Raw genomic sequence first — 115,343 nt, forward strand, 5'->3', positions numbered from 1 at the left:
GCACCGAAATATCAACGCCGGGCTGCCGGGATTCCAGCCGTTTAAGTCTTAACTGGTAATGGTTGTGGACCGGTAATTTACTGCCAGCAAGAATGTATTCCTGAATGCTCATCGTTTAAGTCCTTTTAACGCTCATGGGCGTGAATACCCCAAAACCGATATGTGCTGACTGGGCTAATTAATAATATATTGATGGTGTGAATATATTAATGTACTGACTTTCGCTGGAAAAATAGCAGTCCAACAGTATGTCGGCGAGTTCCGCTCCGGAAATGAAAGTTAGCATAAATCAGTAGATCACTAAAACAAACTATGTCACGGAAAAATACATCTCAGTTATTAAATAAAGAAAGTTGCCAGTTAATCAGGATGTTTTCCGAAAACTTACGGACGTTTTTGCGAAAGCGCCAGGTGATGAGATGCTGAATAATGATTAATGAGAAGGCATTAATGTCACTAAATCCAATTCCCCCGCTATCTTAATATCACTAAAGCCATTAACTGTTTCAAATAAAAAGTACAACGCAATATGAGATGTAAATGTGCTTTTCAATCCTGCCTTATAGAAAGGCAAGGATAACCAGAGTGTAAGGAGGAAAGATAATCGATTGCATAGATCAGTAACTAAGAACAAATCGTTAATACCGATCGACTTGATGTAGTTAATTATCGTAGCCTGTCATCATCCTGGCGACACCTAAATACGCAAATAAGGAAAAAATCCTCATGGCACTGGAACCCGCAATTGCTGAACTTGTTAACGACTTCATTACTGCAGGCCGTCCCTCTTCCCGCAGTCAGACGTTCGCTGAGCGCCGTGCCGGCTATATTGCCAGCACGGTGTTAGCGGGCGATCTTGAGCAACGTGTAAATGTTGATGATGTGGTCATCGACGGTATGTTGTTACGCGTCTACTCTCCGCTGGAAGCGCATGGCGTATTACCTGCCGTTATCTATTATCACGGCGGCTGTTTTGTCAGTGGCGGTTTTGCGACTCATGATAATCAGCTATGTCAGCTTGCTTTTTACAGCGGTTGCCGGGTGATTGCGGTGCAATATCGTTTAGCACCTGAACACACCTATCCCGCCGCACATGACGATGCAGAACAGGCGTCAAACCTCATCTGGCAGCATGCTGAAAGGCTTGGCATAGAGCGCGGCCGGATAACACTGATGGGGGACAGCGCAGGCGGACATCTTGCCCTTATCACGGCTCTGCGCCTGCGAAATACCGGACACTGGCTGCCGCACCTGCTGGTGCTGATTTACCCAATGCTGGATGCAACAGCGTCCTCTGAAAGCCATAGGCGCAATGGCGATGATTTTGTGCTGACCAGCGATACGTTGCTCAGTGGATTCGAAGCTTATTTCCCGCAAATTGATTTCATGCACCCTGAAGTCAGTCCGTTATGGCGTGATGATTTTTCAGGGCTGCCGCCGGTTCATATCATTACGGCGGAATACGATCCGTTATGCGATGAAGGCGAGGCGCTGTTCTCCCGCATGACAGAGCAGGGCGTGAACTGCACGGCCCAGCGCTATCTGGGAGTCATACACGGTTTCTTCCAGCTTGGCGGAATCAGCCAGAGTGCGCGCAATGTGATGCGGGATATCGCCGTACGTGTCAGTTCATCGGATACACCGTAAACTTTTTGTTTTTTGCGAGCTCGCTGCTGGCCTGTTCGCATAATTCAAAAAGAACAGGGATCAGGTGAGCGGAAGCTTTCAGATAATCGCTGACCTGTGCAATCCCCTCCGGGAGCAATATCTCGCTGTTCTCAAGTCCTTCGCTTAAGCACAACAGCCCCTGACATAACCCGCTGGCAGATTCTGACGCCAGCGCATTAAGATCATATAACTGTGCATCATCAAAGTGACTGAAATCCAGCCCGGCGATAAGCGAGCGAAAAACGGAGATAGAGTTAGTCGTAAACGCGGTGTGGTTATCAGAATCAGTCATACAAGTCATTCCATTGTCAGTGAGTCGAGGCCTCCGGTACTGGCGAGGTGATTGCCGCTGCCAGAGAACTGTATGCCTGTTGGTGCACCAAAGAAATAGACTGGTTATATTTACAGTGGTTTGTTGTCAAATCTGGAAGATGCCTCGCAAAATCCTCTCAGTGAATCAGGAATATTAACCACCAGTGTGATTTTTATGAGATAAAAATTGAAATTGGTTAATTAATAACAGCCTCTTCCGAATATTATCCTGATGGAACTGAAAATAACGCAAATTAAAGATAATGAAAATGGGTGGTTGTCACGGAATGTTATTATCACACTGGCGTAATTTACTGATTAATGCTAATTTGCCGGTATAATTGTTATTAAATATTTCCACTCAAAAGTTTTGATAATTTACAGGTGATGTATTTTTAATCATATTGATAATTATTTAACCCATAATACAGATGTTGTTTCTTTTATTTACATTTAAACATTTTATTGCTTAGTATCTGTGCTAAACATATTTTTATCTTATAGGGAACTTTCTGAATTTTCACTTTGACCCCCGTCATACCTATGTTAATTATTTATACGCGGCGCAAGACCGCACACACATCACATAAATAATAAAGACAGGGTAATAATGAGCAAATTAAAAACGTCAATGCTAATTGGCGGCGTCGTGCTGTCGGCATTATCTGCCAGCGCGCAAGCCGAGATTACTGTTTTAGATAAAAATCCTCAAAGTAATGCTTTGCTGGCACCGCTGAGTTTGCAGGTTGGCGGGAGTATTCGTCCTGAGTGGATTTTCAATAACGGCCCGGAGCCGGGTTATTATAAAAATGGTCACGATGGCGGTACCCGCTTCCGCTTCCGCGGCGATTATAAACTGACGCAGGATACCTCTGTCATCGCTTACTATGAGCTGGGCGTGGACATGGCGCACCTGCTGGGTATGGATGATCACTATGCCGAAGGCTCACGCCGTGACACTCAGCGTCAGTTATATGCGGGTTTTAAAGATGACCGTTACGGGACATTAACCTACGGCCACCAGTACGGCATTTATTATTCCGTCGTCGGGATTAAAAGTGATGTCTGGGATAACGATGGTCATGCAGGCGGCACGGGTATTGGGATTAACGGTAGCTACGATGGTGCGAATAAGCCAAAAAGCAGCCTGAAATATACCAACGACTTTGGTCCTGTGACGTTATATGCCAACTACTTATTGCCGGAAGATGAAATTCAGGCGGGCGAGAATCAGCATTATCGCCGTAATAATGGTGGCGGTTTAGGTTTCGATTACAAACTCACCAAAGATTTAGTCTGGAGTGCGGCTTACAGCCTGACTGATGCGACGGTCAAAGATAATCAATATAACGAAAAAGATTATCATCAGCAGCTGTCTGGTACGGCATTAACCTGGCAGCCTAATAACTGGTATATCGTCGGGACCGGCAGCTATTACAAAGATTTCGTGCCAAGCACCCGTGAAAATCCTGTCGATCATTACTTTGCAGGCAGCGGTTACGGCGTGGAAGGCTTTGTCGGTTATACCTTTAATATCGACAAACCGTTCCTGAAATCTATCCAGCCATACGTTGCAGCGGATTCTCTGCAACTGAAAGGCGGCGAAGAATATCACGCGAACCACGTTTATCTGGGCGCGGGTACCACTATCGGTTACGGCTTGTCTGTCTATGTGGAACGCACACTGGCGCACTCTACCGACAACGAACCGGATCAGACCTGGGTGACCGTTTTCTACGATTTCTAATCCGCACGCCTCGTGGATCATCAGGCCAGCGCATATGCGCTGGCTTTTTTACGTCTGCAGATCGGCTTAGTGCGGCAGTGCTTCCGCGACGTCTGTCACCACTATATCATCCTCGCTAAATGGCATTTCCAGCGTCTGATACAGCACTTCCAGCCGTTCACAAAGAATATAGCTCAGCAGATCTTTCGCCTGCGGATTATCGAGCGACACAATGGCATAAGACAACGCACGGCAATGATCGACGATCTCTTCCAGTTCCAGCGGGGTATTGTCGTAAAGGTTAGGCATTTTGAGTGCTCCAGAAAATAGTGAATTTACTACCACTGGAGACGCTAACCTCGTGGTGGTAGCTCAAACAGCGTTAGCGTTACCGGTTTTCTGGATCCGGTGCTTCGTGAGAAGCCACTGTCTGAGCCACCATAATTTGGGTGAGGACAGACCGTACCACATTCCCTATTTTTTCATAGGGTTGTCGGTACCAGAAAATGACAGAACGCTAATTCTGACTACGGATTTTGCCGCAGCGAAGAGAGTCTACTACATGGGGATTTGTACAGTAAGTGGAATTTTTAAGCAGTTTTCGTTTTTGCGAGATGTCTTGGAAGTGTGGTGTAAAAGCGGTGAAAAGCTAAGAGATAAGTGTGAAATCATAGAAATTGAACGATAATTTATGAGCCATAAAATTTGTAATTACCGATGTAACTGGCATAGTAACGGGAACCCCTAACATTCGATAAAACAAAAGGATGAGTTCCTATGGCAGGCGTAAACCATTGGACTCGCGACCAATTACTGGTTGCGTTTACTCTTTATAGCCAGATCCCTTTTGGCAAGCTTCACTCTAGAAACCCCGACATTATTCATTATGCCAATCTCATAGGCCGGACACCTGGGGCATTAGCGATGAAATTAGTGAACCTAGCGAGCCTTGATCCTTTCATTGTTGAATCTGGGCGTACAGGCTTGAAAGGTGCGTCAAATACTGATCGAGAACTCTGGAAGGAAATGAGTCAGGACACTGAAACATTTGATTTTGATTGTCTCAGTGCGATGAATAAGCTCGAAAAGCCGGTAACTACTTTGCATGACAGCGGGCCGGTTGATTTTAGTGGTCGAGAAAGAACGACTATTGTCAAAGCGCGTGTCGATCAGCAACTGTTCCGCAAACATGTTTTAGAAGCTTATGAATATCGCTGCTGCCTTACCGAATTGGAAGAACCGGCTCTATTAGTTGCAAGCCATATACGGCCTTGGGCAAACGCTGTTGAACACCGGTTGAATCCAAGCAACGGGCTATGCCTTTCGAGTCTGCACGATAAAGCCTTCGACCGTGGGCTAATCTCTTTTAACGAGCATCTTGAAATGATCGTTTCTCCGAAGATTAAGAAATTAACCAGTGATATTGCGATTGAAAACTTTGCAAAGTACGAGGGTAAACAACTGCGTCTTCCGGTCAGCTATCCACCCGATATGAGTCAAATGCGATATCACCGGGAGAATATTTTTGTAATTTAAAATCCTTATTTTTTGCAGGGATGTTTCATGACACTTGATCACGTCTGGGGCTTAAAAGCCCTTAGCAAACCGTATGACCAAGCCTGTATTGATTGGGCTGAGCAGTTACTTATCAATGGTAATTCTTCAGACAATGTCCTGATACTTGCAAGTTTAGGGTTGGACAAAAGCCCAGAACGTAATGAGGTCGATAAATACTTCGAGCGTGCTTTACAGGATTTACGGGAAACTGAGCCTGAATATTTTGATGCCATCAAAAAGTATGCACTTGAGCTTTGTCATAAGGCTGTGGAAGGTCATTTAAGTCAGGAGGAAACGATTAATTCGCTAGCTGAAATTTATTCTTGTACTAACTATGATTACGGAATATTCAGTATTTGGACAGACCTCTTAGATGAGCTTTACTTGCTTGAAAATGAAGGTGAGTACTACAGCCACCTTGAGCTGACGAAAGCCAATAAATCCGTTTATATTGAAAAGCAGCTTCGCCATTTTATTGTTTTGCTTAACAGTAAAGTGCCGCATGATTTTGTACATCTTTCTATCTGTGAGGAGTGCAATAAACTTGTCAAAGTTAGTTGGCAACCGAAGACTCGCATCAGTGTATTTAGAAAGCTTTTGCAGATTTTCAAATTTCTTGAGCCTCAATATTGCACAGAGTGTTTGGTTTGTGGTTCAACACATATCGTCCACTTGCAAACTGTCGAGGCGCGGGAAAAAGCGTTAAAAATGCTGTAAAAATAGAGGCGCATCCTTGCGCCTCAGTAACATTATTGCCCAAGCAATCCACCCCCCTCAAAAAATCCTTCCCATCTCCAGTTGTCCCATCAATAACGCATTATCACTGTAATCCACCGGGACGGCGACGACGGCGGGGCCTTGTACGTCCATGGCGGCGCGCAGGGTGCTTTCCAGGGTTTCGGCGGAGGTGACGGCAAAACCTTTGGCGCCGAAGGCGTCGGCGTAGGCTTTGAAATCAATCGGGCCGAACTGGATACCGGAGGTGCGCTGGTATTTTTTCTGTTCCTGGATTGCCACCATGTTATAGGCCTCATCAACCCAGATGATGTGCAGCAGATTGACGCCGAGGCGGACGGCGGTTTCCAGTTCCATGCTTGACTGCATAAAGCCGCCGTCGCCGGAAACAGACACCACTTTGCGACCAGGATCGACCAGCGCGGCGCCTATCGCCCACGGCAGCGCGACGCCCATGGTTTGCTGGCCGTTGGAAATCAGCACCTGACGCGCGCGGAAGCTGTAAAGATAACGGGCGATCCAGATATGGAAACTCCCCATGTCGACGCACAGCGTGACGTCGCTGTTGACGATATCCTGCATCGCGCGTACCAGACGCAGCGGATGGATCGCAAACTGATGCAGGCTGCGGCCTTTTTGATCCAGCAGTGCACGTTGCTGGCGGCGATCTTCGAGAATGGCGACGGAAGAGGCGCTCAGGTTGATGCGTTGCTGAATCTGTTCTGTCAGCAGATCCAGCGTGTCGGCAATATCGCCCACCAGTTCGACGTCCGGCAGATAGTCGCTGTCGGTTTCGGCGGGTATCACGTCGATATGCACCAGTTCAGCGTTGCCGTTGCTCCATTGCGCCGGTTCATACTCGACCGGACTGTAACCGATGGTGATGACCAGATCCGCGTTGCGCAGCAGGCGGTCCCCGGCCTGATTGTTGAACAAACCGACGCGACCAGCGAAGCGGTGGAACGAAGCCTGATCGATAACGCCTGCCGCCTGATAGGTGCTGGTCACCGGCAGATCGCTTTTATGCAGCAGACGGCGGATCGCCTCAGCGTTGCGTGGCTGGCTGGCCATCAGGCCGAGCAGCAGCACCGGATTTTTGGCCTGTTTCAGTAATCGCGCGACCTGCAATATTGCGTCGTGCGGTGCGCTGCCGAGCACCGGCGGTTGCGAGGTCAGGAGTTTACCGCTGGCCGGTTCGTTGACGATATCCATTGGCAGACTGATAAATGCTGCGCCCGGACGCCCGAACTCGGCGGCGCGAAAACCGTTTGCCAGCACTTCGGCCAGGGCGGAAGACGAGGTGACTTCGGCGGAATACTTGGTGACCGGACGGAACATCGCGACGGTGTCCATGGTCTGGTGCACCTGCTTGACATGATCGGCGCGTTTCACCGCACCGCCAAGCGCCACCAGCGGATCGCCTTCGGAGGTTGCGGTGGCCACACCGGTGATCAGATTCGAGCAGCCGGGGCCGGAAGTGACCAGTGCAACGCCTGCTTTACCGGTCAGACGGCCCACGGCACCGGCCATAAAGGCGGCATTGGCCTCGTGGCGTACCGGAATCGTTTTGATAGGGGAATCGACCAGCGAATCGAATACCCGGTCGATTTTTGCGCCGGGAATACCGAATATGTGTTTTACGCCCTGTGCTTCAAGCTGTGCGACGACCAGATCTGCACCGCATTTCCATTCGCTTTGGCTGTCTGAATTTTTCATGGTTTTGTTCCTTCTTTCTGCGGGCTGTTAACTTTCAACGGACTGAATCGCATCATTTAAATCGTCAGGACATAAGTTGGCATGCAGGAAATCGCTGTCCTGCGGGAAGTCGATTAATAGCTTTTCGACCGTGCCGAAGGTCAGCACGCCGCACTCCACCTGATAATCCAGTACATGGCCGCCACTGCTGCGTGTCTGATTGATGAAATGTTCGTGATAGCCCGCGACGTTAATGCCTTGCATATACGCAGGTGTCAGAAAGCCAATCAGCACACCCTGGCTGTTTTCGATATGAAACGTTGGCTGCGCTTCGATGGCTTCCAGCATCGGTTTATAAGGGCGGTGTTGTTCCGGCACGGTGCGGGTCTCGACGCGGCTGAACTCGCCATCAATGCGCAATGCGCAAAAGGTGTTCTGACTGGCAATAGCGTTGTCGATAACCGCGTGAATTTGTTCGCGGCTGTGCGGGCGATCAATGACGTATTCATTCGTAGGATTAAAGAATGTCATGACGGCGAAGGGTGTTTTTTGTTCCGGTTTTGCCCGCCGGGCGCTGCCGTCGCCACGTAACTGGAAGATATTGCTGTTGAATGCAATCAGTTCACCGTCGAGATGATTAAAGGTACCGAGGCCAAAATCGCCGTGTTTCAACAGCTCTGCCATTGTGGTATCGCCTTCATAGACGCCGCTCAGCAAGGCGCTCATCAGTGATGACTGATAGAGCACGCGGTCAGGATGCTGCTGTTTAAACGCCGTCGCCGTGCGGGCAATATCGGCGACGCAGGAACAGGACTCAGAATGGCTTTTCATGCAGGAACTCCGTTCGAATAGTTAACTTTGCTAACTAAAGGTTGACGCCATTCCGTTCTGAGTTCCAATATGAGGAGGTGTTTACTTTGAGACGTTTTTGATATGGAACTTCGTCATCTGCGCTATTTTGTCGCGGTAGCAGAGACGGGCCACTTCACCCGTGCTGCCGAACTCCTGGGAATATCCCAGCCTCCTCTGAGCCAGCAAATTCAGCGGCTCGAACATGAAATCGGAACCCCTTTACTCAAACGTCTTACCCGTGGCGTCGAACTGACCGAAGCCGGAAAAGTGCTGTACGACGATGCACAAACCATTATCAAGCTGACCGATGCTGCCTTTGAACGTACCCGTGCAGTGGCGCGCGGCTTGAATGGTACGCTGCGCATCGGCTTTGCCACTTCAACGGCTTTCAACCCGCAGGTATTTGAACTACTGCACCGTTTTCGCGACAAATATCCGGGCATGGTGCTGGAGCCTCAGGAAAAAGATATGGCCGGGCTGATGACCGCGATGGGCGAGGGCGCACTGGATGCAGCGTTTATTCGTCTGCCTTGTGAACGCAGCAAGGAGTTTAGTTTTAAGGTGCTGGATATCGAGGAAATGGTGGTGGCGCTACCGAAGAAGCATCCGCTCAGTCAGGGGAAAGAAGTCCGGCTGGCGGCGCTGCGCCACGATATGCTGATCACCTTTCCCCGCGATTTATCGCCTGGGCTTTATGATGCCGTGACTCAGGCGTGCAAAGAGGCGGGATTTTCGCCGCGCTACGGGCAGCAATGTCCGCAAATTACCTCAGCGCTGAGTATGGTGGCGACAGGTTTTGGTTACGCGCTGGTGCCGGCGTCACTGAGTAAAATTGATGAAACCAATGTGCGCTGTCTGCCCCTGGCAGGGCAGACATTAACGACGCAAATCGCGCTCGCCTGGCGCAGAACGGATAACTGCAAGGCGGCGCTGCATATGGTGGGGTTATTGTAATTTACACCACAATAATCACAGACACGCGGCGGTTCTGGGCGCGTCCGGCCTGGGTTTTATTGCTGGCAACGGGCTGGCTCTGACCTAATCCGCGGGTATGGATATTGGTACGCGGCATTCCCGCATCAGCAAAGGCGGCGGCTACCGTGTTGGCGCGATGCAGTGACAGATCGTTATTGTAACCGGCGTCACCGTAGTTGTCGGTATGGCCGTCGAGATTGACTTTATTCAGGCCGACATGCAGCAGTTCACCGGCCAGTTTTTCTACCGACTGCTTACTTTCTGGCGAAAGCGTCGCCTGATTATTGCCAAACAGCACTTTGGCATCCAGCCCCAGTTCCCAGCCATCTGCCGTCTGTGAGAAACCATTTTTTTGCAGTACGGCGATTTGTTCTGGCGTTAATCCCGCCGGTTTGCTCTGACAGGCGACCAGCAGCAAAATGCACAGCCCCGTAGCGGCGAAATGACACCAGGTCTTGAAAGTATTGCAGATCTTCATATTCAGTAATTCCTTTTAGTCTTTCATCACGGCAGGAAGCGGCATACCTGAAGAGACATGCCAGCAATTGCCGGAAATTTTTTTCGAGCGGTACATGGCCTCATCGGCCTTATCCAGTAACTCTTTCGCGCTGGTGGCCTGAGAAGGCGACAGCGCAATACCGATACTGAGAGAAACATCCAGCGTCTTGTTATTGAGCAGGATGACGGGGGTTTTCATGATTTCAACAATCCGTTCGGCAAAAGCCACGGCCTCTGCGGTGGAAACCATCGGTTCAAGCAAAATGGCAAATTCATCGCCGCCCAGACGCGCCAGCACATCGCCTTTACGCAGCGTTTTCGCCATCCGTTCGCCTATCACCATCAGCACGCGGTCTCCGGCGGCATGACCGAGTGAGTCATTGATCTCTTTAAAGTTATCGACATCAATAAACAACAAGGCCAGTGAAAGCGCCGGGCGCATCGGGTTAAAGCATTGGTTGAGCGTATCAATGAAAAACGCGCGATTATGCAGACCGGTCAGTCCGTCATGCAACGCTTTTTGGGTCAGTGAGACGTTCTCGTTGCGCATATGGTTTTCCCAGGCTTCCAGCTCTGTCAGCAGGCTGTTGAAGTCCTGGCTCAGGGTGTGTAGCTCGACAATCGGCGCGGAAGGTACGCGCAAATTGAACGACCGGTTGGCCGTGACGTCATGAGTGACGCGCGTAATGTGACCGAGGGCATCGACAATGCCTTTTTGCATCCTGCGGGAAAAATACAGCGCGACCAGTGCCGTCAGTACCAGACAGCCGATCAGGCTAAGCACCGTTTCCAGCAGGAAGCCCGTCAGGCTGCCGCCGTTACCGGCGAGCCAGACGGTACCGATGAGCGAACCTGAATGATTCACTGGCATCGTGATGGGTTCCGGGAAAGCCAGGTGGCCGACGAACTGGCCGAGCTTGTCCCAGTTGCTGTTTACCGGTCTTTGCCATTCGGTGAACGTCGCACCGGCAGGCGTCAGAATTTTAGCCTGGGTGAAATCGCCTCTTTTGGCGATGAACTCCAGCGAATCATGCGCGGCAGCAGGGTCGTTAAACACCAGCGCAGCTTCAGTGGTGTAGCTGATGGCACGCGCGGTCAGTTGCAGATTATTTTCGGCATGCGAACGCAGGGCGATCAGGGCCAGCAAAATCAGTAAAAAACCGGCAAGGCCAATCGCGGTCAGAATCACAATCATATGGATTCTGTTCAGTGCGGCGCTTAGCGTCGGGCGCTGGCGCGGCTGTTCTTTGTCAGGAACAGGAATTTGATTTTCCATAGTTACTCCTTTTCCCTGGCAAGTTGTAATACGGCGGGATTAACCCGCACACCGCTGCGGGACAGCGTGTCCAGATTCAGTTTGAATCCGGTATGAAGGGGCGTGATCACCAGACAAAATGCGTTCAGTAATGCGCAGGCATCGTCCTGCTCACTGAGGGTCAAAATGGCGTGGCCTTCCAGACGCAGATGCAAATCGTTTTGCTGCTCTGCCGTTGTGCTGCCGGAATAAATCGCATCGCATTGCGTCGTCAGCAGCGGACTCTCAAAAGGCAACGTCATCACTTTGAGCGGTCTGCCGGCAAAAGCGCTGCCATCGGGCGTGAGTAATGCGGCGTATTTGACTGGCGGAATGATGCACAGCGTTAAAGAAGAAGAGGCCGTTTTGTCGGGCCAGCGCGAATAACTGAGGATTCCGTTAACGGTCTGGGCGACGGCGGCATCAGGTGACGTCTCGCTGGTTTCGGCGATAACCGGTTTTAACGGCGCGATCAGAAGCACCGTCAGTAGCGCAAAGCCATACGCGGCCTTAAACAAATGGCCGGCAGGTATCCTCCCTGACAGGTAAAAAGGTGATCGGGCTTTTTCCATTGCGTCGCTCTGCGTTTCTTCCGGTTGAAAGTGTTTCACCGGAATAAGAATAACTTTATCGGCATAACTTCGGAAAGCGTCAATAAAAAATTTTCGCCCTGAAAACGCATGCCTTTTGTGTCGATTTTTTTACAGGAAACAGAAAAGTTGCGAATACTAAAGGAAAACTAATGGATTGTGTAATTTCGGCGAGATTTTTTTTGAGCAGAGGCAGGCGAGGGGCGCCGATAAATAACTCACATTGTCGGTATTTCAACCGTTATATAAATAATAGTCACGGTGATAACAAAATATGACAAAAAATAAATGTTATCGTAATCACTATTTGATGAATTTAAATTACAGGAAATGTTAATAGATTGGAATTTAAAGGAATAATAGACGCCATTTTATCAATATTCGTGACCATGATCTCAAAGCCACACCGTTAGGCAGATTTTTATGCTGCTGATAGGTATCATGCCCGCATTAATGGTATGTTTTAACCGTCAGGATGGTTTTTTCGATGACGGGTGCAGTAAAAAAACATCAACCATTCCTGGGGAAAACGGAATTATTTTTATAATTAGGTACTGAGGAATCATGGATAATACAACAATCGGGACACTGTCTAAAAAATCAGTAAGTTCCTGGCGTAAAACTGACACCATGTGGATGTTAGGTTTATATGGAACGGCAATTGGTGCAGGCGTTCTTTTCCTTCCTATTAATGCGGGGATTGGCGGGTTAATACCGTTAATTATTATGGCAATCCTCGCTTTCCCAATGACTTTCTTCGCTCACCGCGGCTTAACCCGTTTTGTTTTATCGGGTAAAAATGCCGGTGAAGATATTACGGAAGTGGTGGAAGAACATTTTGGTATTACAGCCGGTAAATTAATTACACTGTTATATTTCTTCGCCATTTATCCTATTTTACTGGTTTACAGCGTGGCGATCACGAATACGGTTGAGAGTTTTATTACTCATCAGATGCATATGAATGCGCCGCCGCGTGCGTTGCTGTCTCTGATCCTGATCCTCGGATTAATGACGCTGGTGCATTTTGGCCAGGATATCATTGTGAAGGCGATGAGCATTCTGGTGTTCCCGTTTGTGGCGGTGTTGATGGCACTGGCGCTTTACCTTATTCCTAACTGGAATACGTCAGTGTTTGAAAACGTCTCGCTGTCCGGGAACGGCGTGGGTCACGGTATGCTGATGACGCTGTGGCTGGTGATCCCGGTCATGGTGTTCTCGTTCAACCACTCGCCGATTATCTCCTCTTTTGCTGTAGCAAAACGCAAAGAATACGGTGATGACGCGGAGAAGAAATGCTCGCGCATTCTGGCCTTTAGCCACATCATGATGGTACTCACGGTGATGTTCTTTGTCTTCAGCTGTGTCCTGAGCCTGTCTCCGGCCAACCTGATGGAAGCCAAAGCGCAAAACGTGTCTATTCTGTCTTATTTAGCTAATCACTTCTCTAATCCGGTGATTGAATATATCGCGCCGTTTATTGCCTTTATCGCCATTACCAAATCTTTCCTCGGCCATTATCTGGGGGCGCGTGAAGGTTTTAATGGCATGGTGATTAAATCTCTGCGCAGCAAAGGCAAAACAATTTCCCTGCCAACGCTGAACCGTTATACCGGTATCTTTATGTTATTAACCACCTGGTTAGTCGCAACCCTGAATCCAAGTATTCTGGGTATGATCGAAACGCTGGGTGGTCCGATTATTGCGATGCTGTTATTCCTGATGCCAATGTATGCCATCCGTAAAGTCCCTGCGATGAAAAAATACAGCGGCCATATCAGCAACGTCTTCATTGTTATTATGGGTTTGATTGCGATGTCAGCCATTGTATTCAGCCTGATGGGCTAATTATTAACGTTATCTGAAATAAAGTGAGCGGGAATATCCCGCTCCTTTCTCTCCCGTTTCCCTTTTTATTCTGCCCGTAAATAATTTCACATGGAGTGCCCACCGTGATCAGCGTCTTCGATATTTTCAAAATTGGTATTGGTCCATCCAGTTCGCATACTGTTGGTCCGATGAAAGCCGGGAAAATATTCACTGATGAGCTTATCTCTTCAGGTTATATAACCCAAACGACCCGCGTGGCGGTTGATGTTTACGGGTCATTATCATTGACCGGTAAAGGACACCATACTGATCTGGCTATCATTATGGGGCTGGCGGGTAATATGCCGGATGATGTAGACATCGATGCGATCCCGGCGTTTATCCGTCAGGTAGAAAATACCGGACGTCTGATGCTGGGCAAGGGCGTAAAAGAAGTGGATTTTCCGGCCGGTTCAGGCATGAATTTCCATTCCGGCAATCTGCCGTTGCATGAAAATGGTATGAAAATCAGCGCATTCAGCGGTGATGAACTGCTGTATACGCAAACTTATTATTCTGTCGGCGGTGGCTTTATTGTCGAAGCCAGCAAGTTTGGTGTGCAGGATGAAAATCCGGTGCTGCGTCCGTATCCGTTCCGCTCGGCCAGCGATTTGCAGAAACATTGTACGGACACCGGTCTGTCATTGTCGGCACTGATGCTGCAAAACGAACTGGCGGGGCATACACGCACAGAAATCAGCGATCACTTTGCGGCCATCTGGAATGTGATGAGCGAAGGCATTACGCGCGGTATCCATACCGAAGGTTTGCTGCCGGGGCCGATGAAAATCAACCGCCGTGCTGCCGCGCTGCGCCGCATCCTGGTAACGCAGGATAAAAACAATGTCGATCCGATGGGCGTCGTGGACTGGATCAATATGTACGCGATGGCGGTTAACGAAGAAAATGCGGCGGGCGGTCGTGTGGTTACTGCACCCACCAACGGCGCGTGCGGCATCATCCCTGCCGTGCTGACATATTATGATCAGTTTATCCGCCCGGTCAGTCCTGACTCTTACAGCCGTTTCTTCCTGGCTTCCGGCGCGGTCGGCATTCTGTTCAAAATGAATGCGTCGATTTCCGGTGCGGAGGTGGGCTGTCAGGGTGAGGTCGGCGTGGCCTGTTCGATGGCGGCGGCAGGCCTGACAGAACTGCTGGGCGGCAGCACCGCGCAGGTATTTATGGCGGCAGAAATCGCGATGGAACATCACCTCGGGCTGACCTGCGATCCGCTGGCCGGGCAGGTTCAGGTGCCATGCATCGAGCGCAACGCCATTTCGGCCGTGAAAGCGGTCAATGCATCACGTATGGCATTACGCCGCACCAGCGAACCGCGTGTGTGTCTCGATAAAGTCATCGAAACCATGTACGAAACCGGCAAGGACATGAACTCGAAATACCGTGAAACCTCGACAGGAGGTCTGGCGATTAAAGTTCTCGCCTGCAATTGATTTCTTTTCTCATCCTTTCCTAAAAGGCGGGAAACCGCCTTTCTCGTCTCCTTCCTGATTTTTGTCCTGTGCTATGTTTTCAGATACCTGCATTACGCAGAGGTATGTTTTTTCTGCCTCACAACACCTGGAAAACAGTTAAAAGGAAAGGCTCGGTATGTCTAAATTCTTCATGAATGACCGCAAGACTCTGATTAACGATGTTATCGAAGGGGTGATCCTGACCTCTCCCTATAAAAACCTGGCAAAACTGGATATCGATCCGGCCATCCGTGTGGTCGTACGGCGTGACTGGGATAAGAAAAAGGTTGCACTGATTTCAGGGGGTGGCTCGGGTCATGAACCGGCGCATGTGGGGTTTGTTGGCAAAGGCATGCTCACGGCGGCAGTGTGCGGCGAAGTGTTTGCTTCCCCGAGCGTGGACGCCGTGCTGAATGCGATTGTGGCGGTCACCGGTAAAGCCGGCTGTTTGCTGATCGTCAAAAATTATACCGGCGACCGTCTGAACTTTGGTCTGGCTGCTGAGAAAGCGAAAGGCATGGGCTATGACGTTGAGCTGGTGATGGTCTCCGACGACATTTCCCTGCCGGACAACAAGCAGCCGCGCGGCATCGCCGGGACGGCGCTGGTGCATAAAATTGCCGGTTACGCGGCTGAGCAGGGCAAATCTCTGAAAGAGGTCGCCAAAATTGCTCAGCAGGCGATTGATGCCACTGCCAGTATCGGTGTTGCGGCGGCGGGGTGCAGCCTGCCGGCTGGCGGTGAAGATGAAGAAGAACAACGTATCGAATCCGGCCACGTTGAGCTGGGCTTAGGCATTCACGGCGAACCGGGTGTGTCGACCCTGAAAACCCAGAACAGCAAAAAAGTGGTGGATACGCTGGTTGGTAAGCTTGCGGAACACGTGAAAAAAAGCGACAAGCTGGCGGTACTGATCAATAACCTCGGTGGCGTTTCTCCGCTCGAGATGAATCAGATCACCAAAGAACTGGTGCATTCGGCGCTGGGCAGTTCGATCCGTTATCTTATTGGCCCGGCATCGCTGGTCAGTGCGCTGGATATGAAAGGTTTCTCGCTGTCGGTAATTGCCCTTAAAGGCGGTATTGAAGAAGCCCTGCTGGCAGAAGTGGAAGCGTCAGGCTGGCAGCCTCTGGTGAAGCTGGAAAAACTGGCGACCAAAAAAGGCAAGAAAATCAGCGATAAGAAAGCGGTGAAAGCGTCTTCGAACGCGCAGGTCGGCAAAATCGTTGAAACCATTACTCAGACACTGTCTGATCTGGAAGATGAGCTGAATAAACTTGATGCCAAAGTCGGTGACGGTGATACCGGTTCGACCTTTGCCACCGGCGCGCGTGATATTCAGAAAGAAAACAAAAGCAAAAAATTACCGCTGAACAATGTGGCCGATCTTCTGAGCGTAGTCGGTGATCGTCTGGCGACCGTGATGGGAGGATCCAGCGGTGTGCTGATGTCGATCTTCTTTACCGCCGCCGGTAAGAAAGTCGGCGAGGGTGAAAAATTACCGAAAGCGCTGTTGTTCGGCCTCGAACGCATGAAGCATTACGGCGGGGCTGATCTCGGCGATCGCACGATGATCGACGCACTGCAACCGGCGCTGGAAGCCCTTGGCAAAAAAGATGCGCTGAAAGGGGCGGCTAAAGCGGCAGCCAAAGGGGCCAAAGACACGGCCAGCATGAAGAAAGCCAATGCCGGGCGTTCTTCTTATCTCAGCAGCAACAGCCTGAAAGGGGTGAAAGATCCCGGCGCGGTGGCCGTTGAAAAAGTGTTTGAGGCGCTGGCGAAGAAATAAGATTTACGCCAGCAAAAGAAGAAAGGCCTGCGGGAAACCGGCAGGCCTTTTTATTATTCTCAGCCCTTTGAAATCAATGTCCGACCGGCCAGCGATCCAGCGTGATATTGCGCTCCGGTGCTTTCGCCACGAAATCTGACAGCACCGCTTTCACATCGGGGTCGATATAACCGACATTCTCACGTTCGACACGGACCACGCTGTTATCGGGGATTTCCGCCAGCAGGCTCTGTAAACGCGGGTTATGCAGGAACGTCAGGTTTTGGTGAAAACGCATCACATAATGATTTTCGTCGCGTGTAAGCTGCATCGCATTGTGATGGCTTTTGTAGGTGCTCGACAGCAACTGCGCGAGCAACCCGATGCCGATCCCGGCCAGCATACCGAAGAGCAAAATACCCGCCAGCGTGGCGATAAACGGCAAAAACTGCGGCAGGCCAAGCCGCCACTGGGTCAGGAAAAGTGCCGGTGAGGCCAGTTTATAGCCGGTATACAGCAGCACCGCTGCCAGACAGGCCAGCGGAATGGTGTTAAGCATATCGCTGAAAAACATGCCGCACAAAAGCAATAACACACCGTGAAGCAGGATCGATACCTTACTGCGCGCGCCGGTATTCACATTCACCGAACTGCGTACGATCACAGCGGTGATCGGCATGCCGCCGAGAAATCCGCTGATCAGATTCCCGATCCCTTGCGCACGCATTTCTTTATCGGGCGAAGGCGCGGGTGTTTGCTCTTTCAGCTTCTTCAGCGCTTCCTGGCTAAGCAGCGTTTCCAGGCTGGCGACCAGCGCCAATGTCGCGGCAATCACATAAATCTGCGGATTGTTCCACGCGCTCCAGTTCGGTTTTTCCAGCTGCGAGGTCACTTCATCTACGCTGTCGAATTTCGGCAGCGCAATACGCGGCATGGCCTGTATCGAATCCGGTACGATACGGTCACCGAAAATCACCGCCAGGCTTCCCCACAATACCGCCACCAGCGGGCCGGGCACATAAGTCATCAGCTTGATGCGCTTAAACGGCGGCGTCGTCCATAGCCACAAAATCAGCAATGCCACAGCCGGGACGATCAACGCTGTGGGCGACAAACTGAAGGCCGGATCGCTGAAAATGCCGCGTAATCCCTCTTCTCCCTGATAGCCCAGTGCGACCGGGATCTGCTGCATGATCAGTAAAATACCGATCGCTGCCAGCATGCCCTGGATCACCGAACCAGGGATCAGCGAGACAAAGCGTCCGGCTTTAATGATCCCAAAGACGATTTGCAGAACGCCCGCCAGCATCAGCGCCAGCAACAGAGAGGAAAAGGATCCGAGTGTTTCCATCGCGCCAACCACAATCGTCACCAGCCCGGCAGCCGGTCCGCTGACTGCAAAACGCGACGGACTGAGCAGGGTGACGATCACGCCGCCGATAACGCCGGTCAGCAGGCCGACAAAAGGTGGCAATCCGCTGGCCTGAGCAATGCCAAGACTCAGCGGCAGCGCAACCAGAAACACGACAATCCCGGCCGGGATATCGTAACGCAGAAAATTCATGTTCAGATTTTCAGGGGATTTCATCGTCATGAAGCGGTCTCCACTGCGTATGAGGGGGTGAGGACGGGGCGTGGGAATAATGCGGTCACAATAGGCTTCTCTCTGTCAGGGGGCGGCGAAAATGCGCGATGGCCCGGTGGCGGTCAACGTCTAAAGTTAGAAATTCTTTAGTTACGATTTGAAGCTTTCTGATGCACTTTCTAACATGGTAGTCGGCAATTCCGCATAAGGAAAATCTTAGAGTGTTGCGGTGGTGATCACGGAAAATGGGATTTACGGCCTGAAAAGCTTGATCTGACGCATGACAAACCCACTTGTCGCAGCAGCCGTTTTTTCGCCCAAGTATAATCTCCGGCCTTGATTTTCTGGCTGCGAAATCACGATGTATTAGCCGTGCTTAAGCAAAATTCCTCTTTTTTCAGCGAAAACTCTTTATGCCAATCAGCCTGATCCAACCCGAACGCACCCTGTTTTCTTATCCGCGCTACTGGGCCGAATGCTACGGCACGGCACCGTTTTTCCCGATGAGCCGGGCGGAAATGGATGAACTTGGCTGGGACAGCTGTGACGTGATCGTGGTAACCGGCGATGCGTATGTCGATCATCCGAGTTTCGGCATGGCGATCATTGGCCGCATGCTGGAAGCGCAAGGTTTTCGTGTCGGGATCATTGCGCAGCCGGACTGGAGCAACAAAGAGGATTTCATGCGGCTCGGGAAGCCGAATCTGTTTTACGGCGTGACCGCCGGCAATATGGATTCGATGATCAACCGCTATACCGCCGACCGGAAATTGCGTCATGACGATGCCTATACGCCAGGTAACGTGGGCGGTAAACGTCCCGATCGCGCAACGCTGGTCTACACCCAGCGCTGTAAAGAAGCCTACAGCGATGTCCCGGTTTTACTCGGCGGTATCGAAGCCAGCCTGCGTCGTATCGCACATTACGATTACTGGTCCGATACCGTGCGCCGCTCGGTGCTGGTGGATTCCAAAGCGGACATGCTGATTTACGGCAATGGTGAAAGGCCGCTGGTGGAAGTGGCGCACCGCCTGGCGGCGGGGGAATCCATCAGTGACATTCATGATGTGCGTAACACCGCCGTGATGCGCAAAACGGCGCTGACCGGCTGGAGCGGTGTCGATTCCACACGCCTTGATAAACCGGGGCGCATTGAGCCGATCATGAACCCGTACGGTGAGGATCTGCCGTGTTCAGAAGGGGAATTACCTGCGCCGGATGCCCCGCAGCCGGTAACGGTGCGCGCGCCAAAGCCGAAACCGTGGGAGAAAACCTACGTTCTGCTGCCGTCATTTGAAAAAGTGAAGGGCGATAAAGTGTTGTACGCGCATACTTCGCGCATTCTGCATCACGAAACCAACCCCGGCTGTGCGCGTGCGCTGATGCAAAAACACGGCGACCGCTATGTGTGGATCAATCCACCGGCTATCCCGCTGTCTACCGAAGAAATGGACGATGTATTTGGCCTGCCGTTCCAGCGCGTACCCCATCCGTCTTACGGCAAGGCGAAAATTCCGGCATATGACATGATCCGTTTCTCGATCAATATTATGCGTGGCTGTTACGGCGGTTGTGCGTTTTGTTCGATCACCGAACATGAAGGGCGGATCATTCAGAGCCGCTCTGAAGCGTCGATCGTCCGGGAAATAGAAGAGATCCGCGACAATGTTCCGGGATTCACCGGTGTGATTTCCGATCTGGGTGGCCCGACCGCCAACATGTATATGCTGCGCTGTCAGTCGCCGAAAGCGGAGCAAAGTTGTCGCCGCGCGTCCTGTGTGTATCCGGAAATTTGTACACACATGGACACTAACCATGAGCCGACGATCAACCTTTACCGCCGTACGCGCAGTCTGAAGGGGATCAAGAAAATCCTGATCGCGTCAGGCGTACGTTATGATCTGGCGGTGGAAGATCCGCGCTATATCAAAGAACTGGCCGAGCATCACGTGGGCGGGTATCTGAAGATCGCGCCGGAACATACCGAAACCGGGCCGTTGTCCAAAATGATGAAACCGGGGATGGGCAGTTATTACCGGTTCAAAGAGCTGTTCGACAGTTATTCGAAACAGGCCGGGAAAGAGCAGTATCTGATCCCGTATTTCATTTCTGCGCATCCGGGCACACGCACTGAAGACATGATCAATCTGGCGCTGTGGCTGAAGAAAAATCGTTTCCGGCTGGATCAGGTGCAGAATTTTTATCCGTCGCCGCTCGCCAGTGCCACCACTATGTATTACAGCGGTAAGAATCCGCTCGGCAAAGTGGATTATAAAAGTGAAGATGTGGTCGTGCCGAAAGGCGATCGTCAGCGGCGGTTGCATAAAGCCTTACTGCGCTATCACGATCCGGTGAACTGGCCGGTGATCCGTGAGGCACTGACTGCGATGGGTATGCGCCGCCTGATAGGGATTCGCCCTGATTGTCTGGTGCCCCCGGGCGGTTTTGATCCGCAATTTGCGGCCTCACGTTCAGGCAAAGCGAAACCGGCTGCTACGCGTTTTACCCCCGCAAAAACGCAAAATCCGGCGGCCGCAAAAGCAAAACCCGCCGGACAGAGGATTAATCGAGGTAAAAGACCGGTTTAAGGTCGTTGCTGACCGGACTGTTATCGGCATTGGCAGGCATTACGTCTGCCATATGCTTCCACCATTTCTGGCATATTTCCGTTTTTGCCACCGCGTTCCATCTTTCTTCTGATTCAATTTCCACATAGCCAAACAGCAGATTACGTTTTTCATCGAGGAAAATGCTGTAGTGATGCGCCCCGTGGGCTTTCAGGGTTTCCGCCAGTTCCGGCCAGATTGGCGAGTGTCGGCGCTGATATTCATCGTGTGCATTCGCATTAACCTGCATCACGAAGGATTTACGGATCATATTTTTCTCCGGTTAGATTTACTCCCTCCCCTGCGAAGGGGAGGGAGTAAAGAAATGACAACTGCTTTCTTCCCCTTCACAGAGGCAGAAGCTAAAAACTACATGGCTTTCAGATACAACTCGCGCACTTCTTCACGGGTTGCGGTGCGCGGATTGCACGGCGCACATGGGTCAGCGAGAGCCTTGTCGAGCCAGCCTTCGATATCCGCTTCACAAATGCCCAGTTCTTTGAAACCGGAAGGGATCCCCACACGGGTGGACAATTGGCGAATAGCGTCAATGGCCGCAATACTGGCCTGCGTTTCGCTGATACCTTGAGTCTGTACGCCCATCGCGCGGGCAATGTCGGCAAAGCGGTGAGGCGCACTCGCGCGGTTAAACGCTTCGACGACCGGCAGCAGGATCGCATTACAGACGCCGTGCGGCAGATTATGTGTCGCGCCAGGCTGATGCGCCAGTGCGTGAACCAGCCCCAAACCTGCGCTGTTAAATGCCATACCGGCCAGATATTGCCCCTGCGCCATTTTCTCGCGGGCTTCGATATCATCGCCGTGATCGACGGCTTTTGGCAGCCATTGCGTGATCGTTGAAATCGCGGCAAGTGCTGTCGGGTCAGTCAGCGGATGCGCGCCGACGGAAACATAGGCTTCGATGGCGTGGGTCAGCGCATCCATGCCAGTCGCGGCGGTGACACTGGCCGGAATTTTGAGCATCACTGCCGGATCGTCCACGGCGATATCCGGGATCAGACTGGTGTCGATGATCACTTCTTTCACCTGACGCTGGCTGTCGATGATCACCGCATTACTGGTGAGTTCTGCCGCTGTGCCTGCCGTAGTATTAATCGCCACCAGAAAGACACCCGGTTTACTGACTTTGCCGATACCGGAATACAGGGTGGCAGGGCCCGGATTGGCGGTCAGAATTTTGATGCCTTTTGCGGTATCAATCGGGCTGCCGCCACCGAAAGCAATCAGATAATCGCACTGGTTTTCCTGATACAGACGGAAGCCTTCATCAACATGGGCGGAGGTTGGATTCGGCACTACGCCGCCGTAAATGGCATAAGGCAGTCCGGCCTGTTTGAGTGCGGAGAATAAATTGTCGAGCAGACCCAATTCGATTAACTGACCATCGGTCACGATAAGGGCTTTACCCTGTGGTTTAGTCGCCAGCATTGCAACCATATCTTCGATTGCGCCCTGACCGTGGAGGCTGATTTTAGGTAAGGCCAACATGAAACTCATAAAAATTCCCTCTATAGAGTAAGTAAAATAGGTGTTCTGCTGCCTGCTGCTCCGGGGTCTTTGCCATTTCCTGCTACGGGGAACATCCGCTGTCCCCCGTGCATGATTTATGATGTCAGGAGCATAAAGTGCCTGATCAGGCTTTTAATGCGGCCTCGAAAGGTGTGACTTCAAAACGTTTGCCGAGGGCAATCAGTTCTTCAGTCTGGATAGTTTGTTTCATCCCCCCCATGGAAATCACTTTCACCAGGATCTCCGCTGATTTTTCGGCGGTGTCGATCAGGCCAAAAGCGTCGTCCAGCGTCGGGCCGCAACCGAAGATACCGTGGAACGCCCACAGCACCAGGCTGTGATGTTGCATCCGGTCGGAAGTCGCTGCTCCGATACCATCGGTGCCCGGCACCATCCACGGTACAATCCCCACGCCGTCGGGGAAGACCACCAGACATTCCGTGCTGCATTCCCACAATTTGCGGGTGATCTTGGCGCTGTCGAGTTCAAGCACGTACGTCAGTGCGATCAGGTTGGTCGCATGGCAGTGCATGATGACGCGATCCTGACCGTTGGTGACACGTTTACGTACGGCATGTGATTGCAGATGGGAGGCCAGCTCCGAAGTTGGCAAGCCGCCTGCGGTCAGACCCCACAGGATTTTGTAACTGGCACCTTTATCATCGAGCTGAATAACGGTCAGCGCTTCTGACGGGGCCAGTTGCACATTACGGAAAAACTTACCGGAGCCGGTCACGATGAAATATTCGTTGGCCAGATCGGGCGCGTGCTGAGTCAGCTCAACCTGACGTGGCTGCGCGTAAAAATCATTTATATAAGGTGCGACGTCTTCCGGTAACAGACGCATGCTGACGTTGCCGCCGTTACGTTCATCCCAGCCTTTCAGCCACATATCGGTGGTCGCCTTGACCATACCTTGTACAAACCACGAGCTAAATAATGTTTTCATCGGTGCTTTCCTGCGAATAAGGTGAATGCGTTTCTGGTGTGTTCAGCGGCACTTAACGTTTTGCCAGCACGCTGGTTTCGTAATGACGAATGGTATCCAGCCACTGACCGCCAACCGGTACGTCGTGACGCTGGCAATACATGTCCCATACGGCCTGCCACGGCAGGGATTTTTGTTCTTCCAGCAGGGCCAGACGCGCGGTGTAATCGCCTTCTGCTTCCAGCTGTTTCAGTAAACTGGTTGGTTCGAGCAGGGCTTTCAGCAGGGCTTTTTTCATATTGCGGGTGCCGATAACCCAGGCTGCGATGCGGTTGATCGAAGCATCGAAGAAATCCAGGCCGATATGCACGCGGTTGAACAGATTATGGCGCACGATTTCGCTGGCGATGGCTTGTGTCTCGTCGTCCAGCAGCACCACGTGATCGCTGTCCCAGCGTACCGGACGGCTGACGTGCAGCAGCAGGCGGGGCACATATAGCATCGCCGCAGAGATTTTGTCGGAAATCACTTCGGTTGGATGGAAGTGACCGGCATCGAGGCACAGCGCAGTGCCGCGACTGGCAGCGTAACCGAGATAGAATTCGTTTGAGCCGACGGTGTAGCTTTCAGAACCGATGCCAAACAGTTTGCTTTCGACGGCATCGATGTGTTCGGTGATATCAAACTTCTCAGAAATCACTTCATCAAGTGCGCTCATCAGGCGCTGGCGCGGTGCCAGACGGTCTACGGTGATGTCTTTCATGCCATCCGGCACCCAGATATTCATCACTGACGGTGTGCCCAGTGCACGGCCAAACGAGGCGGAAATGCGGCGGCTGGCCTGGCAATGTTCAATCCAGAACTGACGAATTTCCGGGTTCGCGTGTGACAACGTGAAGCCGTCTGCGCTCATCGGGTGTGAGAAACAAGACGGGTTGAAGTCCAGACCCAGTTTGTTTTTCTTCGCCCAGTCAACCCAGCCGGTGAAGTGCTTCGGCTCGATTTCATTACGGGCTACGGGTTGATCGGACTCCAGATAAATCGCATGCAGATTCAGACGGTTAGGGCCGGGTATCATGGAAACTGCCAGTTCCAGATCAGCGCGGAGTTGCTGAGCGTTACGCGCTTTGCCGGGATAATTACCGGTCGCCTGAATGCCGCCGGTCAGGCTGCCTTCAGGGTTTTCGAAGCCAGCGACATCATCCCCCTGCCAGCAATGGATAGAAACGGGCAGGGTATCAAGTTGTCTGATTGCAGCTTCGGCATCAATACCCAGCTGTGCAAAGCGTTCTTTGGCAAGTGTCCATGCTTGATCGATAGATGAAGTCATACTGCGAGTTCCTCATTGGCGTGACAGAGCGCCTGAAAGCGGCGCCAGTGAATAGCGAAATCCGCGTGAATACGGGGAAGGTAATGGTGTTGCTCAAAATTCGTGGCAACAATGCGACGAAATTCAGCGGTATCGTTGACGGCGTTCAGCGCCATCAGCTGGCAACCGATATTGCCCAGCGTTGAGGCCTCGACCGGGCCTGCGCTGACGCGTACCTGACAGACATCAGCACAAAGCTGGTTCAGGAACTGGTTCTGGCTGCCGCCGCCAACGATATGGATATCTTCCAGCGGTGCCCCTTGTAACTGAGCAAGTTGCAATGCAATTTTGCGGTACAGCATGGCAAGGCTGTCGAAAATACAGCGAGCCAGTTCAGCCGGGGACTCCGGTACCGGATCACCCGTTTGACGGCAGGCATCACGAATGGCAGCGACCATGGAGGGAGGATTGATAAAGCGATCTTCGTTCGGGTTAATCAGATAAGTGAACGGCGTGACGTTTTTAGCCAGCGTGATGAGTGACGGTAAATCCTGGATGTTCAGTTCGCGGCAAACCCGCTGAAACAACCATAACCCCATGATATTTCTTAATACACGATAGCTGCCATCAATGCCGCCTTCGTTAGTGATATTGTCGTGAAGTGCCTCAGCATGGTTAAAGGCTTGCGGGCTTTCAATGCCCATCAGCGACCAGGTGCCGGAACTGAGGTAGGCGCTGTGTGAACGGGTCAGCGGGGCGGCAACCACCGCGCTGGCAGTATCGTGCGTCGCGACGCTGAATACCGGCACGCTGCGGCCGCGGGGGCTTTTCCACACTCCCCGGGAATGACCCGGCTGGGTGGGTTTTTGTAACCAGCGGCGTGGTACACCCGCCAGTTTCAGCAAGTCTTCGTCCCAGTCACCGGTGGCGAGATTGAGCATTTGCGTGGTGCTGGCGTTGGTGTATTCCCAGTTCAGTTTGCCGGTGAGGCGGTAAAAGAAATAATCCGGGATCATCAGCATGTGAGCCGCTTTATTGATGATGTCAGGCTGCTGTTCGCTCAATGCACGCAGTTGGTAAAGTGTATTAAACGGCATGAACTGGATGCCGGTTTTCTGGTACAAATTTTCACGGCCAAACTGCTGTTCCACCCGCGCCATCACGCCTTCCGTGCGGTTGTCACGATAAGCAACCGGCAAACCGACCCGCTGCCCCTGAGCATCAAGCAGGACGTAATCCACCCCCCAGGTATCAATCCCGATACCGTCAAGCTGAACACCGGACGCATCAAGGCGATTCAGCCCTTCAAGAATGTGTTTTTCCAGCGCATCAAGGTCCCAGGTATCGTGACCATCAACGCGGATCAGGTTATTAGGAAACCGGTGGATTTCTTTCAATGTCAGCGTTGCTGCCGGATCGGGATCCTGACGGGTAAATGTCGCCAGCATCACCCGGCCGCTGGAAGCGCCGAGGTCAATAGCGGCAAGATGGTGAGTTGTCATAGCGGCCATTCCTTATCGAAGATATGGCCAGTGTAGGGGGAGCGCCTGAAAGGCACCTTCCGGTGATTGCCACCGGTTTTGGCAGGATGGCAGCATTAAAAAGGTAGATGCGAGGCAGATCACATAATGCTCCAAAGCTGGCTGAAACAGGGCTATCCGCAGCTGAGTAATGCGGCATAAGCGATTGTGATCTTTGCCGCAGATCTGCATCAGGGCAGAGGGAATCTTTGAAATATGACCGTTTATGATGCTTTTACTGCCGTGGTTTGAAGGCAGGAAAGCAGGCCGCAGGGTAGGGTTGTTCCCCGAAGCACAGTGATTTTGAACCGGAGGTGATACATGACGTTACTGAGAGGTGATGATTATTTTGCGGCGCCTGAGCTGACCGTGACGGTTGAGCGCCGGCTCCCACAAGATGTATTCCCGGAGCACTACCATGATTTCCATGAAATTATGCTGGTGGAAAGCGGATCAGGTGTGCATATCTTTAACGACAACCCTTATACACTGACGGCCGGTGCGGTCTGTTTCGTGCGAGCCAGTGATCATCATCTGTTTGAAAATGTTGATAACTTACGTCTGACAAATGTGTTGTTCCGCTCACCGAAGGCGTTCCGTTTCATTCAGGACGTCAGCCACTTCCTTCCTCAGGAACATCACTATCAGTCTCAGATCCACTGGCAGCTCAGCCCGTGTGTACTTTCACAGGTGCTGAACTGCATTACACAACTTGAAGCACTGCCGGACAGCGTTGAAATGGAACATATCGCGACCCGTGAAAGTCTGTTTTTACAATTGCTGATCCTGCTTTATCAGGATTGTTTCCAGCCACAATTGCGAGATACCTCGGAAAACAGGGTCAATCAACTTTTGCAATGGCTCCAGTCGCATTACAGTGAGGAAGTGAACTGGACTGAAGCTGCAGAACGCTTCTCACTGGCGCTGCGAACATTACATCGTCAGATGAAGCATTACACTGGCATGACGCCGCAGCGGTATCTTAACCGGCTGAGGTTGCTGGAAGCGCGCCGTCGTTTACATCATAGCGATCAAAGCATTACCGATATCGCTTATGCCTGCGGGTTCAGTGACAGTAACCACTTCTCGACACAGTTTCGTCGGGAATTTTCGGTGTCGCCAAAACTCATGCGTGATCAGTTGCGTTAAACGGCACCTCTCGCAGTTTCCGGTATGTTTACCTGAGTACTGCCTCGTTTATTTTGTCGTCAAACGGGTGAGAGATTGCAAATATGTCGTTGAAATTGAATAAAAATGATTTCTTTCTGACCGACATGAATTCGGTGGTGGTGGCTGAACGCCATCCCCAGGCCGACTTTCCGAGTCATGACCATGATTTTGATGAACTGGTTATTGTCTGGCGCGGTAATGGTCTGCATGTCTGGAACGATATCCCTTATCCCATCACCTGCGGTGACCTGTTTTATATTAATTCACGGGACCGGCATAGCTATGAGTCAGTCAACGAACTGGCACTGGATAATGTGCTGTTTTGCCGTGAGCGTTTCGGGCTGGCGGCCGACTGGTCGCAATTATTGCCGGGCGAGAATGTCAGCCAGGAACAACGTTACTGGCGGCTGAGTACGCTTGGCATGTCAGTTTTGCGTGATAAAGTGGATGAGCTTGCTAAAGAGTGTATGAAATCGGAGCCGCTTTCGGTGCAACTGAGCGAAGCCCTGCTGATGCAGCTGGCACTCTTGTTATTACGCTTTCGCCAGCGGCCGGACAGTGGCGCGTTACCGGATGCGCATCAGCTGGATTTATTGCTGATGGCCCTGCGGGCAAATATCGCCGCTCCCTTCCACCTTGAAACGTTTTGCCTGCAACATCAGCTTAATCCGCGTGCTTTACGTTCGCTGTTCAAGCAGCACACCGGCATGAGTGTGACCCATTATTTACGTCAGCTGAGGCTTTGCCGGGCGATGAGTTTGCTGCGTTATGGCAACATGACAATCAGTGATGTGGCCGCTGAATGCGGCTTTGATGACAGTAACTATTTTTCTGTGGTGTTCAGTCGGGCAAGTGGTGTTTCGCCGCGTGACTACCGGCAACGTTTTACACAGCAGGCCGGTAAAATCCTTTTATCCTCAATGACCGCAGAATAAATTCTGCGGTCATTAAGCGATGCAGCGCTTACAGTGCCATACCCAGACCGACAATATTTGCCGCCAGAATAATCACCAGCGCACCGATGCAAAGCACACGTACCGGTTTTTTGCCTACACCGAGCCATTCTTTCAGCACCAGACCGACGATGCCCCCGCACAAGACGTAGAAACTCATGTGCAGCATCCAGCTCATGTAATCATATTCTGCCGGAATGCTGGCATGACCCCAGGCGTAGAAGAAGAACTGCAGATACCACATTACGCCGCCAATAATGGAGAAGATCGCATTCGTAAGCAGCAGGGATTTCGCCACCGACATATCGGCGCGCAAAGAGAGGGTTTTACGTGTTGCCAGACGGATAAAGCAGAAGCCGAGGTTAACTACCGCACCGCCGCCCATGATCACCACATAACTCGGCAGGGCGACATACAGCGGATCAATCCCGAGCGCGCGCGCCGCTTCGTGCATGGGCACTGCAGCGCTCATGGCGAAAGACATCCCCGCAGAGAAAATTCCGCACATTACAGCCAGAATCAGCCCTTTACGCAGATTGAACTCTTCAGCTTTAATACCTAATGCTTTTTCTTTCAGGAAGCCCGCATAGCTGACAATGGCTACACCAATGACCGCAACAAATACGCCGAGCAGGGTGAGCTGGCCACCTAATGTGCCAAACAGAATGCCAATTTTGCCCTGCAAAACAGGCGTCATTAGCGTCCCGATAATCAGGGTAATGCCAATGGCGATGCCTATCCCCATCGACATGCCGAGATAGCGCATGGTCAGACCGTAATTGATGTTACCGATCCCCCACATGGCGCCAAACAGAAAAACGGGCAACAGAGTGGCAAAACTGAATGAACCGTAATAGGCCCAGAAATCAGGCAATAGCACGTAGCTGACCGCCCAGGGCAGAATGATCCAGGAAAAAAAGCCGCCAAGCGACCACATGGTTTCCCATGACCAATGTTTCACTTGTTTGAATGGCGCATAGAAGCAAGCTGCGCTGGCTGCCCCTATCAGATGCCAGATGATCCCTAACACTATCGAACTGTTCATACACCGGACCTTTTATTATGTAGAGTAATGGGTAAGCAAAAGCGCTGCTGTTAGCTGATCCTGCAGAAATCCGGGCAGCGGGTGGCGGTAGTGTAAGAAGTGTCCGGCAGGGGAGCCTTCCGGTCAGTGCCACCGGAAAATCAGCGCTGGCACTCGCCGGAAGATGCACATGAGTCAGTTCACAAATCCGGTGGTCGAATTAATAATCACATTAAATCAACAAATTAAAGAATTTTATGAGATAGAGAGAGACCGTTTACAGAACAGGCTGAGAACATGCGGGAAGGCGACATAAAGATGTGCTTTAGGATTATTTTTATCTGTCAATATTTCGGGGCAATCGGGGGGCGTGAAGGGCTTATTTAAATAGAATTAAAAAGTTATAAAGTAACAAGGAAGAGTAACATTCATTATTTAAGTCAATTTGTTTACTTTCAGCCAGAACCCTTAATCTGGCCGAAAGTTGAATGCTTATGCAGCGAAACTGAATGGCAGGTTATTTTTATGATGAACCGGCAAAACGCTGAACATCATTCGCAAAAATTATGAACGCTAAATAAGTTGTTAATCGGACATACAAACAATCGTCAGGCTATTTTTTCTTCGACGGTTTGCTGAATCTCTCCGGGTTGATCCCAGGCATAAAATATTTTATTACGACCACTGTTTTTTGCGTTATAGAGTGAGGTATCAGCTTTACCCAGAGCCTGAATAAAGTCACCTTCCTCCAGCGCAGCCAGCCCGGCACTGACCGTGACATGTGTGGAAACTTCAGCATTAAACAAATGCGGGATATTCAGCCCGAGGACTTTATTCTGGATACGCTCAGCCATGCGAACCGCATGCTCCTGCTGAACGTTGGACATCAGCACCAGAAACTCTTCTCCGCCATAACGGACAACCACATCCCGCGAGCGCACTGCATCGCGGATAGCGGCAGAAACACGCACCAGTGCCTGATCGCCCATCGTATGGCCATAGTTATCGTTATAGGCTTTGAAATGGTCGATATCGAGCAACATGACGTAGTGCCCGGAGGCCTGATTAAACAGTGTTTCCAGCTTATTCTGCAACCCCCGGCGGTTGTACAGGCCGGTCAGGGGATCAAGCATACTCAGGTCGCTGAATTTTTCCCGTTCACTGTAGAGATTGGCCACCATCCTGCGCGTGAATTCGTCACTGCGCCTCAGCATCAGATGATGCAGCCACAGGCCAATCAGTGGTAATGAAACTGAGAAAAGGATACGGCTGACATGTTGAAACTCGTCCAAAAAAATCACACAAAGAGTGGAAGGTACTGCATGCAGACAAAAAGCCAGAAAATTATCTGATAAAGCGATGGCGCTGATAAATAATATACTGAGTAAGCTGATTAAAAGATAATTTTTATCTAAATGGCTGGTTGCTTCAAAGCGGAAGGCTATTTGCCAGGCCCATAACAGGCCGACGGCAATGGAACAGATATTCAGATGGGCAGAGTAATTTTTCTTACTGAAAAAAGAAAATATCAGCCCTGAAAAACAAAGCACAAAAATCAGCACCAACGGTAATGGCGCAGGGGCTGCATTCTCTGGCGGGTAAGCCATAGAAAATAATGCTGTTGCGCTATTTAAAAAAAAGAATAGCAACATCGCCAGACGATGTTTGCTTTTAAGCAGCTCATCATAGGAATGAGATATCATCAAATTTACTCTATTTAGCTTGTGTTGTTCTGAATAGATAAAGTGCTTTAGCGCCTTGCACCGCATAATTATCCTAAACGGGCAGGCTAATAGTACTAATATGTAATTATTAGAATGCAATAAATATCGTTTTTAAGTGACTGTCTTAATGGAGACTTTACGGGTTTGGTTTAACCGCCCCAAAACTAGCACTTTTGCTGTCAGGTGTCACCCAAACGAAGAGCGTGACCGCAAATAGGTGGTAAATGAGAAAAAATCCTATATGATATTGGTTCTCATTATCATTATTTGGAGCAGGGTTATGATTCCGGCAATTGTCATAGCATGTGGGATCTGGGCGGTTGTAGGGATGTTTGGTAAACGTCTCACCAGTGGCTGGGGGATATTATTGCCTTGCGCACTGATGCCGCTGCTTGCCCTGACACATATGTCACTCGATCAGTTGCGTATGCTGATCGTGGTTGCGATGCTGGTCACACTGGGCATGCTTTTTCACCGCACATTACGCCATTATATGTTGCTGCCATCATTCATGGCGCTGGCAGGCAGTCTGGCTGCGGTAACGTTGAATTTTACTATTTTGTAATATAAGGATTTTGAGATGAAAAACAGGAGACACAGTAAAGCTGCCGGTCTTTTTTATTTTTTGAAACTGAAAGAAGTATCGCAGGAAGGAAAAGCTGAGGAGCATAATCACGTGGTGCGAAGAGAGGGACTTGAACCCTCACGTCCGTAAGGACACTAACACCTGAAGCTAGCGCGTCTACCAATTCCGCCACCTTCGCACAGATGATTTCTGCTTACTGCTGATTTATAGTTGCCGGAGTGGTGCGAAGGGAGGGACTCGAACCCTCACATCCGAAGGACACTAACACCTGAAGCTAGCGCGTCTACCAATTCCGCCACCATCGCGTACCGTGCCGGGCAATATAAATCTTGTGATTGTATTGGTGCGAAGGGAGGGACTCGAACCCTCACATCCAAAGGACACTAACACCTGAAGCTAGCGCGTCTACCAATTCCGCCACCATCGCGTTCCAATTGATTACTGTGTTGACGCATTCATCGGAATGTCATCAGCAAGTAACACAACCACGGGGGCGAATTCTAGAGATTTTCCCACAGGCGTCAATAGTTATTTCCCCCATTCCGGACGTTTGATGTAAAAAACAGCATATTCAGGATGAATGGTTCAATGCCACAGAGAGTCATCAGGTTAATCGATGGTTTAATCAACGGTTTTTCCAATAATGCGGTTCTGGCTCAGCGGATCAGCAGGGACGGAAAACAGTGCGATCAGCCAGTCCAGCAGCACGCGGATCCTCGGTGCCAGAAAACGGCCGGGCGGATACATGATGTATAACGGCATCGGTGGCGGAAGATACTGATGCAGTACTTCCACCAGTTCTCCCTGTGCCAGTTCCTGCGTCATCGCCAGTTCCGATGCCTGAATCAGCCCAAAGCCCGCTTTTGCGGCGGCGACATACGCGTCAGCGCCGCTAACGGTCAGTTTGCTGGCGAGCTGACACTTTTCAATCTTTCCGTCAGTCACAAACTCCAGATGCGACTCTGTCCGCTGGTGGGCAAAGAAATAGCCCACGGCCTGATGCCCGGTGAGATCATCCGGCGTCTGCGGCGTACCGAATTTCGCTAAATAGCCGGGAGAGGCGCAGGTAATTTGTTTCAAATCCGCCAGATGGCGTGACTGCAAATTATCATCTTCTGCAGGCCACGCGCGCACCACACAATCTACCCCCTGATCGAGCAGATTGATGGCGTTATCATTGGCACTGACGCTCAGGGTTATCTGCGGATAGCGCTGGTAAAACGCTGGCAGCGCGGGGATCACCTTCGCACGTGCCAGTGAATGGGGCATGTCGATGCGGACAATGCCTGCGGGCTGGGTTTGGTGATGCGCAAACAGAGCGTCCGATTCTTCCAGCGCCGAAATCAATTGCAGACAGCGTTGATAATAGATTTTGCCTTCGTCAGTGATTTTGACCTGGCGTGTCGTGCGCAGAAACAGGCGGACACCCAGTCGCTGTTCCAGACGTTTCAGGGTGGTACTGACCGTGGCGCGTGGCACATTAAGATCTTCTGCCGCCCGGCTGAAACTTTCCAGTTCGGCAATGCGGATGAAGGTTTTCATCGCCTGAATGTGATCCATAACGTTCTCAGTGATTGTTTGCAATTTATGAACAGTGTTGCACGTTTTTGCTGATTTATCTTTCCTGAAAGAACAACCACACTTAATCCGATTACTTCTCACTCTGTGTCATAAGGAAAATCCGATGAAACAACGTCAGTTGGGTAAAAATGGTCCGATGGTGTCAGCGCTGGGGCTGGGTTGCATGGGCATGAGCGACTTCTACACCACCGGCCTCGACGATAAAGAATCGATGGCAACGCTTTCGCGCGCGCTGGAACTGGGCGTCACAATGCTCGATACCGCCGACATGTATGGCCCGCATACCAATGAAGAACTGTTGGGACGCTTCCTGAAAGGGCGTCGAAATCAGGTTTTTTTAGCCACCAAATTCGGCATTGTGCGTGACCCGTCCAACCCGCAGGTTCGTGGGACAAACGGCCATCCGGACTATGTCCGCCAATCCGTAGAAGGCAGCCTGAAGCGTCTGGGGACGGAGGTTATCGATCTCTATTATCAGCACCGCCCTGATCCGACGGTGCCGGTTGAAGAAACGATCGGCGCGCTGTCGGATCTGGTGCATGAAGGCAAGATCCGTTATATCGGGCTGAGTGAAGTGCCGGTGAGCATTCTGGAGCGTGCACACAAAGTGCATCCGGTCACCGCGTTGCAAACCGAATATTCGCTCTGGTCGCGTGATGTGGAAGCTGACATTTTACCGGCGTGTGAGCGCCTGGGGATTGGTTTTGTGCCTTACAGTCCGCTGGGACGGGGTTTTCTGACCGGACAAATCCGTTCAGTGGACGATCTGGATTTGGATGATTACCGTCGCGAGAGTCCGCGTTTTCAGGGAGAAAACTTCGCGAAAAATCTGCAACTGGCGGAAAAAATCAGTGAACTGGCGCAGGACAAAGGAGTGAAACCCTCGCAGCTGGCGCTGGCGTGGGTATTAGCGCAGGGCGATAACATAGTGCCGATCCCTGGCACTAAACATCGTCATTATCTTGAGGAAAACATCGCCGCGCTTGATGTCTCCCTGAGTGAAGCCGAAATCGCGGCGATCGAAGCAGTATTTCCTTTCCGCGTGGCAGCGGGTGATCGCTACAACGCAGAACTGATGCGTTTCCTCAGTGCCTGACTGATTAACGTTTTTTCTTTTTCAGATCGCGCGGCGGACGTCCACGTACGGCCCGGTACACCTTGAAGCGACCGTTTTGTGCCAGTACTTCGTGGCTGCCAAAGGTGTCATCAAGCAGGGCGGCGTAAGGCAGGAAGGCGTTCGCCACAATGCGCAGTTCGCCGCCGATATTCAGATGACTTACCGCACCACGGATCAACTGCTCCGCCGCCGTCAGGCTGGTTTGCAGACCTTCGTGGAATGGCGGGTTGGAGATGATCATATCGAAACGACCGGCAATGTCGGAATAGACGTTGCTGGCGATGACTTCGCCCGGCAAATCGTTCGCCGCCAGTGTAGCGCGGCTGGCTTCAATAGCGGCCGCGCTCACATCACTGAGTGTGATTTTCATCTTCGGCGAGTACATGGCCAGCACAGAAGCCAGCACGCCAGAACCACAGGCGACATCCAGCACTTTACCTTTAACCGGTTCTTCGAAGCTGTTGATCAGCAACAGGCTTCCGCTGTCCAGACCTTCCCGGCTGAAGACGCCCGGCAGGGTTTTAATGGTCACTTCTTCGACCATGTACTGATCCCACCAGCCATCAGCATCAAACTCAGGCTGCTTTTCCAGACGGCCATGGTACAAACCGCAACGACGCGCACTGTCGATTTTGCTCAGTTCGCACAGACCTTCGAGCGTGGTTTCCGCGCTGCGCACACCACTGCGGTTTTCACCGATGACAAACACATCAATGCCAACTGGCAAGTGTGACAGTAAGTTGAACAGCTGGAATTTTGCTTCCAGTTTGCTCTTTGGCCAGTAATAGACGAGCACATCGCACGGCGCGATGAATTCAGCGTCAGCAACTAAGCCAAACTGAACGTTTTCTCCCAGCGCTTTGCTGAGCATCTGCCAGTGGTGATACATATTGGTGTGGACGCGAACTTCTTCGGCGTCAATTTCAGCAGGCAGGCTGTCTTGTAAGTCACCGGCGAACAGGACGCGGCGGCCTTCAAATTCTTCGCTGTGGCGCAGTATGACTTCACTGGCCGGAGTTAATGCAGACATCAGGGTGTGGCTCCTCAAGGATTAGCGGGCGATTATAGAGGTTTATTGGCGCATGTTCGATGTGTTTGCTAGCATAGCCGGGCTTTTCGTACTTCAACCGGCAGGGAACAGGCATGGCATCCAGACGAGATACGCTGTTACAACAACTGGGCATTACCCAGTGGACGCTGCGCCGGCCTGCTGTATTACAAGGCGAAGTGGCGGTCAGTCTGCCTGCGGAAACCCAGTTGCTGATTGTTGCCGCCGTTCCGCCAGCGGAGGATGATCCGCTGTTCAGGGATGTTTTGCGCAGCCTGGCGCTGACAGAATCACAAGTTTACCGCCTGACACCTGAACAGGTCACCATGTTACCTGAAGATACCCGCTGCAATATCTGGCGACTGGGGTTAAGCGAACCGCTGACTCTTGCTGGCCCGCAGCTCTCCAGTCCGGCCCTGGCCGAACTCTATCAAGACGCCGGCGCCAAACGTGCGCTCTGGCAGCAGATCTGTGAAAATGAACAACATTTCTATCCTGACGCCCGCTGATCTTCCCCGTGCATTTGCCATCGAACAAGCCAGTCATGCCTTTCCGTGGACTGAAAATACGCTTGCCAGCAATCAGGGCGAACGCTACCTGAGCCTTAAAATCATGCAGGGCGAGGTGATGGCGGGATTTGCGATTACCCAAATTGTTCTCGACGAAGCCACCCTGTTTAATATCGCTATCGATCCGGCTTTCCAGCGACAGGGCTTAGGTCGCAGGTTGCTGGAAGAAGTGATACAACTGCTTGAGCAGAAAGATGTTTTTACGTTATGGCTTGAAGTCCGTGCTTCCAACGCCAAAGCTATCGCGCTGTATGAAAGCCTCGGTTTTAATGAACTCTCCGTTCGCCGTAATTACTATCCCGCCGCACAAGGCCGCGAAGATGCCATCATGATGGCGTTGCCGCTGGGCTGAAAGAATGGGGGTACCCTGGTCTGCCGTTAAAGTGCATCCTGATGAAGCCATTGAAATTGCGCGTGAACGCTGGCCAGATTTGCTTACGGAGTTACCGATGCTTGAAGAACATAAAATAGTTCTGCGAGAACACTGGGCCGCACTTTTAACCGACTTCCGTTTCTAACGCGCTCTCTTAGTCACACCATACAAAAAAACCATTGATTGCCCATACCGTCTAAATCAGTGAAAATAGCCGGCTATAACTTTTATTACCGCTTTGCCTGACGTCACCTTCTGACGTGATGTGAAATCCTATGCAGGGCGGACCAACAGCAGAAACGTGAAAAACATGTCTCCAAGTGAATACGCCCTTGAAGTGGCTAAGCGCCGCACATTTGCCATCATCTCTCACCCCGATGCCGGTAAAACCACCATTACTGAAAAAGTTCTGTTATTCGGACAGGCCATTCAAACCGCCGGTACAGTAAAAGGCCGTGGCTCCAGCCATCACGCCAAATCCGACTGGATGGAAATGGAAAAACAACGTGGTATTTCCATCACCACGTCCGTGATGCAGTTCCCGTACAAGCAGTGTCTGGTTAACTTGCTCGACACCCCAGGGCACGAAGACTTCTCCGAAGATACCTACCGTACGCTGACCGCCGTTGACTGCTGTCTGATGGTGATCGATGCCGCAAAAGGTGTCGAAGATCGTACCCGTAAACTGATGGAAGTCACCCGTCTGCGCGATACGCCGATCCTGACTTTTATGAACAAACTCGACCGTGACATCCGTGACCCGATGGAAGTGATGGACGAAGTGGAGCGTGAGCTGAAAATCGCCTGCTCTCCGATTACCTGGCCAATCGGCTGCGGTAAATTGTTCAAAGGGGTTTATCACCTTTATAAAGACGAAGTGTATCTGTACCAGACCGGTAAAGGTCACACCATTCAGGAAGTTCGCGTGGTCAAAGGCCTGAACAATCCTGAGCTGGATGCTGCCGTTGGCGAAGATCTGGCCGCACAATTGCGTGATGAGCTGGAACTGGTGCAGGGCGCGTCGCATGAATTCGACCATGAGGCTTTCCTGCAGGGCGAACTGACACCGGTCTTCTTCGGTACGGCACTCGGTAACTTTGGTGTTGACCATATGCTCGACGGTCTGGTGGACTGGGCGCCTGCGCCGATGCCACGTAAAACTGACCTGCGCGAAGTGAAAGCCGATGATGAGAAATTCACCGGTTTTGTTTTCAAAATTCAGGCCAACATGGACCCGAAACACCGTGACCGCGTGGCGTTCATGCGAGTGGTGTCCGGTAAATATGAAAAAGGCATGAAACTGCGTCAGGTGCGTACCGGCAAAGATGTAGTGATTTCCGATGCGCTGACCTTTATGGCCGGAGACCGTTCGCACGTTGAAGAAGCCTATCCTGGCGACATCATTGGTCTGCATAACCACGGCACAATTCAGATTGGCGACACCTTTACTCAGGGTGAGAACATGAAATTCACCGGCATTCCTAACTTTGCCCCTGAACTGTTCCGTCGTATTCGTCTGCGTGACCCGCTGAAACAGAAACAGTTGCTGAAAGGGCTGGTACAGCTTTCAGAGGAAGGCGCGGTACAGGTCTTCCGTCCGATTGCCAACAACGATTTAATCGTCGGTGCGGTCGGGGTGTTGCAGTTTGAAGTGGTGGTGGCGCGTCTGAAAAGCGAATACAACGTGGAAGCGATTTATGAATCTGTGAACGTCTCGACTGCCCGTTGGGTTGAATGCAGTGACGTGAAGAAATTCGAAGAATTTAAACGCAAAAATGAAACCAATCTGGCGCTTGATGGTGGTGATAATTTAGCGTACATCGCACCAACAATGGTGAACCTGAATCTGGCGTCTGAGCGTTATCCGGAAGTTAAATTCCGCAAAACCCGCGAACATTAATTCTTCTCTTATCAGGTTCTGAAACAGAAAGACGGCAAATTGGCCGTCTTTTTTTTCGCCTTTCGCCTGCCCGGAACAGTTTATCCTCTTACCCTCCCTGATTATTTAATCACCGCCCTGGCTGAAAAATGGGCGCAAACCGCCCCCGGCACTAAGACTTGTCTGCATTAGAGGCCATATTCGACGATCTCCCTACTAATCTGATCATTCTTGACTATATTAAATGTGTGTTCAGGACGGGTGGCTTAAAGCACTACTTTGAAGTCACGTTGCAGAGTGTTATGTCGTATGGCGATCATAAGCCAGAATAAAACGATGTACTCTGCTACAAGGAAAGTAAAAACAGCAGCAATACAATTTGTTAGAAGGCGTCACCAAGAATGTGACGTGTAGAGCCGCAATCAAGGCTCATAAACCGAAAGGAAGAAATCGATGAAAAATTCTAAATTTGCCTATTCCATGATGGCTGTAGTTCTGGGTACCGCACTGATGAGCGGTAGCGCTTTGGCTGCAACGACGACTACAGATAGCGCAGGTGCAAAAATCGATAGTTCCATGAAGAAAGTTGATAACTACATGGGCGACAGTGCCATCACAGCAAAAGTGAAAAGTGCTCTGGTAGATGACAAAGCGATTAAAAGCAACGATATCTCCGTCACGACCAATTCCGGTGTTGTCACGCTGAGCGGTTTTGTGGGTTCACAGGCTGAAGCTGAGCAGGCTGTTGCAGTAGCCACTAAAGTTGAAGGTGTTAAATCCGTCAGCGACAAACTGCATACCAAAGACAGCAAAGATCAAAGCGTTAAAGGCTATGCCGGTGACAGCGCGACCACGGCCTCTGTAAAAGCTAAATTGCTGGCTGATGACATCGTCCCATCACGTAACGTGAAAGTCGAAACCACCGACGGCGTGGTACAGCTTTCCGGTAACGTGAAAGATCAGGCACAGTCTGACCGTGCTGAAAGCGTCGCCAAAACCGTTGATGGCGTGAAAAGCGTCAAAAATGATCTGAAAGTCGCACCGTAACGATCATCTGCTGTAGCTGTTGTCTATAGCGCCCTCCTCAGGGCAGGGCGCTTTATTTTCGGAATAACGCATAACTATATTTATTTATGTGCCTGCTGAATATTCGGGATGAACGGAATTGCCTGCAGTTGGGAAAAATATCGTGTCGGAAACGCTAACACTTTCATTTTTCGACTACCTTTATTAAGTAATTCGTTTTTTTGTTACTGGCTGTAGCCGGTTGATAAAGCGTCAGAAGGCAATATTTCACAGTGAGTCCGGCCCGAGGCGGGGCACAACCTTTTAAAATGGCAAAGTGAAAATAGGGTAAAGGAGAAGCTTATGTTTCGTTGGGGCATTATTTTTCTAATCATCGCGTTGATCGCGGCGGCTCTTGGTTTCGGTGGTTTGGCGGGTACAGCTGCCTGGGCTGCAAAAATCGTCTTCGTAGTCGGTATCATTCTGTTCCTGGTCAGCCTGTTTACGGGTCGTAAGCGACTCTGACCACATCACTTCAGTGATGCCAAAAAGCGTTAGTTAATCACATCGCCCCCTTCAGTGAAGGGGGCGATTTTTTTATGCAGGTATCCTGGCCGTTAACAGGACGTAACGATTTTGTCGTCCGATTTTGGCAAGAAATTCACCCAAAGCAGGAAGACGAGGTATGCTCAGAAATGAAGGCTAACCGGGTGGAGCCATTTGCGTGAGGACGATGCGTTGGGATACAGAATACCTGTCACGCTGGGGAATATAGAAGCGCTGGCGTACAAACCCTATACGCCGGGGAAGATTGCCCTGGTGTGCGAAGGCGGCGGACAGAGAGGCATTTTTACGGCAGGTGTGCTGGATGAGTTTCAGCGCGCGCGTTTCAACCCCTTTGATTTATATCTGGGTACCTCTGCGGGTGCGCAAAATCTCTCTGCCTTTGTCTGCGGGCAGCCCGGCTATGCCAGAAGGGTGATTACCCGTTATACCACCAGTCCTGAGTTTTTTAACCCGCTGCGATTTGTGCGGGGCGGACATCTTATCGATCTCGACTGGCTGGTTGAAGAAACGGCTAAAAACATGCCACTGGCGATGGAAAGCGCAGAAAAGTTGCTCATTGATGGCCGTGAGTTCCTGATGTGTGCCTGTCGCAGTGATGACTACACGGCTAATTATTTTTCACCGACGCGGGAAAACTGGCTGCCGGTGATCAAAGCCTCCAGCGCTATTCCGGGTTTTTACCGCCTGGGGGTGGATCTGGAAGGTATCAGCTATCAGGACGGCGGCATCAGCGATGCGATCCCTGTTGAGGAAGCTTATCGCCGTGGCGCGGATACCATTGTAGTGATCCGTACCGTTCCCTCTGCGATGTTCTATACGCCGCAGTGGATGAAACGTATGGAACAATGGCTGAGCGAAAGCAGTCTGCAACAGCTGGTGCGCATGATGCAGCATCATGAAGAGAGCTATCACCGTATCCAGCAGTTCATTGAGAATCCGCCGGATGATGTGCGTATTTTTGAAATCTTCCCACCCAAACCGCTGGCCAGCCATGCGCTCGGTAGCCGTCTGCCTGCGCTAAATCAGGATTACCATCTCGGCCGCCGTTGCGGACGGTATTTTTTGTCTGCCGCAGCACACTGGCTGTTACCGCGTGAAAACGAGCGTCCTTATACGCTGATCGAACCGCGCGTGACACGCCGTCCGCAACGGATCGTGGTGCCGCAGGACGAGCCAGAAAATGTGATCCCGTTGGCGGCATCTGCCAGCACGGCGGAGCAAATCATTCTCGATCCCGCCGTGCTGACGGACATGGTCGCCGACGGAGGGATAGTGCGTCCGGCTGCGTTTAAAGACAGCGTAGTCAGTGTGTCTTCACCGCAACGCGCCGCATCAGACAGGCTACAACCGGAAAGCTCCGCGCCATCAGAAAATTATCCATCCAGTGAGGGCGAAAAGTTGTGAGTTACACCTTCATCGATACGCACTGCCATTTCGATTTTCCACCGTTTACAGGGGCGGAAACCGAAAGTTTGCGCCTCGCCGGACAGGCTGGTGTGCGGCAGATTATTGTTCCCGCTGTCACGTCTGATCGTTTTAACGGCATTCTCTCGCTGGCAAAAAAATTTCCGCCGTTGCATGCCGCGCTGGGGTTACATCCCCTTTATGTTGCACAACACCAGGACAGTTGCGTGGAATTACTGGATTCGCTGCTCAGTCGCCGGGATCCTCATCTGGTGGCCGTCGGGGAAGTTGGCCTGGATTTATACATGGAAGAGCCGAGATTTGAGCAGCAACAACGGTTGCTGAAAGCGCAGTTTGCTCTGGCAAAACGTGAGACGCTGCCGGTAATCCTGCATTCCCGGCGCAGCCACGATCAGCTGGCAGCGATGCTGCGTCAGGCAAAACTGCCGGCGACCGGGGTGGTACACGGATTTGCAGGCAGTCTTTCTCAGGCACAGGCGTTTATTAAACTGGGTTTTGCGATAGGCGTCGGCGGCACCATCAGCTATGAGCGTGCGCAGAAAACCCGGCATGTGATGGCCGGATTACCCCTTTCCTCTTTGCTGCTCGAAACCGATGCGCCCGATATGCCGTTGCAGGGTTTTCAGGGGCAACCTAACCGCCCTGAGCGTGCGGCTAATGTATTCGACATTTTGTGCAGCCTGCGCAGTGAAACGCCCGAACAGATTGCCGGCGCATTGCTCGATAATACCCGACGCATCTTTAATCTCCCTTCGCTGTGAACCCTGAGAAAGACTGGATTGTGATTTAAATAACATTCACATTGACGCGGCTGAGCCTGCATAAAAAGGTTTTCTGGCGAGTTACGATTTAATTTCTCTTTAAAATGTTATTATTATAACATTGCCTGCGCGATTGCCGCCGGGTGATTGCGGTGTAATCCCCCGAACTCCGTTTGTCATGATTCGGGTATACACTCTTATAAGGGTCGAATACTGAGCATAAAGGCTATGAAATGTGATTTATATCTCATTTCATCAAGCAACGTTGCAAACGGTTTTCATTTTGTGTGAAATACTGCACACAGGAACCTGATGTGACGTGTTCAAATAGTCACAACGTATTGGCGTCAGCCAATCCAAAGCGCGGTGAGAAGGATCTCAGTTGCCACGTAAGCCACTACACGCCGCTTACGCACGCTATCTTCAAGGAACCAAGTCCGCTCGCCAACCGTGCAGAATTTTTTTCCCGAGGGTAAACGCGGGAAATAATTCATGACTGTATGCTCAGTTCTGGCCGGTCGCTGGAATTGAAAATTGTTGGAGAGTTATATGACCGATTTAACCGCCGCAGCGCAACGTGCGCTGAACCTGATGGATTTAACCACCCTGAACGAAGACGACACGGATGCGAAAGTGATCGCACTTTGTCATCAGGCGAAGAGCCCGGCAGGAAATACTGCTGCCGTCTGCATTTATCCTCGTTTTATTCCTGTTGCTCGTAAAACTCTGCGTGAGCAAGGTACGCCGGACATCCGCATTGCAACCGTGACCAACTTCCCGCACGGTAATGATGATCTTGAGATCGCGCTGGCAGAAACCCGTGCGGCAATTGCTTACGGTGCCGATGAAGTTGACGTGGTATTCCCGTACCGTGCGTTGATTGCCGGTAACGAGCAGATTGGTTTTGAGATGGTCAGACAATGCAAAGAAGCCTGTGCTGCCGCCAACGTCCTGCTGAAAGTGATCATCGAAACCGGTGAACTCAGGCAAGATGCCCTGATCCGCAAAGCGTCTGAAATTGCGATCAAAGCCGGGGCTGATTTCATCAAAACCTCCACAGGGAAAGTGCCTGAAAATGCCACGCTGCACAGCGCTGAGCTGATGATGAGCGTCATTGCAGAGATGGGCGTGGGCGAAACTGTCGGTTTCAAACCGGCTGGTGGCGTGAAAACCGCTGAAGACGCTGCGCAATATCTGGCGCTGGCTGACCGCCTGCTGGGCCGCGAATGGGCTGACGCACGTCACTTCCGTTTCGGCGCATCCAGTCTGCTGGCCAGTCTGCTCACCACGCTGGGTCACGCGGGTCAGAAAGCCACCAGCAGCTACTAATCATTGTTGTTATGCCGATGCCGTGGCGCTGTTTTACAGCGTCCGGTATTCGCATCCACATTTAGCGTTCAGCTCAGGCAGGGGGATACCTTGTTTCTCGCACAAGAAATTATTCGTAAAAAACGTGACGGTCAGCCTTTAAGCGACGAGGAAATTCGTTTCTTCATTAATGGTATTCGCGACAGCCAGGTTTCAGAAGGCCAGATTGCCGCGCTGGCAATGACTATCTATTTCAATGACATGTCTATGAAAGAACGTGTTTCGCTGACCATGGCGATGCGTGATTCAGGCACCGTGCTCAACTGGAAAAGCCTCGGCCTGAACGGTCCGGTCGTGGATAAGCATTCGACCGGCGGCGTGGGTGATGTGACCTCGCTGATGCTGGGCCCGATGGTAGCGGCATGCGGCGGTTATGTCCCGATGATTTCCGGCCGTGGTCTCGGTCATACCGGCGGTACGCTCGATAAACTCGAAGCGATTCCGGGCTTCGATATTTTCCCGGATGACAGCCGTTTTCGCAGCATCATTCAGGATGTCGGCGTGGCAATCATCGGCCAGACCAGCTCGCTGGCACCGGCAGATAAGCGTTTCTATGCAACCCGCGATATCACCGCAACCGTCGATTCCATTCCGCTGATCACGGCTTCGATCCTCGCCAAAAAACTGGCTGAAGGCCTGGATGCGTTGGTGATGGACGTCAAGGTGGGGTCCGGCGCGTTCATGCCGACTTATTCGCTGTCAGAAGATCTGGCGCAGGCGATTGTCGATGTGGCGAATGGTGCGGGTTGTAAAACCACCGCGTTGCTGACTGATATGAATCAGGTGCTGGCATCCAGCGCCGGTAATGCGGTTGAAGTGCGTGAAGCCGTGCGCTTCCTGACAGGTGAATACCGTAATCCGCGCCTGCTGGAAGTCACCATGGCGCTGTGTGTTGAAATGCTGCTGTCCGGCGGTCTGGCAAAAGATGACGCCGACGCCCGTCGCCAGCTGCAGGCTGTGCTGGATAACGGCAAAGCCGCCGAAGTCTTTGGCCGCATGATTGCTGCCCAGAAAGGCCCGGCCGATTTCATCGAGAATTACGATCGTTATCTGCAACAGGCCACGCTGAGCAAACCGGTTTATGCCGAAGGCAACGGGATTGTCAGTGCGATGGACACCCGTGCGCTGGGCATGACCGTCGTGTCACTGGGGGGCGGACGTCGCCGCGCCAGCGATGCCATCGACTACAGCGTCGGTCTGACCCATATGGCACAACTGGGCCAGCAGGTGGATACCCGTCAGCCACTGGCGATGATCCACGCCAACAGTGAAGCGGCCTGGCAGCAGGCGGCGCAGGAAGTGCGTGCGGCGATTGTCCTGAGCGACAACGCGCCGGAAAGCACGCCGGTGATTTACCGTCGGATCGGCAGTAACGCTTGATTTCAGGCCACATCGCCCCCATTTAAGATTGATCAGGTGCGCGGCAGTTCCGCGTGACCCAATGCGTAACCATTCGCAGGAGAGCAAAATGAAACGTACATTTATCATGGTGTTAGACTCATTCGGTATCGGTGCCAGTGAAGATGCCGGGCGCTTTGATGATACCGGTTCTGACACATTGGGCCACATCGCGGCTGCCTGCGCGCGTGGCGATGCGGACAAAGGCCGTCAGGGCCCGCTGAATCTGCCTAACCTGACCCGCCTGGGGTTGGCGAAAGCCGCTGAAGAATCTACCGGAAAAATCCCTGACGGCATGGACGGAAATGCTGAAATTACCGGCGCCTATGCTTACGCCAGCGAGTTGTCTTCCGGTAAAGATACCCCGTCAGGCCACTGGGAAATCGCCGGCGTGCCTGTTTTGTTTGACTGGGGCTATTTCAGCGATACCACCAACAGTTTCCCGCAGGAACTGCTCGATAAACTGGTAGAGCGCGCTAATCTGCCGGGCTATCTCGGTAACTGCCACTCTTCCGGTACCGTTGTGCTGGATGAGTTGGGCGAAGAACACATGAAAACCGGCAAGCCGATTTTCTACACCTCTGCTGACTCCGTCTTCCAGATTGCCTGCCACGAAGAAACCTTCGGGCTGGATCGCCTGTACGAACTGTGCGAAATCGCCCGTGAAGAGCTGACCGAAGGCGGCTACAACATCGGTCGCGTGATTGCCCGTCCGTTCATCGGCGATAAAGCCGGTAACTTCGAGCGTACCGGTAATCGTCATGACTTAGCGGTTGAGCCACCGGCTCCGACCATCCTGAAAAAGCTGGTCGATGAGAAAAAGGGTCATGTGGTGTCTGTGGGTAAAATTGCAGATATTTATGCACAGGTTGGTATCACTAAAAAGGTGAAGGCCACCGGTCTGGACGCGCTGTTTGACGCCACCATCGAAGAGATGAAACAAGCCGGGGACAAAACCATCGTCTTCACCAACTTTGTTGATTTCGACTCCTCTTACGGCCATCGCCGTGATGTGCCGGGTTATGCTGCCGCGCTGGAGTTGTTCGACCGCCGCATGCCTGAACTGCTGGAGCTGGTGAAAGAAGATGACATCATCATTTTCACGGCTGATCACGGTTGTGACCCGACCTGGCGCGGTACCGATCACACCCGCGAGCACATTCCGGTCTTAATCTATGGCCCGAAAGTAAAACCGGGTTCATTAGGCCATCGTGAAACTTTCGCGGATATCGGCCAGACAGTCGCCAAATATTTCGATCTGTCGCCGATGGATTACGGTAAGTCGATGCTATAACGCTTTGTATACACGGCCAGTTCTTTATACTGGCCGCGTTTTTTATGATGAATATGACACCTCGCTGATTAAGGAATAAGAAGATGGCAACTCCACACATTAATGCTGAAATGGGCGACTTTGCTGACGTCGTGCTGATGCCGGGCGACCCGCTGCGCGCCAGGCACATCGCGGAAACCTTCCTTCAGGATGTTAAGCAGGTGAACGACGTGCGTGGCATGTTGGGGTTCACCGGCACGTATAAAGGCCGCAAAATCTCAGTGATGGGCCATGGCATGGGCATTCCTTCCTGCTCCATTTATGCCAAAGAACTGATCACTGAATTCGGCGTAAAAAAAATCATCCGCGTGGGTTCGTGTGGTGCTGTTCGTGCCGACATCAAACTGCGTGACATTGTGATCGGCATGGGTGCCTGCACCGATTCCAAAGTGAACCGTATGCGTTTCAAAGACCATGACTACGCGGCTATCGCGGACTACGACATGGTGCGTAACGCCGCTGACGCTGCGAAAGCTAAAGGCATCAATGCCCGCGTCGGTAACATCTTCTCCGCCGACCTGTTCTATACACCGGACCCGCAAATGTTCGATGTAATGGAAAAGTACGGCATTTTGGGTGTGGAAATGGAAGCGGCTGGGATCTACGGTGTGGCGGCAGAATTTGGTGCAAAAGCACTGACTATCTGTACTGTCTCCGACCATATCCGTACGCACGAACAAACCACTGCCGCTGAACGTCAGACCACCTTCAACGACATGATCGAAATCGCGCTGGAATCTGTTCTGCTGGGCGATAAAGAATAAATTCTGCTGATATAGCAGAGACGAAAACGGGCACCAAATGGTGCCCGTTTTGCTATGCGTTTTCCTGTTCATCACTGAACTGCTCATGTCTGAACTTGTAGATTTACTGCGTCAGGGCAGTCTGACGGCAAAAGAGATCACGGCGCAACTTCACGGAGCAACTCCACATCACCCCGTCAACGCTCTCAAGGCGGCTGGCCTGAATCACTTCGGCCGGCTGCGTTTCAGGCTGCGATAAGCAGCCTGTGCGGCTTCTTTGGTCTGCGCTTCGGTGGCAGGTTTAGCGGGCACCACATCGGATTCCGGCTCAGGAATATTGAGCACCGGTGGCGGGCCGAACTCATCCGGTTCGTCTTCCTGTTCATCATCTTCTTTTACCGGCTTACTGGCGGTCAGCAGGAACGGTGATTGCTGCCAGCGTGAACGGCGGCCCTGCAACAATGTGCGGGCCAGAATAATACCGACACCCAGCGCGGCGAGCATCATCAGGCGCAACAGGTTAGTGGTGTTATCCACCTGCTTGGACTCGGTTGCCAGCACATGCGTGTCGAGTGTGATGCGTAAAAATCCGCCCGGCCCGTTTTTATCTTCTATCGGTACCACAATCTGATGATTGAAGTAGCTGCCCGCACGTTTGCCATCGAGCGACAAACGGTCGCGAACCGGCACCTGTTCACCGGCATGCGCCACCAGGGAACCGTCAGACTCATAAACGCTGGCGTCAAGAATGCGACTGCTCTCGGTAAGCTGACTCAAAATAGTGGAAATTTGTGCGATATCAGCGCCATCATTATCGCTGTCCATCAGGGGTGCGAGCGAAAACGCCACCTGTCGGGCGAGCGTTTGCGCAAGCTGTTCCACCTGCGTCGAACGTGCCAGTTGATGTCCCAGACTGAAATAAGATGCGCCCTGCATCAGAATGACAAGTAATGCGAGACTTATCAATACGATAGCCGCGCGGTGCAGGCGAAATTTAAGTTTGGCCTTGGCCATTCTGTTTCCTTGCGTATTTCGATGACTTTATGTTGCCAGAAGACGCCACGATAAGGTAGCTTGATGCCTCATTTTACCCTGCATCCTTCAAGCTGCCTCTGCGTTGGCTGCCTTCATTCACTCCGGTCACTGACCTGTGTCAGTTCCCGGAGATTCATTCCGTTGCCGCCTTGATGCAACTCGAATGATTTTGGGTAAATAGTGATATTTGTTTTCCTAATACCATAACGCCCTACAGGAGCCATCATGCCAAACAGTCTGACCTATTGCGATCTTCCTGCGGAGATCCACCAATGGCCGGGACTTCCCCTTTCATTGAGCGGTGATGAAGTCATGCCGCTGGATTACCGGGCGGGACATACCGGATGGCTTCTGTATGGTAGAAAACTTGATAAAACCAGCATTACGCTGTTCCAGCGCCGGTTAGGCCGCGCTCTGGTGATTGTCAGCGCATGGTCAGTGGAAGGTTATCAGGTTGTGCGCCTCGCAGGCTCACTCACTGCCGACGCACAGTTTCTCGCCGAATCTTTTGAATTTGATGTCGCTCAGCTGGGGAAAGTGCCGTATCTGCGTGTGCCAGGCCTGCTGGTCATGGACATGGATTCTACCGCGATTGAAATTGAATGCATCGATGAAATTGCCAAACTGGCAGGCGTCGGTGAGCAGGTCGCGGAAGTCACCGAACGCGCGATGCGCGGCGAGCTGGATTTCTCCGCCAGTCTGCGTCAGCGCGTGGCGACATTGAAAGATGCGGATGCCAGTATTCTACAGCAGGTGCGTGAAACCCTGCCGCTGATGCCGGGTCTGACGGTGATGGTTCAGCGTTTACAGGAAGCGGGCTGGCACGTGGCGATTGCCTCCGGCGGCTTTACATATTATGCCGAATACCTGCGCGACCAGCTGAATCTGATCGACGTGGCCGCGAACGAACTGGAAATCCGTGACGGCAAACTGACAGGCCGTGTGATCGGGCCGATCGTTGACGCGCAATATAAAGCCGATACTCTGCTGAAACTGGCAGAAAAACTGGGTATTCCCCACGCGCAAACCGTGGCTATCGGTGATGGGGCGAATGACCTGAAAATGATGGCGGTTGCGGGCATGGGTATTGCTTATCACGCCAAACCGAAAGTTTATGAACAGGCTTCAGTCTGCATCCGACATGCCGATCTGCTTGGCGTGTTGTGTATTCTCAGCGGTAGCCAGTCTTAAATACCCGCCATACTTCAAGCCGCATCTGCGTTAGCTGCAATCACTCACCCGAATCACTGACGTATGTCAGCTCATCGGGATGAGTGCTCTGGCCGCCTTGATGCAACTCGAATTATTTAGGGTGTTCACTATTATTTTGAAGAGGTAAGTTGTGGCAAAAGCAGCAAAACGTGCATTTGTGTGTAATGAATGTGGCGCAGATTATCCGCGCTGGCAAGGGCAGTGCAGTGCCTGTCAGGCCTGGAACAGCATTACTGAAATCCGTTTGGCCGCTTCCCCTACGGTGGCGCGTAACGAACGTCTGACCGGTTATGCCGGGGATGCCGGGGTCAGCCGCGTGCAGAAACTGTCGGATATCAGCCTTGATGAACTGCCGCGTTTCAGTACCGGTTTTAAAGAGTTTGACCGGGTATTAGGTGGCGGCGTGGTACCGGGCAGTGCCATTCTCATTGGCGGTAACCCCGGTGCCGGTAAAAGTACGCTGTTGCTGCAAATTCTGTGTCATCTCAGTGAAAACATGAAAACCCTTTACGTTACGGGTGAAGAATCACTGCAACAGGTCGCGATGCGCGCGCATCGTCTGGGTTTACCAACGGCTAACATGAATATGCTGTCGGAAACCAGCATCGAACAGATTTGTGAGATTGCAGATGCGGAACAGCCGAAGCTGATGGTGATCGACTCCATTCAGGTGATGCATATGGCCGATATTCAGTCGTCGCCGGGTACGGTCGCTCAGGTGCGTGAAACGGCGGCGTATCTTACCCGTTTCGCTAAAACGCGCGGCGTGGCGATTGTCATGGTCGGTCATGTCACTAAAGACGGTTCACTGGCGGGGCCCAAAGTACTGGAGCACTGTATTGACTGTTCCGTACTGCTCGACGGTGATGCCGATTCGCGTTTCCGTACATTGCGCAGCCACAAAAACCGCTTTGGCGCGGTGAACGAACTGGGCGTATTTGCTATGACCGAGCAGGGGCTGCGTGAAGTCAGCAACCCGTCGGCAATTTTCCTCAGCCGGGGAGATGAAATTACCTCCGGCAGCTCCGTCATGGTGCTATGGGAAGGAACGCGTCCGCTGTTGGTTGAGGTTCAGGCGCTGGTCGATCATTCGATGATGGGCAATCCCCGTCGTGTGGCGGTCGGTCTTGAGCAGAACCGTCTGGCCATATTACTCGCGGTGCTGCACCGTCATGGCGGCTTACAGATGGCGGATCAGGATGTCTTTGTTAACGTGGTCGGTGGCGTGAAAGTCACCGAAACCAGTGCCGACCTGGCGCTGTTGCTGTCGCTGGTATCGAGCCTGCGTGACCGTCCGCTGCCGCAGGATTTGGTGGTGTTCGGTGAGGTCGGGCTGGCGGGGGAAATCCGTCCGGTGCCAAGCGGTCAGGAGCGTATAACTGAAGCGGCGAAACACGGTTTTAAACGCGCCATTGTGCCGTACGCTAACGTGCCGAAAAAAGTGCCCGCCGGTATGCAGGTATTTGGCGTCAAAAAACTGGCTGATGCGCTGGCGATCCTCGATGATTTGTAACGGTTAACCGCTGTCGCTGCTGAGGGCCTTTGTGCTATTTTTTGTTTAGTACAGAAAACCTGAGGACAAGGCATGTCACAGTTCGACTATCTAAAAACCGCGATAAAACAACAGGGACGCACGCTGCAACAGGTGGCCGAAGCCAGCGGGATGACCAAGGGTTATCTCAGCCAGTTGTTGAATGCAAAGATAAAAAGCCCCAGCGCCCAAAAACTGGAGGCATTGCACCGTTTCCTGGATCTTGAGTTTCCCCGTCGTGAGAAAAATATTGGCGTGGTGTTCGGTAAGTTTTATCCGCTGCACACCGGCCACATTTATCTGATTCAGCGCGCCTGTAGTCAGGTCGATGAGCTGCATATCATCATGGGTTATGACGAACCACGCGACCGCGAGCTGTTTGAGAACAGCTCAATGTCTCAGCAACCCACGGTCAGCGACCGCCTGCGCTGGTTATTGCAGACCTTCAAGTATCAGAAAAACATCCGCATTCATGCCTTTAACGAAGAGGGGATGGAGCCGTATCCGCACGGCTGGGATGTCTGGGGGCGTGGCATTAAAGAGTTTATGGATCAGAAAGGCATTGAACCGAATACTATTTATTCCAGTGAAGAAGCTGATGCGCCACAGTACCGGGAACATCTCGGTATTGAAACGGTGCTGATCGACCCGAAACGTTCGTTTATGAATATCAGTGGCCGTCAGATCCGTCAGGATCCGTTCCGTTACTGGGATTATATTCCGACTGAAGTTAAACCGTTTTTCGTACGCACGGTGGCGATTCTGGGCGGCGAATCCAGCGGGAAATCGACGCTGGTGAATAAATTAGCCAATATCTTCAACACGACCAGCGCGTGGGAATATGGCCGCGATTATGTGTTCTCGCACCTCGGTGGCGATGAAATGGCGCTGCAATATTCCGATTATGACAAAATTGCACTCGGGCAGGCGCAGTACATTGATTTTGCAGTAAAATATGCCAATAAAGTGGCGTTTATTGATACCGACTTCCTGACCACCCAAGCCTTCTGTAAAAAATATGAAGGGCGTGAGCATCCGTTTGTGCAGGCGCTGATGGATGAATACCGGTTTGATCTGGTTATTTTGCTGGAAAACAATACACCGTGGGTTGCGGATGGCCTGCGTAGTCTGGGCAGTACGTCTGACCGGATGTCTTTTCAAAATCTGTTAATTGAAATGCTCAGGCAGAACCAGGTGGAATATGTTCACGTGGAGTCATCAGATTATGATCAGCGTTTTCTCGAATGTGTGGAACTGGTGCAGAACATGCTGGCGGCGGACACCAGCCGGTTAAATGAACCCCCTGTACGCTGATCAAAAATCAGCAATCAGAGCTGCGGGCATACATAGCGTTCACACGTGAACGAAAACACGTGAATGAAAAAGCCCCGTCATGAAAATGCGGGGCTTTGCATATAAGGCCACAGCGGACTTAGAAAGCGACGACCACTTTACCCTGCATATGGCCGTCGAGTACTTTGGCATGCGCGGCTTCGATGCTTTCCACGGTCAGGCCATGCAGGGTGTCGCTCAGGGTGGTCCGGACTTTCCCTTCGTCAACCAGCGCGGCGACGCGTTTGAGAATTTCGCCCTGTTCGGCAATATCCGGCGTGGTAAACATACTGCGGGTGTACATCAGCTCCCAGTGCAGGGCGGCACTTTTCAGCTTCAGTTTATTCATATCCAGCGGATGTTCGTTTTCAACGATGGTACAGATATGACCCATTGGCGCGATCAGATCAGCGATTGTCTCCCAATGGCCGTCGGTATCGTTCAGACACAGAATAAAATCTACCTGCCTGATGTCGTGTTTCGCCAGTTCACCTTTCAGATCTTTGTAATTTACGGTCAGATCGGCACCGCGATCCAGACACCATTTTGCTGATTCCGGGCGCGAAGCGGTGGCAATGACTTTCACGTTGCTGCGCAGTGACGCGAACGGGATCGCAAGCGAACCTACGCCACCGGCCCCGCCGATGATCAGCAGCGTTTTATCCGCAGACGCGTCCTGAATTTTCAGATGCTCGAACAACGCCTCCCAGGCGGTCAGTGTGGTCAGCGGCATGGCGGCGGCTTCAGCCCAGTTCAGGCTTTGCGGTTTGAGGGACACAATGCGTGAGTCGATGAGATGTTCAGCCGCGTTACTTCCGGAACGGGTGATATCTCCGGCGTACCAGACTTCATCGCCGGGTTTGAAATTTTTCACCGCGCTGCCCACGGATTTAACAATGCCGCTGGCATCCCAGCCCAGCACTTTCGGTGCATCCAGACCGCTTTTCTGCACACCTTTGTGTACTTTAGTATCGACCGGATTGACCGACACGGCTTTCACTTCCACCAGCAAGTCATAATCTTTCGCGACGGGTTGCGGTAATTCGACGGCGATGAAATGGGCCGGATCTTTCGGGTTCACTGCAATAGCGTTAATTGTCATGTTTTCTCTCTCCGTTAGGTATACGCAAAGTCTAGCCCGCATCCGTGAAGCTGATAAGATGGACAATAACTAACAAAGTGTTCGTCTTAGGTGAACAATCATGTTTAAGCAGTTACAGGATATGGCGCTGTTTGCGCTGGTGGCCGAATGCGGCAGTTTTACTCAGGCCGCCGGCCGGGCCGGTTTGCCCAAATCCAGCGTCAGTCAGCGCATCAGCCAGCTCGAGAAATCCGTCGGACTGCGCCTGCTTAACCGTACCACACGCCAGCTGAATCTGACGTTTGCCGGTGAACGTTACCTGATCCACTGTCAGGAAATGATGCAGGCCAGCGAAAGGGCGGAGCTGGCCATCCGCCGGTTACGCGATAATCCGAGCGGGCGGTTGCGGATCACCAGTCCGGCAGGGCTCGGGGCGACGTTACTGGCGCGCATGAACGTCGAGTTTCAGAAACGTTATCCGGATGTTTCGCTGGAGGTGTCGGTGTCCGATGCGATGGTCGATCTGGTGCAGGAAGGGTTTGATATCGCCTTGCGTACGGGTAAACCGCAGGATTCCTCGCTGATCGGCCGCGAACTGGGGCACAGCCCGCGTTACCTGCTGGCGTCGCCGGCGTATCTGGCACAGCAGCCATCCCTGGATTCGCCGCAGCAACTGGCGTCGCATCACTGCATCGCACACCGGGCGTGGTCTGAGTGGGTACTGCATCGCGGCGATACCTGGCACCGCTGGTTGCTGCCTTCGGCGCATACCACCGACAATCTGCTGTATGCGCGGGAGTGCGCGCTGGCAGGTGCAGGCATCACATTGCTGCCTGCATTTTTATGCCATGACGAAGTCGCGAAAGGCACGCTGGTGCGCGTGTTGCCGGAATGGGAAGCAGAAGGGAATGATTTGTATCTGGTTTATCCGGGACGAAAGCTGAATTCGCCGGCACTGGTCTGTTTTATTGAGTTTATGCTGGAAGAATATAGGTTTTCAGAAAGCTACAGCGAGGCGCTGACGGGATAGATTTGAGTGAATTGCCGCCATAAAAAAGGCCCGTTTCCGGGCCTGATATTCGGCTGAAGATGATTATTTGATCATCTTTTTGTACTTAATGCGCTTTGGTTCCAACGCATCGGCACCTAAAGTCCGTTTTTTGTATTCTTCGTATTCGGTGAAGTTACCTTCGAAGAACTCGACTTTGCCTTCATCCTGATAATCGAGGATGTGCGTCGCGATACGGTCGAGGAACCAGCGGTCATGGGAAATGACCATCGCGCAGCCCGGGAATTCCAGCAAGGCGTTTTCCAGTGCACGCAGGGTTTCGATGTCGAGGTCATTGGTCGGTTCATCGAGCAGCAACATGTTACCGCCAACCTGCAGCAGTTTTGCCAGATGCAAACGGCCACGTTCACCACCGGACAGTTCGCCAACACGTTTGCCCTGATCAACCCCTTTGAAGTTAAAGCGGCCCACGTAGGCGCGGCTTGGCATTTCAGTGGTGCCGATGCGCATGATGTCCTGACCACCGGAGACTTCTTCCCAGACGGTTTTGCTGTTATCCATTGAATCACGGAACTGATCCACAGACGCCAGTTTCACGGTATCGCCCAGCTCGATGGTGCCGCTGTTAGCGTCTTCCTGACCTGACATCATACGGAACAGCGTTGATTTACCGGCGCCGTTCGGGCCGATAATCCCGACGATCGCGCCTTTCGGTACGGAGAAGGACAGGTCGTCGATCAGAACGCGATCACCGTAAGACTTGCTCAGGTTTTTCACTTCGACAACTTTGTCGCCCAGGCGGGGACCCGGTGGAATGAACAGTTCGTTGGTTTCGTTACGTTTCTGGTATTCGGTGCTGTTCAGCTCCTCAAAGCGTGCCAGACGGGCCTTGCCTTTAGACTGACGGCCTTTTGCGCCCTGACGAACCCACTCCAGTTCCTTCTCGATAGATTTACGGCGTGCGGCTTCGGAAGAGGCTTCCTGCGCCAGACGTTCGTCTTTTTGTTCCAGCCAGGTGGAATAATTGCCTTCCCACGGAATACCTTCACCGCGGTCAAGTTCGAGGATCCAGCCAGCCACATTATCAAGGAAGTAACGGTCGTGGGTAATTGCCACTACGGTACCTTCGAAGTCGTGCAGGAAGCGTTCCAGCCATGCCACGGATTCCGCATCCAGGTGGTTGGTCGGTTCGTCGAGCAGCAGCATGTCTGGTTTTTCGAGCAGCAGGCGGCAAAGTGCCACACGGCGGCGCTCACCACCGGACAGGTTAGCCACTTTCGCATCCCAGTCTGGCAGACGCAGCGCATCAGCAGCACGTTCCAGCTGGCTGTTGAGGTTGTGGCCATCGTGTGCCTGGATGATCTCTTCCAGCTTACCCTGTTCAGCCGCCAGTTTATCGAAATCCGCTTCCGGCTCAGCGTACAGTGCATACACTTCATCGAGACGTTTTAACGCGCCAACGACTTCAGAAACAGCTTCTTCCACGGACTCACGCACGGTGTGTTCCATGTTCAGCTGAGGTTCCTGCGGCAGGTAACCGATTTTCAGATCAGGCTGCGGACGTGCTTCACCTTCGATGTCGGTATCGATACCGGCCATGATGCGCAGCAGGGTGGATTTACCCGAACCGTTCAGACCCAGAACACCGATTTTAGCGCCAGGGAAGAAACTCAGGGAGATGTTCTTAAGAATATGACGCTTCGGCGGAACAACTTTGCCGAGGCGATGCATGGAATATACGTATTGAGCCACGTTGTTTTGAGCCTCTTTCTCTGCGGGCCGCGCGCTGTCTGCGAAGGGCAGGCGCTGCGGCAAATTAAAGTCAGCCCCGCCTGACTGCGGCATGACTGATAAGGGTTCCGACTGCGAAGTTTAGCGTGTTTCAGCCGGGTTCCCAACCATCAGGTTCACAGTAAGGCAAGAATGTTGCCGGCGGGTAGCAGGTGGCGGAGAGATTAGCCAAACGGAATGTTGAATTCATCCGGTTCGCCTGACGGGCGCAGTGGCCGGTTGCGACCGACAAACATCCCGGTTGTCAGAATATCGGTGAGTTTAACAACATGATAAATGGCCTGTTTATTTTGCGTTTTTACTTTGCGCTTGATATTGCCTTTATGCGACGCCACCGTTTTTTGTTTGATATTCAGGTGCTGGGAAATATTTTCGGTGTTCAGCCCTGACATCCACATTTTCAGAATACTGGATTCAGTCCGGCTCAGGCTGACCGGTGTGAGATCCAACAATTGTTCCGCTTCTGCCGGGCGTGACAGCAGCAGGTTACGGGCAATCAGCTGATAAATGGTGGTTGTCCGGATGGATTTGGACAAAATAATGATGTTTTTACGGATCGGCACATAGCTCTGATAATTCAGGTTTTCTTTGGAAATGAAAACAAAGAACAGCGTACCGGGATGCGCGTCTATCATATCCCGCAGGGTGTGGCCTGACTGAGCATCAGACGTAAAGCAATCTTCATTCACAAAGATGATTTCAGGCGTCAGGGAATGGCATGTCGCGTGCAGTTCGTCGATATCCTTAAGCGAAAGAATGTCTTTCTGCTGTTGTCCGTTTAATTGCAATAACGAATGCAATGCCAGCTGCGTGTAATAGCATCTGTCTACAATCATCGATGACATTGTGTTCACCTGTTTGTTGGCTTCTGTTCGGCTGCAAAGCAGCCAGAGAGCTCGTTTTTTATAAAACTGGTCCTACAGCGATGGGGCATTCCTGTAAAAACTGCCGTAAAAATTGATGGTTGCCGGCAATATTCGTTTGCTGTGAAAAGGGATACCCTGGCGAGAGTAATAAGGCGGTAAAGGATTGATGTAAATCAGCAAAACGGGCATTGGGACGTTTTGTGAGATCTTTGAGACGAATTGAGCGCGGAAAATATTAAAGTTTCAGAATGATGACATTTTTTATCGTAAAACGCCGGGCTACAAAAGGTAACCCGGCATCCGGATAAATCATCAAGCTTTCTGGCGAATGAAGCGGTTAACCAGCCATTTTTCGATTTCGACAATCACGAAGATCATCGCGCCGACTACCAGCGTGATGCCCCAGAATTTCAGCGGCATCGGTACGGTGCCGAACAGCTGGTTCATGACCGGCAGATAAATCAGCGCCAGTTGCAGGAGCAGCAGGACAGCGGAAACTACCCACAAGCCTTTATTAACAAACACTTCACGCGTCAGCGGGAAACGATCCATCACGCGGCAGTTAAACATATACACCCACTGCGCGGTGACCAGTGTCTGCAGCAGTACGGTGCGGATCAAATCGCTGCTGTAACCGCGCGGTTGCATCCAGGCTTCCAGCACGAACGCACTGCAGGCAATCAGAATGCCCACGAAGGCAATACGCCAGACAGCATGCAGATCGAGTACGTGCTGACCCGGTGCGCGCGGGCGGCGGGTCATCATGCTTTTCTCGCCCGGCTCAAAGGCCAGACCGAAGGACAGCGTGGTCGATGTCGCCATGTTCATCCATAAGATCTGAACCGGCGTCAGCGGAATGACCGCACCGGCCAGAATCGCCAGGATAATCAGCAGCCCCTGCGCGAGGTTGGTCGGCAGGATAAACAGAATGGTTTTCTTCAGGTTGTCGTAAACGCGACGACCTTCTCTGACGGCGCTGGCGATGGTCGCGAAGTTATCATCGGTCAGTACCATATCAGCGGCTTCTTTGGTCACTTCGGTGCCTTTAATGCCCATGGCAATGCCGACGTCAGCCTGTTTCAGCGCGGGTGCATCGTTGACCCCGTCGCCGGTCATGCCGACGACTTCGCCGCTATCCTGTAATGCCTTGACCAGGCGTAATTTATGCTCAGGGCTGGTACGGGCGAAAATATCGTACTGGCTGGCGGCCACAGCCAGTTCAGCATCGTCCATATGTTCGAGCTGGTAACCGGTGATCGCGTCTGCGCTGTTGCCGATCCCCAGCATTTTGCCAATGGCCATCGCGGTTTCCTGGTGGTCACCGGTGATCATCTTCACGCGGATCCCGGCCTGCTGACACTGAGCAATCGCGTCAATCGCTTCAGGGCGCGGCGGATCCATCATGCCGGCGATACCGGCAAAAATCAGGCCCTGTTGCAAATGACTGTGGTTCAGGTCACCGTCGATTTCCGGCTCATCTTTCAGTGCCGCAGCAACCATACGCAGGCCCTGGCGGGCGTAGCGCGCCATCTCTTCTTCCCAGTATTCGCGGCGGAAAGGCTGCACGCCGTTTTCGGTCAGTTCAAGCGAGGCTAAGGAGAACAGAACGTCCGGTGCGCCGGTCACAAACAACCGGGTTTTGCCATTGATACGTTGCAGGGTGGACATGTATTTATGTTTAGAATCGAACGGAATTTTATCCAGTGGTTCGACTTTACCGGTATTCAGGTTTGATTTAGCCGCCAGCACTTTCAGTGCGCCGGACGTCGGGCCGCCGGTTATGCCCCAGTGGCCTTTATCGTCCTGCAGTAATTGGCTGTCATTACATAAATCTACCGCGGTGATGAAAGTGTTAAGTACAGGTGTATTGATAACATCGATCTGCTTGCGGCTTTGCGTGTCAGTAATCCGGCCTTTAGGCTGATAGCTTTCGCCTTCTACCTGATAAGCGCGGTCTGCCAGAATGACGGCTTTCACGGTCATTTCATTCATGGTCAGCGTGCCGGTTTTATCCGAGCAAATTACTGTCATAGAACCGAGTGTTTCGACCGTTGGCAGCTTACGGATAATGGCGTGATTACGTGCCATCGTTTGCACACCGAGAGAAAGGATGATGGAAATGATGGCCGGTAAACCTTCCGGCACGGAGGCCACGGCCAGGCTAATCAGCGACAGCAACAGTTCGCCCAGCGGCATGTCGCGCAGAATGAAGGCGAAAATAAACAGGAATGCCATCATCAGCAAAATCAGGGCGAAAATGCCTTTGCCCAGTTTGTCGATTTGCTGCAGCAGCGGGGTGCGCTGTGGCGTGATCGACGACATCATTTGGTTGATGTGACCCAGTTCTGTGTCTTTACCAGTGGCACAGACCACACCGGTTGCGGTACCGCCACTGATCATGGTGCCGGAGAACAACAGGTTATGGCGGTCGCCGATCATGACTTCATCGTCAATGACCTGTGCGTTTTTGACCACTACGGTGGATTCGCCCGTCAGAATGGCTTCTTCGACCTGCAGGTTATGCGCACTGATGATACGCAAGTCCGCCGGGATCTTGTCACCGGGGCGCAACTGTACGATATCGCCAGGCACCAGTTGATCAGCGTTGATGGTTTGTATCTGGCCGTCACGCATGACAACTGCCTGACTTGACAGCATATTCTGAATGCTTTTCAGGGATTTTTCAGCGCTGTTTTCCTGCAAAAAACCAATCAGCGCATTGATGACGGCTACGCCCAGAATGACCAGCGTATCGACCCAGTGCCCCATGGCACCTGTCACAATAGCCGCCGCAAGCAGGATATAAATCAGGACATCATTGAAGTGCGCCAGAAAACGCATCAGGGCGCTTTTAGCCGCTTTTTCCGGCAGGGCATTGGGGCCGTACTCTTTCAGGCGTTCGCTGGCATCATGCCGGGTCAGGCCATTCTCGCCGGTTCCCAGACGCTGCATGGCGTCGTTACCACTAATCTGATACCAGTTTGTGTTTTCCGTCGCGGCAGAAGAAGAAGGGCTGGCATTAGTTTTTACTGATGAAGTTGAGTGAGTCATTTACTTTTCCATAAGCGATGAGCTGAGCCGATATTCATATTTCACTTTCATAAGAAGAAATAGCGAATATCAAAAAATCAATTTTACATAGGGTGCGATCATAATTAATTATCTGCGGATAAATTTGATCTGAGCCAATAAATAGTTTTTTTGCATGGCTGTTAATAATTTTTATATTTAAAAACAAGCAGGTAAGAGGATTAGATTTTCGGTATTAATTACCTTTTATTTAGGGTTTGTTTAAAAATTAAATACCTGCGTAAATTACGGTAAGTAAATCTTAGTTTTGTCAGTGCGTTTATTTAATTTGAAACTGTAAGGGTGCTATCTATTGGGGTTTTACAGGATAATACCTGCTAATTAATTACGGATATCCTATGGTGAGAAATTATTCCCGCCTGATATTCTGTGACAGAAAATAGATCTGCCGCTGTCTGGTAACTCTCCGTCGCTTGCACCACACTGTGTAAAGTTTGTGATGCTGTTCCTGCATCGCTTCAATTTTAAAAATGAATCGATTAGCGTAGTGGCTGTCTACAGAATGCAAAACAGTTCGGCACAACCCGTGAGGATAAAGGTAAGTATGGTCAAGGTGGACAAATGGCACTCTCTGGCGATGAGTGTGTTGCTGATAACAGTATCGGGCGTGGCGAAAGCTGACTCGCTGGACGCGCAACGCCAGCACTATATGCAGATTAAACAGGCGTGGGATAATAATCAGATGGATGTTGTCAGTGAGCTGATGCCAACGCTGAAAGATTATCCCCTTTATCCTTATCTGGAATACCGGCAACTGACGCAGGAGCTGGGCGATGCGACTCCGGCGCAGGTGAATGCCTTTGTGAAGGCTAATCCGACGTTGCCTCCGGCGCGTTCCCTGCCAGCACGTTTTGTAAACGAACTGGCGCGCCGTCAGGACTGGAACAGTTTGTTGTCTTTCAGCCCGCAGCCGCCGAAACCGGTTGCCGCCCGCTGTAACTACTATTATGCCAAATGGGCCACCGGCGATCAGAAAACGGCCTTTGATGGCGCAAAAGATATCTGGCTTACCGGCACTTCATTGCCGAACACCTGCGATAAGCTGTTTTCCGTCTGGCAGGGCGCAGGTAACCAGACCGCACTGACCACGCTACAACGCATCGGTCTGGCGATGAAAACCGGCAATACTAATCTGGTGAACTTCCTGGCAAAGCAATTACCGCCGGATTATCAGACTATGCGCGATGCGCTGCTGGATTTGCAAAATAACCCGAATACTCTTGAAAGTTTTGCGCGCAGCGTCGGGCCGACTGATTTTACCCGTAATGCCACCAGCGTTACGTTTGCGCGTATCGCCCGTGATGATGCTGAAAATGCCCGTTCGATGATCCCGGTTCTCGCGCGTCTGCAAAAGATGAGTGACAGTGAACGTCTGGATCTGGAAGAAGCCGTCGCCTGGCGCTATATGGGCAGCGACGCCACACCGGAACAGGCTGCATGGCGCGATAACGTCATTCTGCGCAGCCATTCCACCACACTGGTGGAGCGTCGCATTCGTATGGCGCTGGCCGCCGGCGATCGTCAGGGGCTGAGGCAGTGGCTGGATCGTCTGCCATCGGATGCGCTTCAGGAAGATGAATGGCAATACTGGCGTGCGTCAGTCATGATCGATAACGGTCAGCGCTCGCAGGGTGAGGCCATGCTGCGCACCTTAATGAAGGGACGCGGATTCTATCCGATGGCCGCAGCACAGAAGCTCAATGTGGCTTATCCGATGCAAATTTCTGTCGCGGTAAAACCGGATGCCAGTATTGCTAAATTGCCGGAAGTTGCCCGCGTCCGTGAGCTGATGTACTGGCAGATGGACAACCTGGCGCGGACCGAGTGGAGCTATCTGGTCAGCAGCCGCCCTGAATCTCAGCAGTCGGCACTGGCACGTTACGCTTTCGAGCAGAAATGGCCCGATCTCAGTGTACAGGCGACCATTACCGGCAAGCTGTGGGATTATCTGGAAGAGCGTTTCCCGCTGGCGTGGCCGGATGAATTCCGTCAGGCCACCAACGACAAAGGCATCACACAAAGCTACGCGATGGCGATTGCCCGTCAGGAAAGTGCGTGGAATCCGAAAGCCCGTTCACCGGTGGGAGCCGCCGGTCTGATGCAGGTGATGCCTGCCACCGCGCAACATACTGTGGACATGTTTGGCCTGCAGGGTTACAGCAATCCGGCACAGTTGCTGGATCCGCAAATGAATATCACGATTGGTACCCGCTATCTGGAATATGTCTATCAGATGTTTGGCCGCAACCGTATTTTATCCAGCGCCGCTTATAACGCCGGGCCTTCCCGTGTGAATACCTGGCTGGGCAACAGCGCGGGCAGGGTGGATTCGGTCGCGTTCATTGAGAGTATCCCTTTCTCTGAAACTCGCCGGTATGTTAAAAATGTGTTGGCATATGATGCGTTTTATCGCTATTTTTTACATCAACCGGCAAAGATTTTGACGGATGCCGAATGGCAGAGGCGTTACTGATCCCGAAGTGTTTATGATAAGCTGCTGTACTAGTTTAATAGTATGGCAGCTCGCTCATGACTCAACGATCCATCACTGACCCTGCTCTTTCCCAACAAGGTAATGAGGACTGGCAGTGCTTTCTGGCACTGCTACAGCAATCTTTTGCTGAAAATCTGCATCAGGATCTGCTGCAACTGCTTCTGACACCCGACGAGCGCGCCGCGCTGGGAACGCGGGTACGTATAATTCAGGAGCTGATGCGGGGGGAGATGAGTCAGCGTGAGCTGAAAAGCCAGCTGGGCGCCGGTATCGCCACGATAACCCGGGGATCGAATGGGTTAAAAACGGCACCGTCAGCGCTAAAGGATTGGTTGAGCGGGCAACTGCTTGAAGACAAAACGGGCGACTAAAGCGCCCGTATCAATCTTAAATTCAATGGGTCTGTGCGCGGGTTTGATAAACCGGATTATGGAAAGGTGCTAAAGCCAGCACCAGCGCCTGATGATAAACGCTGGTACGTGTCAGTTTTCCGGCGGTAAAAATGCCGATGGCGCCGCCTTTACGCTTCACTTCTGCAATGCCCGTCAGTTTTTCCATTTCATCTCCCAGTTCGCTGCCCTGGTTAATCCCCTGTAAAATGATTTCAGGTAACATTAAACTGGCTGAACGTGATTCGCCGCGCTGGTGCATATTCTCAATGACCATCCAGGCGAAGGTCATATTGTCTTCGATACCCGCTTCTACGCCGACCCAGAAGTCAGCTTCGGGACGAACCTGACGTGCGCCGATAACACGATGGCGCGCTCCGGTCCGGGTTTCATTACTGCCGATAGGTTGATTGGGTACGCCACTGTCGACGTCAACACCTTCAATGCGAAATGCCTCAGCGCCGAAAATATCTTCAAAAGCCATGGCGATCGCTTTGATTTTTGCCGGGTTAGTGGTTGCAGCGACAACATGATACATAGAGTTTTAGCATCCTTTAGCAAATTTCACGCAGTATAACGGAAAACACTCATGTTACAGGTATATCTCGTCCGTCATGGCGAAACAGAATGGAACGCCGCCCGCCGTATTCAGGGGCAGTCAGACAGTCCGCTGACGGCCAAAGGTCTTTATCAGGCCCGTCAGGTTGCTCAGCGCGTACGTAATGAAGGGATCACTCACGTTATCACCAGTGATTTAGGACGAACCCGCCACACGGCGCAGATTATTGCTGATGCCTGTGGGTGTGAAGTGATCGAGGAGCCCCGTTTGCGCGAACTGCATATGGGCGTGCTGGAAGAACGTATTCTGGATGGCCTGACGGAGCAGGAAGAAACATGGCGTAAGCAAATGGTCGATGGTTCACCAAAAGGGCGTATCCCCGAAGGTGAAACGATGACTGAACTGGCCGTGCGTATGCGTGCCGCGCTTGACAGCTGTCTGGATTTACCGGCGGGAAGCAAGCCGCTGCTGGTCAGCCACGGTATTGCGCTGGGCTGTCTGATCAGTACGATCCTCGGATTGCCGGCGTATGCGGAACGTCGCCTGCGTCTGCGTAACTGTTCATTGTCGCGTGTCGATCATCAGCAAAGCGCATGGCTGGCAAATGGCTGGATTGTGGAAACGGCGGGCGATGTATCACATCTTGATCTGCCCGCGCTAGACGAGTTGCAACGCTAACGCCGGGAGGCGTTAGCGGCGGATTGGGATCAGGTAATCACACCGTATTTCAGTTGGCTCGGTGCCTGGATCACGGCCATTGGTGTAAAAGCGTTCGATATCCTGTCCCTTTCTGCGAGTCAGTTTCAACGTTGGCAGACAGGTGCTGTACAACGTCAGAATAAACTCCTGCAGATGCTCCGGTGTGCCATCGTAGTGGAACATGGCATATTCACCGTGCTGTAACACAATCGGCTGACCTTCAACGTTTTCAGGCAGGTGCTGAGCTTCCAGCGCTGTTGTGTACAAGACTTCCTGCTCATCATCTTTCTCCTGGCTTGGACGAGAATGGTGCAGGCCATAAAGAATAGGTGGCAGCGTTTTCGCTTCGCCAATATATTGACGCCAGAAATGTCGACGCATCTCGTTGCGGTACGTGGTGATTTGCTCCAGCGTACATGAATAGCTTTGCGTCATGCCGATCAGATGCTGTTCCGGCAGGGAGATATATTCGGGTTGCGGCAGTGTGAATGCACCCAGGCGGATAGGCGGGCAAATACCAAATGAATGCCAGTCTTCAGCACGACGATACAGTGCTGGCGTCTGTGCGAACTGTTTTTTGAAAGCCCGGGTAAACGTTTGTTGAGAGTCAAAACGGTACTGAAGGGCGATATCTAAAATCGGGCGACTGGTGAGGCGCAAAGCAACAGCCGCTTTCGACAGACGGCGGGCACGAATATAAGCGCCAATGGCATTATTAGTGACGTCTTTAAACATGCGCTGCAGGTGCCACTTGGAATAGCCGGCCTTGGCTGCGACGTTGTCGAGTGACAAGGGCTGGTCTAAATGGGTTTCTAACCAGCTAAGAAGGTCACGAATGATTCCTGCTTGATCCATAGATCGTCCTCGTTGAACTAAGATAGATGCACAGAATGATGGGCGGCATAATAGCAACTTTTTCCCGATAAGACTTCTTAAGAATTTTTTGGCTATCTGTGCTATTCACAGGTGTTACAGAGTATTTCCTTCAAAAAGTGTGAATGCACGCTTTCTGATTAGGGTTTCTTTAGAAAACAACGTCATGCTAATGATGTGGAGTAACTTAATGAATAAATGTTGGATTTTTGTGTTTGGGATGTTTGTTTTTTGTTCCGGAGCAGCACACGCAGAGCAAGTAGGATCGGTGGATACAGTCTTCAAGTTATTCGGTCCGGACCATAAAATTGTGGTTGAGGCCTTTGATGATCCTGATATTAAAAATGTAACTTGTTATATCAGTCGTGCCAAAACCGGCGGAATTAAGGGCGGACTCGGTCTGGCCGAAGATACGTCCGATGCGGCGATTTCCTGCCAGCAGGTAGGACCTATTGATCTCAGCGATAAGATTAAGCAGGGGAAAGACAAAGGCACCGTGGTTTTCCAGAAACGGACTTCTCTGGTGTTTAAAAAGCTTCAGGTTGTGCGTTTTTATGATGACAAACGCAATGCGCTTATCTACCTGAGCTATTCCGATAAAGTCGTGGACGGGTCACCGAAAAACGCACTCAGTGCGGTGCCGATCATTCCGTGGGGACACACTGAACCCTGAGTTTCAGTGGGGATCCCAATCAAAAGGCCAGCTTTCGCTGGCCTTTAACGTTTTATCACATTGACTACAGAGCGGTTGGCAACCTTCTGTATCAGTCTTCCAGGTCACCGCAGAAACGGTAGCCTTCACCATGGATGGTGGCGATGATTTCCGGCGTATCCGGCGTTGCTTCGAAATGCTTACGAATGCGGCGGATCGTCACGTCAACAGTACGGTCATGAGGTTTCAGCTCGCGGCCGGTCATTTTCTTCAGCAAGTCGCCACGGGTCTGGATTTTGCCTGGGTTTTCACAGAAATGCAGCATGGCGCGGAATTCACTGCGCGGTAATTTGTACTGTTCGCCCTGCGGGCTAATCAGTGAACGGCTGTTAATATCGAGTTCCCAGCCATTGAATTTGTAGCTTTCAACCAGACGACGTTCTTCACCGGTAGTACCCAGGTTCATCGTACGGGACAGCAGATTGCGTGCGCGGATGGTCAGTTCACGCGGGTTGAATGGCTTGGTGATGTAGTCATCAGCGCCGATTTCCAGACCCAAAATTTTATCTACTTCGTTGTCGCGGCCGGTCAGGAACATCAAAGCAACGCTGGCTTGTTCGCGCAGTTCGCGTGCCAGCAGCAGGCCATTTTTGCCTGGCAGGTTGATGTCCATGATAACCAGATTGATGTCATTTTCGGAGAGAATGTGGTGCATTTCAGCGCCATCATTGGCTTCATGAACCATGTAGCCTTCTGCTTCAAAAATGCTCTTTAACGTATTACGTGTCACTAACTCGTCTTCGACGATCAGAATGTGAGGGGTCTGCATGATTGCTACCTAAGATTGCCAACAAATAGAAAATAGGAGTACAGAAGTCCTTGTTATCCCAATGAATTTTGATGCCTTATTGGCCATCTCACTCGTTACATGACTAAAGTACGTAAACGCGTTCTCGATGCAATTTCCATCAACGGCAACAACATCGCAAGCTCGGTCAGGGATTCCACTTTCTGCAGTTCCACGGGGTCCTAAAGCGGCGCATATCCTAACCCTATTAACAGCAATATAACAGCCAGTGCCGAAATTACCACCCAACAAAATTACGGTTTGTTGACATATATCAAGTTCAATTGTAGCACGGTAACAGAACAGTGAAAAACACTTACAAGAATGCACGCTTGAGTCACATTTCGCCCTTTATTGTACACGATTCAGCAAATGATGAAGAAACAAAGATAAATGCAAAATCTGTATGTATCCTTATTATATATCCATATGAAAAATAATGACTAATTTTTTAACTTCGTATGCTTATCCTGACCAGCCGCTTTTTTACCTGTCGATTAAGCTTTTCCGATAAAATAAAGGAATATATCAAGTCGGCTGTTAAGTTCTTGTGAAGAATATAAACGATGAATAGATCTGAAACAGGGTAAAATTTCATCGCTGAAATACAGGCGACAAATTGTTCTCTCTTCCTACAAAGGCGTGATATGCAACTTCATATTATTTTAGTGTCACCGGCCCGCCCGGAAAATGTCGGTGCGGCAGCCCGCGCAATGAAAACCATGGGCTTTGCTTCCTTGCGTATTGTAGACAGTGGCGCACATCTGCAGCCTGAAGCCGGCTGGGTGGCGCATGGCTCGCAGGAAATCCTGCAAAATGCGCTGCATTTCAGCACGCTGGCAGAAGCGCTGGCCGACATCGATTTTACGGTGGCGACGACGGCCCGCAGCCGGGCCAAATTTCACTATTACTGTACACCTCAGGAATTACAGGGGCAGCTTGAAGAGAAAAGCCAGTGGGTGAATCATGCCGCGTTGGTGTTTGGCCGTGAGGATTCCGGGCTGACCAATGAAGAACTGGAACTGGCTGACGTGCTGACCGGCGTACCGATGGTAGCGGATTATCCTTCGCTGAATCTGGGGCAGGCAGTCATGGTGTTCTGTTATCAGCTCTCTTCGCTGAATCAGATAACGTCCGTGAAACCAGCACATGCCGAAGCCGGACAGTTATCGGCATTGCGTGCGCGGGTCGGACGTTTACTGGAAAATGTCGGGGCAGAAGATGACCAGAAATTGTCCGACTGGCTGCATCAGCGCCTCGGTCTTTTGCAACAGCGCGATGCGGCAATGTTGCATACATTGCTGCATGACATCGAAAAAAAGCTGACCCAATGATGTGAGGTGAATCCTTGCCGCTACAGTTCTATATCCGGTGCAACGAGAACAGAGTTATCGATCACACTGGAAATGGATTTAAAGGCAGAGAATTATCCATTTGATTCTGTCCGTGATTAACCGGACGAAAACAGAAAAAAATTGACTTATTGTGCCTTATGCTTTAGCTAATAGAGGCAGACAGAGTACAAACCAAAGACAGACAGAAAATAAAAATGCGAATCATCAGCCTGAACACAACAATTATTACCACCACCGATACCACAGGTAACGGGGCGGGCTGACGCGTACAGGAAAAAGAAAAAAAGCCCGCACCTAACCAGTGCGGGCTTTTTTTTTACATTTAAACGAGAGCTTCAGGAGAGAACCAGAAATGCGAGTGTTGAAATTTGGCGGGACCTCGGTAGCAAACGCAGAACGCTTCATGCGGGTTGCGGAAATTATGGAAAGCAATGCGCGTCAGGGACAGGTCGCGACGGTATTATCCGCGCCTGCCAAAATCACCAACTATCTGGTCGCTATGATTGAACGGACTGTCGCAGGGCAGGACATTCAGACCATCATGAGTGATGCGGAAAACATTTTTGGTCAGCTGATCACCGGTCTGGCGGCAGTGCAGCCGGGCTTTGATTTGCCGAAAGTGAAAGCGTTTGTCGATCAGGAATTCGCTCAGCTTAAACAGTTGATGCACGGTATTACGCTGCTGGGACAATGCCCGGACAGCGTAAATGCCTCCATCATTTGTCGTGGCGAGAAGCTCTCAATCGCCATTATGGAAGCAGTGTTTGTTGCCAAAGGCTTTGGCGTCACCGTCATTAACCCGGTCGAAAAACTGCTCGCTCAGGGGCATTACCTCGAATCAACCGTGGACATCAATGAATCCACCCGCCGTATCGCCGCCAGCGCTATTCCAGCCGGTCATATCGTGCTGATGGCCGGTTTCACTGCCGGTAACGAGCAGGGCGAGCTGGTGGTGCTGGGACGTAACGGTTCCGATTATTCAGCTGCCGTGCTGGCCGCCTGTTTACGCGCTGACTGCTGTGAAATCTGGACAGATGTTGACGGTGTGTATACCTGTGACCCGCGCACTGTCCCGGATGCCCGCTTACTGAAATCAATGTCTTATCAGGAAGCGATGGAGCTGTCGTACTTTGGTGCGAAAGTGCTTCACCCGCGTACCATCTTACCCATTGCTCAGTTCCAGATCCCCTGCCTGATTAAAAACACCACCAACCCCCAGGCACCGGGCACTCTGATTGGCAGCGAAAGCCTGGATGATAATACACCGGTGAAAGGCATCACCAATCTCAACAACATGGCAATGATCAACGTTTCCGGTCCGGGGATGAAAGGGATGATCGGCATGGCAGCACGCGTGTTTGCGGTGATGTCCCGTTCGGGTATTTCCGTGGTGCTGATCACCCAGTCTTCTTCCGAATACAGCATCAGCTTCTGTGTGCCGCAGAGCGAGCTGGAGCGCGCCCGTAAAGCGCTGGAAGATGAGTTTTATCTCGAGCTGAAAGACGGTCTGCTTGAGCCGCTGGATGTGATGGAAAAACTGGCGGTCATTTCGGTAGTCGGTGACGGCATGCGTACCCTGCGCGGCATCTCGGCGAAATTCTTCTCGGCACTGGCGCGCGCTAATATCAATATCGTGGCCATCGCCCAGGGTTCTTCCGAGCGCTCCATCTCCGTTGTGGTCAATAACGACGATGCGACCACCGGCGTACGGGTCAGTCACCAGATGCTGTTCAACACAGATCAGGTCATTGAAGTTTTCCTGATCGGCGTCGGCGGTGTGGGCGGGGCGTTGATTGAACAGATCCGCCGTCAGCAGGCGTGGCTGAAAACCAAACACATCGATCTGCGTGTTTGCGGTATCGCTAACTCCCGCGCATTGCTGACCAACGTGCACGGTATTGCGCTGGAAACCTGGCGTGATGAGCTGGGTGCAGCGAAAGAGTCGCTGAATCTTGGCCGTCTGATCCGTCTGGTGAAAGAGTACCACCTGCTGAATCCGGTGATTGTGGACTGCACTTCCAGTCAGGAAGTGGCTGATCAGTACGCCGATTTCCTGGCTGACGGCTTCCACGTTGTAACGCCGAATAAAAAAGCCAATACCTCATCAATGAATTATTACTATCAGTTGCGTAAGGCGGCGGATGGTTCACGCCGTAAATTTCTCTACGACACCAATGTCGGCGCAGGTTTGCCGGTAATTGAAAACCTGCAAAACCTGCTGAACGCAGGGGATGAGCTGGTGCGTTTCACCGGTATTTTATCCGGCTCGCTGTCATATATCTTCGGCAAACTGGATGAAGGCATGTCATTGTCTGCTGCGACCTTGCAGGCGCGGGATATGGGCTATACCGAACCGGATCCGCGCGACGATCTTTCCGGTATGGACGTCGCCCGTAAGTTGCTGATTCTGGCGCGTGAAGCCGGTTACAAACTGGAACTGACGGATATCGATGTGGAATCTGTTTTACCACCGTCCTTCAATTCAGAAGGCAATGTGAATGAATTTGTGGCGCGACTGCCGGAACTGGATGCCGAATTTGCGCAGCGTGTTGCGCAGGCCACCGCCGCAGGTAAAGTATTGCGCTATGTTGGTGCTATCGAAGACGGGCAGTGCAAAGTAAAAATCGATGCTGTCGATGGCAATGACCCGCTTTATAAAGTAAAAAATGGGGAGAATGCGCTGGCGTTTTACAGCCGCTATTATCAGCCGTTGCCGTTAGTTCTGCGTGGCTACGGTGCGGGTAATGATGTGACGGCGGCAGGTGTGTTTGCCGATCTTTTGAGAACGCTGTCATGGAAGTTAGGAGTTTAATATGGTTAAGGTGTATGCCCCGGCTTCAATCGGGAACGTCAGCGTAGGCTTCGATGTGTTGGGCGCGGCCGTTTCTCCTGTGGATGGCACGCTGCTGGGGGACTGTGTTTCCGTTGAGCCAGCCACCGTCTTCAGTCTGAAAAACGAAGGCAAGTTTGTGTCTAAACTGCCGGATCGTATGGAAGACAACATTGTTTATCAGTGCTGGCAGCGTTTCTGTCAGGAAATCGGCAAGCAAGTGCCGGTGGCGATGACGCTGGAAAAAAACATGCCGATCGGCTCAGGTCTGGGTTCCAGCGCCTGTTCTGTGGTTGCCGGTCTGATGGCGATGAACGAGTTTTGTGGTAAGCCGCTTAATGAAAACCAGATGCTGTTGCTGATGGGTGAGCTTGAAGGGCGTATTTCCGGTAGCGTGCATTTCGATAATGTCGCGCCATGCTATTTAGGCGGCATTCAGCTGATGCTGGAAGAACTCGATATCATCAGCCAGCCTGTGCCAGGTTTTGACGACTGGCTGTGGGTGATGGCGTATCCGGGCATCAAAGTTTCAACGGCCGAAGCGCGTGCCATTTTACCCGCGCAGTATCGTCGTCAGGATTGCATCAGCCACGGACGTTATCTGGCGGGCTTTATCCATGCCTGTCACACTCAGCAACCCGCACTGGCTGCAAAGCTGATGAAAGATGTGATTGCTGAGCCTTACCGTACCCGTCTGCTGCCAGGTTTTGCCCAGGCGCGCAGCGCCTCAGAAGAAATTGGTGCGCTGGCTTGCGGGATTTCCGGCTCAGGCCCGACGCTGTTTGCGGTGTGCAATGACAGCGCGACAGCGAAACGTATGGCTGACTGGTTGCAGACGCATTATCTGCAAAATGACGAAGGCTTTGTTCATATTTGTCGTCTTGATACCGCGGGCGCGCGGGTATTGGGATAACTCGATAATTTATTGGGATAACTAATGAAACTGTACAACCTGAAGGATCATAACGAGCAGGTCAGCTTTGCTCAGGCCGTCAAACAAGGCCTTGGAAAACAGCAGGGATTATTCTTTCCGCTGGAACTGCCGGAGTTTGAACTGACGGAAATCGACCGTTTGCTGGAACTGGATTTCGTCACCCGCAGTAGCCGCATTCTTTCTGCTTTCATCGGCGATGAAATTCCGGAAGAAGAATTATATCAGCGTGTGAAAAACGCGTTTGCTTTCCCGGCACCTGTCGTCAACGTGGAAGAAGACATTGCCTGTCTGGAACTTTTCCACGGCCCGACCCTGGCTTTTAAAGATTTCGGCGGCCGCTTTATGGCGCAAATCCTGACTCAGGTATCGGGCGATCAGCCGGTGACCATTCTGACTGCGACGTCCGGTGATACCGGTGCGGCAGTGGCGCATGCCTTCCACGGCCTGAAAAATGTGCGTGTGGTGATTCTGTACCCGCGCGGCAAAATCAGTCCGTTGCAGGAAAAACTGTTCTGCACCCTCGGTGGCAACATTCATACCGTCGCCATCGACGGTGACTTTGATGCCTGTCAGGCGCTGGTGAAACAGGCATTTGATGATGAAGAGCTGAAATTTGCGCTGAAACTGAATTCGGCGAACTCTATCAACATCAGCCGTCTGCTGGCACAGATTTGTTATTACTTTGAAGCCGTTGCCCAACTGCCTCAGGAAGCGCGCAATCAGTTGGTGGTTTCCGTGCCAAGCGGTAACTTTGGTGATCTGACAGCCGGTTTGCTGGCGAAATCTCTCGGCCTGCCGGTGAAACGCTTTATCGCTGCGACCAACGCCAATGACACAGTGCCGCGTTTTCTGTCTAACGGTGAATGGGAACCGAAGAAAACCGTTGCGACGCTGTCGAACGCGATGGATGTCAGCCAGCCCAACAACTGGCCGCGCGTGGAAGAGCTGTATCGTCGTAAAACCTGGCAACTGAAAGATCTGGGTTTTGGCACAGTCAGCGATGACACCACCGAAGATGCGATGCGCGAGCTGGCCAATATCGGTTATATCTCGGAACCTCACGCGGCAATTGCTTACCGCGTACTGCGCGATCAGCTGCAGCCGGGTGAATTTGGCCTGTTCATCGGGACGGCGCATCCGGCAAAATTCAAGGAAAGCGTGGAAGCGATCCTGGATCAGGATATCGGTTTGCCGAAAGAACTGGCGGATCGCGCTGACCTGCCATTGTTGTCGCACAATCTGCCGGCTGATTTCAGCGAAATGCGCGCATTCCTGATGGCATTACCTGAATAAATAGCCTGCTTCTGACATGTAAAAGCCCTCTCCGCGAGGGCTTTTTTATATAGGCAGATCAAAAGGATCAACGTTCTGGGCGGGTAAAGACCAGTTCATTACCTTGCGAACGTGATTCATCAAACCCGTAACCTTCCAGATTGAAATCCTGAAGCTGTTTCGGCTTATCAAGGCGTTCTTTGATGATAAACCGGCTCATCAGGCCGCGCGCTTTTTTGGCATAGAAGCTGATGACTTTATATTTGCCGTTTTTCTCGTCGAGGAATACCGGCTTGATAATTTCGCCATCCAGCAGTTTAGGTTTCACGGCTTTGAAGTATTCATCGGATGCCAGATTCACCAGCACCTGGCTTTTTTGTTCGCTGAGTAAGTGGTTGAGTTTTTCAGTCAGTAAATCTCCCCAGAAGGCGTACAGATTAGCGCCCTGTGGGTTTTCCAGCCGGATACCCATTTCCAGCCGGTAAGGCATCATCAGATCCAGCGGGCGCAGCAGGCCATATAAGCCGGACAACATCCGCAGATGTTTCTGAGCAAAATCAAAATCTTTCTCACTGAAATCTTCTGCCTGCAGGCCCGTATAAACATCACCTTTAAAGGCCAGCAAAGCCTGACGCGCATTTTCCGGTGTGAAATCCGGCTGCCAGTCATTGAAACGTTCTGCGTTGAGATGGGCCAGTTTATCGCTGATCCCCATCAGTGAAGAGATTTGCGCCGGGGACATTTTACGTGCCACGGTGATCAGCTGGCTGGATTTATCCAGCAACTCCGGTTGAGTGTAGCGCGTTGTCGCAAGCGGGCTTTCGTAATCGAGCGTTTTGGCAGGTGAAATAATGGTTAACATAGTCTCGTCCGTTGGTCAGTGACGGTTCACATTCAGGAATCTTTGTGGCCTCACTGTAGCAAAAAAGCCACGGCGATGGAGGCATGATATCGATAGGTAAAAGCAGACAACGTCAGCGCGGAGGCATTTTTTTATCCCAGACACCAGGCTGGATCTGGCCGCGTAATTCAGGGTAATGGTCAGGATTAAACACCGGTATTTTCCCCATACGTCGCTGACGTTCATAATCTTTCACCACGCTGACCGCAATTCCCGAGAGCAGCAGCAATGCGGTGAGATTGAGTATTGCCATCAATGCCATAAAGATATCAGCCAGCTTCCATAACAACTGAATTTCCAGCAGACATCCGCAGAACACCATGGCGATGACCAGTAACCTGAAAATCATTAATTTCAGGGGTGAAGAACGGTGAAAAAAATTCAGATTGTTTTCGGCATAGGCATAGTTTCCGGCAATCGACGTAAATGCAAAAGAGAAGATCAGTATGGCCAGAACCACATGGCTCCAGCTTCCGGTCACCGGCATAATCGATTGTTGTATCAGCCGGATACCGGTTGCAGCGTCAGGTTGATCAAGGGTTCCTGACGTCAGGATGATCAGCGCAGTGGCAGTACAAATCACCATGGTATCGATAAAGACTGCAAACATCTGACTGAATCCCGCCATGGCCGGATGGCTGACGCCGGCCATCGCCGCTGCATTGGGCGAAGAACCGACACCGGCCTCGCTGGCAAAAGCGCCGCGCTGCATTCCCTGTGTGATGGCCTGTGTTATGCCATATGCCAGTGCGCCGGATGCCGCCTGCTGTATGCCAAAGGCGCTTTTGAATACCAGCACCAGCACCTGGGGCAATCTTTCAACTTGATGACCAATGACCCAGATGGCCAGCAACAGATACGCGAAGGCCATCATCGGCATCAGCCATTTTGTAAGCCCGGTTATTGCCCGTATACCGCCGAAGATCAGTATTGCGATCAGTGCGGATAAAATGCAGGCGGTGACCAGTGCCGGTATATGCAGAAGGTGAAAAGAGGCCTGCGCAATGGAATTAGCCTGTAAGGCACTGAAAATAAAGCCACAGGAAATCACCATCAGTGAAGAAAACAGGACACCCATCCAGCGCATTCCCAACCCTTTTTCCATGTAATCCGCCGGACCACCACGAAATTTCCCCTGAGCTGCATTGCCTTTGTAAACCTGCGCCAGCGTGTTTTCTATCATTGCCGTCGCCATGTTGAAAACCGCAATTATCCACATCCAGAAGATTGCGCCGGGGCCGCCCAGCGTAATGGCGATGGCGACACCGGTGAGATTGCCGGTACCAATACGCGATGCAAGGCTCAGACACAGCGACTGCCACGGGGAAATACCTCTCGCGGTGTGTTTTTGTTTATAAAGTGTGGAGGAGAAAAGGTGGCCAAAATGACGGAACTGAATAAAGCCAAGCCGGAACGTGAGGTAAATGCCGGTGCCGCACAGCAGGTAAATCAGGATCGAACTCCAGAGAATTGTGTCGAAAAAATCCAGCAGGTCGTTCATGAATTGTCCTTGGTTGATTCGCCCTTCATCGTTTTTATTTGTTTGCTTGCGGGCAATGACCACTTTGGGTGGCTAACATACCTTTTTTATCGAATGGGTGACATAGGCATTTTGACTGACTTTGCGTGTTTTGGAAGGTGAAAAATCACGTGATGCTCGTAGCCGAGCATGCCGTGATATGCGCCTTGCGCCTGGCTTTTTGCATGTTATCATCAGCCAAAGGCAAGGCATGAAAATGTCTATACGAAAACGTCCAAACGATGAGATATGCCAAAATGACCGATAAACTGACTTCCCTACGCCAAATGACTCAGGTTGTAGCTGACACCGGAGATATCGCGGCAATGAAGTTGTACCAGCCGCAAGATGCGACCACTAACCCGTCTCTGATCCTCAGCGCTGCCCAAATCCCTGAATACCGTAAACTGATCGACGAAGCTATCGCCTGGGCACGTGACCAGAGCAGCGATCATGACCAGCAGATTACTGATGCCGCTGACAAACTGGCAGTGAACATCGGTCTGGAAATCCTGAAACTGGTTCCGGGCCGTATTTCAACAGAAGTTGATGCACGTCTGTCATACGATACTGATGCAAGCGTGGCCAAAGCCAAACGCCTGATCAAACTCTACAATGATGCGGGTATCAGCAATGACCGTATCCTGATCAAACTGGCTTCGACCTGGCAGGGCATCCGCGCTGCTGAGAAACTGGAAAAAGAAGGCATCAACTGTAACCTGACGCTGCTGTTCTCCTTCGCTCAGGCGCGTGCTTGTGCTGAAGCGGGGGTCTTCCTGATTTCTCCGTTCGTTGGCCGTATCCTTGACTGGTACAAAGCCAACGGTGACAAAAAAGAGTTCGCACCGCATGAAGATCCGGGCGTCGTGTCGGTGACCGAAATCTACGAATACTACAAACAACACGGCTATGAAACTGTCGTGATGGGTGCAAGCTTCCGTAACATTGGCGAAATCATCGAACTGGCAGGCTGTGACCGCCTGACCATCGCCCCTACGCTGCTGAAAGAACTGGCAGAAAGCGAAGGCCCGCTGGAGCGCAAACTGTCCTTCTCCGGTGAAACCAAGCCACGCCCTGCACCACTGACTGAATCTCAGTTCTACTGGGAGCATAACCAGGATCCAATGGCGATCGACAAACTGGCTGACGGTATCCGTAAGTTTGCAGTCGATCAGGGTAAACTGGAAAAAATGATTTCTGATTTGCTGTAATCAGTGCTCTGTTTCAGCATAAAGCGGCTAATCAGCCGCTTTTTTTATGGCTGTGATAAAACCACTGGCCGGTTACCGATATACTGAGTGCTGTGACTACGAAGAAAATGCTGTGGAGAAATAGCATGGATACATTACGAATTGGTCTGGTATCAGTATCGGACCGCGCATCGAGCGGCGTTTATCAGGACAAAGGAATTCCGGCGCTGGAAGAATGGCTGCAAAAAGCGCTGATTACGCCCTTTAAGCTGGAAAAAAAACTGATCCCTGACGAGCAGCCGCTGATTGAACAGGCGATTAGCGAACTGGTCGATGAAAGCGGTTGTCATCTGGTACTGACTACCGGGGGAACCGGGCCTGCGCGTCGTGATGTCACGCCGGATGCCACCCTGGCTGTGGCCGACCGGGAAATGCCCGGCTTTGGCGAACAGATGCGCCAGATCAGCCTGCACTTCGTGCCGACGGCGATTTTATCGCGTCAGGTTGGGGTGATTCGCAAACAGGCGTTGATCCTGAATTTACCCGGCCAGCCGAAATCCATTCAGGAAACGCTGGAAGGGCTGAAGGATGCGGACGGTAAAGTGATAGTTTCCGGCATTTTTGCCAGCGTGCCTTATTGTATCCAGTTACTCGACGGGCCCTATATTGAAACCCATGATGAGGTGGTAGCAGCTTTCCGTCCGAAAAGTGCCCGCCGCGATACAAAAAACTGAATACCGTTCCTTTTTGAAATTTAGCGATGTTAAGCGTCAGACACGACTGGTGTGAAAAATATTTGCCGATATAGTAATAATTACTTTACAAAAGGTGGCAAAAACCTTTCCATTTTTTCACTCTGGTGTCTGACGGTATCCTATGCAACACGCACAATCGCGCCGGTTGAACCGGCAGGACTTCAAAACGCTTTCCCTCGCTGCACTGGGCGGCGCCCTGGAATTTTACGACTTTATCATTTTTGTCTTTTTCGCTGCGGTGATTGGCGATCTCTTCTTCCCGGCCAATATGCCCGACTGGCTCCGTCAGGTTCAGACCTTTGGTATTTTTGCTGCCGGTTATCTGGCGCGTCCGCTGGGCGGCATTATCATGGCACACTTCGGGGATTTGGTCGGCCGTAAGCGCATGTTCAGTCTGAGCATTTTGCTGATGGCATTACCCACGCTGGCGATGGGGATGTTGCCAACATACGCCTCGATTGGCATGGCGGCTCCGCTGTTACTGTTACTGATGCGCCTGTTACAAGGGGCAGCAATTGGCGGCGAAGTGCCGGGCGCATGGGTATTTGTCGCCGAACATGTACCACGTAACCGCATCGGTTTCGCTTGCGGCACTCTCACAGCCGGTTTAACGCTGGGGATCCTGCTGGGTTCTCTGGTGGCAACTTTACTGAACACCAGCATGACACCAGCCGCCATCAGTCAGTATGGCTGGCGTATTCCGTTCTTCATAGGCGGAGTTTTTGGTCTGATCGCGATGTATCTGCGCCGTTGGTTACAGGAAACGCCTGTCTTCATTGAAATGAAAACGCGTAAGGCGCTGGCGGAAGAACTACCTTTGAAAGCCGTCATTGCCAATCACAAAAAAGAAGTCGTGGTATCAATGCTGATGACCTGGCTGTTATCAGCGGGTATCGTGGTGGTGATCCTGATGACCCCCACCTGGTTGCAGAAGCAGTTCGGCATTCCGGCGGCAGCGGCATTACAGGCAAATTGTCTGGCCACCGTGGCGCTGATGTTCGGGTGCATTATTTCGGGCAGCATTGTTGATCGCCTCGGAGCCAGCAAAACCTTTATCTTCGGCAGCCTGTTCCTCGGGATTTGCAGCGCTGCTTTTTATCACATGGTCGCGGCAGACGCCTCAGTGCTGATGGGCATGTATGCGCTGGCAGGGCTAAGCGTGGGCGTAGTTGGCGCCGTACCTTACGTGATGGTGCGGGCGTTTCCGGCGGAAGTCCGTTTTACCGGCATCTCTTTTTCATACAATGTGGCCTACGCGATTTTCGGTGGTCTGACGCCCGTCTTTGTCACATTGTTCATGCGTCTGACACCGATGGCTCCCGCCTGGTATGTGCTGGCTTTGTCGGCGATTGGCTTGCTGACCGGTCTTTATCTCAGCCGTGATTTGGACAGCGAAACGACCCGCACAGCGAAATTTTCCGAGGGTGCCGCTTCCGGCCAGTGATTGGATTTTATGTCTAAAAAGCCCTGCTGCAATGCAGGGCTTTTTGCGCGTGGCTGAGGGCACTTATGCCACAACAGCGTCAACTTGCGGAGCGTGGTTTTTTGGCTCACCGACTGGCAAAACAGTACGGCCATATTGCTCGTTCAGCACTTCGGCCATCGCCAGATAAATCGCGCTGGCGCCGCAGAAGATGCCTTCAAAGCCAGCAAAATGCAGAACAGCAGCATTCCCGGTCATATTTCCATAGCAAAGCAGGGCGAACAAAATCGTCAGACTGCCAAAAACAACCTGTATACCGCGATTTGCTTTCAGGGTGCCAAAAAACATGAATAAGGTGAACACACCCCAGATGCCGAGATAAGCGCCGAGGAAAGCTTCGCTACTGGCATCGGCCATGCCCATGCGCGGTAACATTAAGATGCCGACCAGGCTTAACCAGAACGCGCCATAAGAAGTGAATGCGGTGGTACCGAACGTATTCCCTTTTTTAAATTCCATCATCCCGGCAAGAATTTGAATCAAACCACCATAAAAAATCCCCATACTGACAATGACTGCGGTCAGAGGGAAAAAACCTGCGTTGTGTAAATTTAATAAGATTGTGGTCATACCAAATCCCATCAGCCCGAGCGGGCCTGGATTTGCCAACGTTTTGCTGTGCATAGATCCTCTGTATCGGAATTATTATTAATTGATAATCGGGGGAAGAAACGCTTGGGAAATGGGCAAAAAACCCACATATCGTAGAAGCGCGCGGCATCATAAGGAGGGTTGCGTCAGCAAACATTGATCTGGCGTAACAGCAATTGAAGATTTTTTTTCACTTTGCCCCTTGATGCTGAGCGGCATGGCCCCATCTTATTCCCAACCGCAGTTGTTACCGTCGGGAAATCCGTTAAATGGGGCTGTTGAAATCGTAAAGATCGGCCACATATACAGTAGCAACCTGAACGAATATGAATTTAAGTGGAGACGTTTTAGATGGGTAAAATTATTGGGATCGACCTGGGCACCACCAACTCTTGTGTAGCTATCATGGATGGCACGACTGCTCGTGTACTGGAGAATGCTGAAGGCGACCGCACCACTCCTTCCATCATCGCTTATGCGGCAGATGGCGAGACTCTGGTAGGTTCTCCGGCTAAACGTCAGGCTGTGACTAACCCGCAGAATACCCTGTTTGCGATCAAGCGCCTGATTGGCCGTCGCTTCCAGGATGAAGAAGTACAACGTGATAAAGGCATCATGCCTTACCAGATCGTAAGCGCTGACAATGGTGATGCGTGGATCGACGTTAAAGGTCAAAGAATCGCACCGCCGCAGATCTCTGCCGAAGTGTTGAAGAAAATGAAGAAAACCGCTGAAGATTATCTGGGCGAACCGGTAACTGAAGCTGTTATCACCGTACCTGCTTACTTCAACGATGCTCAGCGTCAGGCAACGAAAGACGCCGGCCGTATCGCAGGTCTGGAAGTCAAACGTATCATCAACGAACCGACTGCTGCAGCACTGGCGTATGGTCTGGATCGCGAAATCGGCAACCGTACTATCGCGGTATATGACCTGGGTGGTGGTACTTTCGATATCTCTATTATCGAAATTGATGAAGTTGACGGTGAAAAAACCTTTGAAGTACTGGCGACCAACGGTGACACTCACCTTGGTGGTGAAGACTTCGATAGCCGTATGATCAACTATCTGGTTGAAGAATTTAAGAAAGAGCAAGGCATGGATCTGCGTAACGATCCACTGGCGATGCAACGTCTGAAAGAAGCCGCTGAAAAAGCGAAGATTGAATTGTCTTCTGCTCAGCAAACTGACGTGAACCTGCCGTACATCACTGCTGATGCGACAGGTCCTAAACACATGAACATCAAAGTGACCCGTGCAAAACTAGAATCTTTGGTAGAAGACCTGGTTAACCGTTCTATCGAACCACTGAAAGTGGCGCTGAAAGACGCAGGTCTGTCAGTTTCTGATATTCAGGACGTTATCCTGGTGGGTGGTCAGACCCGTATGCCAATGGTTCAGAAGAAAGTTGCAGATTTCTTCGGTAAAGAACCACGTAAAGACGTGAACCCGGACGAAGCTGTGGCAATCGGTGCAGCGGTTCAGGGTGGTGTATTGGCAGGTGATGTGAAAGATGTTCTGCTGCTGGATGTAACGCCGTTGTCTCTGGGTATCGAGACCATGGGCAGCGTGATGACTCCGCTTATTACCAAAAACACCACTATCCCGACTAAACACAGCCAGGTGTTCTCTACTGCGGAAGACAACCAGTCTGCAGTCACCATCCATGTGTTGCAGGGTGAACGTAAGCGTGCAAGTGATAACAAATCTCTGGGTCAATTCAACCTGGACGGTATTCAGGCAGCACCACGCGGTCAGGCTCAGATCGAAGTCACCTTCGACCTTGATGCCGACGGTATCCTGCATGTGTCTGCGAAAGACAAAAATACCGGCCGTGAGCAGAAGATCACCATCAAGGCATCTTCTGGTCTGAGCGAAGAAGAAATCCAGAAAATGGTTAATGATGCTGAAGCCAATGCCGAATCTGACCGTAAGTTTGAAGAACTGGTTCAGACCCGCAACCAGGCGGATCATCTGATCCACGGTACCCGTAAGCAACTGGAAGAAGCGGGCGACAAACTGCCAGCTGAAGACAAAACTGCCGTAGAAGAAGCCCTGAAAGCACTGGAAGTGTCTGCTAAAGGTGAAGATAAGGCTGATATCGAAGCGAAAATCCAGGCGCTGGTACAGGTTTCCGGCAAACTGATGGAAATGGCTCAGCAGCAAGGCCAGGCAGAAGGCGGCGACACCAGCGCGCAGAAAGATGATGACGTTGTTGACGCTGAATTCGAAGAAGTTAAAGACAAAAAATAATCGCCCTTAAGCGGGCACAGTAAGAAGCTTTACTGATAACCAGCACGGGCGTCGAGGAAACTCTACGCCCGTGCACGCATGTTGAGGGTAGGTTAAAGCATGGCGAAGCAAGATTATTACGAGATTTTAGGCGTATCCAAAACAGCGGATGAGCGTGAAATCAAAAAGGCTTATAAGCGTCTGGCGATGAAACATCACCCTGACCGTAATCAGGGCGATAAAGAATCGGAAAGTAAATTCAAAGAAATTAAAGAAGCTTATGAAATTCTGACCGATGCGCAAAAGCGTGCGGCCTATGACCAGTACGGTCATGCAGCCTTTGAGCAAGGTGGCATGGGCGGTGGTGGCGGTGGCTACGGCGGCGGTGCAGATTTCAGCGACATCTTTGGTGACGTCTTTGGCGACATCTTTGGCGGCGGTCGCCGTCAGCGTGCCAGCCGGGGTTCAGACCTGCGTTACAACATGGATCTGACTCTGGAAGAGGCCGTTCGTGGTGTCACCAAAGAAATCCGCATCCCGACACTGGATGAATGTGACGTTTGTCACGGCAGCGGCGCGAAAGCGGGTAGCTCTCCGGCCACCTGTCCGACCTGTCATGGTGCAGGCCAGGTTCAGATGCGTCAGGGCTTCTTCACGGTTCAGCAAGCGTGTCCGACCTGTCAGGGTCGCGGTAAAGTGATTAAAGATCCGTGCACAAAATGTCACGGACATGGTCGCGTAGAACGTTCAAAAACGCTGTCAGTGAAAATTCCTGCGGGTGTGGATACGGGCGACCGTATTCGTCTGGAAGGTGAAGGCGAAGCCGGTGAGCATGGTGCTCCGTCAGGGGACCTGTACGTCCAGGTTCAGGTTAAAGCGCACAAAATCTTTGAGCGCGAAGGTAATAACCTGTACTGCGAAGTACCAATCAACTTCGCCATGGCGGCACTGGGTGGCGAAATTGAAGTGCCAACGCTTGATGGTCGCGTGAGCCTGAAAATTCCGGCTGAAACGCAAACGGGGAAAATGTTCCGTATGCGCGGACGTGGCGTAAAATCTGTCCGTGGTGGTGCTCAGGGCGACCTGATGTGCCGTGTGGTGGTAGAAACTCCGGTCAGTCTGAACGAGAAGCAGAAGCAGTTGCTGCGGGATCTGGAAGAAAGTTTTGGCGGTGTTTCGGGTGAAAAAAACAGCCCGCGCTCCAAAAGCTTCCTCGACGGCGTGAAAAAGTTTTTTGATGACCTGACCCGCTAACCATTCGCTGGATACAGCGATGCAGAGCCAGACAACATCCCCGGCAGCGGTTAACGCGCCGGGGATTTTTTATGCATTCTGATGTAAAAAGGGAAATCCAATGCCTCGTAAAAAACGAGCTATAATGCAGAAATAATCGACTTTTTACGAAGTGATTGTTTGCGTACAATTCAGACATTCCATTGTGGTAAGCATTTTCTTGCCACGTTTTTTCTACAGGAGAATCAGGATGTCGAATATTATTCGTCAGTTTTTACGGATGGAAGCCGCCGGTGGTGTGGTGTTAATCATTGCAGCCATCGTGGCATTAATCATGGCGAACAGCCCGTTGCAGGGAGTTTATCAGGCGTTTCTCGATGTTCCCGTCACCTTACGTTTTTCCGAGCTTCTGATCGACAAGCCACTTTTGCTGTGGATTAACGATGGCCTGATGGCGGTTTTCTTTCTGATGATTGGTCTGGAAGTAAAGCGGGAGATGTGTGAAGGTGCGCTGGCCAATCGCCAGCAGGCGATGTTTCCTGCCATTGCTGCGCTCGGTGGTATGGTTGTTCCGGCATTAATCTATTTACTGTTTAACGGCGGCGATGAAATCGCCCGTCAGGGGTGGGCTATTCCGGCAGCAACGGACATTGCGTTTGCGCTGGGTGTAATGGCGCTGCTGGGCTCGCGTGTACCAACCGGGTTAAAAGTGTTCCTGCTGGCTCTGGCGATTATTGATGACCTGGGTGCCATTGTGATCATTGCTCTGTTTTATAGCCATGATGTGTCGATGATGGCGCTGGGTTTATCGGCGGTCTGCATCGCGGCCCTGGCTTTCCTGAACTGGCGCGGAGTAACAAAGCTGACGCCTTACCTGCTGATTGGTGCCGTATTCTGGGTCTGTGTGCTGAAATCAGGGATTCACGCGACGCTGGCGGGTGTCATCCTTGGTTTCTTAATTCCGTTAAGGACCAAAGAGAATAAAAAATCACCGGCACGCCGTCTGGAACATGGGATCCATCCTTATGTTTCCTGGTTTATTTTGCCGATGTTCGCGTTCGCCAATGCCGGTATCTCATTGCAGGGTGTGACGGTCGCGGGTTCATTCTCAACATTACCCATGGGTATTGCTGCCGGGCTTGTGCTCGGTAAGCCGCTGGGTATTATGTTGTTCGGGGGGATCGCGTTGAAATCAGGAATGACACGTCTGTCATCCGGCATAACCTTTAGTCAGATTGCGGCAGTTTCCGTGCTGTGTGGCATCGGTTTCACTATGTCGATTTTCATCGGTTCTCTGGCTTTTGCAACGCTTGAACCCGCGCTGCTGACATATGCAAAAATGGGTATACTGATGGGTTCAGTCGCATCAGCGGTTCTGGGATACCTGCTCCTGAGCCGGGCCTTACCGAAGAAACGTACAGCATAATGCTGACTTTATACTTCAGGAAAGGGTGAAACCATGCCTCATATTAATTACAACCATTTGTATTATTTCTGGCACGTATGCAAATCAGGTTCAGTTGTAGGGGCGGCAGAAGCATTACATCTTACTCCGCAAACCATCACCGGACAGATTAAGTCTCTGGAAGAAAGGTTGGATGGCAAACTCTTCAAACGGCTGGGGCGGGGGCTGGTGCCTTCTGAACTGGGGCAACTGATTTACCGCTATGCCGATAAAATGTTCACTCTCAGTCAGGAAATGCTGGATATTGTGAATTACCGCAAAGAGGCGAGCCTGCTATTTGATGTAGGTGTGGCGGATGCGTTATCCAAACGACTGGTCAGCCGTGTGCTGGAAGCTGCGGTGCCGCCGGACAACGCACAAATTCACCTGCGCTGTTTTGAATCGACTCACGAAATGCTGCTTGAACAGCTGAGTCAGCATAAACTGGACATGATTTTGTCAGATTGCCCGGTGGATTCTACCCAGCAGGAAGGGTTGTTTTCGGTCAAACTGGGTGAAAGTCCGATCAGCTTCTTTTGTTGTAATCCGCCGTCAGGCATGGATTTTCCGGATTGCCTGGAGCATCGTCCATTACTCATCCCCGGCCGGCGTTCGATGCTGGGACGTAAGTTGCTTAACTGGTTTAATACGCAGGGGTTGAAGGTCAATATTCTTGGTGAGTTTGACGATGCCGCGCTGATGAAAGCGTTTGGAATGAACAACGATGCGATATTTGTCGCTCCGGCCGTTTATTCATCAACTGAATTTCAGGATGAGAAAATCGAGGAAGTCGGGCGCGTCGAAGGAATTATGGAAGAGTATTACGTGATTTTTGCCGAAAGAATGATTCAACATCCTTCTGTGCAGAGGATTTGTTACACCGACTTTTCAGCATTGTTTGAGTAGAAATTACTCAACTTTAAGATATAAAAAAACCGGCGTGAGCCGGCTTTTTTATCAAGCATTTCAGCGTAATGCGATTATTGCATTGCGTTGATTTGCGCAGTCAGGTTTGACTTATGACGCGCTGCTTTGTTTTTGTGGATCAGGCCTTTGCAAGACTGACGGTCCACGATTGGTTGCATTTCGTTAAATGCGTTTTGTGCAGCAGCTTTGTCGCCTGCTGCAATAGCCGCGTATACCTTCTTGATAAAGGTACGCATCATAGAACGACGGCTCGCGTTGTGCTTACGGCGTTTTTCTGACTGTACGGCGCGTTTCTTAGCTGATTTGATATTAGCCAAGGCCAACTCCCAAATATTTTTCTATTGATGAACAATTCAAAGGCCGAGGAATATGCCTTTTCGGTCTTCTTTTGTCAACGGATTTGTGCAAATAAGCGGCGTTTTAAAGAGTGAACTTTACTCGTCGCTTGTTACGTTGTGATGGCGCAGGATTTTAACAGCTTCCGGCATCGGAATACAGTCTTTCGCGAGAAAAATCGACAGGAGAGTGTACAAACTGCCCACTACGGCCATTAACGCTTTGTTTATGCGAAAAGTCACGCATTCCCTGTATGCAACGAAAGATTTTCATCGCCACGCCGCCATTTGAACCGCAATATCTGCCGTATGCAAGAGAGAATGGTGTGATCCTGCTAATCGCTGGTTAACCTTGGAGGCTGTACAAGGTATAATCCGCCGATTTCCATCGTTATGAGTCAGCATTGGATTTGAGCCAGCTATGGAGCTAATTCGCGGAATACACAATATTCGGGCACGTCATCATGGGTGTGTGCTGACTATTGGCAATTTTGATGGTGTACACCGTGGCCACCAGGCCCTGATTGAACAGCTTAAGCTGGAAGGTCAACGTCTGGGACTGCCGGTGATGGTAATGATTTTTGAGCCCCAGCCTCTGGAACTGTTTGCCGGTGATAAAGCACCTGCACGCCTGACCAGTTTGCGCGATAAGGCCAAGTATCTCGCTGAGTGCGGCGTAGATTACCTTTTATGTGTCCGCTTCGAGCCACGGTTCGCAGCACACATGGCACAGGCATTTATCTCGCAGCTGCTGGTTGAAAAGCTGGGCGTCAGGTTCCTGACTGTCGGGGATGATTTCCGCTTTGGGGCCAGCCGTCTCGGGGATTTTGAGCTATTACAGAAGGCCGGTGAAGAATACGGTTTTGAAGTGATCAGCACGCAAACTTTCCGTGAAGGTGGGAACCGCATCAGCAGCACGGCGATCCGTAATGCGTTGCGTGACGATGATCTGGCGCTGGCCGAGAATTTACTGGGTCACCCGTTCAGCATCTCTGGCCGTGTCGTACACGGTGATAAACTCGGGCGTACTATCGGCTTCCCGACGGCGAACGTGCCGTTGAAGCGGGTCGTCTCTCCGGTGCGCGGTGTGTATGCAGTTGAAGTCTTAGGCCTCGGGCCTGAACCGTTGCCGGGCGTGGCGAACATTGGAATACGCCCGACAGTCGGTGGTGTGCGCAAGCAGTTGGAAGTGCACCTGCTCGACACCACATTAGATTTATACGGGCGCCACATTGATGTGGTGCTCCGCGCGAAATTGCGCAACGAACAGCGTTTCTCCTCGCTTGATGCTTTAAAGCAACAAATTGCGAACGATGAAGTGACGGCCCGTGAATTCTTTGGGTTAAAGACACTGCGCTAAACATGTACTGACAGGCCTGTAACAAAGCCTGGAATCCAGCCGAAAACGGAACCGAGAATCTATGAGTGACTACAAGAACACCCTGAATTTGCCGGAAACAGGGTTCCCGATGCGTGGCGATCTGGCCAAGCGTGAACCTGACATGCTGAAGAATTGGTATGACCAGGATCTGTACGGGATTATTCGTGCTGCCAAGAAAGGCAAGAAAACCTTTATTTTGCATGACGGCCCTCCGTATGCGAACGGCAGTATTCATATTGGTCACTCAGTCAATAAAATTCTTAAAGACATGATCGTTAAGTCCAAAGGGCTGGCGGGCTTTGATGCCCCGTATGTGCCAGGCTGGGATTGTCATGGTCTGCCGATCGAGCTGAAAGTCGAACAACTGATCGGTAAGCCGGGTGAGAAAGTCACGGCAGCGGAATTTCGCGAAGCCTGCCGTAAATATGCAGCAGAACAGGTTGAAGGTCAGAAGAAAGACTTCATCCGTCTGGGCGTATTAGGTGACTGGGATCATCCGTACCTGACGATGGATTTCAAAACTGAAGCCAACATCATTCGTGCACTGGGTAAAATCATCGGTAACGGCCACCTGCACAAAGGGGCTAAGCCGGTTCACTGGTGTACAGATTGCGGTTCATCACTGGCAGAAGCAGAGGTCGAGTATTACGACAAAACCTCTCCTTCTATAGATGTTGCGTTCAACGCAACTGACGCCGCCGCTGTTGCCGCGAAATTTGGTGTATCAGCGTTTAATGGCCCGATTTCACTGGTAATCTGGACCACTACACCGTGGACCATGCCTGCTAACCGGGCTATTTCACTGAATCCGGAGTTTGCTTATCAGCTGGTTCAGGTGGAAGGTCAGTGTCTGATCCTGGCGACCGATCTGGTTGAAAGCGTCATGAAACGCGCCGGTATCGCAGAATGGACCGTGCTGGGCGAATGTAAAGGCGCAGATCTTGAGCTGTTGCGTTTCAAACACCCGTTCCTCGACTTCGATGTGCCGGCGATCCTTGGCGATCACGTGACGCTCGATGCCGGTACCGGTGCCGTGCATACCGCACCGGGTCACGGCCCGGATGACTTTGTCATCGGCCAGAAATACGGTCTGGAAGTCGCCAATCCGGTAGGGCCGAACGGTTGCTATCTGCCGGGTACTTACCCGACGCTGGACGGTAAATTCGTCTTTAAAGCCAATGACCTGATCGTTGAGTTGCTGCGTGAAAAAGGCGCATTGCTGCACGTTGAGAAAATCACGCACAGTTATCCGTGCTGCTGGCGTCACAAAACGCCAATCATCTTCCGCGCCACGCCACAATGGTTCATCAGCATGGATCAGAAGGGCCTGCGTCAGCAATCTCTGGAAGAGATCAAGGGCGTACAGTGGATCCCGGACTGGGGCCAGGCACGTATTGAAAACATGGTCGCTAACCGTCCTGACTGGTGTATCTCCCGTCAGCGTACCTGGGGCGTGCCGATGTCTCTGTTCGTCCATAAAGACACTGAGCAATTGCATCCGCGCAGTCTTGAGCTGATGGAAGAAGTGGCAAAACGTGTTGAAGTGGATGGCATTCAGGCGTGGTGGGATCTGAACCCGGAAGATATTCTGGGGGCTGACGCGGCTGAATACGTCAAAGTGCCGGATACGCTGGACGTCTGGTTTGACTCCGGTTCAACGCATTCTTCCGTTGTGGATGTGCGCCCTGAGTTCAACGGGCATTCTCCTGATTTGTATCTGGAAGGGTCTGACCAGCATCGCGGCTGGTTCATGTCTTCCCTGATGATTGCGACGGCCATGAAAGGCAAAGCGCCTTACAAGCAAGTGCTGACACACGGTTTCACCGTGGATGGTCAGGGCCGCAAAATGTCTAAATCCATCGGCAATACCATCGCTCCACAGGATGTGATGAACAAGCTGGGCGGCGATATTCTGCGTCTGTGGGTGGCATCTACGGATTACACGGGCGAAATTGCCGTGTCCGACGAGATCCTGAAACGTGCTGCCGATTCTTACCGCCGTATCCGTAACACTGCGCGCTTCCTGCTGGCGAACCTTAACGGTTTCGATCCTGCGCTGCACAGCGTGGCGCCGGAAGATATGGTGGTGTTGGATCGCTGGGCTGTAGGGCGTGCTAAAGCTGCACAGGAAGAAATCATTGCCGCGTATGAAGCTTATGATTTCCACGGCGTCGTTCAGCGTCTGATGCAGTTCTGCTCGATCGAAATGGGTTCCTTCTACCTGGACATCATCAAAGATCGTCAGTACACCGCAAAAAGTGACAGCATTGCACGTCGCAGTTGCCAGACCGCGCTGTATCACATCAGCGAAGCACTGGTCCGCTGGATGGCACCGATCATGTCGTTCACTGCCGATGAAATCTGGGCTGAATTGCCGGGAAGCCGTGAGAAATTCGTCTTTACCGAAGAATGGTATGACGGTTTGTTCGGTCTGGCAGGAAATGAATCCATGAACGATGCGTTCTGGGATGAGCTGCTCAAAGTGCGTGGTGAAGTGAACAAAGTGATCGAGCAGGCGCGTGCTGATAAACGTCTTGGCGGTTCACTGGAAGCTGCTGTCACCCTGTTTGCTGATGACGCGCTGGCAACTGACCTGCGTTCTCTGGGCAATGAACTGCGCTTCGTGCTGCTGACATCAGGCGCGAAAGTCGCGGCGCTGTCAGAAGCTGACGATGCTGCTCAGCCAAGTGAATTGCTTAAGGGCCTGAAAATTGGTCTGGCGAAAGCGGAAGGCGATAAATGCCCGCGCTGCTGGCATTACACGACTGACGTTGGCCAGAACGCGGAACACAGCGACATCTGCGGTCGCTGTGTCACTAACATCGCCGGTGACGGTGAAGAGCGTAAGTTTGCATAATGAGTAAATCGATTTGTTCCACCGGACTCCGCTGGCTCTGGCTGGCGGTCGTGGTCATCATCGTGGATCTGGGCAGTAAGTTTCTCATTATGGGGAACTTCCAGCTCGGTGAATCCATGCCTTTGATCCCGTATTTAAACCTGTTCTACGCCCAGAATCATGGCGCTGCGTTTAGTTTCCTGGCTGATAAAGGCGGCTGGCAGCGCTGGTTCTTTGCGTTAATTGCGCTGGTGATTGTCGTGGCGCTGGTGGTGCTGATGTATCGCGGCAGCGCGAAGCAAAAGCTGAATAACATCGCTTTTGCGATGATCATCGGCGGGGCGCTGGGCAACTTATTTGATCGTTTGTATCACGGTTTTGTGGTCGATTTTATCGATTTTTATGTCGGTAACTGGCATTTCGCTACGTTCAATCTGGCCGACAGCTTTATCTGTGTCGGCGCAGCCATGGTGGTGTTGGAGGGTTTTCTGGCAAAACCCTCTGAAGCCACAAAGAGTAAAGGATAAGTTCTATGTCTCAGCAGGTGAAACACGACAGCGCTGTACTGGTGCACTTTACGTTGAAGCTGGAAGATGGCTCAACGGCGGAGTCAACCCGCGCCAATGGCAAACCTGCACTGTTTCGCCTTGGCGACAGCAGTTTGTCTGATGCGCTGGAAAATCAGCTGTTAGGGCTGAACGTCGGGGATAAGCGGGCGTTTACGTTAGCCCCTGAATCTGCATTCGGCAGCAAGAGCCCGGATTTGGTTCAGTTCTTCTCCCGCCGTGATTTTCAGGAAACCGGGGTGCCGGACGTGGGCACCATCATGTTGTTCAGTGGTCGTGATGGCAATGAAATGCCGGGCGTTGTCCGTGAAGTGACAGAAGATTCAATCACTGTAGATTTCAACCATCCGCTGGCAGGGCAACATATCGATTTCGATATTGAAGTGCTGGAAATTGACCCGGAGCTTGAGGGGAAACATGCAGATATTGCTGGCTAATCCGCGAGGATTTTGTGCGGGTGTTGACCGCGCAATCAGTATTGTGGAACGTGCGCTGGAAATTTACGGCGCACCTATCTATGTCCGCCATGAAGTGGTGCATAACCGTTACGTGGTCGACAGCCTGCGTCAGCGCGGTGCTGTTTTCATTGAGCAAATCAGTGAAGTACCCGATGGATCTATTCTGATCTTCTCCGCTCACGGCGTTTCTCAGGCAGTACGCGCAGAAGCGAAAGCACGTGCCCTGACCATGCTCTTTGATGCCACCTGTCCGCTGGTGACGAAAGTTCATATGGAAGTGGCGCGCGCCAGCCGTAAAGGTACTGAAGCGATTTTGATTGGCCATGCCGGGCATCCTGAAGTGGAAGGCACTATGGGGCAGTACAGCAACCCGAAAGGGGGAATGTATCTGGTCGAAGCACCTGAAGATGTTTATAAATTGCAGGTGAAAGACGAGAATAATCTGTGCTTTATGACCCAAACCACGCTGTCGGTCGATGATACTTCTGCGGTGATTGATGCGCTTCGCGAACGTTTCCCGAAAATCATCGGGCCGCGTAAAGATGATATTTGTTATGCCACGACTAACCGTCAGGAGGCCGTGCGTACGCTGGCTGACGGGGCAGATGTTGTGCTGGTGGTGGGGTCGAAGAATTCCTCGAACTCCAACCGTCTTGCCGAACTGGCGCAGCGCGTCGGCGTACCTTCTTATCTGATTGATTCGGCGGCTGATATTCAGGAAAGCTGGCTGAAAGATGCGAAAAGCATCGGCGTGACCGCAGGCGCATCGGCACCGGATATTCTGGTGCAGGATGTGATCAGCAAGCTGAAAACTTTTGGTGGACTTGATGTCATCAACATCGAAGGGCGCGAAGAAAATATTGTATTTGAAGTGCCAAAAGAACTGCGTGTCGATGTGCGTCAGATCGACTGAGCGCAGAATCTGAATGAAAAACCGGCTCAATGTGGCCGGTTTTTTTATGTCTGCACTTTTATGGCATCAATGAGGCAGGAGTTTGAATAAATTTTGCGGCGAGCCGACCGTGGTAGTTTCCACATGCAGTAACGCGCCTTCCAGTGCATGCGGTGCATCGAGATTTTTGCGTGCCGAGGTGATAAACAGTTCTGTCATATCCGGACCGCCAAAGGTGCAACAACTGGGTTGTGTCACCGGCACCGGTTGCGTATCCAGCGTGAGCAGTTCACCCTGATTGATTTGCTGGCGAAGCAGGCATTTTGAGCCCCAGCAGGCGGTGATCAGCCAGCCATTCAGTGCCAGCGCAGAGCCATCAGGGATCTTATCACCCGAAGAAAAACAGGATATTTTCAGCGGATTGATGCGGCGGGCATTGGCGGAGAAGAAACGTTTCTTTTTGCTGTCTGCAAACCATACCTTGCCTTCATACCAGACCAGAGTATTGGTACACCCGACATTATCAAGCATCATTTCCGGTCTTTCTGTACCTGCCTCATAGCGGAACCATTCGCCGTTGTCCTTTTCTTCCTTTATATCCAGTGTGCCAAACCACAGTGAGCCATCAGGCGCAATGGCCGCTTCATTCGGACGCGTGCCTTCTGCGCCGGGATAATCACAAAGCTTCTGGCGGCTTTTCTGTTCGTAATCGTAGAGATGTATCCCGTCGACGGAAACCAGCAAAAACTGATTTCTTTTTTCGGTCAGCAACACGGCGCTGGTCAGTGCGGGGAGTTGATGAATTTCGGTTTGCCCGTTATCGGGCCAGTAACGCAGAACACGCTGAGCCAGAATATCGACCCAAAGCAAAGATTGTGTACGCTGGCACCAGACGGGGGTTTCACCCAATTCGGCTCGATAGTCGCCAATGGCAGTAATGTCGGACCGGAAAAATGCTGACATCGCAAAGATCTCCTGCAGGTTACAAATGAATAGAGCGGGTGACTGTCTGTATTCAGTCTAGTCTGGCTTTGGCCGTGGGGGATAGATGAAATGCTGTAAAAAGAAAGGGCCAGCCCGTCAATAAGACGTAAAGCCGGCCCCGGAAGTTCAGTCGTTAAGGCTTAGAAGTCGTAACGCAGACGGATCAGGTTCATATCACCGAGGTTATCGGTAGAAGAAGTGAACACATGTTCGTAATCTACACGGAAGCCGTAATCGAGCTGGAAGGACACACCCAGACCGTTATCAATACGCTGGTAATTACGGCCAGTCACATAGGTCAGACGGTCACCCATGAAGTATGGCTGAATGGTTTTAACGGCCAGCTGATTGATTGGGAAAGCATAACCCAGGAAATATTCCAGGCCGTAAGCGTCACCGGCGAAGAAGTGATCTTCAGTTTTCACGCCTGTTGTCAGGAAGTCATGGTAGTAACCGCCACCGAAGGACGCTGTCCAGTTGCCTGGCTTCCAGCTTAGTGCAGTACCGACAATGCTCTGGTTGTAATCTTTAGACGTGTTATCACCTGGATTTCTCATTTCTGCATCGGTGTAGTTGTACGCAGTACCCCAGGTCAGGTCTTTGGTGATGTGGTAATCGACACCGACAGAACCGCCGCCGTTACGTTTGTAACGCAGGCCATTTTTACCGGTCAGCAGTTCGCTGTCTTCGAACAAGTACGATGCGTAAACATCTGCGTCGCCGAAGGTGTTTTTATATTTCAACATCTTACGGGAACGGTAAGAACCATCGTAGTCACCGTTAACCCCATTGCCTGGTGCCTGGGCGAGCATGTCGTAATCCCAGATATCGGTTTTCGCACCCACCACATCGTAATAAACGCTGTTTTGCTGACCAAAGGTCAGCTGGCCGTAGGTTTTGCTTTTCAGACCGGTGTAGAGCATACGACGGCTGGTGTTATGCGCACCCTTCGCATAGTGATTATCCCAGCCAGTCAGGGCTGGAATATTTACACCCAATTCGTAGTAGTTAATCCAGCTGATGTCATCAAACAGATAATAATCAGCAGAGAAACGGAAACGCGTACCGCCATCAAAACCATTGGTTTTGTAGTTTTTCACACCGTTTTGGAACTGGAACTGCGGGCGAATACTGCCCCCGACCTGGAAGTTAAGACGGCTCAGCGGATCGTTTGGCTGTGGATCTTGTTTAAGCAGGGTAATTTCTGCGTGTGCAGCAAAGGAAGCTAAGCCAAATAAAAGACCTGCGGTCGCCACTTGTGTGACTTTGTTCAGTTTGAATTTCATGTTAAATCCCTGTGCCAATATACGGTTCTGAAAAATCAGCAACCAAATTGGCAATGTGTAGTTTTTATTTTTCCCTTACTGATGACTGTCTGGTAAGGGTGAAGACGCGCCATATGCAACCTGGCTACTCATTTTGACTGCCCGTTAAATCAAATTTCTGCAGTTAAAATTAGGTGGCTATTTATTATCACAATCATTGATTTTATCAATATTATTTCATCATATATAATAAAAATTTAATGTTTTAGATCTAGGAAATGTTTTGTTAGCTGCTTATCTGTTAGCACCAAGAGGGTAAATAAGCTTTTTCAGTAACCATCATATTGGTCTTTCTTCTTTATTACATATTGTCAGACGGTGCCCTGCGCGGAAGTGATAAAATCAAAGTAGTGAGAGAGGCGGAAATAAGGAAGGGGACGCTGAAACTTATGCACTACATTGCATGGTTATGCGAGCCGCCTTAAAGTGGATGTTTTGGCTTTTTTTGCCCGTGAGTTCCGGTTCTGCCCGTCGTTTAACACAAAATCACAAAATGCGTAACCTGAAACCAGATGGCTTTTACTGATATTAACGGGCCTGTATCATAATTTTCTAATTATGAAGCAATTTTGCTGGCTCCCTGATCGCGGGGTCGATAACCTGATTCTGTTTCAAGACAGAACCACAATAAGAAGAGAGTAATTATGAGTAACGCTGATATTCGCATGGCCATTGTTGGCGCAGGGGGTCGTATGGGCCGCCAGCTGATTCAGGCCGTATCCGATGCCGGTGGTGTGGTGTTGGGCGCAGCGCTTGAACGTTCGGGTTCTTCCTTAGTCGGAACCGATGCGGGCGAACTGGCTGGCGTAGGGACGGCGGGCATCAAAGTGCATGATAATCTGGATTCCGTAGTCAATGACTTCGATATTCTGATCGACTTCACCCGTCCGGAAGGCACGCTGGCGCACCTTGAATTCTGCCAGAAACACCATAAAGGTATGATTATCGGCACTACAGGCTTTGATGACGCCGGTAAGGCTGCAATTAAACAAGCCTCTGAGGTTATTCCGGTGGTTTTTGCGGCCAACTTCAGCGTGGGTGTAAACGTTGTCCTCAAGCTGCTGGAAAAAGCGGCCAAAGTTATGGGCGACTATACCGATATTGAAATTGTCGAAGCGCACCACCGTCATAAAGTTGATGCACCATCGGGTACGGCGCTGGCAATGGGCGAAGTGATTGCTGATGCGTTAGGGCGTGACCTCAAGGATTGTGCGGTGTATGCCCGTGAAGGCCATACCGGCGAGCGTGATCCCAAAAGTATTGGTTTTGCCACCCTCCGTGCCGGCGATATCGTGGGTGAACATACTGCCATGTTTGCCGATATCGGTGAGCGTGTGGAGATTACCCACAAGGCTTCCAGCCGCATGACTTTCGCAAAGGGTGCAGTTCGTGCAGGAAAATGGCTTTCCTCGCATAAAAGTGGTCTTTATGACATGCGGGATGTCCTGGGTTTGGATGATTTGTAGTAAATGGTTTAGATGTGATGTGGTTGTTTTGGTCATAATCTTTTGATAAAAGGGCAGTTCCTTGATTGCCCTTCTCTTTTTATATGAAAAGAGTGGTTTGAGTTTATTTTCTTTAATTAACCTTCTTTTTATATCTTTTCCTCTGTTTTCAGAAGGGCTATTGTTTGTTTTTTGTACATCCCCGTGATTCCTGCCTGTAACACTTCCTTGTTCCTCGTCATTTTTCAGACATCCTCCTCCGCAAACGGTTACTATAGTTACTTAGACTGTATTTTTATGGCAGTGAAAGCCTGTTTTCATTGAGTTGTGCGAAAAACAGAGAAATGTTGGCGCTTTTGGTAGACAAACCCGGCTGCCATCATTAGAATGCGCGCAATTTGCCAAAAATTGGCTTCGGGAGCGATTTTTGCATTGATTTAGATCGGGTTATCTGAATTAATATGCAGATATTGTGATTTATTATTCTTGGAGGATGCTTTGATAAAGTCAGCGCTATTGGTTCTGGAAGACGGAACCCAATTCCACGGTCGGGCCATCGGGGCAGAAGGGTCGGCAGTGGGGGAAGTGGTCTTCAATACGTCGATGACCGGTTATCAAGAAATCCTCACTGATCCTTCCTATTCCCGCCAGATTGTCACTCTCACTTATCCCCATATCGGTAATGTCGGCACCAATGCCGCTGATGAAGAATCCTCCGCAGTACACGCTCAAGGTCTGGTCATTCGCGATTTACCCCTGATTGCCAGCAACTACCGCAGTGAAGAAAATCTTTCTGATTACCTCAAGCGCAACAACATCGTTGCCATCGCCGATATTGATACCCGCAAGCTTACCCGTCTGTTGCGTGAAAAAGGCGCACAGAACGGCTGTATTATCGCGGGCGATTCACCGGATGCAGAACTGGCGCTGCAAAAAGCTAAAGCCTTCCCCGGCCTGAAAGGCATGGATCTGGCGAAAGAAGTGACGACCAGCGAATCATACAGCTGGCAACAAGGCAGCTGGACGCTGGAAGACGAACTGCCTGCAGCAAAGGAAGCCGAAGATCTGCCATTCCACGTGGTGGCTTACGATTACGGTGCGAAACGCAATATCCTGCGCATGCTGGTCGATCGCGGTTGCCGCCTGACAGTGGTTCCGGCGCAGACTCCGGCGGCTGACGTGCTGAAGCTGAATCCGGACGGTATTTTCCTGTCCAATGGTCCGGGCGATCCGGAGCCTTGCGACTACGCTATCGCGGCCATCAAAACCTTCCTGGAAACCGACATTCCTGTCTTCGGTATCTGCCTCGGCCATCAGTTACTGGCTCTCGCCAGCGGTGCGAAGACCGTGAAAATGAAACTCGGTCACCACGGCGGTAACCACCCGGTAAAAGATCTCGATAAAGATATCGTGATGATTACCGCACAGAACCACGGCTTTGCAGTTGATGAATCTGACCTGCCAGCCAATCTGCGCGTGACGCACAAATCATTGTTTGACCATACGGTGCAGGGTATACACCGTACCGATAAAGCGGCTTTCAGCTTCCAGGGGCATCCGGAAGCGAGCCCGGGCCCGCACGATGCGGCACCGCTGTTTGACCACTTTATTGAACTGATTGAAGCTTTCCGCACAAACAACGCCAGATAACAGGAGCGAATAAAAAATGCCAAAACGTACAGACATAAAAAGCATCCTGATTCTGGGCGCCGGTCCGATTGTTATCGGCCAGGCTTGTGAATTTGACTACTCCGGCGCGCAGGCGTGTAAAGCGCTGCGTGAAGAGGGTTACCGCGTTATTCTGGTGAACTCCAACCCTGCGACCATCATGACCGACCCTGAAATGGCCGATGCGACTTACATCGAGCCAATTCACTGGGAAGTGGTGCGCAAGATTATTGAAAAAGAACGTCCCGATGCCGTGCTGCCGACCATGGGCGGTCAGACCGCACTGAACTGTGCACTGGAACTGGAACGTCAGGGCGTGCTGGAAGAATTCGGCGTGACCATGATTGGCGCGACCGCAGACGCCATTGACAAGGCCGAAGACCGTCGCCGTTTCGACGTGGCAATGAAAAAAATCGGTCTCGATACCGCACGTTCTGGCATTGCACACACGATGGAAGAAGCGCTGGCGGTTGCCGCTGACGTGGGCTTTCCGTGCATTATCCGTCCTTCCTTTACCATGGGCGGTACCGGTGGCGGTATTGCGTACAACCGTGAAGAATTCGAAGAGATTTGTGAACGCGGTCTGGATCTCTCCCCGACCAAAGAGCTGCTGATTGATGAGTCGCTGATTGGCTGGAAAGAGTACGAGATGGAAGTGGTGCGTGATAAAAACGACAACTGCATCATCGTCTGTTCCATTGAAAACTTCGATGCAATGGGTATCCACACCGGTGACTCCATCACCGTAGCGCCGGCGCAGACCCTGACCGACAAAGAATACCAAATCATGCGTAACGCCTCGATGGCGGTGCTGCGTGAAATCGGCGTCGAAACCGGCGGTTCCAACGTTCAGTTCTCGGTGAATCCAAAAAATGGCCGTCTGATTGTTATCGAAATGAACCCGCGCGTATCCCGTTCTTCAGCACTGGCTTCCAAAGCGACCGGCTTCCCGATTGCCAAAGTGGCGGCGAAACTGGCGGTAGGTTATACCCTCGATGAGCTGATGAACGATATCACCGGCGGCAAAACGCCCGCGTCGTTCGAACCTTCTATCGACTACGTTGTGACTAAAATTCCTCGCTTCAACTTCGAGAAATTCGCCGGTGCTAATGACCGTCTGACCACTCAGATGAAATCTGTTGGTGAAGTGATGGCAATTGGCCGTACGCAGCAGGAGTCTCTGCAAAAAGCGTTACGCGGTCTGGAAGTGGGTGCGAGCGGTTTCGACCCGAAAGTCAGCCTGGATGACCCGGAAGCACTGACCAAAATCCGTCGCGAACTGAAAGAAGCCGGTGCCGAGCGTATCTGGTACATCGCGGATGCCTTCCGTGCCGGGATGTCCGTTGACGGTATCTTCAATCTGACCAACGTGGACCGCTGGTTCCTGGTACAAATTGAAGAACTGGTGAAACTGGAAAATGAAGTGGCCGAAGGTGGCTTCAATATTCTGACCCAGGACTATCTGCGTATGCTCAAACGCAAAGGCTTTGCGGACCTGCGTCTGGCGAAGCTGGTCGGCGTGTCAGAAAGTGAAGTGCGCAAACTGCGTCACAAATACAACCTGCATCCGGTTTACAAACGTGTGGATACCTGTGCGGCGGAATTCTCAACCGATACCGCGTACATGTATTCAACGTATGAAGAAGAGTGCGAGTCTAACCCGACCAATGACAAACCGAAAATTATGGTACTGGGCGGTGGTCCTAACCGCATTGGGCAGGGGATTGAGTTCGACTATTGCTGCGTACACGCCTCACTGGCGCTGCGCGAAGACGGTTACGAAACCATTATGGTTAACTGTAACCCGGAAACGGTATCTACCGATTATGACACCTCGGATCGTCTGTACTTCGAATCCGTGACTCTTGAAGATGTGCTGGAAATCGTGCGTATCGAACAGCCGAAAGGCGTGATTGTGCAGTACGGTGGTCAGACCCCGCTGAAACTGGCGCGTGAACTGGAAGCCGCTGGTGTGCCAATTATCGGCACCAGCCCGGATGCGATTGACCGCGCTGAAGACCGCGAACGTTTCCAGCAGGCGGTTAACCGTCTGGGACTGAAACAGCCAGCCAATGCCACAGTGGCGACTATCGAGCAGGCTGTTGAGAAAGCCGCCGGTATCGGCTATCCGCTGGTGGTGCGTCCGTCCTATGTGCTGGGCGGACGTGCAATGGAAATCGTCTATGACGAAATCGACCTGCGCCGTTATTTCCAGAACGCTGTCAGCGTGTCGAACGATGCGCCGGTGCTGCTGGACCGCTTCCTTGACGATGCCGTAGAAGTTGATGTTGACGCGATCTGCGACGGAGAGCGCGTGCTGATTGGTGGCATCATGGAGCACATCGAACAGGCGGGCGTACACTCCGGTGACTCTGCGTGTTCACTGCCATGCTATACACTGAGCCAGGAAATTCAGGATGTGATGCGCCGGCAGGTTGAGAAACTGGCTTTTGAACTGAGCGTACGTGGCCTGATGAATGTCCAGTTCGCGGTGAAGAATAACGAAGTCTACCTGATTGAAGTGAACCCGCGTGCTGCGCGTACGGTTCCGTTTGTCTCCAAAGCCACTGGTGTGGCGCTGGCGAAAGTTGCCGCGCGCGTAATGGCAGGGCAGACGCTGACAGAGCAGGGTATTACTGAAGAAGTGATCCCGCCTTACTACTCTGTCAAAGAAGTGGTGTTGCCGTTCAATAAATTCCCAGGTGTTGACCCGATTCTGGGGCCGGAAATGCGTTCTACCGGTGAAGTCATGGGCGTTGGCCGTACTTTTGCCGAAGCCTTTGCCAAAGCGCAGCTGGGCAGCAATTCCGGTATGAAGAAAGCCGGTCGCGCACTGTTGTCGGTTCGTGAAGGCGACAAAGGCCGCGTGGTGGATCTGGCCGCTAAACTGCTGAAACGTGGTTTTGAGCTGGATGCAACACACGGTACGGCGGTGGTATTGGGCGAAGCCGGGATTAACCCGCGTCTGGTTAATAAGGTGCATGAAGGTCGTCCGCATATTCAGGACCGTATCAAGAACGGCGAATATGTGTATATCGTCAACACCACGGCAGGACGGCAGGCGATTGAAGACTCCAAGCTTATCCGGCGTAGTGCGCTGCAATACAAAGTGCATTATGACACGACGCTGAATGGCGGTTTCGCGACAGCGATGGCATTGTCTTCTGACCCGACTGAACAGGTGATTTCAGTGCAGGAAATGCACGCGAAAATCAAAGGTTAATGGCATCATTGTTTTATAAAGGCGTGGCGAAAGCTGCGCCTTTTTCTTTTATACCCGTCATACTTTAATTCGCAGATGCGTTAGTTACATCCGGTCCCCCGAATCACTTATCTGAATAAGCTCATCGGATCCCATCACTTGCTGCCTTCCTGCGAATCGAATTATTTGGGTATAACGGTTGGAGTTTTATCCGGAAAGCCCAAAATTGCGTATGCTGAAGTAAAGCTAATAAGACAAGAGACCTGCATGATTTTAATAATTTACGCCCATCCTTATCCGCGCCATTCCCGGGCCAACCAGGGGCTGCTCTCAGCAGTCAGCGATTTACCTGATGTCGAAGTGCGTTCGCTCTACGACCTCTATCCTGATTTCAATATCGATATCACTGCTGAACAGAAAGCCGTTGAACGCGCGGATCTGGTGGTTTTCCAGCATCCGATCCAGTGGTACAGCCTGCCGCCATTGATGAAACTGTGGATAGACAAAGTGCTCGAACACGGCTGGGCGTATGGTCATGAAGGCAATGCACTGAACGGTAAACATTGTCTGTGGGCCGTGACAACGGGCGGTAATGAGCATCATTTTGAACTGGGTGATCATCCTGATTTTGACGTGCTGGCGCAGCCGTTGCAGGCGACGGCCATTTATTGCGGCATGCACTGGCTGCCGTATTTTGCCGTGCACAACACGTTCATTTGCGATGAAGTGGCGCTCAAGGCTGCGGGCGAAGAATATCGTCGCCGTTTAACCGCCTGTCTGAGTCTGAAGGAAGGCTGCCCGCCGGAGGTGAGTCTTGGATAACCATAACCTGATGATCGAAGGGCTCATTTATCTGGGCTCGGCGGCGCTGTTTGTGCCCATCGCAGTGCGTCTTGGACTGGGGTCGGTGCTGGGCTACCTGATTGCGGGCTGCATTATTGGCCCATGGGGGCTGAAACTGGTGTCGGATGCGGAGTCAATTCTGACCTTCGCAGAAATTGGTGTGGTGCTGATGCTGTTTGTCATCGGCCTGGAGCTGGACCCTAAACGGTTATGGACGATGCGGGCTTCGGTTTTTGGCGGCGGCAGCATTCAGATGGTGGGTTGCGGTGCGGTGCTCAGCGTATTTTGTTATTTCCTCGGGCTGGACTGGAAAATTGCACTGCTGATCGGCCTGACGCTGGCACTTTCCTCCACGGCAATTGCCATGCAGGCGATGAGTGAACGCAGTCTGACGCCTTCTCCGCTTGGCCGCAGCGCCTTTGCGGTATTGCTGTTTCAGGATATCGCCGCGATCCCGCTGGTAGCGATGATCCCGTTACTGGCGAGTACCGGTGAAGCTACAACGCTGATGAGCTTTGGCCTGTCGGCGGCCAAAGTGGCCGGTGCGCTGGTACTTGTGGTGTTGCTCGGACGCTACGTGACCCGGCCATTGCTGCACTTTGTCGCACGCTCAGGCATGCGTGAAGTGTTCAGTGCCGTTGCGCTGTTTTTGGTCTTCGGCTTCGGCATTTTGCTGGAAATGGCCGGTATGTCGATGGCAATGGGCGCATTTCTGGCAGGTGTATTGCTGGCAAGTTCTGAATACCGCCACGCACTGGAAAGCGATATTCAGCCGTTCAAGGGCCTGCTCCTCGGGCTGTTCTTTATCGGCGTCGGCATGTCCATCGATTTTGGCACGCTGGTCCATCAGCCGCTGCTGATCGCCACATTGCTGGTGGGTTTTATGGCACTGAAAGCCGCTTTACTTTGGCTGATCGCGCCCTGGTTGGGCGTGCCGAAAAAGCAGCGTGGGCTGTTTGCCATCTTAATCGGGCAAGGCAGTGAGTTTGCATTCGTGATTTTCAGCACCGCACAAATGGCCGGTGTGTTACCGGTGGCGTGGTCGAAATCCCTGACGCTGGCGGTGGCACTTTCCATGGCGGTAACGCCGTTACTGCTGGTGCTGTCGGCCCGTCTTGAGCGTAATGCGCCGAAAGATGATCGCCCTCATGACACCATTGATGACGAAAATGCACAGGTGATTATTGCCGGTTTCGGGCGTTTTGGTCAGATTGCCGGTCGTTTGTTGCTGGCTAATAACGTTCACACGGTGGTATTAGATCACGATCCGGATCACATTGAAACGCTGCGTAAATTTGGCACCAAAGTATTTTACGGCGATGCCACGCGCGTTGATTTGCTCGAATCTGCCGGTGCCGCCCAGGCCAAAGTGCTTATTAACGCCATCGATGATGTGGAAGCCAATCTTCAGCTGACGGCGCTGGCGAAAGAGCATTTCCCGAATCTGAAAGTGATTGCCCGCGCCCGCGATGTCGATCACTGGTACCAGTTGCGTCAGTTGGGTGTTGAAGCGCCGGAACGTGAACTGTTTGAAGGCTCCCTGCGCGTTGGCCGCGATGTTCTGGAAGTGCTGGGGCTGGATGCGTATGAAGCCCGTGAAAAAGCCGATCTGTTCCGTCGTTATAATCTGAAAATGCTGGAAGCTACCCTTGGAAATTACGAAGATACCGAATTCCGTATCGCCAGTATGCAGCGTGCGAAAGACATGCTGACAGCCGCCATCGAGCAGGATCAGGTTCGCCTGGCTTCCGGTCAGCAACAGGGCTGGCGTGGCAGTATTGACGGCAAAGCGCCTGAGAAAGAGGTGATTGAAGCGAAAGGTTAAGCCGCCTGTTAAAACACAAAACCGGTGCCTGACGCACCGGTTTTTTCCTTTCCGGACTCAGCTCAGTGCGACTTTAATGCCTAAACCGATCAGCACACCGCCCAGCAGTTTATCGATAAGTTTCTGAGCTTTCGCCAGACCACGACGTACCGGCGGGCTCTGGATAAGCAAAGCCAGCGACGGCCACCAGATAGCCGACAAACCGACGATAATCGAGGCGTACCACAGCTTTTCCCCGAAGGTGGAATTGATCTGCAAGACCTGCGTGAACATCGCCAGGAAGAATAATGTTGCCTTAGGATTTAGCAGGTTACACAGATAACCCTGCATGAACGCTACGCGCAATTTCACCTGCTGTGGCTCAATCCCGTCGAGGTTCATTTTGCTGTTGCTGCGTGAGAATAACGCCTGAATACCGACCCAGATCAGATATGCCGCACCGATGTATTTCAGCAAATTGAATAACCACGGCGTGGTGGTAATCACCACTGCCAGACCGGCCACACAGTAAGACATGTGTGTAATCACGCCGCAAATTACGCCCAGTGACGTCGTGAGTGCCGCGATGCGCGGATAGCGGGCCGCATTTTTGATGACCAGAAAGAAATCAGGACCGGGAGAAAGCATGCCGAGGAAGGCAATACTGGCAACAAAAAGGGTGGTTTCAAGCATGAAAATAACCGTCGTCAATGTTCGGAGCAAAAGAAGGCGGCATGATACGCCAATCCTCAGTAAGTTAAATCACTCTTATTGCTTTTTTTGCGGGCGGTGAATGGTATGCAGGATCCGGTCATAGAATACCCGGTGCGCGAAAGCCCCGGAGCGCATCATCAACGTGAAATTACCCGGTTGTGCATCGAATGTGCCCTGATGCTGTTGCAGCACGGCGCCGAAAGTATGCTGGTTGAACAGCTATCGGCGAGGCTTGGCGTCGCGCTGGGAATGGACAGGGTGGAAAGTTCGATCTCCGCCAATGCGATTGTGCTCAGCACGCTAAGCGGCGGTTACTGTCTTACCTCGACGCGAAAAAATATCGACCGCGGGATCAACATGCAGGTTGTGACCGAAGTCCAGCATACGGTGATCCTGGCTGAGCATAAGCTGCTCGACAGTGCGCTGGTGGCAAAACGTCTGCATAGAATCAAACCGCTGCGCTATCCGCGCTGGCTGATGGTATTGATGGTGGCGCTCTCCTGCGGGTGCTTCAGCAAACTTAATGGTGGCGGCTGGGATGCGTTCACGGTCACTTTTTTCGCCAGTGGCATCGCCATGGCCGTACGCCAGAGCCTCACTGCGCGGCATATGAATCCGCTGATCAACTTTTGCTGTACGGCATTTGTGGCGACTTCGGTTTCAGGATTGCTGTTGCGGCTGGACGTTTTCCATCAGTCATCAAACGTCGCGATGGCTGCCAGTGTGTTACTGCTGGTACCGGGTTTTCCATTGATTAATGCCGTGGCGGACATGTTCAAAGGCCATGTGAATACCGGTCTGGCGCGCTGGGCGATGGCCAGCCTGCTGACTCTGGCGACTTGCATCGGCGTGGTCATGGCAATGGCATTGTGGGATCTGCGGGGGTGGTCATGAGTCTTTTATGGGCACTGATCCAGGATATGCTTTTTGCCGCCGTGCCTGCACTGGGCTTTGCGATGGTGTTTAATGTACCCCCGCGGGCATTGCGGTATTGCGCGCTGCTCGGTGCGCTTGGCCACGGTACACGGATGATGCTTATTCATGGCGGGATGAACATCGAGTGGGCCTCCCTGCTGGCGGCTATACTGATTGGTATTCTGGGCATTCGCTGGTCACGCTGGTTACTGGCACATCCTAAAGTTTTCACCGTTGCCGCCGTTATCCCGATGTTCCCCGGTATTTCTGCCTACACGGCGATGATCTCTGTGGTGGAAATTTCGCATCTGGGCTACAGCGAAGCGTTAGTGTCGTCGGCACTTACCCATTTTCTGAAAGCCAGCTTTATCGTGGGGGCATTATCTATCGGATTATCATTACCGGGATTATGGCTGTACCGTAAACGCCCCGGTGTGTAAGCACTGTTGTACAACGGGGATAGGCAATACAACAAGCCAACGTATGGCTCAGCATTTTCGACTGGATTACAGCGAAATTTTCCGGTTTTTGAACCTGCTTTACCGCCGGAACTGGTACTTCTGTCGGAGAATATCCCGGCAGGGTAAGAGCTCTCTTATATCTTTGTAAAGCGCCCGTCTCCCTATCGACGGCTGATGGGGCTTTCCGTATAGTGGCAGCTCTTTTTTGGGGTCACGCACAAATTCTTTTTCTACACAGGGCATCACAATGATTATTAGCCTGATCGCCGCACTGGCGACCGATCGCGTTATTGGCATGGAAAACGCTATGCCTTGGCATTTACCTGGTGATCTGGCCTGGTTTAAGCGTAATACGCTCAATAAACCCGTCATCATGGGACGCAAGACGTTTGAGTCAATCGGACGCCCGTTACCAGGCCGGCTGAATATTGTCATCAGCTCTAAACCGGGTGAGCATGAAGGCGTGACCTGGGTGACGTCTGTTGAGGCTGCACTGGCTGCTGCCGGTGACGTGGAAGAAGTGATGGTAATGGGCGGTGGCCGTGTCTATGAGCAGTTGCTGCCGAAGGCCAACCGTTTATATCTGACTCACATCGATGCCGAAGTGGAAGGGGATACGCATTTCCCTGATTATGAGCCGGATGACTGGGAAAGCACATTCAGCGAATTCCACGATGCGGATGAGCAGAATTCTCACGGTTATTGTTTCGAAATTCTTGATCGCCGCGCCTGATGCTATGGCAGCGTGAAATAAAAAGGCACCTTTCTCAGGTGCCTTTTTGCTGTCTGTATACCCGCTGTTTGCTTACACAGCCTTTGGGATCTCAGAGTGCTGTTTTTCGCTCTGGCGGTTTGAAGGCTGAGTGAAATAAGTTTTGTCTTCCCAGCGCAACATCGTCAGGTCACCGCCCCAGCAGCAACCGGTATCCAGCGCATAAATGCCTTCCGGCGCGCCTTTCCCTTCCAGAGATGCCCAGTGTCCGAATGCGATACTGTATCCTGCTTCCTGTAAAGGACCCGGAATATCAAACCAGGGTTTCAGCGGCTTCGGCGCGTTTTCCGGGGTATCTTTGCAGATCATATCCAGCTGTCCGTTCGGGAAGCAGTAACGCATGCGGGTGAAAGCGTTGGTGCTGAAACGCAAACGTGCCAGACCGGTCAGGTCAGGATGCCAGTTGTTCGGCATATCACCATACATCGCATCAAGAAACAGCGGATAGGTATCGCTGCTCAATACGGCTTCCACTTCACGGGCGCACATTTTGGCGGTGTCGAGATCCCATTGCGGCGTGATCCCCGCGTGGGCCATGACCAGTTTCAGATCTTCATCAACCTGCATGACCGGCTGGCGGCGTAACCAGTTGAGCAGTTCGTCAGCGTCTTCGGCTTCAAGCAGAGGAGTGATGCGGTCTTTCGGTTTGTTGAAACTGATCCCGGCATAAACCGCCAGCAGATGCAGATCATGGTTACCGAGCACCATCCGGACACAATCCCCCAGGCCGCTGACAAAACGCAGCACTTCAAGCGAGGACGGACCGCGGGCGACCAAATCACCTGTCAGCCAAAGGACATCTTTTTGCGGATTAAAATCCACCTGCGCTAACAGCGCCTTGAGTTCATCGATGCAGCCGTGAACATCACCAATAAGATATGTCGACATGAGGATTAATTTATCAGCGTAGGGATGGCGAGCCGGAAGACCGGAACAGGCACACGGAAGGTTTCACCGTCTTGTGTGACCATTTCATAATGGCCTTCCATCGTGCCCAGCGGCGTTTCTAAAATGGCACCGCTGGTGTAGTGAAATTCATTGCCGGGCAGGATCAGCGGTTGTTCACCGATAACCCCTTCGCCCTGGACTTCAGTCTGACGGCCGTTACTGTTAGTGATCAACCAGTAACGGCGGAGCAGTTGCACACTAAAACGCCCCAGATTGCGGATGGTAATGGTGTAAGCGAAGACAAAACGTTCTTCTTCGGGTATCGACTGTGACTCAACGTAGATACTTTGCACCTGAACACAAACGCGGGGCGAATTAAGCATAGCGCTACTCCTGAAGTTCCGGGGTTTTAGGTCGTGTTGATAACCAGTTAGCCAGTTTACAAAATTGTTCTACTGAAATATTTTCAGCACGCATGCTGAGATCTAAGCCCAGTTCGGTCATTTGCTCAGGAGTGAACAGATGGCCGAGGCTGTTGCGCACAGTTTTACGACGCTGGTTAAAAGCATCGGTGGTCAGACGGCTCAGAATACGAATATCCGGTACCGGGTACGGGATCACTTCATGTGGCACTAAACGTACCACCGCCGATTCGACTTTAGGCGCCGGTGTAAAGGATTCCGGCGGTACTTCCAGAACCGGGATCACATTACAGTAATATTGTGCCATGACCGTTAAGCGACCATACGCCTTGCTGTTCGGCCCTGCAACCAGACGGTTAACCACTTCCTTTTGCAACATAAAGTGCATGTCTTTAATGGCATTCGTATAGGTGAAGAGGTGGAACATCAGCGGTGTGGAAATATTGTACGGCAAGTTGCCAAACACGCGCAGCGGTTGACCGAGTTCTTCTGACAACTCGCCAAAATTGATTTTCATCGCATCAGACTGGATAACCCGCAATTTGCCCTGAAATTTCGGATTGGTTTCCAGCCGCGCAGCCAGATCGCGGTCAAGTTCGATAACCGTCATGCTGTCCAGGCGTGAAGCAACAGGCTCAGTTAATGCCGCCAGACCCGGACCGATTTCAACGACAGCCTCGCCCGGCATAGGGTGAATGGCCGACACGATGCTATCGATAACAAATTGATCGGTTAAGAAGTTTTGCCCAAAACGTTTACGGGCAAAGTGACCTTGGTGGACTCTACTATTCATTGTTGTTATTTATCGTTGCTGTTATTTGCCATATGGATGGCGAGATTTATTGCTGTCTTGAAACTGCCCGCATCGGCGGTGCCGGTGGCGGCGAGTTCAAGGGCGGTACCGTGATCAACGGAAGTCCGGATAAAAGGCAGGCCGAGTGTGATATTCACTGCACGACCAAATCCCTGATATTTTAGCACCGGAAGGCCCTGATCGTGATACATCGATAAAACAGCATCGGCATGTTGCAGATATTTAGGCTGGAATAACGTATCAGCGGGCAGCGGGCCGATGAGATTCATTCCTTGCTGGCGCAGTTCGTCCAGTGCTGGAATGATAATGTCGATCTCTTCGTGCCCCATGTGGCCACCTTCGCCCGCATGTGGATTCAGACCACACACATAAATTTGCGGCTCGGTAATACCAAATTTCGTTTTCAGATCATGATGCAAAATAGTGATTACTTCATGCAGACACTGGCGGGTAATCGCGGCCGGCACTGCCAGCAGAGGCAAGTGCGTCGTCGCCAGCGCAACGCGCAATTCTTCAGTTGCCAGCATCATCACAACACGGTCGCAATGGCTGCGATCGGCGAAGAATTCGGTATGACCGATGAAAGGAATGCCGGCATCGTTGATAATGCTTTTTTGAACCGGGCCGGTGATCAGTGCGGCGAATTCGCCACTGATCGCACCGTCGCAGGCGCGTGTCAGCGTTTCCACCACGTAAGGCGCATTGGCTACGTCAAGTTTACCCGCCGTCACCGGCACGGCGAGTTTCACTGGCAAAATGGTCAATGTGCCCGCAGCCTGCGGCTCTGGCGGACGCGCTTTCTGATAATCTTGCAAACGGATATTCAGGCCAAGTTTAGCGGCACGCTCAAGCAGTAAGGCCGGATCGGCACAGACCACTAACTCAACAGGCCATGCCTGCTGAGCCAGCGCCAGCACCAGATCCGGCCCAACCCCGGCGGGTTCGCCGGGGGTAATGACCACAGATTTTGTCACGGAAGTATTATTTTCCATTCCCGTCCATAATTTTCACATAGGCTTCAGCACGTTGTTCCTGCATCCACGTCTGGGCTTCTTCCGCAAATTTGCGGTTGAACAGCATACGGTAAGCACGTTCTTTCTGCGCCGCATCTGTTTTATCAACCTGGCGGGTGTCGAGAAGTTGGATCAAATGCCAGCCGAACGAAGAGTGAACAGGTGCACTGATTTCGCCTTTTTTCAGGTTCATCAACGCATCACGGAACGCAGGATCGTACATGTCTGGTGACGCCCAACCTAAATCGCCGCCCTGATTGGCAGAACCCGGATCCTGAGAAAGCTGTTTAGCTTCATCAGCGAATGTGGCTTTACCGCTCTTGATATCAGCTGCAACCTGTTCCAGCTTCGCACGCGCCTGCGCGTCTGTCATCACGACAGAAGGTTTCAGCAGGATGTGACGGGCATGAACCTCGGTGACAGAAACCGTTTTATTGTCGCCACGGATATCGTTCACTTTCAGAATGTGGAAGCCCACACCTGAACGGATAGGGCCAATAATCTGACCTTTCTGTGCAGTGCTTAACGCCTGAGCAAAGAGGGAAGGCAGTTCCTGCAATTTGCCCCAACCCATGTTGCCGCCTTTCAGCGCCTGGGAATCAGCCGAGTAGGTGATAGCCAGTTTGCCGAAGTCCGCACCATTGTTCAGATCAGCGACAATTTTCTTCGCCAGCTGCTCTGCAGAATCAACCTGATCCTGAGTCGGATTTTCCGGCAGCGGAAGGAGAATGTGGCTGAGATTAAACTCAGCACCGCTGCCATTCTGAGCCGCAACCTGTTTGGCAAGTTGCTCCACTTCCTGAGGCAGAATGGTGACACGGCGACGCACTTCACTGTTCCGTACTTCGCTGATGATCATTTCCTTGCGGATCTGAGTACGGTAAGTGTTGTAGTTCATCCCGTCATACGCCAGACGGCTGCGCAGTTGATCAACGGAAATGTTGTTTTGCTGTGCAATACCGGCAATGGCTTTATCAACGTCCTGATCGGTTGGCGTGATGCCCATGCGGGTCGCCATCTGCAACTGGATCTGGTCCATGATCAAACGATCGAGGATTTGATGACGCAGAGTCGCATCATCCGGTAACTGTTGATTAGCCTGCTTTGCCTGCTGCTTTACAGAATTAAACAAGCCATCTACGTCACTTTGTAATACGACGCCGTTATTTACGACGGCGGCTACTTTATCAACTTCCTGAGGGGCAGCAAACGCAGTGCTGGCACAAAGCGTCACGCCGAGGAGAAGTGTTCTCCAGTTCTTCATACTTTTTCCATTTGTCTAATCCGCAAGCGCGGGTTTCAAGTTCACTGAGTTCGTCGTGTCTTCACGAAATGAATCGTGTTTCGGGCTTAGAAAGCGCGTTGATAAGGCAGTATGCCGCGTGACAACATTTCTTTCGTTCCGAGGGTTTGATTGTTACCCAGGCCTCTAAGTTCAATATTGAAACCAATCTTATTATCGTACTTACTTTCTGACTTAACCGTATCGTAGTTGGTGATCTTACGTTCGTAGCCAACGTTGACAGCCCAGCAACAGGTATTGTATTGCAAGCCAATCAGCTGATCGGCAGGTTGTTGCGCTTTGGTGTCGTAATAGTACGCACCCACGATCGCCCAGCGGTCAGCAATCGGCCAACTGGCTATGCCGCCAACTTGCGAAATACCGTCCTGATAACCCGGGTTGGTGACGTTAGGTAACGTCGCCTGAATATATTCCGGGCTGGCATAACGGTAGCTCAGCTGAACCATTCTTTCTGAGTCTGCACGATACTCCAGCACAGCATCGCCTAAAGCCAGCGCATCCAGACGGGTGTCATACTGTACGCCCCCACGAATACCCCAGAAATTGTTGATTTTGTAGTAGCTGTCACCGGCCCACACCAGGCTGCCCGTATCATTATTTTTATCCAGTACGCTATCAACGTCACCGGTACGTGGCGGCTGGAAGTAATAAATCTGACCGGCAGACGCATTAAAGCGCTCTTCCAGATTTTCGTCATAGATACGGGTGGTTAAACCGCTCGCCACCTGGTTTGCAGAGGCAATACGGTCAAGACCACTGTAGCTTTTATCACGGAACAGGCCCGTGTAGTCGGACTGTAGCAGCGTCGAGTCATAGGTATTGACCGAGCTCTGGTTACGGTACGGGATATACAGGTACTGCACGCGCGGTTCGAGGGTCTGGGTGTAGTCACTGTTCCAGTCCATCGTCCGGTCAAATACCATTTTGCCGTCGCTTTTAAACTCAGGCATCACACGGTTCACGGAAGAACGCAGTTTGGTATTCGGATTGTTATCATAATATGCGTCCGGAATATCCTGCTGATAGTGGGTCGCCATCAGCTTCACTTCGTTATCCAGACTTCCCCAGCCATTACTGAGTGGCAGGCTGAGCGTTGGTTCGAAGTGAGTACGTACTGCTTCCGGATTGTCAGGGTTTACGCTGGTGAATTTGACCGCCTGACCGTACAGATGCAGGTCAAACGGACCCACATCATTTTTGTAATAGTTAATGTCCAGCTGTGGCTGAGCACGGTAAGCGTTGGTGTTACCGAAATCAGAGAATACCTGGAACTGCTTACTGGCCAGTGTGACGTCCCAGTTTTGGTTGGCGTAACCTACGCTGAATTTTTGCGTGGAATAGCCGTCAGTACTGGAACCGTATTTCGAATCGAAATCGGTGAAGTAGTAAGGGTCACTGACCTTGGTGTAGTCGATGTTGAAACGCCATACCTGATCGTATACACCGGCATGTCGCCAGTAATACATCCAGCGCTTGGTTTTATCGCTGGTACGGTTTTCATCGGCAACATACTGCTCGTCAATTTTCTTATCATTGCCGAGATAATCGAATTCCATCAGACCTGCACCGGCAACGGTCAGGTAGCGGAATTCATTCTGCAATTGCAGACCACGGTTGCTCATGTAATTTGGCGTGATCGTGGCGTCGTAGTTTGGCGCAATGTTCCAGTAATAAGGAACGGTGACGCCAAAGCCATTATTGCTGCTGTAGTTGGCGTTCGGGATAAGGAAACCGGAACGACGCTTATTACCAATCGGCAACTGCATGTACGGGCTGTAGAACACCGGCACCGGACCAATATGGAAGCGGGCATTCCAGATTTCAGCGACTTCTTCCTGACGATCCTGAATCACTTCAGAACCCACGACGCTCCAGCTGTTATCGCCAGGCAAACAGGTGGTAAATGTACCGTTATCCATAATAGTGTAACGGTTATTGTCACGCTGCTTCATCTTGTCAGCCTGACCCCGTCCCTGACGGCCGACCATCTGGTAGTCGCCATCCTGAACGTCAGTATCTTTGGTGGTCAGGTTCGCAAAGCCTTTCGGGCCATTCAGCTTGATTTGGTTATCGTTATAACGCACGTTGCCGATCGCAGTAGCGGTTCGGGTCGGGGTGGGCTGATTAGGATTGGCGATTTGATTAAGCTGAACCTGATCAGCATCCAGCGTGCTGTTACCCTGGACAACGTTAACGTTGCCACTAAACAGCGCACTGTCAGGGTAGTTGCCGGTCGCCTTATCGGCGTTGATGGTCACAGGCAGTGAATTAGGATCACCCTGCACCAAAGGTTTGTCATAGGTCGGAACGCCGAGCATACATTGTGCTGCGAGATCGGCCATTGCGCCGTGACTGTACAATACTGACCAGATTGTGGCGGCCAGCATTGTCGGTAAGCGTGTTTTCAGACGTCTGTTTTTCATACGTAAAATGGTGTTCCGTCATCAGAGGCATCATGCCGGCAAACGGTCAGAGACTATCTCACTCATCATGGTTGCGCTAGTGTTAAATCCCACCTGTTACGTTGCTGCCGTTAGGCACAACGATAAATGCCGGTTATGATAAAGCAATTTTTAAGCGACGGCATGGCGAATTGAGGAGTATATGCAGTATTGGGGAAAACTGCTCGGACTTATCCTGGGCTTATGGTCCGGTTTAGGCTTCTGGGGAATTGTAGCAGGGCTGCTGATAGGGCATATGTTTGATACCGCGCGTTCAGCGAGACGTAAAGGGTATTTTGCCGATCAGCAGACACGTCAAACCATCTTTTTCCGCACCACGTTTGAGGTGATGGGAAATCTGACTAAATCAAAAGGCAGGGTTACCGAGGCGGATATTCAGATCGCCAGTCTCTACATGGAACGGATGCAGTTGCACGGCGAGCAGCGCGAAGCCGCACAACGCGCCTTTCGTGACGGGAAAGAAGCTGATTATCCCTTACGTGAGAAAATGCGCGAACTGCGCAGTGTGTGTTTTGGTCGCTTTGACCTGATACGGACTTTTCTGGAAATTCAGATCCAGGCGGCGTATGCCGACGGTTCATTGCATCCCAACGAACGTGAAGTACTGTATGTGATTGCCGAAGAGCTCGGAATTTCACGGATGCAGTTCGATCAGTTCCTGCGCATGATGGAAGGCGGCCAGCAGTTTGGGGGACATCAGCAGGGCGGACGTTCTTATGGTGGTGGTTATCATCAGACGCAACAAGGCCCGACGCTGGCAGATGCCTGCAAAGTGCTGGGCGTCAATGCCACCGATGATGCGACGACGATTAAACGTGCGTACCGCAAACTGATGGGTGAGCATCATCCTGACAAACTGGTGGCAAAAGGTTTGCCGCCGGAAATGATGGAAATGGCGAAGGAAAAAGCGCAGGCAATTCAGGCGGCGTATGATCTGATCAAACGCGAGAAAGGTTTTAAATAAAACTTTTGGCGTTGAGACAAACGTGATGCAAAAGACAAAGGCGCTGAATTCAGCGCCTTTTTTGTTTTTTTACCGACAGGAGCAGAAAGGATTAAAAGTCCGGCTCACAATTAAACACCAACGGGGCGTCAGTGATCGGATGATAAAACGATAACTCCTGGGCATGCAGCTGCAGACGATCTGCCGCCGCCAGCGCCTGAGAGTGAGCATAGAATTTATCGCCCAGAATCGGGTGCCCGAGCGCGAGCAGATGTACGCGTAGCTGGTGCGAACGTCCGGTGATCGGCCGCAGTTTCACCCGCGTAGTGCCGTCATCATCCCATGACATCACCTCATACTGCGTCAGTGCCTTCTTGCCGGTCTCGTGACACACTTTCTGTTTCGGCCGGTTGGGATAGTCGCAAATCAGCGGCAAATCGATAATACCGTAATCTTCTTCAACCCGTCCCCAGACGCGTGCGATATACACTTTCTTGGTTTCGCGCTCGCGGAACTGGCGTTTAAGTTCACGCTCGGCCTCTTTCGTCAGCGCCACCACGATCACACCGCTGGTGGACATATCCAGACGATGGACGGATTCAGCGTCAGGAAATTCACGCTGAATCCGTGTCATCAGACTGTCCTGATGCTCGGCCAGTTTGCCTGGAACAGAAAGCAACCCGCTCGGTTTGTTGACCACCATGATGTGTTCATCCTGAAAAATCACCTGTAACCAGGGATTGGTCGGCGGATTATAATTCTCCAGCGGCCGGGTTTTCGACGGTTCAGGGATAATCGGTTGATGTTCGCTCATAGCGTTTTACGTCTGCATTCGGGTTAAAATAAAGAAGGGATGCAAACCGGCCGCATCCCGTCGGGCTTACTGATGGCTCACCACCACAAGGCGGATCGCATCCAGGCGCCAGCTGGCATCGTTCAGATTTGCCAGCACCTGCTTACGGTTAGAGTCTACCGATTCCAGCTCGTCATCACGAATGTTCGGGTTGACTTCTTTCAGCGCTTTCAGGCGGTCCAGCTCTTTGGTCAGTTGTTCGTCCGCTTCGACTTTCGCCGCTTCAATCAGAGCCCGTGCCTGTTCGGCGATTTCCGCTTCAGCCTGTTGCAACATGGCGTGAACATCCTGCTGCACGGCATTCACCAGCTTGCTGGAGTTGTGTCGGTTGATGGCATTCAGCTGACGGTTAAAACTCTCAAATTCGACCTGAGCCGCCAGGTTGGTCCCTTTGCGATCCATCAGCATACGCACCGGTGTCGGTGGCAGGAAGCGGGTCAGTTGCAGATGTTTCGGTGCCTGACATTCCACCACGTAAACCAGTTCCGCCAGCAAGGTGCCAACCGGCAGCGCTTTGTTTTTCAGGATCGATACCGCACAACTGCCGGTATCGCCGGAAAGGATCAGATCCAGACCGTTACGCACGATCGGATGTTCCCAGCTGATGAACTGTGCATCTTCACGCGAAAGCGCCTGTTCACGATCGAAAGTGACGGTACAACCGTCTTCCGGCAGTCCGGGGAAATCCGGTACCAGCATATGATCAGACGGCGTCAGAACGATCAGGTTATCGCTGCGATCCTCCTGATTAATGCCGACGATGTCGAACAGGTTCAGCGCAAAGTTCACCAGATTGACGTCGTTA

The 115,343-nt window shown here is 51.7% G+C and carries 99 protein-coding genes, 3 tRNA genes and 1 other annotated feature (1 of these 103 running past the window's edge); of the genes, 59 read left to right on the top strand and 43 right to left on the bottom strand.

Translation table 11 applies throughout. From position 1 onward, the window contains the following. Positions 1–726 precede the first annotated feature (726 nt). Complete coding sequence (locus tag EVX52_RS10950; RefSeq protein WP_129991276.1) at positions 727–1,647, top strand: alpha/beta hydrolase; 921 nt, start codon at positions 727–729, stop codon at positions 1,645–1,647. On the opposite strand, the gene EVX52_RS10955 is transcribed toward EVX52_RS10950, so the two are convergent. Beyond that, positions 1,625–1,960 carry a hypothetical protein gene (locus tag EVX52_RS10955; protein WP_129953309.1) on the bottom strand — a complete coding sequence of 112 codons (336 nt, stop codon included), beginning with the start codon at positions 1,958–1,960 and terminating at the stop codon, positions 1,625–1,627. The two genes, EVX52_RS10950 and EVX52_RS10955, sit on opposite strands and share 23 nt — an antisense overlap. 630 nt (positions 1,961–2,590) lie before the next feature. On the opposite strand from EVX52_RS10955, the gene EVX52_RS10960 reads away from it, so the two are divergent. Then, the gene (locus EVX52_RS10960; protein ID WP_129953308.1) at positions 2,591–3,727 is read left to right on the top strand and encodes a porin; all 1,137 of its coding nucleotides are present in this window, start codon (positions 2,591–2,593) and stop codon (positions 3,725–3,727) included. 66 nt (positions 3,728–3,793) lie between these two features. Here EVX52_RS10960 and EVX52_RS10965 read toward each other — a convergent pair whose 3' ends face one another. Beyond that, positions 3,794–4,015: a hypothetical protein gene (locus EVX52_RS10965; protein ID WP_129991277.1), complete on the bottom strand. Its 222-nt coding sequence runs from the start codon at positions 4,013–4,015 to the stop codon at positions 3,794–3,796. A 468-nt stretch (positions 4,016–4,483) separates the two neighbouring features. Here EVX52_RS10965 and EVX52_RS10970 point away from each other — a divergent pair, with 468 nt between their 5' ends. Together EVX52_RS10970 and EVX52_RS10975 are read left to right on the top strand one after the other, a co-directional pair. Then, entirely contained in the window at positions 4,484–5,242 is a 759-nt protein-coding gene (locus tag EVX52_RS10970; RefSeq protein WP_129991278.1) for an HNH endonuclease, read from the top strand. Positions 5,243–5,269: 27 nt separating this feature from the next. After that, positions 5,270–5,980: a hypothetical protein gene (locus EVX52_RS10975; RefSeq protein WP_129991279.1), complete on the top strand. Its 711-nt coding sequence runs from the start codon at positions 5,270–5,272 to the stop codon at positions 5,978–5,980. A 57-nt stretch (positions 5,981–6,037) separates the two neighbouring features. Here EVX52_RS10975 and alsS read toward each other — a convergent pair whose 3' ends face one another. Then, on the bottom strand, positions 6,038–7,714 hold the full coding sequence (alsS, locus tag EVX52_RS10980; protein ID WP_129991280.1) for an acetolactate synthase AlsS: 1,677 nt from the start codon (positions 7,712–7,714) through the stop codon (positions 6,038–6,040). 27 nt (positions 7,715–7,741) lie between these two features. After that, positions 7,742–8,524 (bottom strand): acetolactate decarboxylase, encoded by a 783-nt coding sequence (budA, locus tag EVX52_RS10985; protein WP_129991281.1) that lies wholly within the window; start codon positions 8,522–8,524, stop codon positions 7,742–7,744. A 102-nt stretch (positions 8,525–8,626) separates the two neighbouring features. Here budA and EVX52_RS10990 point away from each other — a divergent pair, with 102 nt between their 5' ends. Then, positions 8,627–9,499 carry a LysR family transcriptional regulator gene (locus EVX52_RS10990; protein WP_129953302.1) on the top strand — a complete coding sequence of 291 codons (873 nt, stop codon included), beginning with the start codon at positions 8,627–8,629 and terminating at the stop codon, positions 9,497–9,499. Between the two features lies 1 nt (position 9,500). Here the strand turns inward: EVX52_RS10990 and EVX52_RS10995 are convergent, their stop codons facing one another. The 3 genes from EVX52_RS10995 to EVX52_RS11005 are packed head-to-tail and all read right to left on the bottom strand — an operon-like array spanning position 9,501 to position 11,884. Beyond that, positions 9,501–9,998 carry an OmpA family protein gene (locus EVX52_RS10995; protein WP_129953300.1) on the bottom strand — a complete coding sequence of 166 codons (498 nt, stop codon included), beginning with the start codon at positions 9,996–9,998 and terminating at the stop codon, positions 9,501–9,503. A gap of 15 nt (positions 9,999–10,013) precedes the next feature. After that, positions 10,014–11,294 (bottom strand): diguanylate cyclase domain-containing protein, encoded by a 1,281-nt coding sequence (locus EVX52_RS11000; RefSeq protein WP_129953299.1) that lies wholly within the window; start codon positions 11,292–11,294, stop codon positions 10,014–10,016. A 2-nt stretch (positions 11,295–11,296) separates the two neighbouring features. After that, the gene (locus EVX52_RS11005; RefSeq protein ID WP_238486146.1) at positions 11,297–11,884 is read right to left on the bottom strand and encodes a YfiR family protein; all 588 of its coding nucleotides are present in this window, start codon (positions 11,882–11,884) and stop codon (positions 11,297–11,299) included. A gap of 582 nt (positions 11,885–12,466) precedes the next feature. On the opposite strand from EVX52_RS11005, the gene EVX52_RS11010 reads away from it, so the two are divergent. The 3 genes from EVX52_RS11010 (at position 12,467) to EVX52_RS11020 (ending at position 17,032) form a co-directional block, all read left to right on the top strand. Further along, complete coding sequence (locus EVX52_RS11010; protein ID WP_129953297.1) at positions 12,467–13,750, top strand: HAAAP family serine/threonine permease; 1,284 nt, start codon at positions 12,467–12,469, stop codon at positions 13,748–13,750. 104 nt (positions 13,751–13,854) lie between these two features. Continuing rightward, on the top strand, positions 13,855–15,222 hold the full coding sequence (locus EVX52_RS11015; protein ID WP_129953296.1) for an L-serine ammonia-lyase: 1,368 nt from the start codon (positions 13,855–13,857) through the stop codon (positions 15,220–15,222). Positions 15,223–15,379: 157 nt separating this feature from the next. After that, the gene (locus tag EVX52_RS11020; RefSeq protein WP_129991283.1) at positions 15,380–17,032 is read left to right on the top strand and encodes a dihydroxyacetone kinase subunit DhaK; all 1,653 of its coding nucleotides are present in this window, start codon (positions 15,380–15,382) and stop codon (positions 17,030–17,032) included. Positions 17,033–17,105: 73 nt separating this feature from the next. Here the strand turns inward: EVX52_RS11020 and EVX52_RS11025 are convergent, their stop codons facing one another. Further along, positions 17,106–18,581 (bottom strand): SulP family inorganic anion transporter, encoded by a 1,476-nt coding sequence (locus EVX52_RS11025; protein ID WP_129953334.1) that lies wholly within the window; start codon positions 18,579–18,581, stop codon positions 17,106–17,108. A gap of 428 nt (positions 18,582–19,009) precedes the next feature. On the opposite strand from EVX52_RS11025, the gene EVX52_RS11030 reads away from it, so the two are divergent. Then, complete coding sequence (locus EVX52_RS11030; protein WP_129991284.1) at positions 19,010–21,184, top strand: YgiQ family radical SAM protein; 2,175 nt, start codon at positions 19,010–19,012, stop codon at positions 21,182–21,184. Here the strand turns inward: EVX52_RS11030 and rhaM are convergent. From rhaM to rhaB, 5 genes are all read right to left on the bottom strand, one after another. Continuing rightward, positions 21,159–21,473, bottom strand: a complete 315-nt coding sequence (rhaM, locus tag EVX52_RS11035; protein ID WP_013577125.1) for an L-rhamnose mutarotase — start codon at positions 21,471–21,473, stop codon at positions 21,159–21,161. The genes EVX52_RS11030 and rhaM overlap by 26 nt on opposite strands. A 98-nt stretch (positions 21,474–21,571) precedes the next feature. Beyond that, positions 21,572–22,720: a lactaldehyde reductase gene (gene fucO, locus EVX52_RS11040; protein ID WP_129953293.1), complete on the bottom strand. Its 1,149-nt coding sequence runs from the start codon at positions 22,718–22,720 to the stop codon at positions 21,572–21,574. Between the two features lie 136 nt (positions 22,721–22,856). Next, positions 22,857–23,681 (bottom strand): rhamnulose-1-phosphate aldolase, encoded by an 825-nt coding sequence (rhaD, locus tag EVX52_RS11045; protein ID WP_129953292.1) that lies wholly within the window; start codon positions 23,679–23,681, stop codon positions 22,857–22,859. A gap of 52 nt (positions 23,682–23,733) precedes the next feature. Then, the gene (locus tag EVX52_RS11050; RefSeq protein WP_129953291.1) at positions 23,734–24,990 is read right to left on the bottom strand and encodes an L-rhamnose isomerase; all 1,257 of its coding nucleotides are present in this window, start codon (positions 24,988–24,990) and stop codon (positions 23,734–23,736) included. Then, positions 24,987–26,471 (bottom strand): rhamnulokinase, encoded by a 1,485-nt coding sequence (gene rhaB, locus EVX52_RS11055; RefSeq protein ID WP_129991285.1) that lies wholly within the window; start codon positions 26,469–26,471, stop codon positions 24,987–24,989. Before rhaB ends, EVX52_RS11050 begins: the two co-directional genes overlap by 4 nt. Positions 26,472–26,810: 339 nt before the next feature. Here rhaB and rhaS point away from each other — a divergent pair, with 339 nt between their 5' ends. Further along, positions 26,811–27,638, top strand: coding sequence for an HTH-type transcriptional activator RhaS (rhaS, locus tag EVX52_RS11060; RefSeq protein WP_129953289.1), 828 nt, complete (start codon positions 26,811–26,813; stop codon positions 27,636–27,638). An 83-nt stretch (positions 27,639–27,721) separates the two neighbouring features. Beyond that, the gene (rhaR, locus tag EVX52_RS11065) at positions 27,722–28,594 is read left to right on the top strand and encodes an HTH-type transcriptional activator RhaR (protein ID WP_129953288.1); all 873 of its coding nucleotides are present in this window, start codon (positions 27,722–27,724) and stop codon (positions 28,592–28,594) included. 28 nt (positions 28,595–28,622) lie between these two features. On the opposite strand, the gene rhaT is transcribed toward rhaR, so the two are convergent. Both rhaT and EVX52_RS11075 read right to left on the bottom strand, forming a co-directional pair. Then, the gene (gene rhaT / locus EVX52_RS11070) at positions 28,623–29,657 is read right to left on the bottom strand and encodes an L-rhamnose/proton symporter RhaT (RefSeq protein WP_129991286.1); all 1,035 of its coding nucleotides are present in this window, start codon (positions 29,655–29,657) and stop codon (positions 28,623–28,625) included. A 587-nt stretch (positions 29,658–30,244) separates the two neighbouring features. Further along, positions 30,245–31,339, bottom strand: a complete 1,095-nt coding sequence (locus tag EVX52_RS11075) for a GGDEF domain-containing protein (RefSeq protein ID WP_129953286.1) — start codon at positions 31,337–31,339, stop codon at positions 30,245–30,247. 301 nt (positions 31,340–31,640) lie between these two features. On the opposite strand from EVX52_RS11075, the gene EVX52_RS11080 reads away from it, so the two are divergent. Continuing rightward, entirely contained in the window at positions 31,641–31,925 is a 285-nt protein-coding gene (locus tag EVX52_RS11080; RefSeq protein ID WP_129953285.1) for a DUF1435 domain-containing protein, read from the top strand. Positions 31,926–32,037: 112 nt separating this feature from the next. On the opposite strand, the gene EVX52_RS11085 is transcribed toward EVX52_RS11080, so the two are convergent. The 4 genes from EVX52_RS11085 to EVX52_RS11100 form a co-directional block, all read right to left on the bottom strand. Then, positions 32,038–32,124 (bottom strand) — tRNA-Leu (locus tag EVX52_RS11085). 41 nt (positions 32,125–32,165) lie between these two features. Then, positions 32,166–32,251 (bottom strand) — tRNA-Leu (locus EVX52_RS11090). Positions 32,252–32,287: 36 nt separating this feature from the next. Next, positions 32,288–32,373: transfer RNA gene (locus tag EVX52_RS11095), tRNA-Leu, on the bottom strand. Between the two features lie 194 nt (positions 32,374–32,567). Beyond that, positions 32,568–33,506, bottom strand: coding sequence for a LysR family transcriptional regulator (locus tag EVX52_RS11100; RefSeq protein WP_129991287.1), 939 nt, complete (start codon positions 33,504–33,506; stop codon positions 32,568–32,570). Positions 33,507–33,630: 124 nt separating this feature from the next. On the opposite strand from EVX52_RS11100, the gene EVX52_RS11105 reads away from it, so the two are divergent. Then, positions 33,631–34,623 (top strand): aldo/keto reductase, encoded by a 993-nt coding sequence (locus EVX52_RS11105; RefSeq protein ID WP_129991288.1) that lies wholly within the window; start codon positions 33,631–33,633, stop codon positions 34,621–34,623. 4 nt (positions 34,624–34,627) lie between these two features. On the opposite strand, the gene rsmC is transcribed toward EVX52_RS11105, so the two are convergent. Then, entirely contained in the window at positions 34,628–35,674 is a 1,047-nt protein-coding gene (gene rsmC, locus EVX52_RS11110) for a 16S rRNA (guanine(1207)-N(2))-methyltransferase RsmC (RefSeq protein ID WP_015698767.1), read from the bottom strand. Positions 35,675–35,787: 113 nt separating this feature from the next. Between rsmC and EVX52_RS11115 the strand changes: the two genes are divergently transcribed. The 12 genes from EVX52_RS11115 (at position 35,788) to deoD (ending at position 47,134) form a co-directional block, all read left to right on the top strand. Further along, positions 35,788–36,201, top strand: coding sequence for a DNA polymerase III subunit psi (locus EVX52_RS11115; RefSeq protein ID WP_129991289.1), 414 nt, complete (start codon positions 35,788–35,790; stop codon positions 36,199–36,201). Next, positions 36,170–36,613, top strand: coding sequence for a ribosomal protein S18-alanine N-acetyltransferase (gene rimI, locus EVX52_RS11120; protein WP_129991290.1), 444 nt, complete (start codon positions 36,170–36,172; stop codon positions 36,611–36,613). Before EVX52_RS11115 ends, rimI begins: the two co-directional genes overlap by 32 nt. A 4-nt stretch (positions 36,614–36,617) precedes the next feature. Then, positions 36,618–36,779, top strand: coding sequence for a hypothetical protein (locus tag EVX52_RS11125; RefSeq protein ID WP_240783463.1), 162 nt, complete (start codon positions 36,618–36,620; stop codon positions 36,777–36,779). A 165-nt stretch (positions 36,780–36,944) separates the two neighbouring features. Then, positions 36,945–38,534, top strand: a complete 1,590-nt coding sequence (gene prfC / locus EVX52_RS11130; protein WP_129953280.1) for a peptide chain release factor 3 — start codon at positions 36,945–36,947, stop codon at positions 38,532–38,534. Between the two features lie 432 nt (positions 38,535–38,966). Next, positions 38,967–39,560, top strand: a complete 594-nt coding sequence (gene osmY / locus EVX52_RS11135; RefSeq protein WP_129953279.1) for a molecular chaperone OsmY — start codon at positions 38,967–38,969, stop codon at positions 39,558–39,560. A 321-nt stretch (positions 39,561–39,881) separates the two neighbouring features. Beyond that, the gene (locus tag EVX52_RS11140) at positions 39,882–40,043 is read left to right on the top strand and encodes a DUF1328 domain-containing protein (RefSeq protein ID WP_013577105.1); all 162 of its coding nucleotides are present in this window, start codon (positions 39,882–39,884) and stop codon (positions 40,041–40,043) included. Positions 40,044–40,256: 213 nt separating this feature from the next. Continuing rightward, entirely contained in the window at positions 40,257–41,489 is a 1,233-nt protein-coding gene (locus EVX52_RS11145) for a patatin family protein (RefSeq protein WP_238483547.1), read from the top strand. Then, positions 41,486–42,271 (top strand): TatD family hydrolase, encoded by a 786-nt coding sequence (locus EVX52_RS11150; RefSeq protein WP_129953277.1) that lies wholly within the window; start codon positions 41,486–41,488, stop codon positions 42,269–42,271. Before EVX52_RS11145 ends, EVX52_RS11150 begins: the two co-directional genes overlap by 4 nt. A gap of 549 nt (positions 42,272–42,820) precedes the next feature. Continuing rightward, positions 42,821–43,600 carry a deoxyribose-phosphate aldolase gene (gene deoC / locus EVX52_RS11155; protein ID WP_129953276.1) on the top strand — a complete coding sequence of 260 codons (780 nt, stop codon included), beginning with the start codon at positions 42,821–42,823 and terminating at the stop codon, positions 43,598–43,600. A 90-nt stretch (positions 43,601–43,690) separates the two neighbouring features. Further along, positions 43,691–45,019 carry a thymidine phosphorylase gene (deoA, locus tag EVX52_RS11160; protein WP_129953275.1) on the top strand — a complete coding sequence of 443 codons (1,329 nt, stop codon included), beginning with the start codon at positions 43,691–43,693 and terminating at the stop codon, positions 45,017–45,019. 88 nt (positions 45,020–45,107) lie between these two features. Further along, positions 45,108–46,331 (top strand): phosphopentomutase, encoded by a 1,224-nt coding sequence (gene deoB, locus EVX52_RS11165; RefSeq protein ID WP_129991292.1) that lies wholly within the window; start codon positions 45,108–45,110, stop codon positions 46,329–46,331. Between the two features lie 83 nt (positions 46,332–46,414). After that, positions 46,415–47,134 carry a purine-nucleoside phosphorylase gene (deoD, locus tag EVX52_RS11170; protein WP_015698752.1) on the top strand — a complete coding sequence of 240 codons (720 nt, stop codon included), beginning with the start codon at positions 46,415–46,417 and terminating at the stop codon, positions 47,132–47,134. 204 nt (positions 47,135–47,338) lie between these two features. Here the strand turns inward: deoD and EVX52_RS11175 are convergent, their stop codons facing one another. Then, positions 47,339–48,127, bottom strand: a complete 789-nt coding sequence (locus tag EVX52_RS11175) for a YtjB family periplasmic protein (RefSeq protein ID WP_129953273.1) — start codon at positions 48,125–48,127, stop codon at positions 47,339–47,341. Positions 48,128–48,373: 246 nt separating this feature from the next. Here EVX52_RS11175 and serB point away from each other — a divergent pair, with 246 nt between their 5' ends. The 3 genes from serB to nadR all read left to right on the top strand — a co-directional run bounded on the left by serB (position 48,374) and on the right by nadR (position 52,205). Next, entirely contained in the window at positions 48,374–49,339 is a 966-nt protein-coding gene (serB, locus tag EVX52_RS11180; RefSeq protein ID WP_129991293.1) for a phosphoserine phosphatase, read from the top strand. A gap of 151 nt (positions 49,340–49,490) precedes the next feature. Next, positions 49,491–50,873 (top strand): DNA repair protein RadA, encoded by a 1,383-nt coding sequence (radA, locus tag EVX52_RS11185; RefSeq protein WP_129953271.1) that lies wholly within the window; start codon positions 49,491–49,493, stop codon positions 50,871–50,873. 72 nt (positions 50,874–50,945) lie between these two features. Next, the gene (gene nadR, locus EVX52_RS11190; RefSeq protein ID WP_129953270.1) at positions 50,946–52,205 is read left to right on the top strand and encodes a multifunctional transcriptional regulator/nicotinamide-nucleotide adenylyltransferase/ribosylnicotinamide kinase NadR; all 1,260 of its coding nucleotides are present in this window, start codon (positions 50,946–50,948) and stop codon (positions 52,203–52,205) included. A 118-nt stretch (positions 52,206–52,323) separates the two neighbouring features. Here the strand turns inward: nadR and EVX52_RS11195 are convergent, their stop codons facing one another. After that, positions 52,324–53,325, bottom strand: coding sequence for a zinc-binding alcohol dehydrogenase family protein (locus EVX52_RS11195; protein ID WP_129953269.1), 1,002 nt, complete (start codon positions 53,323–53,325; stop codon positions 52,324–52,326). Positions 53,326–53,425: 100 nt separating this feature from the next. Between EVX52_RS11195 and EVX52_RS11200 the strand changes: the two genes are divergently transcribed. Then, on the top strand, positions 53,426–54,334 hold the full coding sequence (locus EVX52_RS11200; protein ID WP_129953268.1) for a LysR family transcriptional regulator: 909 nt from the start codon (positions 53,426–53,428) through the stop codon (positions 54,332–54,334). Between the two features lie 63 nt (positions 54,335–54,397). Here the strand turns inward: EVX52_RS11200 and ettA are convergent, their stop codons facing one another. The 3 genes from ettA to EVX52_RS11215 form a co-directional block, all read right to left on the bottom strand. After that, positions 54,398–56,065 carry an energy-dependent translational throttle protein EttA gene (gene ettA, locus EVX52_RS11205; protein ID WP_129991294.1) on the bottom strand — a complete coding sequence of 556 codons (1,668 nt, stop codon included), beginning with the start codon at positions 56,063–56,065 and terminating at the stop codon, positions 54,398–54,400. 203 nt (positions 56,066–56,268) lie between these two features. Next, a complete protein-coding gene (gene rcsA / locus EVX52_RS11210; RefSeq protein ID WP_129953266.1) occupies positions 56,269–56,949 on the bottom strand; it encodes a transcriptional regulator RcsA in 681 nt (226 codons plus the stop codon). 333 nt (positions 56,950–57,282) lie between these two features. Beyond that, on the bottom strand, positions 57,283–60,021 hold the full coding sequence (locus EVX52_RS11215) for a cation-transporting P-type ATPase (protein ID WP_129991295.1): 2,739 nt from the start codon (positions 60,019–60,021) through the stop codon (positions 57,283–57,285). A gap of 583 nt (positions 60,022–60,604) precedes the next feature. Between EVX52_RS11215 and sltY the strand changes: the two genes are divergently transcribed. Beyond that, the gene (gene sltY, locus EVX52_RS11220) at positions 60,605–62,533 is read left to right on the top strand and encodes a murein transglycosylase (protein ID WP_129991296.1); all 1,929 of its coding nucleotides are present in this window, start codon (positions 60,605–60,607) and stop codon (positions 62,531–62,533) included. A 56-nt stretch (positions 62,534–62,589) separates the two neighbouring features. Continuing rightward, positions 62,590–62,925 carry a trp operon repressor gene (trpR, locus tag EVX52_RS11225; RefSeq protein ID WP_129953263.1) on the top strand — a complete coding sequence of 112 codons (336 nt, stop codon included), beginning with the start codon at positions 62,590–62,592 and terminating at the stop codon, positions 62,923–62,925. 22 nt (positions 62,926–62,947) lie between these two features. Here trpR and yjjX read toward each other — a convergent pair whose 3' ends face one another. Continuing rightward, complete coding sequence (yjjX, locus tag EVX52_RS11230; RefSeq protein ID WP_047609789.1) at positions 62,948–63,481, bottom strand: inosine/xanthosine triphosphatase; 534 nt, start codon at positions 63,479–63,481, stop codon at positions 62,948–62,950. Positions 63,482–63,532: 51 nt separating this feature from the next. Between yjjX and gpmB the strand changes: the two genes are divergently transcribed. Beyond that, positions 63,533–64,180, top strand: coding sequence for a 2,3-diphosphoglycerate-dependent phosphoglycerate mutase GpmB (gene gpmB, locus EVX52_RS11235; protein ID WP_129953262.1), 648 nt, complete (start codon positions 63,533–63,535; stop codon positions 64,178–64,180). 12 nt (positions 64,181–64,192) lie between these two features. On the opposite strand, the gene robA is transcribed toward gpmB, so the two are convergent. Continuing rightward, a complete protein-coding gene (robA, locus tag EVX52_RS11240) occupies positions 64,193–65,056 on the bottom strand; it encodes an MDR efflux pump AcrAB transcriptional activator RobA (protein ID WP_129953261.1) in 864 nt (287 codons plus the stop codon). A gap of 208 nt (positions 65,057–65,264) precedes the next feature. Here robA and creA point away from each other — a divergent pair, with 208 nt between their 5' ends. Further along, the gene (creA, locus tag EVX52_RS11245; RefSeq protein WP_129991297.1) at positions 65,265–65,747 is read left to right on the top strand and encodes a protein CreA; all 483 of its coding nucleotides are present in this window, start codon (positions 65,265–65,267) and stop codon (positions 65,745–65,747) included. A gap of 91 nt (positions 65,748–65,838) precedes the next feature. On the opposite strand, the gene arcA is transcribed toward creA, so the two are convergent. Next, complete coding sequence (gene arcA / locus EVX52_RS11250; RefSeq protein ID WP_013577079.1) at positions 65,839–66,555, bottom strand: two-component system response regulator ArcA; 717 nt, start codon at positions 66,553–66,555, stop codon at positions 65,839–65,841. A gap of 665 nt (positions 66,556–67,220) precedes the next feature. On the opposite strand from arcA, the gene EVX52_RS11255 reads away from it, so the two are divergent. From EVX52_RS11255 to thrC, 5 genes are all read left to right on the top strand, one after another. Continuing rightward, on the top strand, positions 67,221–67,907 hold the full coding sequence (locus EVX52_RS11255; RefSeq protein WP_129953259.1) for a tRNA/rRNA methyltransferase: 687 nt from the start codon (positions 67,221–67,223) through the stop codon (positions 67,905–67,907). 215 nt (positions 67,908–68,122) lie between these two features. Beyond that, positions 68,123–68,191, top strand: coding sequence for a thr operon leader peptide (gene thrL / locus EVX52_RS11260; protein ID WP_071823645.1), 69 nt, complete (start codon positions 68,123–68,125; stop codon positions 68,189–68,191). Then, positions 68,130–68,246, top strand: a sequence feature (Thr leader region). (Overlaps the previous gene by 62 nt.) Positions 68,247–68,280: 34 nt before the next feature. After that, a complete protein-coding gene (gene thrA, locus EVX52_RS11265) occupies positions 68,281–70,740 on the top strand; it encodes a bifunctional aspartate kinase/homoserine dehydrogenase I (protein WP_129953258.1) in 2,460 nt (819 codons plus the stop codon). 1 nt (position 70,741) lies between these two features. Next, positions 70,742–71,671, top strand: a complete 930-nt coding sequence (gene thrB / locus EVX52_RS11270; RefSeq protein WP_129953257.1) for a homoserine kinase — start codon at positions 70,742–70,744, stop codon at positions 71,669–71,671. 24 nt (positions 71,672–71,695) lie between these two features. Then, entirely contained in the window at positions 71,696–72,985 is a 1,290-nt protein-coding gene (gene thrC / locus EVX52_RS11275) for a threonine synthase (RefSeq protein ID WP_129953256.1), read from the top strand. A 67-nt stretch (positions 72,986–73,052) separates the two neighbouring features. Here the strand turns inward: thrC and yaaA are convergent, their stop codons facing one another. Beyond that, the gene (gene yaaA, locus EVX52_RS11280) at positions 73,053–73,826 is read right to left on the bottom strand and encodes a peroxide stress protein YaaA (protein WP_129953255.1); all 774 of its coding nucleotides are present in this window, start codon (positions 73,824–73,826) and stop codon (positions 73,053–73,055) included. Between the two features lie 112 nt (positions 73,827–73,938). Then, positions 73,939–75,366: a sodium:alanine symporter family protein gene (locus EVX52_RS11285; RefSeq protein WP_129991298.1), complete on the bottom strand. Its 1,428-nt coding sequence runs from the start codon at positions 75,364–75,366 to the stop codon at positions 73,939–73,941. Positions 75,367–75,641: 275 nt separating this feature from the next. On the opposite strand from EVX52_RS11285, the gene tal reads away from it, so the two are divergent. The 3 genes from tal (at position 75,642) to EVX52_RS11300 (ending at position 78,773) form a co-directional block, all read left to right on the top strand. Then, complete coding sequence (gene tal / locus EVX52_RS11290) at positions 75,642–76,595, top strand: transaldolase (RefSeq protein WP_129991299.1); 954 nt, start codon at positions 75,642–75,644, stop codon at positions 76,593–76,595. 125 nt (positions 76,596–76,720) lie between these two features. Further along, positions 76,721–77,308 carry a molybdopterin adenylyltransferase gene (mog, locus tag EVX52_RS11295; protein ID WP_129953252.1) on the top strand — a complete coding sequence of 196 codons (588 nt, stop codon included), beginning with the start codon at positions 76,721–76,723 and terminating at the stop codon, positions 77,306–77,308. Between the two features lie 142 nt (positions 77,309–77,450). Then, on the top strand, positions 77,451–78,773 hold the full coding sequence (locus tag EVX52_RS11300; protein WP_129953251.1) for an MFS transporter: 1,323 nt from the start codon (positions 77,451–77,453) through the stop codon (positions 78,771–78,773). Positions 78,774–78,836: 63 nt separating this feature from the next. On the opposite strand, the gene satP is transcribed toward EVX52_RS11300, so the two are convergent. Beyond that, positions 78,837–79,436 (bottom strand): acetate uptake transporter, encoded by a 600-nt coding sequence (gene satP / locus EVX52_RS11305; RefSeq protein WP_129953250.1) that lies wholly within the window; start codon positions 79,434–79,436, stop codon positions 78,837–78,839. A gap of 318 nt (positions 79,437–79,754) precedes the next feature. Between satP and dnaK the strand changes: the two genes are divergently transcribed. The 4 genes from dnaK (at position 79,755) to nhaR (ending at position 85,218) form a co-directional block, all read left to right on the top strand. Beyond that, positions 79,755–81,656, top strand: coding sequence for a molecular chaperone DnaK (dnaK, locus tag EVX52_RS11310; protein ID WP_129991300.1), 1,902 nt, complete (start codon positions 79,755–79,757; stop codon positions 81,654–81,656). 99 nt (positions 81,657–81,755) lie between these two features. Beyond that, positions 81,756–82,889 carry a molecular chaperone DnaJ gene (gene dnaJ, locus EVX52_RS11315; protein WP_047605755.1) on the top strand — a complete coding sequence of 378 codons (1,134 nt, stop codon included), beginning with the start codon at positions 81,756–81,758 and terminating at the stop codon, positions 82,887–82,889. Positions 82,890–83,118: 229 nt separating this feature from the next. After that, the gene (gene nhaA / locus EVX52_RS11320; RefSeq protein ID WP_129953248.1) at positions 83,119–84,294 is read left to right on the top strand and encodes a Na+/H+ antiporter NhaA; all 1,176 of its coding nucleotides are present in this window, start codon (positions 83,119–83,121) and stop codon (positions 84,292–84,294) included. Between the two features lie 33 nt (positions 84,295–84,327). Next, on the top strand, positions 84,328–85,218 hold the full coding sequence (gene nhaR, locus EVX52_RS11325) for a transcriptional activator NhaR (RefSeq protein WP_129953247.1): 891 nt from the start codon (positions 84,328–84,330) through the stop codon (positions 85,216–85,218). Positions 85,219–85,292: 74 nt separating this feature from the next. Here the strand turns inward: nhaR and rpsT are convergent, their stop codons facing one another. Beyond that, on the bottom strand, positions 85,293–85,556 hold the full coding sequence (rpsT, locus tag EVX52_RS11330; protein WP_013577064.1) for a 30S ribosomal protein S20: 264 nt from the start codon (positions 85,554–85,556) through the stop codon (positions 85,293–85,295). Positions 85,557–85,995: 439 nt separating this feature from the next. Here rpsT and ribF point away from each other — a divergent pair, with 439 nt between their 5' ends. The 5 genes from ribF to ispH all read left to right on the top strand — a co-directional run bounded on the left by ribF (position 85,996) and on the right by ispH (position 91,728). Continuing rightward, on the top strand, positions 85,996–86,934 hold the full coding sequence (gene ribF / locus EVX52_RS11340; protein WP_129953246.1) for a bifunctional riboflavin kinase/FAD synthetase: 939 nt from the start codon (positions 85,996–85,998) through the stop codon (positions 86,932–86,934). A gap of 61 nt (positions 86,935–86,995) precedes the next feature. Next, positions 86,996–89,812: an isoleucine--tRNA ligase gene (ileS, locus tag EVX52_RS11345; protein WP_129953245.1), complete on the top strand. Its 2,817-nt coding sequence runs from the start codon at positions 86,996–86,998 to the stop codon at positions 89,810–89,812. Beyond that, the gene (lspA, locus tag EVX52_RS11350) at positions 89,812–90,318 is read left to right on the top strand and encodes a signal peptidase II (RefSeq protein WP_015698717.1); all 507 of its coding nucleotides are present in this window, start codon (positions 89,812–89,814) and stop codon (positions 90,316–90,318) included. The genes ileS and lspA overlap by 1 nt, the downstream gene beginning before the upstream one ends. A gap of 5 nt (positions 90,319–90,323) precedes the next feature. Further along, positions 90,324–90,794, top strand: a complete 471-nt coding sequence (gene fkpB, locus EVX52_RS11355) for an FKBP-type peptidyl-prolyl cis-trans isomerase (RefSeq protein WP_129953244.1) — start codon at positions 90,324–90,326, stop codon at positions 90,792–90,794. After that, the gene (gene ispH / locus EVX52_RS11360) at positions 90,775–91,728 is read left to right on the top strand and encodes a 4-hydroxy-3-methylbut-2-enyl diphosphate reductase (protein ID WP_129953243.1); all 954 of its coding nucleotides are present in this window, start codon (positions 90,775–90,777) and stop codon (positions 91,726–91,728) included. The genes fkpB and ispH overlap by 20 nt, the downstream gene beginning before the upstream one ends. A gap of 66 nt (positions 91,729–91,794) precedes the next feature. Here the strand turns inward: ispH and EVX52_RS11365 are convergent, their stop codons facing one another. Both EVX52_RS11365 and EVX52_RS11370 read right to left on the bottom strand, forming a co-directional pair. Further along, a complete protein-coding gene (locus tag EVX52_RS11365) occupies positions 91,795–92,670 on the bottom strand; it encodes an SMP-30/gluconolactonase/LRE family protein (RefSeq protein WP_129953242.1) in 876 nt (291 codons plus the stop codon). Between the two features lie 161 nt (positions 92,671–92,831). Then, entirely contained in the window at positions 92,832–93,977 is a 1,146-nt protein-coding gene (locus EVX52_RS11370; RefSeq protein ID WP_129953241.1) for a porin, read from the bottom strand. A 683-nt stretch (positions 93,978–94,660) separates the two neighbouring features. Here EVX52_RS11370 and dapB point away from each other — a divergent pair. The 5 genes from dapB to kefC all read left to right on the top strand — a co-directional run bounded on the left by dapB (position 94,661) and on the right by kefC (position 102,999). Next, positions 94,661–95,482: a 4-hydroxy-tetrahydrodipicolinate reductase gene (dapB, locus tag EVX52_RS11380; protein ID WP_129953240.1), complete on the top strand. Its 822-nt coding sequence runs from the start codon at positions 94,661–94,663 to the stop codon at positions 95,480–95,482. A 477-nt stretch (positions 95,483–95,959) separates the two neighbouring features. After that, entirely contained in the window at positions 95,960–97,111 is a 1,152-nt protein-coding gene (carA, locus tag EVX52_RS11385; RefSeq protein WP_129953239.1) for a glutamine-hydrolyzing carbamoyl-phosphate synthase small subunit, read from the top strand. A gap of 16 nt (positions 97,112–97,127) precedes the next feature. Then, complete coding sequence (gene carB / locus EVX52_RS11390) at positions 97,128–100,352, top strand: carbamoyl-phosphate synthase large subunit (RefSeq protein ID WP_129991301.1); 3,225 nt, start codon at positions 97,128–97,130, stop codon at positions 100,350–100,352. 246 nt (positions 100,353–100,598) lie between these two features. Further along, a complete protein-coding gene (gene kefF / locus EVX52_RS11395) occupies positions 100,599–101,153 on the top strand; it encodes a glutathione-regulated potassium-efflux system oxidoreductase KefF (protein ID WP_129953237.1) in 555 nt (184 codons plus the stop codon). Beyond that, the gene (gene kefC / locus EVX52_RS11400; RefSeq protein WP_129953236.1) at positions 101,146–102,999 is read left to right on the top strand and encodes a glutathione-regulated potassium-efflux system protein KefC; all 1,854 of its coding nucleotides are present in this window, start codon (positions 101,146–101,148) and stop codon (positions 102,997–102,999) included. Before kefF ends, kefC begins: the two co-directional genes overlap by 8 nt. Positions 103,000–103,056: 57 nt before the next feature. Here the strand turns inward: kefC and EVX52_RS11405 are convergent, their stop codons facing one another. Next, complete coding sequence (locus tag EVX52_RS11405) at positions 103,057–103,671, bottom strand: LysE family transporter (RefSeq protein ID WP_129991302.1); 615 nt, start codon at positions 103,669–103,671, stop codon at positions 103,057–103,059. 105 nt (positions 103,672–103,776) lie between these two features. Here EVX52_RS11405 and EVX52_RS11410 point away from each other — a divergent pair, with 105 nt between their 5' ends. The 3 genes from EVX52_RS11410 (at position 103,777) to folA (ending at position 105,801) form a co-directional block, all read left to right on the top strand. Continuing rightward, entirely contained in the window at positions 103,777–104,586 is an 810-nt protein-coding gene (locus EVX52_RS11410; RefSeq protein ID WP_129991303.1) for a threonine/serine exporter ThrE family protein, read from the top strand. Beyond that, on the top strand, positions 104,583–105,047 hold the full coding sequence (locus EVX52_RS11415; protein ID WP_165383731.1) for a threonine/serine exporter: 465 nt from the start codon (positions 104,583–104,585) through the stop codon (positions 105,045–105,047). Before EVX52_RS11410 ends, EVX52_RS11415 begins: the two co-directional genes overlap by 4 nt. Before the next feature lie 268 nt (positions 105,048–105,315). Then, positions 105,316–105,801, top strand: a complete 486-nt coding sequence (gene folA, locus EVX52_RS11420) for a type 3 dihydrofolate reductase (protein WP_129953232.1) — start codon at positions 105,316–105,318, stop codon at positions 105,799–105,801. Between the two features lie 72 nt (positions 105,802–105,873). Here the strand turns inward: folA and apaH are convergent, their stop codons facing one another. The 6 genes from apaH to lptD form a co-directional block, all read right to left on the bottom strand. Then, a complete protein-coding gene (gene apaH / locus EVX52_RS11425) occupies positions 105,874–106,728 on the bottom strand; it encodes a bis(5'-nucleosyl)-tetraphosphatase (symmetrical) ApaH (protein ID WP_129953231.1) in 855 nt (284 codons plus the stop codon). Positions 106,729–106,733: 5 nt separating this feature from the next. After that, positions 106,734–107,111: a Co2+/Mg2+ efflux protein ApaG gene (gene apaG / locus EVX52_RS11430; RefSeq protein WP_129953230.1), complete on the bottom strand. Its 378-nt coding sequence runs from the start codon at positions 107,109–107,111 to the stop codon at positions 106,734–106,736. A gap of 4 nt (positions 107,112–107,115) precedes the next feature. After that, a complete protein-coding gene (rsmA, locus tag EVX52_RS11435) occupies positions 107,116–107,943 on the bottom strand; it encodes a 16S rRNA (adenine(1518)-N(6)/adenine(1519)-N(6))-dimethyltransferase RsmA (protein WP_129953229.1) in 828 nt (275 codons plus the stop codon). A gap of 5 nt (positions 107,944–107,948) precedes the next feature. Next, on the bottom strand, positions 107,949–108,956 hold the full coding sequence (gene pdxA / locus EVX52_RS11440; RefSeq protein WP_129991304.1) for a 4-hydroxythreonine-4-phosphate dehydrogenase PdxA: 1,008 nt from the start codon (positions 108,954–108,956) through the stop codon (positions 107,949–107,951). Next, complete coding sequence (gene surA, locus EVX52_RS11445; protein WP_129953227.1) at positions 108,946–110,241, bottom strand: peptidylprolyl isomerase SurA; 1,296 nt, start codon at positions 110,239–110,241, stop codon at positions 108,946–108,948. The genes pdxA and surA overlap by 11 nt, the downstream gene beginning before the upstream one ends. Before the next feature lie 86 nt (positions 110,242–110,327). Beyond that, positions 110,328–112,703: an LPS assembly protein LptD gene (lptD, locus tag EVX52_RS11450; protein WP_129953226.1), complete on the bottom strand. Its 2,376-nt coding sequence runs from the start codon at positions 112,701–112,703 to the stop codon at positions 110,328–110,330. A 181-nt stretch (positions 112,704–112,884) separates the two neighbouring features. Between lptD and djlA the strand changes: the two genes are divergently transcribed. Continuing rightward, entirely contained in the window at positions 112,885–113,706 is an 822-nt protein-coding gene (djlA, locus tag EVX52_RS11455; RefSeq protein WP_129953225.1) for a co-chaperone DjlA, read from the top strand. Positions 113,707–113,797: 91 nt separating this feature from the next. Here djlA and rluA read toward each other — a convergent pair whose 3' ends face one another. Both rluA and rapA read right to left on the bottom strand, forming a co-directional pair. Next, complete coding sequence (gene rluA, locus EVX52_RS11460) at positions 113,798–114,499, bottom strand: bifunctional tRNA pseudouridine(32) synthase/23S rRNA pseudouridine(746) synthase RluA (RefSeq protein WP_129953224.1); 702 nt, start codon at positions 114,497–114,499, stop codon at positions 113,798–113,800. A gap of 66 nt (positions 114,500–114,565) precedes the next feature. Further along, positions 114,566–115,343: the end of an RNA polymerase-associated protein RapA gene (gene rapA / locus EVX52_RS11465; protein WP_129991305.1), read on the bottom strand. Its footprint extends 2,120 nt past the window's final position; only the last 778 of its 2,898 coding nucleotides appear in the window; the start codon falls outside the window, past its right edge; it ends in the stop codon at positions 114,566–114,568.

Origin of the sequence: Rahnella sp. CFA14(1/10) (genome assembly GCF_004195095.1) — a bacterium.
GTDB lineage: Bacteria > Pseudomonadota > Gammaproteobacteria > Enterobacterales > Enterobacteriaceae > Rahnella > Rahnella perminowiae.

Excerpts from the sequence above, each read along its gene's own strand:
- EVX52_RS11365 (WP_129953242.1), bottom strand. The coding sequence starts at position 92,670 with ATGTCAGCATTTTTCCGGTCCGACATTACTGCCATTGGCGACTATCGA.
- EVX52_RS11285 (WP_129991298.1), bottom strand. The coding sequence starts at position 75,366 with ATGAACGACCTGCTGGATTTTTTCGACACAATTCTCTGGAGTTCGATC.
- serB (WP_129991293.1), top strand. The coding sequence starts at position 48,374 with ATGCCAAACAGTCTGACCTATTGCGATCTTCCTGCGGAGATCCACCAA.
- EVX52_RS11075 (WP_129953286.1), bottom strand. The coding sequence starts at position 31,339 with ATGATATCTCATTCCTATGATGAGCTGCTTAAAAGCAAACATCGTCTG.
- EVX52_RS11100 (WP_129991287.1), bottom strand. The coding sequence starts at position 33,506 with ATGGATCACATTCAGGCGATGAAAACCTTCATCCGCATTGCCGAACTG.
- EVX52_RS11300 (WP_129953251.1), top strand. The coding sequence starts at position 77,451 with ATGCAACACGCACAATCGCGCCGGTTGAACCGGCAGGACTTCAAAACG.
- satP (WP_129953250.1), bottom strand. The coding sequence starts at position 79,436 with ATGCACAGCAAAACGTTGGCAAATCCAGGCCCGCTCGGGCTGATGGGA.
- sltY (WP_129991296.1), top strand. The coding sequence starts at position 60,605 with ATGGTCAAGGTGGACAAATGGCACTCTCTGGCGATGAGTGTGTTGCTG.
- deoB (WP_129991292.1), top strand. The coding sequence starts at position 45,108 with ATGAAACGTACATTTATCATGGTGTTAGACTCATTCGGTATCGGTGCC.
- rhaB (WP_129991285.1), bottom strand. The coding sequence starts at position 26,471 with ATGACAACTCACCATCTTGCCGCTATTGACCTCGGCGCTTCCAGCGGC.
- rsmC (WP_015698767.1), bottom strand. The coding sequence starts at position 35,674 with ATGTCTGCATTAACTCCGGCCAGTGAAGTCATACTGCGCCACAGCGAA.
- surA (WP_129953227.1), bottom strand. The coding sequence starts at position 110,241 with ATGAAGAACTGGAGAACACTTCTCCTCGGCGTGACGCTTTGTGCCAGC.
- EVX52_RS11255 (WP_129953259.1), top strand. The coding sequence starts at position 67,221 with ATGCAACTTCATATTATTTTAGTGTCACCGGCCCGCCCGGAAAATGTC.
- EVX52_RS11105 (WP_129991288.1), top strand. The coding sequence starts at position 33,631 with ATGAAACAACGTCAGTTGGGTAAAAATGGTCCGATGGTGTCAGCGCTG.
- dnaJ (WP_047605755.1), top strand. The coding sequence starts at position 81,756 with ATGGCGAAGCAAGATTATTACGAGATTTTAGGCGTATCCAAAACAGCG.
- EVX52_RS11195 (WP_129953269.1), bottom strand. The coding sequence starts at position 53,325 with ATGACAATTAACGCTATTGCAGTGAACCCGAAAGATCCGGCCCATTTC.
- folA (WP_129953232.1), top strand. The coding sequence starts at position 105,316 with ATGATTATTAGCCTGATCGCCGCACTGGCGACCGATCGCGTTATTGGC.
- dnaK (WP_129991300.1), top strand. The coding sequence starts at position 79,755 with ATGGGTAAAATTATTGGGATCGACCTGGGCACCACCAACTCTTGTGTA.
- nadR (WP_129953270.1), top strand. The coding sequence starts at position 50,946 with ATGTCACAGTTCGACTATCTAAAAACCGCGATAAAACAACAGGGACGC.
- EVX52_RS11215 (WP_129991295.1), bottom strand. The coding sequence starts at position 60,021 with ATGACTCACTCAACTTCATCAGTAAAAACTAATGCCAGCCCTTCTTCT.
- EVX52_RS11175 (WP_129953273.1), bottom strand. The coding sequence starts at position 48,127 with ATGGCCAAGGCCAAACTTAAATTTCGCCTGCACCGCGCGGCTATCGTA.
- EVX52_RS11005 (WP_238486146.1), bottom strand. The coding sequence starts at position 11,884 with ATGGAAAAAGCCCGATCACCTTTTTACCTGTCAGGGAGGATACCTGCC.
- EVX52_RS11115 (WP_129991289.1), top strand. The coding sequence starts at position 35,788 with ATGGCATCCAGACGAGATACGCTGTTACAACAACTGGGCATTACCCAG.
- tal (WP_129991299.1), top strand. The coding sequence starts at position 75,642 with ATGACCGATAAACTGACTTCCCTACGCCAAATGACTCAGGTTGTAGCT.
- rluA (WP_129953224.1), bottom strand. The coding sequence starts at position 114,499 with ATGAGCGAACATCAACCGATTATCCCTGAACCGTCGAAAACCCGGCCG.
- rhaR (WP_129953288.1), top strand. The coding sequence starts at position 27,722 with ATGTCGTTGAAATTGAATAAAAATGATTTCTTTCTGACCGACATGAAT.
- fkpB (WP_129953244.1), top strand. The coding sequence starts at position 90,324 with ATGTCTCAGCAGGTGAAACACGACAGCGCTGTACTGGTGCACTTTACG.
- rhaM (WP_013577125.1), bottom strand. The coding sequence starts at position 21,473 with ATGATCCGTAAATCCTTCGTGATGCAGGTTAATGCGAATGCACACGAT.
- EVX52_RS11080 (WP_129953285.1), top strand. The coding sequence starts at position 31,641 with ATGATTCCGGCAATTGTCATAGCATGTGGGATCTGGGCGGTTGTAGGG.
- apaG (WP_129953230.1), bottom strand. The coding sequence starts at position 107,111 with ATGCTTAATTCGCCCCGCGTTTGTGTTCAGGTGCAAAGTATCTACGTT.
- creA (WP_129991297.1), top strand. The coding sequence starts at position 65,265 with ATGAATAAATGTTGGATTTTTGTGTTTGGGATGTTTGTTTTTTGTTCC.
- nhaA (WP_129953248.1), top strand. The coding sequence starts at position 83,119 with ATGTCGAATATTATTCGTCAGTTTTTACGGATGGAAGCCGCCGGTGGT.
- EVX52_RS11030 (WP_129991284.1), top strand. The coding sequence starts at position 19,010 with ATGCCAATCAGCCTGATCCAACCCGAACGCACCCTGTTTTCTTATCCG.
- djlA (WP_129953225.1), top strand. The coding sequence starts at position 112,885 with ATGCAGTATTGGGGAAAACTGCTCGGACTTATCCTGGGCTTATGGTCC.
- rcsA (WP_129953266.1), bottom strand. The coding sequence starts at position 56,949 with ATGTCATCGATGATTGTAGACAGATGCTATTACACGCAGCTGGCATTG.
- EVX52_RS10995 (WP_129953300.1), bottom strand. The coding sequence starts at position 9,998 with ATGAAGATCTGCAATACTTTCAAGACCTGGTGTCATTTCGCCGCTACG.
- EVX52_RS10990 (WP_129953302.1), top strand. The coding sequence starts at position 8,627 with ATGGAACTTCGTCATCTGCGCTATTTTGTCGCGGTAGCAGAGACGGGC.
- nhaR (WP_129953247.1), top strand. The coding sequence starts at position 84,328 with ATGCCTCATATTAATTACAACCATTTGTATTATTTCTGGCACGTATGC.
- EVX52_RS11020 (WP_129991283.1), top strand. The coding sequence starts at position 15,380 with ATGTCTAAATTCTTCATGAATGACCGCAAGACTCTGATTAACGATGTT.
- apaH (WP_129953231.1), bottom strand. The coding sequence starts at position 106,728 with ATGTCGACATATCTTATTGGTGATGTTCACGGCTGCATCGATGAACTC.
- fucO (WP_129953293.1), bottom strand. The coding sequence starts at position 22,720 with ATGAGTTTCATGTTGGCCTTACCTAAAATCAGCCTCCACGGTCAGGGC.
- EVX52_RS11370 (WP_129953241.1), bottom strand. The coding sequence starts at position 93,977 with ATGAAATTCAAACTGAACAAAGTCACACAAGTGGCGACCGCAGGTCTT.
- EVX52_RS11405 (WP_129991302.1), bottom strand. The coding sequence starts at position 103,671 with ATGCTTGAAACCACCCTTTTTGTTGCCAGTATTGCCTTCCTCGGCATG.
- alsS (WP_129991280.1), bottom strand. The coding sequence starts at position 7,714 with ATGAAAAATTCAGACAGCCAAAGCGAATGGAAATGCGGTGCAGATCTG.
- rhaD (WP_129953292.1), bottom strand. The coding sequence starts at position 23,681 with ATGAAAACATTATTTAGCTCGTGGTTTGTACAAGGTATGGTCAAGGCG.
- EVX52_RS10960 (WP_129953308.1), top strand. The coding sequence starts at position 2,591 with ATGAGCAAATTAAAAACGTCAATGCTAATTGGCGGCGTCGTGCTGTCG.
- ribF (WP_129953246.1), top strand. The coding sequence starts at position 85,996 with ATGGAGCTAATTCGCGGAATACACAATATTCGGGCACGTCATCATGGG.
- EVX52_RS11010 (WP_129953297.1), top strand. The coding sequence starts at position 12,467 with ATGGATAATACAACAATCGGGACACTGTCTAAAAAATCAGTAAGTTCC.
- EVX52_RS11415 (WP_165383731.1), top strand. The coding sequence starts at position 104,583 with ATGAGTCTTTTATGGGCACTGATCCAGGATATGCTTTTTGCCGCCGTG.
- EVX52_RS11125 (WP_240783463.1), top strand. The coding sequence starts at position 36,618 with ATGGGGGTACCCTGGTCTGCCGTTAAAGTGCATCCTGATGAAGCCATT.
- rhaT (WP_129991286.1), bottom strand. The coding sequence starts at position 29,657 with ATGAACAGTTCGATAGTGTTAGGGATCATCTGGCATCTGATAGGGGCA.
- gpmB (WP_129953262.1), top strand. The coding sequence starts at position 63,533 with ATGTTACAGGTATATCTCGTCCGTCATGGCGAAACAGAATGGAACGCC.
- rimI (WP_129991290.1), top strand. The coding sequence starts at position 36,170 with ATGAACAACATTTCTATCCTGACGCCCGCTGATCTTCCCCGTGCATTT.
- yjjX (WP_047609789.1), bottom strand. The coding sequence starts at position 63,481 with ATGTATCATGTTGTCGCTGCAACCACTAACCCGGCAAAAATCAAAGCG.
- lspA (WP_015698717.1), top strand. The coding sequence starts at position 89,812 with ATGAGTAAATCGATTTGTTCCACCGGACTCCGCTGGCTCTGGCTGGCG.
- ispH (WP_129953243.1), top strand. The coding sequence starts at position 90,775 with ATGCAGATATTGCTGGCTAATCCGCGAGGATTTTGTGCGGGTGTTGAC.
- thrA (WP_129953258.1), top strand. The coding sequence starts at position 68,281 with ATGCGAGTGTTGAAATTTGGCGGGACCTCGGTAGCAAACGCAGAACGC.
- lptD (WP_129953226.1), bottom strand. The coding sequence starts at position 112,703 with ATGAAAAACAGACGTCTGAAAACACGCTTACCGACAATGCTGGCCGCC.
- EVX52_RS10965 (WP_129991277.1), bottom strand. The coding sequence starts at position 4,015 with ATGCCTAACCTTTACGACAATACCCCGCTGGAACTGGAAGAGATCGTC.
- dapB (WP_129953240.1), top strand. The coding sequence starts at position 94,661 with ATGAGTAACGCTGATATTCGCATGGCCATTGTTGGCGCAGGGGGTCGT.
- ileS (WP_129953245.1), top strand. The coding sequence starts at position 86,996 with ATGAGTGACTACAAGAACACCCTGAATTTGCCGGAAACAGGGTTCCCG.
- yaaA (WP_129953255.1), bottom strand. The coding sequence starts at position 73,826 with ATGTTAACCATTATTTCACCTGCCAAAACGCTCGATTACGAAAGCCCG.
- EVX52_RS10975 (WP_129991279.1), top strand. The coding sequence starts at position 5,270 with ATGACACTTGATCACGTCTGGGGCTTAAAAGCCCTTAGCAAACCGTAT.
- EVX52_RS10955 (WP_129953309.1), bottom strand. The coding sequence starts at position 1,960 with ATGACTGATTCTGATAACCACACCGCGTTTACGACTAACTCTATCTCC.
- rhaS (WP_129953289.1), top strand. The coding sequence starts at position 26,811 with ATGACGTTACTGAGAGGTGATGATTATTTTGCGGCGCCTGAGCTGACC.
- pdxA (WP_129991304.1), bottom strand. The coding sequence starts at position 108,956 with ATGGAAAATAATACTTCCGTGACAAAATCTGTGGTCATTACCCCCGGC.
- osmY (WP_129953279.1), top strand. The coding sequence starts at position 38,967 with ATGAAAAATTCTAAATTTGCCTATTCCATGATGGCTGTAGTTCTGGGT.
- EVX52_RS11200 (WP_129953268.1), top strand. The coding sequence starts at position 53,426 with ATGTTTAAGCAGTTACAGGATATGGCGCTGTTTGCGCTGGTGGCCGAA.
- rsmA (WP_129953229.1), bottom strand. The coding sequence starts at position 107,943 with ATGAATAGTAGAGTCCACCAAGGTCACTTTGCCCGTAAACGTTTTGGG.
- robA (WP_129953261.1), bottom strand. The coding sequence starts at position 65,056 with ATGGATCAAGCAGGAATCATTCGTGACCTTCTTAGCTGGTTAGAAACC.
- budA (WP_129991281.1), bottom strand. The coding sequence starts at position 8,524 with ATGAAAAGCCATTCTGAGTCCTGTTCCTGCGTCGCCGATATTGCCCGC.
- EVX52_RS10950 (WP_129991276.1), top strand. The coding sequence starts at position 727 with ATGGCACTGGAACCCGCAATTGCTGAACTTGTTAACGACTTCATTACT.
- prfC (WP_129953280.1), top strand. The coding sequence starts at position 36,945 with ATGTCTCCAAGTGAATACGCCCTTGAAGTGGCTAAGCGCCGCACATTT.
- deoD (WP_015698752.1), top strand. The coding sequence starts at position 46,415 with ATGGCAACTCCACACATTAATGCTGAAATGGGCGACTTTGCTGACGTC.
- carB (WP_129991301.1), top strand. The coding sequence starts at position 97,128 with ATGCCAAAACGTACAGACATAAAAAGCATCCTGATTCTGGGCGCCGGT.
- EVX52_RS11000 (WP_129953299.1), bottom strand. The coding sequence starts at position 11,294 with ATGGAAAATCAAATTCCTGTTCCTGACAAAGAACAGCCGCGCCAGCGC.
- EVX52_RS10970 (WP_129991278.1), top strand. The coding sequence starts at position 4,484 with ATGGCAGGCGTAAACCATTGGACTCGCGACCAATTACTGGTTGCGTTT.
- thrB (WP_129953257.1), top strand. The coding sequence starts at position 70,742 with ATGGTTAAGGTGTATGCCCCGGCTTCAATCGGGAACGTCAGCGTAGGC.
- EVX52_RS11410 (WP_129991303.1), top strand. The coding sequence starts at position 103,777 with ATGCAGGATCCGGTCATAGAATACCCGGTGCGCGAAAGCCCCGGAGCG.
- EVX52_RS11050 (WP_129953291.1), bottom strand. The coding sequence starts at position 24,990 with ATGACTTCATCTATCGATCAAGCATGGACACTTGCCAAAGAACGCTTT.
- mog (WP_129953252.1), top strand. The coding sequence starts at position 76,721 with ATGGATACATTACGAATTGGTCTGGTATCAGTATCGGACCGCGCATCG.
- arcA (WP_013577079.1), bottom strand. The coding sequence starts at position 66,555 with ATGCAGACCCCTCACATTCTGATCGTCGAAGACGAGTTAGTGACACGT.
- thrC (WP_129953256.1), top strand. The coding sequence starts at position 71,696 with ATGAAACTGTACAACCTGAAGGATCATAACGAGCAGGTCAGCTTTGCT.
- kefF (WP_129953237.1), top strand. The coding sequence starts at position 100,599 with ATGATTTTAATAATTTACGCCCATCCTTATCCGCGCCATTCCCGGGCC.
- EVX52_RS11140 (WP_013577105.1), top strand. The coding sequence starts at position 39,882 with ATGTTTCGTTGGGGCATTATTTTTCTAATCATCGCGTTGATCGCGGCG.
- deoC (WP_129953276.1), top strand. The coding sequence starts at position 42,821 with ATGACCGATTTAACCGCCGCAGCGCAACGTGCGCTGAACCTGATGGAT.
- trpR (WP_129953263.1), top strand. The coding sequence starts at position 62,590 with ATGACTCAACGATCCATCACTGACCCTGCTCTTTCCCAACAAGGTAAT.